This window comes from Streptomyces sp. NPDC006365 (assembly GCF_042870755.1).
GTDB classification, from domain to species: domain Bacteria; phylum Actinomycetota; class Actinomycetes; order Streptomycetales; family Streptomycetaceae; genus Streptomyces; species Streptomyces xiangluensis.
In genome coordinates this window covers 220,462-335,804 of the sequence record NZ_JBIAHS010000001.1, presented here as the reverse complement: position 1 = coordinate 335,804, position 115,343 = coordinate 220,462, and the positions used below count along the sequence as shown (strand labels likewise).

82 protein-coding genes and 1 pseudogene (2 of these 83 only partly in view) are annotated in these 115,343 nt (G+C 70.0%); 43 read left to right on the top strand and 40 right to left on the bottom strand.

The window, feature by feature from the left end:
- Positions 1–1,628, top strand: the 3' portion of a protein-coding gene (locus ACFYO0_RS01550) for an amidohydrolase (protein ID WP_388668846.1). 70 nt of this gene lie to the left of the window's left edge; only the last 1,628 of its 1,698 coding nucleotides appear in the window; its start codon lies off the left edge, out of view; its stop codon occupies positions 1,626–1,628.
- 110 nt (positions 1,629–1,738) lie between these two features.
- Entirely contained in the window at positions 1,739–2,311 is a 573-nt protein-coding gene (locus tag ACFYO0_RS01545) for a MarR family winged helix-turn-helix transcriptional regulator (RefSeq protein WP_388668843.1), read from the top strand.
- A 19-nt stretch (positions 2,312–2,330) separates the two neighbouring features.
- On the opposite strand, the gene ACFYO0_RS01540 is transcribed toward ACFYO0_RS01545, so the two are convergent.
- The 10 genes from ACFYO0_RS01540 to ACFYO0_RS01495 all read right to left on the bottom strand — a co-directional run bounded on the left by ACFYO0_RS01540 (position 2,331) and on the right by ACFYO0_RS01495 (position 12,711).
- Positions 2,331–3,035, bottom strand: a complete 705-nt coding sequence (locus tag ACFYO0_RS01540; RefSeq protein ID WP_388668840.1) for a gamma-glutamyl-gamma-aminobutyrate hydrolase family protein — start codon at positions 3,033–3,035, stop codon at positions 2,331–2,333.
- Positions 3,032–4,522 (bottom strand): aldehyde dehydrogenase, encoded by a 1,491-nt coding sequence (locus ACFYO0_RS01535; RefSeq protein ID WP_388668837.1) that lies wholly within the window; start codon positions 4,520–4,522, stop codon positions 3,032–3,034. Before ACFYO0_RS01535 ends, ACFYO0_RS01540 begins: the two co-directional genes overlap by 4 nt.
- A gap of 171 nt (positions 4,523–4,693) precedes the next feature.
- Positions 4,694–6,148 (bottom strand): APC family permease, encoded by a 1,455-nt coding sequence (locus ACFYO0_RS01530; protein WP_388668834.1) that lies wholly within the window; start codon positions 6,146–6,148, stop codon positions 4,694–4,696.
- 183 nt (positions 6,149–6,331) lie between these two features.
- The gene (locus ACFYO0_RS01525) at positions 6,332–6,973 is read right to left on the bottom strand and encodes a TetR/AcrR family transcriptional regulator (RefSeq protein ID WP_388668832.1); all 642 of its coding nucleotides are present in this window, start codon (positions 6,971–6,973) and stop codon (positions 6,332–6,334) included.
- A 26-nt stretch (positions 6,974–6,999) separates the two neighbouring features.
- Entirely contained in the window at positions 7,000–7,845 is an 846-nt protein-coding gene (locus ACFYO0_RS01520) for a fumarylacetoacetate hydrolase family protein (RefSeq protein ID WP_388668829.1), read from the bottom strand.
- Between the two features lie 14 nt (positions 7,846–7,859).
- Positions 7,860–8,786 carry a 3,4-dihydroxyphenylacetate 2,3-dioxygenase gene (locus tag ACFYO0_RS01515; RefSeq protein WP_388668827.1) on the bottom strand — a complete coding sequence of 309 codons (927 nt, stop codon included), beginning with the start codon at positions 8,784–8,786 and terminating at the stop codon, positions 7,860–7,862.
- Positions 8,779–10,239 carry an aldehyde dehydrogenase gene (locus ACFYO0_RS01510; protein WP_388668824.1) on the bottom strand — a complete coding sequence of 487 codons (1,461 nt, stop codon included), beginning with the start codon at positions 10,237–10,239 and terminating at the stop codon, positions 8,779–8,781. The genes ACFYO0_RS01515 and ACFYO0_RS01510 overlap by 8 nt, the downstream gene beginning before the upstream one ends.
- A 196-nt stretch (positions 10,240–10,435) precedes the next feature.
- Entirely contained in the window at positions 10,436–11,248 is an 813-nt protein-coding gene (locus ACFYO0_RS01505; protein WP_388668821.1) for an acetoacetate decarboxylase family protein, read from the bottom strand.
- A gap of 10 nt (positions 11,249–11,258) precedes the next feature.
- On the bottom strand, positions 11,259–12,518 hold the full coding sequence (locus ACFYO0_RS01500) for an NAD(P)/FAD-dependent oxidoreductase (RefSeq protein WP_388668818.1): 1,260 nt from the start codon (positions 12,516–12,518) through the stop codon (positions 11,259–11,261).
- 4 nt (positions 12,519–12,522) lie between these two features.
- Positions 12,523–12,711, bottom strand: a complete 189-nt coding sequence (locus tag ACFYO0_RS01495) for a ferredoxin (protein WP_388668815.1) — start codon at positions 12,709–12,711, stop codon at positions 12,523–12,525.
- A 322-nt stretch (positions 12,712–13,033) separates the two neighbouring features.
- On the opposite strand from ACFYO0_RS01495, the gene ACFYO0_RS01490 reads away from it, so the two are divergent.
- Together ACFYO0_RS01490 and ACFYO0_RS01485 are read left to right on the top strand one after the other, a co-directional pair.
- Positions 13,034–14,389 (top strand): glutamine synthetase family protein, encoded by a 1,356-nt coding sequence (locus tag ACFYO0_RS01490; RefSeq protein ID WP_388668812.1) that lies wholly within the window; start codon positions 13,034–13,036, stop codon positions 14,387–14,389.
- Positions 14,390–14,419: 30 nt separating this feature from the next.
- Positions 14,420–15,703: a cytochrome P450 gene (locus tag ACFYO0_RS01485; protein ID WP_388668809.1), complete on the top strand. Its 1,284-nt coding sequence runs from the start codon at positions 14,420–14,422 to the stop codon at positions 15,701–15,703.
- A gap of 59 nt (positions 15,704–15,762) precedes the next feature.
- Here the strand turns inward: ACFYO0_RS01485 and ACFYO0_RS01480 are convergent, their stop codons facing one another.
- Positions 15,763–16,701, bottom strand: coding sequence for a universal stress protein (locus tag ACFYO0_RS01480; RefSeq protein ID WP_388668806.1), 939 nt, complete (start codon positions 16,699–16,701; stop codon positions 15,763–15,765).
- A gap of 264 nt (positions 16,702–16,965) precedes the next feature.
- Between ACFYO0_RS01480 and ACFYO0_RS01475 the strand changes: the two genes are divergently transcribed.
- From ACFYO0_RS01475 to ACFYO0_RS01465, 3 genes are all read left to right on the top strand, one after another.
- The gene (locus ACFYO0_RS01475) at positions 16,966–17,442 is read left to right on the top strand and encodes a GAP family protein (protein WP_388668803.1); all 477 of its coding nucleotides are present in this window, start codon (positions 16,966–16,968) and stop codon (positions 17,440–17,442) included.
- A 64-nt stretch (positions 17,443–17,506) separates the two neighbouring features.
- Entirely contained in the window at positions 17,507–17,923 is a 417-nt protein-coding gene (locus ACFYO0_RS01470) for a hypothetical protein (RefSeq protein ID WP_388668800.1), read from the top strand.
- 112 nt (positions 17,924–18,035) lie between these two features.
- A complete protein-coding gene (locus tag ACFYO0_RS01465) occupies positions 18,036–20,843 on the top strand; it encodes a LuxR C-terminal-related transcriptional regulator (protein ID WP_388668797.1) in 2,808 nt (935 codons plus the stop codon).
- Positions 20,844–21,015: 172 nt separating this feature from the next.
- Here ACFYO0_RS01465 and ACFYO0_RS01460 read toward each other — a convergent pair whose 3' ends face one another.
- Positions 21,016–22,893, bottom strand: coding sequence for an ABC transporter ATP-binding protein (locus tag ACFYO0_RS01460; RefSeq protein ID WP_388670799.1), 1,878 nt, complete (start codon positions 22,891–22,893; stop codon positions 21,016–21,018).
- A gap of 147 nt (positions 22,894–23,040) precedes the next feature.
- Between ACFYO0_RS01460 and ACFYO0_RS01455 the strand changes: the two genes are divergently transcribed.
- On the top strand, positions 23,041–24,003 hold the full coding sequence (locus tag ACFYO0_RS01455) for a YbhN family protein (RefSeq protein WP_388668794.1): 963 nt from the start codon (positions 23,041–23,043) through the stop codon (positions 24,001–24,003).
- Positions 24,004–24,337: 334 nt separating this feature from the next.
- Positions 24,338–25,423, top strand: coding sequence for a mechanosensitive ion channel family protein (locus tag ACFYO0_RS01450; RefSeq protein ID WP_388668791.1), 1,086 nt, complete (start codon positions 24,338–24,340; stop codon positions 25,421–25,423).
- Positions 25,424–25,541: 118 nt separating this feature from the next.
- Here the strand turns inward: ACFYO0_RS01450 and ACFYO0_RS01445 are convergent, their stop codons facing one another.
- The gene (locus ACFYO0_RS01445) at positions 25,542–28,382 is read right to left on the bottom strand and encodes a beta-L-arabinofuranosidase domain-containing protein (RefSeq protein WP_388668788.1); all 2,841 of its coding nucleotides are present in this window, start codon (positions 28,380–28,382) and stop codon (positions 25,542–25,544) included.
- Between the two features lie 351 nt (positions 28,383–28,733).
- On the opposite strand from ACFYO0_RS01445, the gene ACFYO0_RS01440 reads away from it, so the two are divergent.
- The 4 genes from ACFYO0_RS01440 to ACFYO0_RS01425 all read left to right on the top strand — a co-directional run bounded on the left by ACFYO0_RS01440 (position 28,734) and on the right by ACFYO0_RS01425 (position 32,440).
- The gene (locus ACFYO0_RS01440; RefSeq protein WP_388668785.1) at positions 28,734–29,951 is read left to right on the top strand and encodes a right-handed parallel beta-helix repeat-containing protein; all 1,218 of its coding nucleotides are present in this window, start codon (positions 28,734–28,736) and stop codon (positions 29,949–29,951) included.
- Positions 29,952–30,052: 101 nt separating this feature from the next.
- Positions 30,053–31,480, top strand: a complete 1,428-nt coding sequence (locus tag ACFYO0_RS01435) for a glycoside hydrolase family 43 protein (protein ID WP_388668782.1) — start codon at positions 30,053–30,055, stop codon at positions 31,478–31,480.
- Positions 31,481–31,680: 200 nt separating this feature from the next.
- On the top strand, positions 31,681–32,193 hold the full coding sequence (locus ACFYO0_RS01430) for a hypothetical protein (protein ID WP_388670905.1): 513 nt from the start codon (positions 31,681–31,683) through the stop codon (positions 32,191–32,193).
- Positions 32,084–32,440, top strand: a complete 357-nt coding sequence (locus ACFYO0_RS01425; protein WP_388668779.1) for a DUF6082 family protein — start codon at positions 32,084–32,086, stop codon at positions 32,438–32,440. Before ACFYO0_RS01430 ends, ACFYO0_RS01425 begins: the two co-directional genes overlap by 110 nt.
- Here the strand turns inward: ACFYO0_RS01425 and ACFYO0_RS01420 are convergent.
- Both ACFYO0_RS01420 and ACFYO0_RS01415 read right to left on the bottom strand, forming a co-directional pair.
- Complete coding sequence (locus tag ACFYO0_RS01420) at positions 32,343–33,626, bottom strand: MFS transporter (RefSeq protein ID WP_388668776.1); 1,284 nt, start codon at positions 33,624–33,626, stop codon at positions 32,343–32,345. The two genes, ACFYO0_RS01425 and ACFYO0_RS01420, sit on opposite strands and share 98 nt — an antisense overlap.
- Positions 33,626–35,029 carry an NAD(P)-binding domain-containing protein gene (locus ACFYO0_RS01415; protein ID WP_388668773.1) on the bottom strand — a complete coding sequence of 468 codons (1,404 nt, stop codon included), beginning with the start codon at positions 35,027–35,029 and terminating at the stop codon, positions 33,626–33,628. The genes ACFYO0_RS01420 and ACFYO0_RS01415 overlap by 1 nt, the downstream gene beginning before the upstream one ends.
- A gap of 112 nt (positions 35,030–35,141) precedes the next feature.
- Between ACFYO0_RS01415 and ACFYO0_RS01410 the strand changes: the two genes are divergently transcribed.
- On the top strand, positions 35,142–36,200 hold the full coding sequence (locus tag ACFYO0_RS01410) for a flavin-containing monooxygenase (protein WP_388668770.1): 1,059 nt from the start codon (positions 35,142–35,144) through the stop codon (positions 36,198–36,200).
- A 51-nt stretch (positions 36,201–36,251) separates the two neighbouring features.
- A complete protein-coding gene (locus ACFYO0_RS01405) occupies positions 36,252–36,626 on the top strand; it encodes an ArsR/SmtB family transcription factor (RefSeq protein WP_388668767.1) in 375 nt (124 codons plus the stop codon).
- 213 nt (positions 36,627–36,839) lie between these two features.
- On the opposite strand, the gene ACFYO0_RS01400 is transcribed toward ACFYO0_RS01405, so the two are convergent.
- Positions 36,840–38,909 (bottom strand): PhoX family protein, encoded by a 2,070-nt coding sequence (locus ACFYO0_RS01400; RefSeq protein WP_388668765.1) that lies wholly within the window; start codon positions 38,907–38,909, stop codon positions 36,840–36,842.
- Between the two features lie 419 nt (positions 38,910–39,328).
- Between ACFYO0_RS01400 and ACFYO0_RS01395 the strand changes: the two genes are divergently transcribed.
- The 5 genes from ACFYO0_RS01395 (at position 39,329) to ACFYO0_RS01375 (ending at position 43,910) form a co-directional block, all read left to right on the top strand.
- A complete protein-coding gene (locus ACFYO0_RS01395; protein WP_388668762.1) occupies positions 39,329–40,303 on the top strand; it encodes a PstS family phosphate ABC transporter substrate-binding protein in 975 nt (324 codons plus the stop codon).
- Entirely contained in the window at positions 40,303–41,253 is a 951-nt protein-coding gene (gene pstC / locus ACFYO0_RS01390) for a phosphate ABC transporter permease subunit PstC (RefSeq protein WP_388668759.1), read from the top strand. The genes ACFYO0_RS01395 and pstC overlap by 1 nt, the downstream gene beginning before the upstream one ends.
- Positions 41,253–42,155: a phosphate ABC transporter permease PstA gene (pstA, locus tag ACFYO0_RS01385; RefSeq protein WP_388668756.1), complete on the top strand. Its 903-nt coding sequence runs from the start codon at positions 41,253–41,255 to the stop codon at positions 42,153–42,155. Before pstC ends, pstA begins: the two co-directional genes overlap by 1 nt.
- A 54-nt stretch (positions 42,156–42,209) precedes the next feature.
- Positions 42,210–43,058, top strand: a complete 849-nt coding sequence (gene pstB, locus ACFYO0_RS01380) for a phosphate ABC transporter ATP-binding protein PstB (protein ID WP_388670796.1) — start codon at positions 42,210–42,212, stop codon at positions 43,056–43,058.
- Positions 43,059–43,160: 102 nt separating this feature from the next.
- A complete protein-coding gene (locus tag ACFYO0_RS01375; protein WP_388668753.1) occupies positions 43,161–43,910 on the top strand; it encodes a winged-helix domain-containing protein in 750 nt (249 codons plus the stop codon).
- A gap of 522 nt (positions 43,911–44,432) precedes the next feature.
- Here the strand turns inward: ACFYO0_RS01375 and ACFYO0_RS01370 are convergent.
- The gene (locus tag ACFYO0_RS01370) at positions 44,433–45,116 is read right to left on the bottom strand and encodes a low molecular weight phosphatase family protein (protein WP_388668750.1); all 684 of its coding nucleotides are present in this window, start codon (positions 45,114–45,116) and stop codon (positions 44,433–44,435) included.
- Positions 45,117–45,290: 174 nt separating this feature from the next.
- On the opposite strand from ACFYO0_RS01370, the gene ACFYO0_RS01365 reads away from it, so the two are divergent.
- Positions 45,291–45,662 (top strand): ArsR/SmtB family transcription factor, encoded by a 372-nt coding sequence (locus tag ACFYO0_RS01365; protein WP_388668747.1) that lies wholly within the window; start codon positions 45,291–45,293, stop codon positions 45,660–45,662.
- Positions 45,663–45,869: 207 nt separating this feature from the next.
- Here the strand turns inward: ACFYO0_RS01365 and ACFYO0_RS01360 are convergent, their stop codons facing one another.
- The 3 genes and pseudogenes from ACFYO0_RS01360 to ACFYO0_RS01350 form a co-directional block, all read right to left on the bottom strand.
- Positions 45,870–46,013: a hypothetical protein gene (locus tag ACFYO0_RS01360; protein ID WP_388670902.1), complete on the bottom strand. Its 144-nt coding sequence runs from the start codon at positions 46,011–46,013 to the stop codon at positions 45,870–45,872.
- 92 nt (positions 46,014–46,105) lie between these two features.
- Positions 46,106–46,273 (bottom strand): annotated as a pseudogene (locus tag ACFYO0_RS01355) (CoA-disulfide reductase); the annotation flags it as partial.
- The gene (locus tag ACFYO0_RS01350) at positions 46,270–46,503 is read right to left on the bottom strand and encodes a DUF2637 domain-containing protein (RefSeq protein ID WP_388668744.1); all 234 of its coding nucleotides are present in this window, start codon (positions 46,501–46,503) and stop codon (positions 46,270–46,272) included. The pseudogene ACFYO0_RS01355 and the gene ACFYO0_RS01350, both read right to left, overlap by 4 nt.
- A gap of 501 nt (positions 46,504–47,004) precedes the next feature.
- Here ACFYO0_RS01350 and ACFYO0_RS01345 point away from each other — a divergent pair.
- The gene (locus ACFYO0_RS01345) at positions 47,005–48,372 is read left to right on the top strand and encodes a PP2C family protein-serine/threonine phosphatase (protein WP_388668741.1); all 1,368 of its coding nucleotides are present in this window, start codon (positions 47,005–47,007) and stop codon (positions 48,370–48,372) included.
- Between the two features lie 229 nt (positions 48,373–48,601).
- Here the strand turns inward: ACFYO0_RS01345 and ACFYO0_RS01340 are convergent, their stop codons facing one another.
- Both ACFYO0_RS01340 and ACFYO0_RS01335 read right to left on the bottom strand, forming a co-directional pair.
- Entirely contained in the window at positions 48,602–49,930 is a 1,329-nt protein-coding gene (locus ACFYO0_RS01340) for an enolase C-terminal domain-like protein (RefSeq protein WP_388668738.1), read from the bottom strand.
- Positions 49,931–49,982: 52 nt separating this feature from the next.
- Positions 49,983–51,320, bottom strand: a complete 1,338-nt coding sequence (locus tag ACFYO0_RS01335) for a gluconate:H+ symporter (protein WP_388668735.1) — start codon at positions 51,318–51,320, stop codon at positions 49,983–49,985.
- 165 nt (positions 51,321–51,485) lie between these two features.
- On the opposite strand from ACFYO0_RS01335, the gene ACFYO0_RS01330 reads away from it, so the two are divergent.
- Positions 51,486–52,274, top strand: coding sequence for an IclR family transcriptional regulator (locus ACFYO0_RS01330; RefSeq protein ID WP_388668732.1), 789 nt, complete (start codon positions 51,486–51,488; stop codon positions 52,272–52,274).
- Between the two features lie 12 nt (positions 52,275–52,286).
- Here the strand turns inward: ACFYO0_RS01330 and ACFYO0_RS01325 are convergent, their stop codons facing one another.
- Together ACFYO0_RS01325 and ACFYO0_RS01320 are read right to left on the bottom strand one after the other, a co-directional pair.
- On the bottom strand, positions 52,287–53,096 hold the full coding sequence (locus ACFYO0_RS01325; RefSeq protein WP_388668730.1) for a zinc-binding dehydrogenase: 810 nt from the start codon (positions 53,094–53,096) through the stop codon (positions 52,287–52,289).
- 151 nt (positions 53,097–53,247) lie between these two features.
- Positions 53,248–54,528, bottom strand: coding sequence for an RNA-guided endonuclease InsQ/TnpB family protein (locus tag ACFYO0_RS01320; protein WP_388668727.1), 1,281 nt, complete (start codon positions 54,526–54,528; stop codon positions 53,248–53,250).
- Between the two features lie 274 nt (positions 54,529–54,802).
- Between ACFYO0_RS01320 and ACFYO0_RS01315 the strand changes: the two genes are divergently transcribed.
- Positions 54,803–55,177: an FCD domain-containing protein gene (locus ACFYO0_RS01315; protein ID WP_388670793.1), complete on the top strand. Its 375-nt coding sequence runs from the start codon at positions 54,803–54,805 to the stop codon at positions 55,175–55,177.
- 67 nt (positions 55,178–55,244) lie between these two features.
- The gene (locus ACFYO0_RS01310; RefSeq protein ID WP_388670790.1) at positions 55,245–56,249 is read left to right on the top strand and encodes a glycoside hydrolase family 43 protein; all 1,005 of its coding nucleotides are present in this window, start codon (positions 55,245–55,247) and stop codon (positions 56,247–56,249) included.
- Positions 56,250–56,254: 5 nt separating this feature from the next.
- Here the strand turns inward: ACFYO0_RS01310 and ACFYO0_RS01305 are convergent, their stop codons facing one another.
- Positions 56,255–57,409 carry a Gfo/Idh/MocA family protein gene (locus ACFYO0_RS01305; RefSeq protein WP_388668725.1) on the bottom strand — a complete coding sequence of 385 codons (1,155 nt, stop codon included), beginning with the start codon at positions 57,407–57,409 and terminating at the stop codon, positions 56,255–56,257.
- A gap of 257 nt (positions 57,410–57,666) precedes the next feature.
- Positions 57,667–58,614 (bottom strand): methionyl-tRNA formyltransferase, encoded by a 948-nt coding sequence (locus ACFYO0_RS01300; protein WP_388668722.1) that lies wholly within the window; start codon positions 58,612–58,614, stop codon positions 57,667–57,669.
- Positions 58,615–58,699: 85 nt separating this feature from the next.
- Here ACFYO0_RS01300 and ACFYO0_RS01295 point away from each other — a divergent pair, with 85 nt between their 5' ends.
- The 4 genes from ACFYO0_RS01295 to ACFYO0_RS01280 all read left to right on the top strand — a co-directional run bounded on the left by ACFYO0_RS01295 (position 58,700) and on the right by ACFYO0_RS01280 (position 64,925).
- A complete protein-coding gene (locus tag ACFYO0_RS01295; RefSeq protein ID WP_388668719.1) occupies positions 58,700–60,082 on the top strand; it encodes a lysine N(6)-hydroxylase/L-ornithine N(5)-oxygenase family protein in 1,383 nt (460 codons plus the stop codon).
- 153 nt (positions 60,083–60,235) lie between these two features.
- Positions 60,236–61,939, top strand: coding sequence for an ABC transporter ATP-binding protein (locus tag ACFYO0_RS01290; RefSeq protein WP_388668716.1), 1,704 nt, complete (start codon positions 60,236–60,238; stop codon positions 61,937–61,939).
- A gap of 41 nt (positions 61,940–61,980) precedes the next feature.
- The gene (locus tag ACFYO0_RS01285) at positions 61,981–63,858 is read left to right on the top strand and encodes an ABC transporter ATP-binding protein (RefSeq protein ID WP_388668713.1); all 1,878 of its coding nucleotides are present in this window, start codon (positions 61,981–61,983) and stop codon (positions 63,856–63,858) included.
- Entirely contained in the window at positions 63,858–64,925 is a 1,068-nt protein-coding gene (locus ACFYO0_RS01280; RefSeq protein WP_388668710.1) for an iron-siderophore ABC transporter substrate-binding protein, read from the top strand. The genes ACFYO0_RS01285 and ACFYO0_RS01280 overlap by 1 nt, the downstream gene beginning before the upstream one ends.
- 159 nt (positions 64,926–65,084) lie before the next feature.
- Here ACFYO0_RS01280 and ACFYO0_RS01275 read toward each other — a convergent pair whose 3' ends face one another.
- The 3 genes from ACFYO0_RS01275 to ACFYO0_RS01265 are packed head-to-tail and all read right to left on the bottom strand — an operon-like array spanning position 65,085 to position 85,872.
- Positions 65,085–66,650 (bottom strand): amidohydrolase, encoded by a 1,566-nt coding sequence (locus ACFYO0_RS01275; RefSeq protein ID WP_388668707.1) that lies wholly within the window; start codon positions 66,648–66,650, stop codon positions 65,085–65,087.
- A gap of 4 nt (positions 66,651–66,654) precedes the next feature.
- Positions 66,655–66,891: an MbtH family protein gene (locus ACFYO0_RS01270; RefSeq protein WP_388668704.1), complete on the bottom strand. Its 237-nt coding sequence runs from the start codon at positions 66,889–66,891 to the stop codon at positions 66,655–66,657.
- A gap of 24 nt (positions 66,892–66,915) precedes the next feature.
- Positions 66,916–85,872: an amino acid adenylation domain-containing protein gene (locus ACFYO0_RS01265; RefSeq protein ID WP_388668701.1), complete on the bottom strand. Its 18,957-nt coding sequence runs from the start codon at positions 85,870–85,872 to the stop codon at positions 66,916–66,918.
- A 111-nt stretch (positions 85,873–85,983) separates the two neighbouring features.
- Between ACFYO0_RS01265 and ACFYO0_RS01260 the strand changes: the two genes are divergently transcribed.
- From ACFYO0_RS01260 to ACFYO0_RS01250, 3 genes are read left to right on the top strand one after another with little or no spacing between them, the layout of a single operon-like run.
- Entirely contained in the window at positions 85,984–87,009 is a 1,026-nt protein-coding gene (locus tag ACFYO0_RS01260) for a FecCD family ABC transporter permease (RefSeq protein WP_388668698.1), read from the top strand.
- Positions 87,010–87,011: 2 nt separating this feature from the next.
- Entirely contained in the window at positions 87,012–88,124 is a 1,113-nt protein-coding gene (locus ACFYO0_RS01255; RefSeq protein WP_388668695.1) for a FecCD family ABC transporter permease, read from the top strand.
- A gap of 3 nt (positions 88,125–88,127) precedes the next feature.
- Positions 88,128–88,985: an ABC transporter ATP-binding protein gene (locus ACFYO0_RS01250; protein ID WP_386343193.1), complete on the top strand. Its 858-nt coding sequence runs from the start codon at positions 88,128–88,130 to the stop codon at positions 88,983–88,985.
- A gap of 258 nt (positions 88,986–89,243) precedes the next feature.
- Here ACFYO0_RS01250 and ACFYO0_RS01245 read toward each other — a convergent pair whose 3' ends face one another.
- Both ACFYO0_RS01245 and ACFYO0_RS01240 read right to left on the bottom strand, forming a co-directional pair.
- The gene (locus tag ACFYO0_RS01245) at positions 89,244–89,603 is read right to left on the bottom strand and encodes a hypothetical protein (protein ID WP_388668692.1); all 360 of its coding nucleotides are present in this window, start codon (positions 89,601–89,603) and stop codon (positions 89,244–89,246) included.
- 118 nt (positions 89,604–89,721) lie between these two features.
- Positions 89,722–90,321, bottom strand: a complete 600-nt coding sequence (locus ACFYO0_RS01240; protein WP_388668689.1) for a sigma-70 family RNA polymerase sigma factor — start codon at positions 90,319–90,321, stop codon at positions 89,722–89,724.
- Positions 90,322–90,399: 78 nt separating this feature from the next.
- Here ACFYO0_RS01240 and ACFYO0_RS01235 point away from each other — a divergent pair, with 78 nt between their 5' ends.
- Positions 90,400–91,227, top strand: coding sequence for an alpha/beta fold hydrolase (locus ACFYO0_RS01235; protein ID WP_388668686.1), 828 nt, complete (start codon positions 90,400–90,402; stop codon positions 91,225–91,227).
- A 70-nt stretch (positions 91,228–91,297) separates the two neighbouring features.
- Here the strand turns inward: ACFYO0_RS01235 and ACFYO0_RS01230 are convergent, their stop codons facing one another.
- From ACFYO0_RS01230 to ACFYO0_RS01220, 3 genes are all read right to left on the bottom strand, one after another.
- Complete coding sequence (locus tag ACFYO0_RS01230; protein ID WP_388668684.1) at positions 91,298–91,561, bottom strand: hypothetical protein; 264 nt, start codon at positions 91,559–91,561, stop codon at positions 91,298–91,300.
- A 118-nt stretch (positions 91,562–91,679) separates the two neighbouring features.
- Complete coding sequence (locus tag ACFYO0_RS01225; RefSeq protein WP_388668681.1) at positions 91,680–93,155, bottom strand: serine/threonine-protein kinase; 1,476 nt, start codon at positions 93,153–93,155, stop codon at positions 91,680–91,682.
- A 124-nt stretch (positions 93,156–93,279) separates the two neighbouring features.
- Positions 93,280–94,380 (bottom strand): maleylacetate reductase, encoded by a 1,101-nt coding sequence (locus ACFYO0_RS01220; protein ID WP_388668678.1) that lies wholly within the window; start codon positions 94,378–94,380, stop codon positions 93,280–93,282.
- A 291-nt stretch (positions 94,381–94,671) separates the two neighbouring features.
- Between ACFYO0_RS01220 and ACFYO0_RS01215 the strand changes: the two genes are divergently transcribed.
- The 3 genes from ACFYO0_RS01215 to ACFYO0_RS01205 all read left to right on the top strand — a co-directional run bounded on the left by ACFYO0_RS01215 (position 94,672) and on the right by ACFYO0_RS01205 (position 98,293).
- Positions 94,672–95,793, top strand: a complete 1,122-nt coding sequence (locus ACFYO0_RS01215) for a LacI family DNA-binding transcriptional regulator (RefSeq protein WP_388668675.1) — start codon at positions 94,672–94,674, stop codon at positions 95,791–95,793.
- Entirely contained in the window at positions 95,790–97,664 is a 1,875-nt protein-coding gene (locus ACFYO0_RS01210) for a glycoside hydrolase family 127 protein (RefSeq protein ID WP_388668672.1), read from the top strand. The genes ACFYO0_RS01215 and ACFYO0_RS01210 overlap by 4 nt, the downstream gene beginning before the upstream one ends.
- Before the next feature lie 116 nt (positions 97,665–97,780).
- A complete protein-coding gene (locus tag ACFYO0_RS01205) occupies positions 97,781–98,293 on the top strand; it encodes an RNA-guided endonuclease InsQ/TnpB family protein (protein ID WP_388668669.1) in 513 nt (170 codons plus the stop codon).
- 62 nt (positions 98,294–98,355) lie between these two features.
- On the opposite strand, the gene ACFYO0_RS01200 is transcribed toward ACFYO0_RS01205, so the two are convergent.
- From ACFYO0_RS01200 to ACFYO0_RS01175, 6 genes are all read right to left on the bottom strand, one after another.
- Positions 98,356–99,597 carry an alginate lyase family protein gene (locus ACFYO0_RS01200; protein ID WP_388668665.1) on the bottom strand — a complete coding sequence of 414 codons (1,242 nt, stop codon included), beginning with the start codon at positions 99,595–99,597 and terminating at the stop codon, positions 98,356–98,358.
- A gap of 29 nt (positions 99,598–99,626) precedes the next feature.
- Complete coding sequence (locus ACFYO0_RS01195) at positions 99,627–102,956, bottom strand: alginate lyase family protein (protein WP_388668662.1); 3,330 nt, start codon at positions 102,954–102,956, stop codon at positions 99,627–99,629.
- Positions 102,957–102,970: 14 nt separating this feature from the next.
- A complete protein-coding gene (locus tag ACFYO0_RS01190) occupies positions 102,971–104,752 on the bottom strand; it encodes a putative Ig domain-containing protein (RefSeq protein WP_388668659.1) in 1,782 nt (593 codons plus the stop codon).
- A gap of 62 nt (positions 104,753–104,814) precedes the next feature.
- On the bottom strand, positions 104,815–105,714 hold the full coding sequence (locus tag ACFYO0_RS01185; RefSeq protein ID WP_388668656.1) for a carbohydrate ABC transporter permease: 900 nt from the start codon (positions 105,712–105,714) through the stop codon (positions 104,815–104,817).
- Positions 105,711–106,709 (bottom strand): carbohydrate ABC transporter permease, encoded by a 999-nt coding sequence (locus tag ACFYO0_RS01180; protein ID WP_388668653.1) that lies wholly within the window; start codon positions 106,707–106,709, stop codon positions 105,711–105,713. The genes ACFYO0_RS01185 and ACFYO0_RS01180 overlap by 4 nt, the downstream gene beginning before the upstream one ends.
- A complete protein-coding gene (locus ACFYO0_RS01175; RefSeq protein ID WP_388668650.1) occupies positions 106,706–108,055 on the bottom strand; it encodes an extracellular solute-binding protein in 1,350 nt (449 codons plus the stop codon). Before ACFYO0_RS01175 ends, ACFYO0_RS01180 begins: the two co-directional genes overlap by 4 nt.
- 170 nt (positions 108,056–108,225) lie before the next feature.
- Between ACFYO0_RS01175 and ACFYO0_RS01170 the strand changes: the two genes are divergently transcribed.
- The 7 genes from ACFYO0_RS01170 to ACFYO0_RS01140 all read left to right on the top strand — a co-directional run.
- Positions 108,226–108,450: a winged helix-turn-helix transcriptional regulator gene (locus ACFYO0_RS01170; protein ID WP_388668647.1), complete on the top strand. Its 225-nt coding sequence runs from the start codon at positions 108,226–108,228 to the stop codon at positions 108,448–108,450.
- A 382-nt stretch (positions 108,451–108,832) separates the two neighbouring features.
- Entirely contained in the window at positions 108,833–109,069 is a 237-nt protein-coding gene (locus ACFYO0_RS01165) for a hypothetical protein (RefSeq protein WP_388668644.1), read from the top strand.
- Positions 109,070–109,590: 521 nt separating this feature from the next.
- Positions 109,591–110,604: a hydroxyacid dehydrogenase gene (locus ACFYO0_RS01160; protein WP_388668641.1), complete on the top strand. Its 1,014-nt coding sequence runs from the start codon at positions 109,591–109,593 to the stop codon at positions 110,602–110,604.
- 120 nt (positions 110,605–110,724) lie between these two features.
- On the top strand, positions 110,725–111,810 hold the full coding sequence (locus ACFYO0_RS01155) for a LacI family DNA-binding transcriptional regulator (RefSeq protein WP_388668638.1): 1,086 nt from the start codon (positions 110,725–110,727) through the stop codon (positions 111,808–111,810).
- Between the two features lie 389 nt (positions 111,811–112,199).
- Entirely contained in the window at positions 112,200–113,534 is a 1,335-nt protein-coding gene (locus ACFYO0_RS01150) for an ABC transporter substrate-binding protein (RefSeq protein WP_388668635.1), read from the top strand.
- A gap of 10 nt (positions 113,535–113,544) precedes the next feature.
- On the top strand, positions 113,545–114,429 hold the full coding sequence (locus ACFYO0_RS01145) for a carbohydrate ABC transporter permease (RefSeq protein WP_388668632.1): 885 nt from the start codon (positions 113,545–113,547) through the stop codon (positions 114,427–114,429).
- A protein-coding gene (locus tag ACFYO0_RS01140; RefSeq protein WP_388668629.1) for a carbohydrate ABC transporter permease crosses the window boundary here: on the top strand, positions 114,429–115,343 show its 5' portion. It continues 24 nt past the right edge of the window; 915 of the gene's 939 nt are visible here — the first part of the coding sequence; its start codon is at positions 114,429–114,431; its stop codon lies beyond the right edge, outside the window. Before ACFYO0_RS01145 ends, ACFYO0_RS01140 begins: the two co-directional genes overlap by 1 nt.

Sequence of the window (115,343 nt, the reverse complement as noted above, 5' to 3'; positions counted from 1 at the left end):
TGGCCGAAGGTGTGGCCGTGCGCGGCCGGACCATCGTTGCCGTCGGCACCGACGTCGAGATCCGCGCTCTGGCCGGACCCGGCACGCGCGTCGTCGAACTGGGCGGCCGGACCGTACTGCCCGGCATCAACGACTCCCACCTGCACGGGGCCGCGTACGGCATGACCAAGCCGCCCTTCGCCATCGCCGTCGGCCATCCGGCGGTGACGTCGATCGCCGACATCGCCGCCACCGTGCGGAGTCAGGTGCAAGCCTCCCGGCCCGGCGAGTGGATCATCGGCCTCGGCTGGGACCCCGGCTACCTGGCGGAGTGTCTCGCCGACCCCCGTCGCTTTCCGCACCGCCGGGATCTCGACATCGTGGCGCCGGACAACCCGGTCTGCCTGACCGACTTCTCCTCGCACATGGTGTGGGTCAACAGCGCGGCCCTGCGCCAGTGCGGCATCGACGCGTCGAGTGTGCCCCCGTCGGGCGGTGTCATCGACCTCGACCCGGACGGCGAGCCCGCCGGCATCCTGCGCGAGGCCGCCCAGGGACTCGTCCAGGCCGCGCTCCCCTCCCCCACCGTCGCCCAGCGCCGCCAGGCCATCCGGAACGTGATCGCCGAACTCCACTCGCGCGGCATCACCAGCTACACCGAGCCCGGCCTCGGTCCCGGCGGCGCCACGACCCTCTTCGGCGGGCTGAGCACCGACAACTGGACGGCGTACGCCGAACTCGCGGCCACCGGCGGCCTCGAGGCCCGGGTCAGCGTCCTGTTGCTGCCCGCGCCGATGGGCGGCTCCGCGGACGACGTACGCAAGGGCCTGGCCGAACTGCGGCGCCCGGAGTCGGCCGACCCGCGTCTCCTGCGCGCCATCGGCGTCAAGATCTTCGCCGACGGGGTACCGCCGAACCGCACGGCGTGGATGAACGAGCCGTACGCCGACGGCGGCCACGGCGCGCTGTGCGTGCACGGCGACACTCCCGCGCTCCAGGTCGACGAGCTGCGCGAGATGATCCGGATCGCCCATGGGGCGGGCTTCCAGCTGGGCGTACATGTCACCGGAGACCGGGCCATCGACACGGTCGTGGACGCGTTCGTCGCGGCCGACGAGGCGGCACCACGGCCCGACGCCCGGCACTACGTCATCCACGGCGACTTCATCGGCGCCGGCAGCCTGGCGAAACTCGCCGCACACGGTTACGGCATCAACATGAACCCGGCCATCAAGTGGACCATCTCCGACCTGATGGACGAGGTGGTGGGTGCCGAACGCTCCGCCTACCAATGGCCCGTGCGGTCCGCCGTCGAGGCCGGCGTCGCGGTCTGCGCCAGCTCGGACGCCCCGATCACGGAGCCCGACTGGCGGCAAGGAGTGGCCGCGATGATGCTGCGGGAGTCGAAGGCGAGCGGCCGGCGCAGCGGCCCGGAACAGTGTGTGGGCCTCGCCGAGGCCCTGCGTGCGTACACGGTCAATGCGGCCCGTCAGGACTTCGCGGAGGAGTGGAAGGGGTCCGTCGAAGTCGGCAAGGTCGCGGATCTGTGCGTACCGGACCGTCCACTGCTGGAACTGGATCCCCACGAAATCACGGACGCGCAGGTGGACTTGACGGTGTTCGACGGGCGTGTCGTCCACGAGCGCTGAGCGCCACACGGTCGTGACATCGGAAGAGTGTCCGAGGGCGCACATCGCCCTCGGACACTCCCTTCGTACAATTTGAGGCCGAACGGTCAACGCACAACGAGGGAGCGCCCGTGCCCGGCCAGCGATCCATCACCGAAGCCGAGAAGCTCGCCGCGGCGAAACTCGGCGGCATCCCGATCCGCCGGGACCAGATGGCGGCCGTGGCCAACATCTACCGGGCCGCCTCGGCGGTGCGCCAGCACCTGGAGAACTCCGTGCTGCGCGGCTCCGATCTGACCTGGACGGCTTTCGTGGTGCTGTGGGTCGTGTGGGTGTGGGGCGAGTCGGAGACCCGGCATGTGGCCGAGGAGGCCGGCATCTCCAAGGGGACGCTCACCGGGGTGTCGCGCACGCTGGAATCGCGCGGGCTGCTCAGCAGGGCGGGGCACCCCTCGGACGGCAGGCTGGTCCTGCTCAGCCTCACCGACGAGGGCGAGCGGCTAATGCGGCGGCTGTTCCCGCAGTTCAACGAGGAGGAGGCGTTCGTCACCGGGCAGTTGACGGATGAGGAGTGCCGGAATCTGGCCGAGGACCTGCGGCGCGTCGTGCTGCAGGTCGAGGAGAACGGCGAGGAGCGCCGCCAGTCGCTGCTGAACGGGGCCGAGCCCGCTCCTCGCCGCAGCGGGCGACGCCCGAAGGGCTGAGAGCCCCTCGCTGCGAGCTTCAGCGGGCCGCTCGCACGAGCGCCGCGAAGAGATCGTGCTGGGCGGCGTCCTGGTGCGCGGTGTCCTCGGGGTGCCACTGGACGGCGGTGAACCATCCGCGTGCTCCGGCGAGTTCGAGGCCTTCCGGAGTGCCGTCGGCTGCCCGTGCGGTGATCTCCAGGCCCTCACCGAGTCGGTCCACTCGCTGGTGGTGGTAGCAGGAGGCTTCGACCTTCTCCGCTCCGGTGGCCTGTTCCAGCAGCGTGCCGCGCCGGATCGCCACCGGATGAACGAGGTGCCGGTGCTCTCGCTGCGGCCCCCCCATGTCCTGTTCCAGCGTGCCGCCCAGGGCGACGTTGACGACCTGCATGCCTCGGCAGACCGCCAGCAGCGGCAGGCCCGACTCCAGCGCCCGCCGGGCGACTTGGAGGTCGAAGGTGTCCTGGAGGTCGTCGACGTCGTAGACGCTGTCGTGCGTGTCGGTGGCGCCGTACCGGTGGGGGGCGAGGTCGCCGCCGCCGGGGAGCAGGACCCCGTCGAAGCGGGCGAGGCGGGCCGGCACATCGGTGTCGGCGGGGTGCAGGCTCACCGGTTCACCGCCGGCCCGCCATACGGACTCGATCAGGGCGCGGGCATTGACCTCGGCGGCGTGGCGCAGGGCGGATGTGGTGGCGGCGAAGCGGGCGGGGATCGCGATGAGGGGGCGGGCCGGGCTGGAAGTCACAACTGGATCCAGGTGGTCTTGAGTTCGGTGTACTTCTCGATGGCGTGGACGGACTTGTCCCGTCCGTTGCCCGACTGCTTCATGCCGCCGAAGGGGACGGTCAGGTCGCCCTCCTCGTAGCAGTTGACCCAGACCGTGCCGGCCTTCAGCGCCCGCGAGACCCGGTGGGCGGTGGACAGATCGGAGGTCCACAGGCCGGCGGCGAGGCCGTACTCGGTGGCGTTGGCGAGCCGTACCGCCTCGTCCAGGTCGTCGAAGGCGAGCACGGACAGGACGGGCCCGAAGATCTCCTCGCGGGCCAGCCGCATGCCGGGCTCCACCCGGTCGAAGACGGTCGGTTCCAGGTACGTGCCTCCCGTGCCGGTGAGAACGCGCTCGCCGCCGGCCCGCAGCCGGGCGCCCTCGTCCAGACCGGTGCCGATGTGGTCTCGTACGCGGCTCAGGTGGGCCTCGCCGACCAGGGCGCCCATCTCGGTGGCCGGGTCGAGGGGGTCGCCGACGCTCAGTTCCCGGGCGCGCCCCACGACGGCCGCGACGACGCGTTCGGCGATCGAGGAGTGCACCAGCAGCCGGGAGGGGGCGGTGCACATCTCGCCCTGGTTGAAGAAGATGCCCCAGGCGGCGGTGGCGGCGGCCTTCTCCAGGTCAGGGGCGTCGGGAAGGATGATGTTGGGCGATTTGCCGCCCAGCTCCAGCCAGACGCGTTTGAGGTTGGAGTCGGCCGCGTAGCGCAGGAAGTGGCGACCGACGGCGGTGGAGCCGGTGAAGGCGAGGACGTCCACGTCCGGGTGCAGACCGAGGGCCCGGCCGACGACCGGGCCGTTTCCATTGACGATGTTGAGTACACCCGGCGGCAGCCCGGCCTCGGTGGCGAGCCGGCCCAGGAGGAGCGCGGACAGCGGCGAGTTCTCGGACGGCTTGAGTACGACCGTGCAGCCCGCGGCCAGTGCCGGGGCGATCTTCCAACTCGCCAGGGTGAGCGGGAAGTTCCAGGGCACGACCGCGCCCACGACACCGGACGGTTCCCGGGTGATCAGTGCGAGGGCGTCCGGTGCGGTGTGGGGGGACTCGCCGGTGAGTTTGTCCGCCAGCTGCCCGTACCAGCGGAAGGTGTTGATGGCGGCGCGCAGTTCGATGTCGTACGCGTCCGTGATCGGCTTGCCCATCTCCAGGCTGATGGTCAGCGCGAGCTTCTCGCGCTGCTCGTCGAGCAGTTCGGCGATGCGCAGCAGGGTCCGACCGCGGTCGGCGGGCGCGAGACGGGGCCAGGGGCCGGAGTCGAAGGCCCGGCGCGCGGCGGCCACGGCTGCGTCCACCTCGGCAGTGCCCCCGTCGGCGATCTCGGTCACCACCTGACCGTCCCGGGGAGAGACGACCGCGAAGGCCGCTCCACCGCCGTCCTCGTCGGCGCCGTCGATGTGGTGGGCGCCGGACACCTCCAAGGTCTTGGCGCGGCGAAGCCACTCGTCGTGGGTGATGTCCGGCATGCGTGGCCTCCAGATCACGGCAGGAATTTCATTTGATCTCAAACGATATGACCCAGGTGGAACCCGTACAAGAGCCCCCGACGGCCCGGGCGAACACCCGCCACCTGGTCGACGACTTCCTCGACCGGATGGCGGGTGAGGCGGACTGACGCTCCGCCCTGGGGGCGTGCGTCAACCGCCGTCGGCCGCCCCGCGCCTCATCGTGGCCGCGACGGTGCCCAGGGCCAGCACTGCCGGCACAGTGAGTCCGAGCCAGAGGGCGGTGGCCGAGTCGCCGCCGATGAGCGTGGTGAAGTTCTCGACGATCAGCCAGACCGCGCCGACGATGCCGAGTGCGCCCAGGGCCGGGGCGATCAGCGTGTTCCAGGGCCGGGTGTCCAGGCGTTCCCGGCGGAAGAAGGCGACCACGGAGACCGAGGTCAGGAGGTACAGCAGCATGATCCCCAGGACAGCTACTCCGCTGCCCCAGGAGAACAGGGTCAGGACCGGGTCCTTGCCGGCCAGCGCGAAGGGGATCACCAGCAGGACGGCGATGGCCGTCTGGACGGTGCCCGCCACGCCGGGAGAGTGGCGGCGGTTGACCGACGTCAGCCTGCGGGGCAGCAGCCCGTCGCGGCCGAGGGAGAACAGGTAGCGGTTGGCGGAGTTGTGGAAGGCGAGGATGCCCGCGAAGAGCGAGGTGGCCAGCAGAACGGGCAGGACGTCGTTGACCCAGGTGCCGAACTGGTCGGCGATGGGAGCGAAGACGAAGGCCGTCGAGTCGCCGCTCTCCAGCGCTTTGCCGGCGGCCGCGGTCGCGTTCGAGGGGCCGTGGGCGGAGATCAGCATCCAGGAGGCGAAGGCGAAGAAGCCGGTGACGAGGGCGACGGCCAGATAGGTGGCCCGGGGCACCGTCCTGCGGGGTTCGCGCGCCTCCTCACCGTAGATCGCGGTGGCCTCGAAGCCGATCATCGAGGCGACGGAGAACATCAGCGCCACACCCGGGGCCCCGTCGAGCGCCGCCACCGGCGAGAAGGACTCGCTGAAGGCGAGACCCTCGGGCCCACCACCCTGGACGAAGGTGACGAGGGCGAAGGCGCCGAGGATGCTGAACTCCGCCAGGACGAAGACCGCCAGTACCTTGGCGCCCATCTCGATGCCCGAGGCTCCCAGGACCTGGACGATCGCCATGGTGACCAGGACGCACACCCACCAGGGCACGTCCACCCCTGTGTGGTGTGCCAGCAGGCTGCTGACGGTAGCTCCGTAGAGGCCGTACATGGCGGCCTGTATCGCGAAGTAGGCGAAGAGTGCGACGCCGGCACTGCCGGTGCCGACGTGCCGGCCGAGGCCCTTGCCGATGTACGTGTAGAAGGCGCCGGCGTTCACGACGTGCCGGCCCATGGCCACGAAGCCGACCGAGAACAGCAGCGTGATCACCCCGGCCGCCACATAGGTGGCAGGGGCGCCGGGTCCGTTGCCGAGGGCGACGGAGAGGGGAACGGCGCCCGCGACACCGGTGAGCGGCGCCTGGGCGGACAGAACGAAGAAGAGGATGCCCAGGACGCCGAGGGAGTTGGGCTTGAGCCTGCCTGTGGTGGAGGTGTCGGGCGCGGCCTGGTTGCCGACCGCTGTCTGACTGTCCACTCGGATCACCTGCCAGAGAAGGAGAAGGGTCGTTTCAGGCCAAACGAGTTGCCCCATGGTGGGCTGGAACTATCCGTTTGACAAGGGGGGAGCTCCGGGATTTCCGCGGAGTTGTCGTCAGCGCGTTTCTGAGCAGCGCGAACGAGGCCCGAATGCCCAGTCGGACGGCCCGTTGGACCTTGCCTAGCGGTTTGCCGAGCCGGAGTCGCCTTCGGCTTCAGCTTCGGCTTCGCCTTCGAGGAGCCGGAGCAGGTGGCGCAGCTCCTCGACGGCGGCGTCGGTGGTCTCGGGCTCGCCGAAGACGAGCTGGTGCAGCACGATCCCGTCAAGGGCCGCGAAGACCAACCGGGTCAAGGGGTGGCCTGCGTCGTGGGGAAGGATCCGGGACAGCTCGCGCTTGGTGGCGTCGAAGTAGGCGTCGTACAGCGCGCGGATCTGCGGCAGCAGCTCCGGCCGCCGCCGTGACTCCAGCAGCAGCTCGTACTGGAACGCCTGTATGTCCGGATCCGCCGTGACCATCTCGGAGAGCCCGACCGAGAAGTCGGCGACCTTGCCCGTGCCGGGTTCGAGCGCGCTGGTGCTCAGCGAGGTGCGGATCGCGTGGGCGAGCGCCTCCTCGATCAGCGCGTCTCGCGAGCCGAAGTGGTGGACGACCAGCCCGTGCGTGGTCCCCGCCTCCTGCGCGACGGCCCGGTAGGTGAGCTTGCGCAGCCCGCCCCGCGCCACGACCCGCACAGCGGCGTTGAGCAGGGCCTCGCGGCCCTCCCCGTAGTTCATGCGCCTGCGCGGCTCACGACCTTCGGGCTGCTCGGCGGACTCGGTCATGCCGTTGACCATACCCGCCCGCCCGTTCACCGCTTGGGCGGACGGATCCCACGGAACTCCCAGTCGCCGCCGAGCGCCGTGGACAGCACCTCCTCGGACTCGGTGGGCTGCGCGCCGACGTCGGTACGGACGGGCGTGGGGCCGGTGACGACGTGGTTGGTGAGGCGGCCCAGGCCCTCGACCTCCACCTCGACCACGTCACCCGGCTGTACGGGGCGGGAATTGGCGGGAGTGCCGGACAACAGCACGTCACCGGGGTGGAGGGTGATGGTGCGGGCGATGTCGGCGACGAGGTAGTGCATGTCCCACTTCATCTCGTCGGTCGAACCGTCCTGGACGACCTCGCCGTTGACGTACGTTCGCAGCCGCTTGCCGTGGAAGTCCCAGTCGGTGACGAGCCCCGGGCCGAGTGGGCAGAGGGTGTCGGAGCCCTTCACCCGGAGCATGGAGCCGGCGTCGGTGTCGCGGAAGTCGTGCAGGCCGTAATCGTTGGCGACGGTGTAACCCGCGATGTACTCACCTGCCTCGGCCTGCGAGATGTTGCGCGCCGTCTTCCCGATCACGATGGCGACCTCGCCCTCGTAGTTGAGCCACTTGCAGCCGTCGGGGCGGACGACGGCGCCCTGGTGGGAGTTCAGTGAGGAGGTCGGCTTGTGGAAGTAGGTGGGGGTGTCGGGGAGTTGGATCTGGAACTCGTCGACGCGGCTGCGGTGGTTGAGGTGGACGGCGATCACCTTGGAGGGGACGACCGGGGGCAGATGCCGGGCGTCGTCGGTCTTCACACGGCGGCCGTCCCCGGCGACGAGTTCGTCCCCGTCGACGGTGACCTGGACGGCGGCGCCGTCGAGCAGGATGCGGCGGTATTCGGGCATGGCGATTCTCCTGGTCACAACTGGGCGGCGGGGGTGGGCAGGCCGTTTCCGGTCCAGCCGTCGGCAGGGCGGTCGAACCACAGGTGGACCTGGCCGGTGCCGACGGAGTTCTCGTACTCGCCGTACTGCCGGGCCTTCGCGACGCACGCCTGCTCACCGAGCGCGCCGGCCATCATCAGGTAGTGGAAGAACTTCGCCTCCGGCTTGAACTTCCAGAACTCGTCCATGCTGTCGAGGACCTTGTCGTGGCGGCCCTCCTTGAACCAGGCGATGCGTTCGTAGTCGGCCTCGCGGGCCTCCGGCGTGCGGATGTGCACCGGATCGCTGGCCTCGTGGTCGCGGATCTCCCGCAGCGGCCAGAAGGTGTGCGACAGCGCGCCCGAGGCGATGAGCAGGACGCGCCGCCCGGGGGTGGCGGCGATGCCGTCCGCGAGCGCACGGCCGAGGCGGAGGTGGTCCTCCATGTCGCCGGTCTGGCAGACGCCGATGGTCACCCATCGCTTGTCCGAAAGCCCCTCGCCGAGAAACTTCCACAGGTTGATGGTGGCGTAGTAGATCGGCAGGTAGTCGTCGTCGATCGCGGTGATCCAGGTGCCATGCTTGTCGGCGAACTTCTCGACGTTGCGGGCGAGTTCGGGATCGCCGGGGAAGTCGTACGGCATCCGGCACATGCCGCGCGGCAGCTCCTCGGACGTGAACAGGCCCGCGCGCCGCTGCTGGGCGGTGATGACGAACTCGACGGTGGTGGCCCAGTGGGAGTCGAGGACGACGACGGTGTCGTACTCGTTGGCGGTACCGCGCTCGAAGACGTCCCTGCGGAGCTGCTGGAGGCCGGTGACGAGGGTGATCTCCCTGCCCTCGTTCAGCTCCAGCCGGTCGGACTCCGGGAGCACGATGGTGGGCACGTGGGCGAGAAGTCCCGCCCCGACGATCTCACCCATGGTTGTTCCATCCGTTCGGGGCGGTCACGGTGTTCTTCAGGTCGCAGTAGAAGTCGAAGCTCCAGGTGCCGCCCTCACGACCGACCCCGGAGAGGCGGGACCCGCCGAAGGGTGCCTGGAGGTCGCGTACGAAGAAGCAGTTGACCCAGACCGTGCCCGCCACCAGCTGGGCACTGACGCGTTCGGCGCGCTCCTGGTCGCCGGTGGCGAGGGTGGCGGCCAGCCCGAAGTGGGTGCCGTTGGCGAGGTGGACGGCTTCTTCCTCCGTGGCGAAGGTCTGGAGGGTCAGCACCGGTCCGAAGACCTCCTCCTGGACGATCTCCGAGTCCTGGGCGACATCCGTGAGGAGCGTCGGCGCGTAGTACTGGCCGTCCTTGCGGTGGCCGCCGATGACCGCGCGGGCCCCGCCATCGAGCGCCCGCTGCACAAAGCCGTCGATCTTCTCCAGCTGGCGGGGGTGGATGTTGGGCCCGATGCCGGTGGCCTCCTCCCGAGGGTCGCCCTGCTTCAACCGCGTCGCCTTCTCCACGAAGCGGCGCGTGAACTCCTCGGCGACCGACTCTTCGACGAGGATGCGGGTCGCGGCGAGGCAGACCTGCCCGGCGTTGTCGTACTGCTCGACCGCGAGGTCGACGGCAAGGTCCAGATCGGCGTCGGCGAACACCAACAGGGGTGATTTGCCGCCGAGTTCGAGACTGAGCGGGGTGAGGTTCGGCGCGGCGGACGCAGCGATACGACGCGCCGTCGGCACCGACCCCGTGAAGCTGATCCGGCGCACGTCCGGGTGCGAGGTGAGGGCGTCGCCGATCTCGGCGCCGTAACCCTGGACGACGTTGAGGACACCGGCCGGGAGCCCGGCCTGGGCGGCGATGTCGGCGAGCAGCGAGGCGGTCAGCGGGGACCACTCGGCCGGCTTGAGGATCACGGTGTTGCCGGCCGCCAGCGCGGGGGCGACCTTCCAAGTGGCCAGCATCAGCGGCGCGTTCCACGGGGTGATCAGTACCGAGGGGCCCGCCGGGTCCCAGCTCACGTGGTTCGTGTGGCCCCGGGTCTCGAAGTCCTCATGGTCCAGCTTCAGCAGCCAGTCCGCGAAGAAACGGAAGTTGTGGGCGACGCGCGGCATGACGCCCTGTCGGTGGGAGCGGAGCAGGGCGCCGTTGTCGGTGGTCTCGACGATGGCCAGCTCTTCGATCCGCTTCTCGACGCCGTCGGCGATGGCGTGCAGGACGCGGGCACGTTCGGAGCGGGGGGTGGCGGCCCAGGCGGGGAAGGCCGCCTGGGCGGCGGCCACGGCGGCGTCGGCCTCCGCCGGGGTGCCGCGGCTGATCTCCCCGAGGACGCTTCCATCGATCGGAGAGAGGTCGGTGAAGGTGTCGGCGGAGGCGACGCGTCGGCCGCCGATCCATTGCCGGGTGTCGACGGTGACTCCGGCGACGGTGATGTTGTCGGGCATGCGAAAAGGGCTCCAATCAAACAAGGGATCAGGAATACCCACCCAGGGGCGCGGGGCTGTATCGACTTGCGGCTCCGCCGCGATGGGGGTCCCCCCGCTCATGGGGTCCCCCCGGCTCGAGCGGAGCCGAGAGTGGGGGAGAAGCCGAGAGTTGGGGAGCGACCAGCCACGAACAACCCGCAGCCGGCCACCGACCTCACTCGGCAGACGCTCCCGACGTACCGGACTCCAGCAGTCGACCGCCGTCCCAAACCACCCCAACCTGCCGGTAGTACGCAGCGATCGGCTCCCGAACCTCCAGCCGCGCCAGCTCCTCCGTGGGCGCCTCGAACAACTCCAACTCCGCATCCCCGGCCCACGGCTGCCCGCCCTCGAAGGACGCTGCCCCCGACTCGACCAGCTCGTCCAGCGCGAGCCCCTTGCCCTTCTCAATGGACGGCAGCCACCGGTGATGCGCCATGGGATGGCCGTTGACAAACCCGTTCGTCTCCGACGGCTCCCGCAGAGTCACCACGACCTGCGCCAACCGCCGGTCCGCCGCAGCCAACGTCGCCCCGAACCGCGCACCCGTCTCGATCCGCGGAGCAGGCCCATACGGATGAGGCCGCGTCTGATGGATGGACCCGAGCTTCTTCGGATACCCCTGGTGCAGCCCGCGGGCGACAGCGAAGTCCTTGTCCACCCAGATGTACACGCAGCGCGAGTACGTCTGTCCCCGGAACTTGCAGCGCACGACCGCGAAGGCCTCCTTGTACTGGGAGAGCACCGGATCCAGCAGCTCGTCCCCGGACTCCGAGCAGGACTGCCAGTCGGCCCAGATCAGCGCTACCGCACCGGGGTCCTCGTCGGCCAACTCCAGCGGCGCGGGCAGCAGTTCACGCACCCGCGAGGGATCTGTGCGGTACTCGACGGTCAACAGATCACCGGAGTAACGCCACGGCGGCGACGGAATGAGCGACGAGGCACCACTCGCCGTCTTGGGATGGAAGTAACCACGGAGACTGGCCACTTGGAGCTCCTTACGCGGTGAGGGCGGGTTGCTTGAGCAGGTGGGCGCGATACTTGGCGGCACGCATCGCGGCCGCCTGGCCGCCGAGCGCGACGACGCCGACGAGTCGACCGTCGACGTGGTAACCGACGAGGACGTCACCGTCCGGCTCGCCGTCCAGCACCCGCACGTCGTCGAGGCCAAGACCGGGCGCGCCGAACGACTGGAGCCGGAAGTCGTGCTGGTCGCTCCAGAAGGTGGGCAGCGGCGCGAAGGGCGCCAACTCCCCGTCTCCACCAGCCAGATGGGCGGCCAGCTTCTTCGCGGCATGCTTGGCCGTGTCGGTGGGGATCGACCAGTGCTCGACACGGCGCGGTACGCCGTCGTAGCGGGCGTTGGGGAAGCGGGCGACGTCGCCGACCGCGACGACCTCCGGATGTCCGCCGGCCCGCAGGTGCTCGTCGGTGAGCACACCGTCGGACAGGTCGAGCCCGTTGTCCTGAAGCCACTCGGTGTTGGCAACCGAGCCGACCGATTCCACGACCACGTCGGCGGGCAGTACGGAGCCGTCGGCGAGGACGACACCGGTCACACTCCCCCAGCCGCCTCCCCCAGCTGCGCCCGGGGGTGCCCCCGGAGGTGCCCCCACGTCAGCCTCGAACCCGGCGACTCCCGTGCCGAGGGCGAAGCGAACCCCTCGCTCCTCGTGCCGCTTCAGCAGCGCGCGGGCCAGTAGTTCGCCCAGCGGGCCCACCATGGGCAGGGGCAGCGGATCGACGACGGTCACCTCGCGAACGCCGAGTGCTACGGCGGTGGCGGCGACCTCACAGCCGATGAAGCCGGCACCGACCACGACGACACGGGCGCCGGGCCGGGTCAGTTCGGCTCGCAGGCCCTGGGCGTCGGCGAGCGTACGGACCGTGTGGCGGCCGGCGAGCGGCCCGGGGCAGAGCAGCCGGCGGGGCCGCATGCCGGTGGCGACGACGAGACCGTCGTACGAGAGGGGGGATCCGTCGTCGAGTTCCACGGTCCGGTCGGCGAAGCGGGCCGCGACGACCTTCGTGCCGAGCCGCCACTCCACATCGGCCGCCGAGGCCTTCGGGGTGAAGGCCAGGGACTCGAACGGCGCCTTCCCGGCCAGCACTTCCTTCGACAGCGGCGGCCGGTTGTAGGGCATGTGGGGCTCGTCCCCGACGACCGTGATCGCGCCCTTCCAGCCCGCCGCACGTAGTTGCTCGGCGGCGCGCAGGCCGCCCATCGAGGCGCCGACTACGACTATGCGTCGGGCCATGATCTCAGTCCTCGATCCGGACGGCCTGCAGCGGGCACACGTCCGCGGCTTCCTCGACCTCGTCGCGCAGGGCGTCGTCCGGGTGGGCGACGTAGGCCAGGTGGCCTGCGTCGTCCATCGAGAAGACGTCGGGGGCCGCGAAGACACACTGGCCGTGGTCCTGGCACTTGTTCATGTCGACGACGACCTTCATGGCGGTCCTCCTGAGGGTGAGGGCGTCGGAGCAGGGCAGGGAGGGGCGGTGGGAAGGGGCCCGGCCTTGCGGCCAGGCCCCTCTGCCAAAGGGGTGCGACAGTGCCGCACCCCTGACTCGTTTGGCTTCAAACAAGATAGGAAGCGGAGGGGTTCTGGTCAATACCTGTCCAGGTGGATAAATTCTTGCGACCACCCCCTTGTGGAACGACGGACCCCTCCATACTGTTCGGGGTCAAACGACTGGCTCGGAGCCCTTCCCGCACCGCCCCAGGCCCGCGTCGTCCTCACGCCACCCCGCCCATCCGCCCAAGGAGACACCGGTGAGCGCCCAAGACATCCCTGACATCCGCCGGTACCAGGAGCGGCTCGCCGCCGAGGGCATCGACGTGGTCCGGGTGATCTATCCGGACCTGATCGGCACCGACCGCGCCCGCGACGTCCTGACCGACCACCTGCCGACGGCCTGCGAGCAAGGCCTGGCCTTCTGCCGGGCCGTGTTCCACACCAGCCCGCAGGGCGATGTCGTCCCGGTCTCGGGCGGCCTGGACGCGGGCCTGCCGGACGTGACCGTACGCGCCGATCTGTCCACCCTGTCCGCCCTGCCCTGGGAGCCCGGCGTCGCCGTCTGCCTCGGCGAGGTCAGCGACCCGTCGACCGGCGCCCCCGCCGCCGAATCACCGCGCGACCTGCTGCGCGCGGTCCTGGCCAGGTGTGCCGAGCAGGGGCTGCACCCCGTGGTGGGCCCCGAGCTCGAGTACTTCCTGCTGGAGCCGGCCCCCGGCACCCCCACCGGCTGGCGCCGCGCCCCGGAGACCACCGGCGCCGTCTACACCGCCGGACTGCGCGCCGACCCCGGCAACCACCTGCTGCGCACCCTGCGACAACTGCGCGACGCGGGCCTCGGCGTCGTCACCGGCAACCACGAGTTCGACGGCGGCCAGTACGAGATCAACCTCAGCCACTCCGCGGCCCTGGACGCCGCCGACCGCGCCTTCCGGTTCAAGGCGGCCGTGAAGGAACTCGCCCGCAAGGAAGGCAAGTTGGCCACCTTCATGGCCAAACCCTTCGGCGACACCGGTGGCTCCGGGTTCCACCTCCACCTGTCCTGCGGGGACGCCGACGGACGCAACGCCTTCGACGACCCCTCCGGCGCGTACGGTCTGTCCACCGTCGCCCGGCACGCGCTCGCAGGCATCATCGCCCACGCTCCCGCTCTCACCGCACTCGCCAACCCGACGGTCAACTCGTACAAACGCTTCGGCCCCGACAGCCTCGCTCCCTGGCTGATCGACTGGGGGCTGGACAATCGCAGCGCCATGGTCCGCATCCCGCCCGAGCGGGGCTCCGGCGCCCGCGTGGAGCTGCGGCTCGGCGACGCCGGCGCCAATCCGTACCTGCTGATCGCCGGCACCCTCGCCGCCGCGTTGCTCGGTCTCCAGGCGGGCGAAGAGCCCCCGGCGCCGCTGGAGGGCTACGGCTACGACACGGCCAGGTCCGCCGTGCTGCCGATGGACCTGCCCGCGTCCCTGGACGCGCTGGAGGCGGACACCGCCCTGACCGAGGTGCTCGGCAAGGACTTCACCACCTCATTCCTGAGCTACAAGCGCAACGAGGTCGAACGCTTCCAACGGCACGTCACCGACTGGGAGTTCACCGAGTACGCCTACCACCTGTGACGCCGTCCGCGCCCTCCGAGGAGCCCCTTGATGACCGAGACCCTGACCGACGCCGTGCGCGAACCGATGCCGCTCGCGGACGTCGACCTCGCCGACCTCGATCACTTCACCGACGGGGTCACCCCCTGGCGCATGTTCCACACCCTGCGCCACGAGGACCCGGTGCACTGGCAGCCGGAAGAGGCCCCCAACTCCGGTTTCTGGGCGGTGACCCGGCACGCGGACATCGCCGCCGTCGACCGTGACTCGGAGACCTTCACCTCCACGAGGTTCGTCAACCTCGAAGAGGTCGACGAGGACCAGATCAAGAAGCGGGCCTCGATCCTGGAGCTGGACGGCGTGCGCCACCGTGCCCTGCGCAGCCTGATCCAGCGTCAGTTCGGGGCGAGCGTCATCAACAGCTATACCGACTTCCTGCGCGGCCTGACCGCCACCACGCTGGACGCCGCCCTGGCCAAGGGCACCTTCGACTTCGTCAAGGAGATCTCGGCAGACTTCCCCATCAACGTGCTGGCCCGCCTCCTCGACGTACCTCCTACGGACAACCAGCAGCTCATCGACTGGGGAAACCGCATCATCGGAAACACCGACCCCGACTACGCCGATGTGCTGCTCCACAGCGAGGAGAGCGAGCAGTACCGCGACCTGCCCTTCCGCTCCCCCGCCTCGCTCGAAGTCTTCGAATACGGACGGGAACTGGCCCGCCGCCGGCGCGGCGGCGACGGCACCGACCTGGTGTCCAAGCTCGTCAACACCACCCCGCGCGACGGCGTCCCGCTCTCCCCACAGGACTTCGACAACTACTTCCTGCTGCTGGTCGTCGCCGGCAACGAGACCACCCGCCACACCATCACGCACTCGATGCTGGCCCTCCTCCAGCACCCCGAGCAGCTGGCCCGCCTGCGGGAGGACCCCTCCCTGATTCCCGTCGCGGTGGAGGAGTTCCTGCGCTGGGCCTCCCCCGTCTACCACTTCCGCCGCACCGCGACCCGTGACGTCGAACTCGGCGGCAAGCGGGTCAAGGAGGGCGACAAGGTCGTCATGTGGTTCGCCTCCGGCAACCGCGACGAGGAGGTCTTCGGCAACCCGTACGACTTCGACGTCACCCGGCGGAACAACGATCACGTCACCTTCGGCAAGGGCAGCCCGCACCTGTGCCTGGGCAACCTGCTCGCACGCACCGAGATCCGCATCATGTTCGAGGAGCTGATCCCGCGCCTTGCGGACATCCGCCTGGCCGGCGACGTCCCCCGCGTCCGCTCGAACTTCGTCAACGGCATCAAGAAACTGCCGGTCGAGGTCACTCTGGCCTGACGACCCGCGGTGCCAGGGACCACCCACACCGGTCCGGCACACCGCTGACGCCTCGTCCCTCACGCATGGGGGACGACGGCCACGGGGCAGTTCACGTGGTGGATGGCGGCATGGGTGACCGGGCCGGTGCGCGGGCCGGCCGGACGCTCGGTCAGGCAGTGGCCCACGACCAGAAGGCTTGCTCCGGAGGCGGCGCGGAGCAGCGCGGTCGAGGGCTTCTCGCGTACCACTGTCTCGGCGACCTCGACCTCGGGGTACTTGTCCCGCCAGACCTGGAGCACGGCGGACAGGACACCCTGCCACTCCTGCGCCCGTTGCGGGCCGTTCAACAGGGCGATGTCACCCGGTCCGAGGCTGAGGGCGGAGGGATCCTGCCAGGCGTGAACGGCCCGCAGCCGGGCACCCCTGAGCCTCGCCGCCTGGAACGCGAACTCGATCACCTCCTCGCACGGGTCCCCTACGTCCAGGCCCAGCACAACGTCCCGGTAGCCGGTCTGTGTGGAGGTGCTGCCGTCGGCCGCCGGGAGGTGCTCGTCCTCGGCCTCCTCTCCGGCCCGTACGAGGACGACGGGGCGGGTGGCCCGCGCCACCACGCCGAGGGCGACCGAGCCCAGCAGGAATCCGGTGAACCCACTCAGCCCGCGAGAGCCCAGCACCAGCAGTTCGGCGCCCTCTGCCGCCTTCAGCAAGGCGGCGGTCGCCGGTCCCTGGACCCGTTCGTCGTCCAGAGTCAGGCCGGCGTGGGAACGGCGGATGTTCTCCTCCGCCTGGCGAAGCCCACTCCGGTCCAGGTCACGCTCGGCTACGCCCTCGCTCCCGGGCGGGTGCCCGTTCCAGGCGTGAACGAGCCGCAGGGGATGCTCGCGGCGCACGGCCTCACGAGCCGCCCACTCGGCTGCGGCCAGGCTCTCTGCGGATCCGTCGACTCCTACGACGACGGGCTCTGCGACGACGGGCGGAAACATCGCGCGCACCTCCTGTGCCGGGTCTGCTCTCATCCTCAGCCTCCGGCCGCGGCGACGGCAGCGGGATGGGCCGTACGGGCACACGGCGGACCGCTCGGCCCTGCGTTCGCCGGTACGCGGCCGATTCCACAGCAGCCGAACGCCCCGGCTGAAACAGCAATCACCCCTCGCGGGTGATTGCTCACGACCGCGGTGACCGCACGCTGAAGCCGTGGACGGTCTCCAGATCCTCCCGCCGGCCATCACCATGATGGCCGGGCAGCAGATCATGTCGGCGGTCTCGCGACGGCGGCCGGAGTGGCCATCGCGTGGGGCCTCGCCGCCGCCTTGGGAAGCCCCGTCGAGCTGGGCAGTACGGAGGACAACGGTTCGGACGGCAAGATCATCCAGTACGTACGCGTCGGCCTGCTCGCGGCGTCGATGGCGAGGAACTGGTTCGGACGGGCAACCGCCGAGCCGCCGAAATGGCTCGGCACGCTGATGGCGGCCGACCCGCGGAGGGCGTTCAAGGTCGGACCACTCGTCATCCTGCTGATGCCGTCGGACATCCTGATCATGCTGACGGTCGGCGTGCACCTGGAGCGGAGCAACTCGGGATACGCGCATGCGTTTCCTTTCGTCGCCCTGACCGTCCTGGTGGCCGCGATCCCGTTCTTTCAGCCCGGCTCTTGTTCCACCGGCGGGCCGAATCCGCCGCGCCGACGGTGCGGGAGTGGGTCAGCACTCACGGCTGGCTCATCGACATCATCGCCTGCGCGATCTTCATCGTCCTGATCCTCGCCCGAGACAAGCTCCCATCCCCGCCTGAGACAGGCGTACAACGAATCGAGGAAATGCCATGACGCAGACAGTGCACCGCCGCACCCCCGAAACGATGGCTGCAGCCTCCGGACTCGTCGTGTTCGCGGCGGTCATGCTGGTCATCGCCGGGATCCTCGACATCTTCCGGGGCATCATGGGCATCGCCGACGACGATCTCTTCGTCACGACGCCGCGGTACGTCTTCCGGTTCGACCTGACCGGGTGGGGCTGGTTCCACCTGATCCTCGGATTCCTGGGGGTCCTCATCGGTGCCAGCCTGTTCAGGGCCGCGCTCTGGGCACGCATCGCGGGTGTGGCGATCGCCGGATTCCTGATCATCGCGAACTTCCTGTCCCTGCCCTACTACCCGGTCTGGTCGATCATCGCGATCGCCCTGTACTCCTTCGTCATCTGGGCACTGTGCGTGGTGCGGCCGGAGACCAGGGCCCACTGAGCGGGTCGGCCGCCCACTCTCGTGTGGCTCGTGTGGCGATCATGAGCTTGAGGCCGTCAGATGGAACTGAGGCCTCAGTCACGTCGGAAGCCGCACCCAGAGAGTGGTGGCCATGCCCCGCAGCACAGCCTCAGCAGCGTGGGACAGCGGTGGACTACCCCGCGACACCCGTACATCGGCGAACGTCCCGGCTTCCAGCCGCGGCGGCGCGGATGCGCTCCGGGGGCCGACGGGTGACCCGCTGCTGGCGGCGAAGTTCGCGATCCCGGCCGTGCCACGGACACTCGTACGTCGGCAGCGGCTGCTGGACCAGCTCACCACGGGTACGGCCGGCCCTCTGACGCTGATCACCGGCCCGGCGGGCGCGGGGAAGACGACGCTGGCGGCCTCGTGGGTGGCCGAGGGGACGGCACCGGGCCCGGTGGTGTGGCTGACTGCCGAGCATGACGACAGAGCGCCCGGGGTGTTCTGGTCGTACGTTCTCGAAGCGCTGCGCCATCACCAGGTCGAGCTGCCCGAGGGCCCGGATCGGCCCGGGTCCGCCGAGTTCGTCGAGTACTCCCTGCTCGCGAGGCTGGCGTCGGGACTGGCCCACCAGCACCGGCCGGTCGTGTTCGTGCTCGACGGTCTCGACCAGGTTCCCGTACGCGAGGTGGCCTCAGCCCTGGATTTCGTGCTGAGCCACGCGGGACCGAGTCTGCGCCTGGTCGTCATCAGCCGGGTCGACCCCTTGCTTCCGCTGCACCGCTACCGTGCCCAGGGCCGGATCTGCGAGATCCGCAGCGCCCATCTGGCGTTCACCCGGCACGAGGCCGCCGCGCTGCTGCGCGGACATGGGCTGGAGTCCTGCGAGGAAAGCGTCGATGTCCTCACGGCTCGCACCGGAGGCTGGGCAGCGGGGCTGAGGCTGTGCGCCCTGGAGATGCAGCGGGCCGACGACCCGAACGGCTTCGCCCGCTCCTTCGCGGCGTCCCAGAGCGCGGTCGCCGACTACCTTCTCACCGAGGTCCTCGACACGCAGCCCGAGGCCACCCGGGACCTGCTGATGCGCTCGAGCATTCTCGACCGGGTTCACCCCGACCTGGCGAACACGCTGACGGGACGTGAGGACGCGGAGTGGATCCTGGCCGGGCTCACCCGCGCAGGCGCCTTCGTCGAGTCCGTCGCGGGCACGCGGTGGTGCCGTTTCCAGCCGCTGTTCGCCGAGGTCCTCCGCACGCATCTGCGCCACCACCATCCCGGCCTCGAACCCCGGCTGCGCCGCCGGGCCGCGTCCTGGCTCGCCGGCCATGACCGGCTCACCGAGGCGCTGGAGCAGGCGGCAGCCACGGAGGACTGGGAGTGGGCCACCGCCCGGATGGTCGATCACCTGGAGATCGGGCGTCTGCTCACCGGCCCCGAGACCCACCGGCTGGAGAGCTGCTTCGCCGGTATGCCCCGTGATCTCCCCGGAACCGCGTCCGCGCTCGTCGCGGGCGCCTGCGCCGCCGCTCAGTACGACCTGGCGGGCTGCCGGGCGCACCTGGACCGGGCCGAGGAGCACATGCGCACCGAACAAGCACAGCCATCTCCAGAGACACAGCTGGCACTCGCGCTGCTCCGGCTTCTCAGCTCACCCGGCACGCGAGACCGCGAATGGGGGTCCCCCCGCTCGAGCGGAGCCGACAGTGGGGGCGGGTGTGATGCCGTCCAGGCGGCGGACCGGACCCTGGATCTCGCCGGGCACGTGCCCCCGTCGCGGCGTGCGCAGCACCCGGAGATCGAGGCACTACGGCGGTACGGACTGGCCCGCGGGCTGCTGCTGACCGGACACCTCGGCGCCGCCCGCACCGCGTTCGCCGCGGCGGCGGACGGCTGCACCGGTGCGACCGACGTCGTGCGGCACCACAGTCTCGGACAGCTGGCCCTGCTGGAATCACTCCGCGGTGAACTCAATGAGGCCGAGGAACACGCCCGGTTCGCCCTCGCGACCGCCCGCAACCGTTCCGTCCCACCGGCCCGGCAGTCCGGGATCGGCCACCTCGCCCTGGCCGCCGTCGCCCTCGAACGCGGCGATCTCCGGGGCGCCCGCCATCACCTCGACCTCGCTTCCGGGTGTCCCGACGCGGAGCACGACCCGGTCACGCGTACCGAGATGCTGGTGCTGCGCTCCCGGTCGAACCTCGCGCAAGGCCGCTGGCGCGCCGCCCTCGCGGCCATCGCGGCACCCGAGGTTCGTCCGCGGGCGCTGCCACCGTGGCCGTCGCAGCGCATCGCCCTCACGAACTCGGCCATCCAGCTGTCCCGGGGCGATCCCGCGACGGCGATCACCGCCCTGCACGAAGCCGGCCCTGACACGTCGGCGCACGTCATCGCCCTTGCCCGCGCTCACCTCGCGTCAGGAGACCCGGACCGGGCGCTCGGTCTCCTCCCACCACCGGAGGATCAGCGGGACGCGGGAATCGCGCACCGGATCGACATCCTCCTGATACGGGCCCACGCCGCGCTCCTGGCCAAGGACACCGAGACGGCGCAGAGCGCGCTCGGCGAAGCGCTGACCGCCGCCCGACCCGAAACACTGCGCCGCCCCTTCCTCGAGGCGGGCCCCTGGGCGCGGCATCTCCTGGAGCTGCGGCCCGAGACGGCCCACCGGCACGCATGGCTCACGGCCCGACTGGCAGCCGTCAACGGTAGGTTCCGCGCCGACCGCCTCTCCGCGGACGGAAGCCCCTCGGCCCCCTTGGTCGTGGAGCAGCTCAGCGACCGCGAGCGACAAGTGCTCCAGCACTGCGCACAGGTCATGTCGACCGAGGAGATCGCGGAGGCGATGTGCCTGTCGGTCAACACGGTCAAGACGCATCTGCGGAGCATCTACCGCAAGCTCGTCGTCTCCCGCCGGGGCGAGGCGGTACGGCGAGCACGGGAGCTCCGCCTGCTCTGACTCGAAGCTGCGCGTATGTCGTGCCGATGCCACCCCGACGCGGCGCGAGCCACGCTCGTAATCAACGGCTCCGGGTCACCGACGAGGCGCACCTCTACGGGCCGCTCCTCCGGTTCCAGGATCCGGGCCTGCAGGTCGTCGAAATGCGCCGACTGCCGGAAGGTGACGATGCTCATGCCGCCGCCTCAAGCGGCGCGGCCTTCTGGAACTGCGTCCGGTACAGCTCCGCGTACCGCCCGCCCGCCGCGAGCAACTCCTCGTGTGTGCCCCGCTCCACGATCCGGCCCGCCTCGACCACGAGGATCGCGTCAGCGGCCCGTACCGTCGACAGCCGGTGGGCGATGACGACCGCCGTGCGGCCCTCCAGGGCTTCGGTGAGCGCCTCCTGGACGGCGGCTTCGGAGGTGTTGTCCAGGTGGGCGGTGGCCTCGTCGAGGATGACGATCCGCTGGCGGGCCAGCAGCAGGCGGGCGATCGTCATGCGCTGGCGTTCGCCGCCGGAGAGCCGGTAGCCGCGCTCGCCGACCACGGTGTCCAGGCCGTCGGGCAGGGAGCGTACGAGGTCGTCGAGGCGGGCGCGGCGCAGGACGTCCCACAGTTCGTCGTCGTCGGCGCCTGGCCGGGCGAGCAGCAGGTTGGCACGGACCGAGTCATGGAAGAGGTGCCCGTCCTGGGTGACCATGCCGACGGCTGCCCGCATCGACTCGGCGCTCAGTTCGCGTACGTCGACGCCGCCGATGCGTACGGAGCCCTCGTCGGTGTCGTACAGCCGGGGCAGCAGTTGCGCGATGGTCGACTTTCCGGCGCCGGAGGAGCCGACGAGGGCGACGGTCTGTCCGGGTTCGGCTCGGAAGGAGATGCCGTGCAGGACCTCGGCGCCGCCGCGGGTGTCCAACGAGGCGACCTCCTCCAGCGAGGCCAGGGAGACCTTGTCGGCGGACGGGTAGCCGAAACGGACGTCGGTGAACTCCACGGAGACCGGACCGACGGGCACCTTCCGGGCGCCCGGCTTCTCCTCGATCAGCGGCTTCAGGTCGAGCACCTCGAAAACGCGCTCGAAGCTCACGAGGGCGCTCATGACCTCAACTCGGGCTCCCGCCAAGGATGTCAGCGGCGCGTACAGGCGGGTGAGGAGCAGCGCAAGCGACACCACGGCGCCCGGCTCCAGGCTGCCGCGCAGCGCGAACCAGCCGCCCAGGCCGTACACCAGGGCGAGTGCGAGCGCGGAGACGAGGGTCAGCGCGGTGATGAACGCCGTCTGCGCCATCGCCGTACGCACCCCGATGTCGCGCACCCGCCGGGCCCGCGCCGCGAACTCCTCCGACTCGTCGTCCGGCCGCCCGAAGAGCTTGACCAGCGTGGCGCCGGGCGCCGAGAAGCGCTCGGTCATGCGGGTGCCCATCGCGGCGTTCAGGTCCGCGGCCTCGCGCTGGAGCTTCGCCATCCGGCGGCCCATGCGGCGGGCGGGGACGACGAACACCGGGAGCAGGACCAGGGCGAGCAAGGTGATCTGCCAGGACAGGGTGAGCATGACGGCGAGGGTGAGCAGCAGCGTCACGAGGTTGCCGACCACTCCGGACAGGGTGTTGCTGAACGCCCGCTGGGCGCCGATCACGTCGTTGTTGAGACGGCTGACGAGCGCTCCCGTACGCGTGCGTGTGAAGAACGCGACCGGCATGCGCTGCACATGATCGAAGACCGCCGTCCGCAGATCGAGGATGAGTCCCTCGCCGAGCCTCGACGAGAGCCAGCGGCTCGCAAGGCCCAGCCCCGCCTCGGCGAACGCGATCAGGGCGATGAGCAGGGCGAGGCGTACGACCGTGCTCTCCTCGCCGCCGGACACGATCGCGTCCACGACGCGCCCGGCGAGGACCGGCGTCGCCACCGCGAGCAGCGCGGTCGCCACGCTGAGCAGGACGAACTGCGCGATACGGCGGCGGTGCGGACGGGCGAAGCCTGCGATGCGGCGCAGCGTCGCGCGGGCGAAGGGGCGGCGTTCCTGCTGGGCGTTCATGACGCTGTGCAGCTGCATCCATGCTGTGGTTTCCATGCTCATGAGGACGACGTTAGAACCTCAAGCAACCTTGAGGTCAAGGGTTTGATCGATACGTGTGGTCCAAGGACGTGCGCGGCGCGTAAGCCGCTGTCCCCGTGCACGCAACCCCCCGTTGGCGCGGCGCGGAAAACCTTTCCCGGTGTGACGGACGTACGATTTGCCCGAGCCCTCCACCGACGCATCCCGGTCCGCCAGATCCTGTGCCTGCTTCCGCTCGCCCTCGTGGCCGTGATCGCGGTGCGCCACTGGTCCGTGCTCGTGGACGGCTTCGGCCACCTGGCGACAGCCAAGTGGCCCTGGCTGCTGGCAGCGGGGGCGGCGACCTGCCTCACCTGGGTCGCGGCGGCCGTCACCCGGCAGGGCGCCCTGGTCGAGCGGCTGCCCAGCTGCCGGCTGCTCGCCACGCAGTTCGCGGCGGGCGCCGCCAACCATCTGCTGCCGACCGGGCTCGGCGCGAGTGCCGTCAACCTCCGGTTCATGGCGGTGTGCGGTGTTCCGCCGGCCCGCTCCTCGGCCGCGCTCGCGCTCTATCTGCTCGCGGAGTCCATAGCCCGGACCGGCCTGTTGCTGGCCCTGCTGATCGCCTTCCCCGACGCGTTGCGACTCGGCAAGCTCATTCCGGACGCCGTGGTCGGTCCACTGCTGCCGGCCGCCGGTGCGGCAGTGTGCGTCGCGGTGGCGGTCCTGCTGCTCGTACGACGGCTGCGTACCGTCGTGTCGACCTTCCTGCGGACCGCACTGGGCGAGGCGCGCTCCGTGCACGCACGGCCGGCGCGCGCGCTCGCGTTGTGGGGCGGTTCGTTCTCCTTTCCCATCCTGCAGGCGGCCGGACTGGTCGCGGTGGGGCTGGCGTTGGGGCTGCCGGTGTCTCCGCTGCACATCGTGGTCGCGTATCTGGCGGCGACGGTCGCCGTCGCACTCATCCCCACGCCGGGCGGTATCGGCTCGGTCGACGCCGCGCTGATCGTCGCGCTGGTGGCGGCGGGCGGCCCGGCCGCGGTGGCGACGGCGGTCGTACTCGCCTACCGCATCATCACGGTGTGGCTGCCGCTGCTGCCGGGGGCGTTGACGCTGGGCGCACTGGTGCGCCTGAAGATGATCTGAGCCCCCTCTCCAACGGCGGCGCATCCAGGCCAACTTGGGCCCTGCGATGACGAGGGTGAGCCCCACCCCCGGGTCGTCGCTGATCACTCCACGCAAGACTTGCCCCAGCCGCGCCGCGCGTCCACGCGCTCGTCGCGCCTACGACGATGGCCGGAAACGAAGCTGGCCAGGGGAGAGGCATGCGCGCGAATACGGCAGGATGAGCGAGCCCGCCGGACTTCGCACAGGAGTCCCGGCGGGAGCGCACATCACGGAATCGAGCAGCAGGTGGCCAAGTGACGAGACATCACATAGCGGGCGTACGCGCCCTTCCCGGCACGACGGGAGGCAGTTGGTGAACCGCGATCTCACCGCGCACGACATGATCATCGCCGGCGTCTGGGTGGCCGTCGGGCTTGCGGCGGGCGTCCTGCTGCGGATGCTGCTGCGCTGGCTGGGCAAGCACGCGGACCGTACGAGATGGAGCGGGGACGACGTCATCGTCGACTCGTTGCGCGCGCTGGTACCCCTCGCGGCGCTGGCCGGCGGTGTGGCCGCGGCGGCGGCGGCCCTGCCCCTGACGGGCCGGGTCAATCACAACGTCAACCAGATCCTGACGGTTCTCCTCATCCTCGCCTCCACCATCACGGCGGCGCGCATCGTCACGGGCCTGGTGCGGGCGGTGACCCAGTCACGGCAGGGCGTCGCCGGATCGGCCACGATCTTCGTCAACATCACCCGTGTCGTCGTGCTGGCGATCGGCATCCTGATCGTCCTGCAGACCCTGGGCATCTCCATCGCGCCGCTGCTCACCGCCCTCGGCGTCGGCGGTCTCGCGGTCGCCCTCGCCCTCCAGGACACCCTCGCGAACCTCTTCGCGGGCATCCACATCCTCGCCTCTAAGACGATCCAGCCCGGTGACTACATCCGGCTGACGAGTGGTGAGGAGGGCTACGTCGTAGACATCAACTGGCGCAACACCGTCGTACGTAATCTCTCCAACAACCTCGTGATCATCCCCAACGCCCAGCTGTCCAGCACGAACATGACCAACTACAGCCGTCCCGAACAGGAGATGACGCTCACCGTTCAAATCGGCGTCGGCTACGACAGCGACCTGGACCATGTGGAGCGGGTGACCTCCGAGGTCGTGATCGAGGTGATGACGGAGGTCGAGGGCGCCATGCCCGAGCACGAACCCGCCATCCGCTTCCACACGTTCGGGGATTCGCGGATCAGCTTCACGGTCATCCTGGGGGTCGGCGAGTTCAGCGACCAGTACCGGATCAAGCACGAGTTCATCAAGCGGCTGCACACGCGCTACCGGGTCGAGGGCATCAGGATTCCCTCCCCCGCGCGGACGATCGCGCTGCAGAACGGCGGCCCGAACGGCGCCGGGGCCATTCCGCCGCAGTGGGACGGCGTCACCACCGTCTCGTAGACGCCCGGGGAGCGGGAGGCAAGCGGGAGGTCACCGTGTCAGCGCCGGTGACCTCCCCGGCAGTTGCCTCCACCCGAGAGACCCGAGAGACCCCATGGTCCTGGGGATCGGACCTGCGTCAGGGCACGTAAGTGGCGTTCTGCGCCGTGGCGACCACCTGCTGACCGTTGGCCTGGGTGAGCCGGCCCGCGGACACCCACGAGTCCACCGTCGACCGCACCCGCGTCACCAGAGCGTCCTTGGTGGCGAACGGTGCGCCCGCCCAGACCTCGTCGAGCAGCGTCGTCCCGTCGGACTTCGACGGGTTGGCGACACCGGAGTCGGTGTTCCCGAAGACAACCCCGGGCTCGGACCGGCGGACGTAGGCGTGTGTCCGGTCCTCGGTGCCCTCGTAGAAGGGGGCGAACTCGGTGCCGTTCAGCGTGTAGTGAAGGGGCCTGCCGGACACCGGCGTCAGTGAGGGCAGCAGGTCGCCGGAGAGTGCGGCGTTCTTGTAGAGCCCGACCTGGAGGTGGCTCGTACTGGAGTTGCGGCCCACCAGGTTGACCGGCCCGTAGAACAGGGTCTGCAGGGACGGGTCGTCCAGCGCCTTCTCCACCCGCAGCCGGAACGGGATGGTGACGCGTACGGTGTCGCCGCCCTGCCAGCTCCGGGAGATGGTGAAGTAGCTGCCGGGGTTCGGAGTTCCGCTCACCGCGGTGCCGTTGACGGTCACCCGGAAGCCGCCCGTCGCCCAGGACGGCACGCGCAGCTTCATCTCGAAGGAGGCGCTGCCGCCACTGATGGTGAGCGTGGAGCCCTGCTCCCTCGGGTAGTCCGTCACCTGCGTGACGGTGACGCCCTTCGCGGACCAGGTCAGTGTGGAGGGGCTGTACAGATTGACGTACAGGGCGGAGTTGTCGGCCTTCGTGAAGTACACCGAGTCCTGGTACTTGGTGGCGCTCTCCATGCCGGTGCCCTCGCAGCAGGTCGTGCCCTGCTTGGGCGTGTAGTCGCGTACGTGCCCGGGGGTGAGGCCGATGAAGTACGTGACGAGCGGCTTCTCCGCGTCGGCCTTGTCCTGCTTGGAGCCGAGGACCTGGTTGTAGAGGCCACGCTCGTAGTAGTCCATGTACTTCGGATCCTGGTCGTGGAAGAACAGCGTCCGGCTCAGCTTGAGCAGGTTGTAGGCGCAGCAGGACTCGGCGCTGGTGTCGCTGATCGTGCCCGCGATGACGCCGCGGGCCTTCCAGAACTCGGCCGTGCTCGTCCCGCCGATGCCGAACATGCGGTGCGGGATGACCATGCCCCAGAAGTTCTTGGCGGCGGTGAGGTAGCGGGTCTCGCCGGTCGCGTCGTACAGCCGGACGTACCCGGTGAAGATCGGGATGTGCTGGTTGGCGTGCAGGCCGTCCAGGGTGTCGGTGTTCGCGGCGCAGGCGTCGATGAGCTTGTCGAGGTCGAACAGCTTGGCCAGCGCGAGGTGTTCGGCCTTGCCGGTGATCGAGTGCAGGTCGACGATCGTCTCGACGATGCCGCCGAACTCTCCGCTGGAGAAGATGCCCCACATGCGCTGGAGTGTGGAGTCGGGCAGCTTGGACAGCCGGGAGTACATCCAGTCGCACATGCCGGACGCGAGGTCGAGCGCCCGGTCGTCGTCGGTGGCGAGGTGCGCGTCCAGCAGGCCCTTGAGGATCTTGTGCGCGGTGTAGTAGGGCGCCCAGACCTTGGTGTAGTCCGCGGTGGTCCGCGACTCCAGGTCGATGAACTGCGTCTCCGGGTACGCGGCGAGGAAGCCGGGGTGGCTCGGCCCGCCCCAGGTGCGGCGCAGGGTGGCGGTCAGGCCGCGGCCCGAGGCGTCCGCGAAGGTGCCGCCTGTGGTGGTGGCGAAGTAGTACGAAGCGAGGTTGCCGAGTCCGGCGGCGGAGTTCTTCGCCTCGTTCGTCTGCAGCGAGGTGATCTCGGCCGCGGACAGGGCCCGTGACCAGACGTTGAACTCGTCGAAGGCGCCCGCGAACACCGGGTCGCCGGAGAAGTTCGAGCGGCCCAGCCAGTTGTTCGTCAGGGAGCCCAGGACGGACGGGTTGAGCGTCATCGAGGTGTTCTGGGCGACGGCGGTGCCGTTGACGTAGAGGGTGCCGGTGCTGCCGGAGATGGTCACCGCCAGATGGCTCCACTGGTTCAGCGGCAGTGCGGCGGTGCCGTTGAGCCCCTGCTCCCCACCCGGCCCGTTGGTGGTGATGGCGAACCGCGGCACTCCGTTGGCGTTGCGGCCGGCCAGGTACATGTACCGGGTGGCGTTGTTGCCGAAGTCGAAGACACGCTGCCAGTTGGCGTTGTGGGTGGGCTTCACCCAGACCGACAGGGTGATCGCCGCGGCACCGCCGAGCACGGCGGCCGGAAGATCGACGTACTGGTACGAGCCCCGGACGTTCTCATGGGCGCCGCCCCACTTCCCGGTGACGGCGAGCATGCGCGGGTCGCTGCGCAGTGCCGCGCGCACGTCGGTGAGCGCGCCGATCATGGTGCGGATCTTGTCGGCGTACGCCTGGTCGCCGGTGGACGCGTACGCCTGCGACAGCATGGTCATGAAGTGGCCGGTGTAGTGGCCGCGGAGGTTGCCGTTGGCCTCGCCGTCCAGACCCTCCCAGCCGCCGGGGGCGACCGCACCGCCCGTGGAGAGCCCGGCGTTGGCGCGGAAGACCTGGAGCAGCCGGTTCACGTCGTAGCCGCGGCCGTGGTCGAGCATCAGCTGGCGCTTGGTGGCGAAGACGCCCTGCCCGAGCTTCACGTCCTCCAGCTCGAACGGCCGCACCGCCCAGGCGGACGGCACCGGCAGTGCGGCCGCGACGGCGACCGCCGCCGCGGCGGCGCGGGTTTCGGCGGCGGCGCGGCCGACGGGGATCGTGGATACCACCGGGGCCGCGGCGACCAGGGCGGCGGCACGGAGAACGGCTCTTCGGGAGGGCGATGACGCCATGGGGGGCCTCTTCTGCTCAAGCTTCCAGTCGGGATCACTGTCCGATATATCGATCAAGGTTCGGACAGCCGACCAGAACGTAAGAGGCGCGAGGGGACACGTCAATGCTTACGTCACGATCGGCGAGTGCGTGCGCCTGCGGCTCACCAGCGACAGAAGTCGCCAAGCGTTCACGAAGCCTTGACGCGGCCCCACCTGCACCTTACGTTCTGACCGGCTTGCCGAACTCCGTTCGAAATGTCGGCCGTTGGCCGGTGCTGTTCATGGTTCCCGACCGCGCGGCACGGCAACGTTCCGCGGTCGGGTGACCACTCAAAGGCGACATCCGTCCGGACAGGAAGAGGAAGCCTTATGCGCACAGTCGGTGTGCTCGCCGGATTACTCGTGCTGGGTGCCGCGGTGCCGGCGACGACGGCGACAGCGACGGCCGAGGAGACGTCAGCCGCCGCCACGCCCACCATCGTCGTGGCCGTGAACGGCGACGACTCCGCTCCCGGAACGCTCGCGCGTCCGCTGCGGACGATTCAGAAGGCCGTGGACAAGGCGCGGCCCGGTGACGTCATCGCCGTTCGCGGCGGTACGTACGGGATGACCGACAACATCACCATCACCACCTCGGGCACGGCGTCCCAGCCCATCACCCTGGAGGCGTACCAGGGTGAACGCGTCGTCGTCGACGGGGAGCAACTACCCGCCAGTCACACGCCCGTTGGCGGCAGCATCCCGCGTGCCGAGCGTGGCGCCATCCACCAGGAGGCGTCCCACTGGCGGATCTCGGGACTGGAGATCGTGAACGGCCCGTACGGCATCTACTGCGACGGCTGCAACAACAACGTCTTCTCCGGCCTGCGCACCCACGACAACTACGAGTCGGGGTTCCAGCTTCAAGGTGCCTCCAGCAACAACCAGATCCTGAACCTGGACAGTTACGGCAACCGCGATCCGCGCAAGAACGGCGAGAGCGCGGACGGGCTCGCCATCAAGGAAGGCAGCGGGAGCGGCAACGCAGTGCGGGGTGCGCGGCTGTGGAACAACGTCGACGACGGCTTCGACGCCTGGGAGTTCACCTCGCCGATCGTCATCGAGGACACGATCGCGTACGGCAACGGCTTCAACCGCTGGAACTTCCCCGACTTCGCGGGCGACGGCAACGGCTTCAAGATGGGCGGCGGGGATCCCGACCCGTCGGTCGCGCACACCCTGCGCAACAGCGTCTCCTTCAAGAACGCCAAGCACGGCATCACCGACAACGGCAACCCCGGAGCGCTCGCGCTGAGCCGCAACTCCACCTTCGGCAACGCCGGTACGGGCTTCGACGCCGACGGTGCGGGATCGGGTGCCGTGCTGAAGGAGAACCTGTCGGTCGTGGACGGGCGGGCCGTCGCCGTCGGCTCGGGCACCGTCGCCACCGGCAACTCCTGGAACCTGGGCGGCAGTTGGGGCGAGTCGTCCGTCCAGAGCACAAACCCGGCCGCGATCACGGGGCCCCGCGACACCGACGGCTCGCTTCCGTCCGCCGCCGGCTTCCTGGTCCCGCGCGACGGCACGGCCATCGGGGCGCGCCTGTGAACTGACCGCCGCGTACGGCCCGTTCCGCAGGGCCCCGAACAACAAGCAGGGCCCATGGGACGGGCCGTACCCGCACAAGAAAGCACCGAGGAGAGCCGCACATGAACACACCGGACAGACCCGCCGCCGTATCGACCGGCACCAGATCCCCGAACTCCCTTTCGCCGTCCCGCCGTGGCGTGCTGCGGGCGATGGCCGCCCTCCCCGCTTCGGCGGTCCTCCTGGGCGCACTGCCCGGAACGCTGGGCTCGGCCCTGGCCGCGGCACCGCCCCGCGGCTCCGCCACCCGCTACACCATCGTGCCGTTCCTCAACAGCACCGATGCCACGGTCAATGTGTACGAGTCCGACGACGCCGCCGACTTCCGGCTCGTGAAGGCGTCCGCGTACACCCCGCCTGCCAACCGGATCCGTGACGCCAGTATCTTCCGGCACTCCAACGGCTACTACTACGTCACGTACACCACGCACACCTGGCAGGACACCAGCACCACGATCGGCTTCGCCCGCAGCTCGGACCGGGTCAACTGGACGTTCCTGTACGACTACACCGTCCCCATCGCGAATCTGTCGCGCGCCTGGGCGCCCGAGTGGTTCGTCGACAGCGACGGCAGCGTGAACATCATCCTGTCCTGCTCGACCGCCAACGACCAGTGGATCTTCACGCCGTACCTGCTGAGGGCCACCAACTCCGCGCTCACCACGTGGAGTTCACCCGTAGCCCTGTCCGGCATCGGCGCCAACCACATCGACACATTCATCGTGAAGCTCGGCTCCACCTACCACGCGTTCACCAAGAACGAGACGACGAAGTACATCGAGTACGCCACCGCCACCGCCCTGACCGGCCCGTACACCATTCGCAGGACCGGCAACTGGGCGGGCTGGGGCGGTACGCGCGAGGGCGCCGCGCTGGTGCAGCTCGACAACGGCGCGTGGCGGATCTTCTTCGACGGCTACGGCGACGGCAGTTACTACTACAGCGACAGCTACGACACCTTCGCCACCTGGAGCGCCCCGAAGAAGCTGCCGTCGATCTCCGGCACGGCACGTCACTTCACCGTGCTCAAGGAGACGGTCTCCGGCGGGGTGAACGTGCCGGCGAACGTCACCCGCTCGTTCCGCTCGGCCAACTACACCACCCGCTACTGGCAGGAGCAGTCCGCCCTGCTCAACCTCCCCGTGGTCAGCTCCACGAGCAGCGCCGCGGAGAAGCAGGCGTCCACGTTCACGGTCGTGCCGGGTCTCGCCGACGCCGGCGGCTACTCCTTCCGGAACGCGGCCGGGAACTATCTGCGCCACTGGGACTTCCGGGCCCGCTTCGACGCCAACGACGGCTCGTCGACCTTCGCCAGGGACGCCACGTACATCGCCCGTACGGGCACGGCAAGCGGCTCCGTCCGCTTCGAGTCGTACAACTACCCGGGCTACTACCTGCGCCACTACGGCTTCCAGCTCCGGGTGGATCCGACGGACGGCTCCGCCGTGTTCCGCCAGGACAGTTCGTTCGTGCCCGTCACACCACTCTGACCTGCACGGCAGTCCCGCCCCACAGATCTGCGTACACATCGCGTGCACACTCGCGGCGGCGCTTTGCAGGACGTCGGTCGTGTGCCGGGTGCGTTCGGCGATCATGATGTCCTCCTGGCCTCCTGGCCTCCCGTCCTCCCGTCCTCCCGTCCTCCCGTCCTCCTGTCCGGTAACGGCTGAGCCCGGCGCATGTTTGCTTCGTGCGCCGGGCTGGCGATCTCCGCGGCGCACCAGGTCACGACGATGCGCGACGCCTGGCGGTCGAGGCCGCCGACCGCACCCGGAAGCTGGGAAGTGCCAACAACTTCTGGGACGGGGCTCCCGGCAGGGATGTGGCCGACGCGAAAGGCGCCGCCGCACAGGCCCTGGCCCACGCCGGCGTACGCGACCGTGCCCTGTCCCTCGCCGAGGAAACAGGCCTGTCGGATCACGACAGAAGGCAGCGCGCCCTTGTGGCAGTCGCGGCCGGACTGCGCTCCTACGGCCCGGCCACCGCCGCGGATCTCATCGACCGCCAACGAGAACGTCTCCTGGCCCCGGACGCACACCGTGGTTGGAGCGGGCGCATGGCCGAGCTCGGCGAGCTCTTCGCCACGATCGCCGATGCCGACGCCGCCGCAGATGGCCCTTGCCTTTCTCATCCTGCTGCAGGTGACCTTGGTGGTGCTGATCGGTGTCCACCTCAGAAAGGGGCTGCGACGCAGGGCGCATGAACGTCAGATGCGTACTGCTACACGTCTGAAGCAGCACATTGATCTGTTGCAGCAGGCAGTGGCCGATCCGGAACTCGCCCAGTTGTGGGGCGGCGCCCGGCTCGCCGATCTGAGTGAGCGAGAATTGAGGGAGCACCTATTGATCAACATCAGGGCGACCTCGGTCGAAATGGCCTGGCGGCTCGGTGAGTTGAGCGAGACGCCCCGCCGCAGCGACCGGACCGTACGGTCGTGCCGAGGGCGATGAGGGACGCCAGGAGGGATAGGACGGCCAGCATCCCGAACATCCGGGGGTATCCGCCCATGGGCAGGGCGATTGCGGCTCCGGCGAACGGTGCGAGTGCGGAGGCCGTGGTGGCGGGAGCGGCGAGGAGTCCGGACAACCGGCCGTAGTGGGTGGTGCCCCAACGGTCGGTCACCGCCGTGGCCTGAAGAAGAGTGAGATTGCCTCGGACCGTACCGGCCGCGATCGACAGGCCGGCCAGCAGGGCGTACGGGCCGGGGACGAGTGCGAGGGCGGCTGTGGTGGCACCGCTGAGGGCGATCAGGGTGGTGGTGCGCGCGGTGGGTCGGGTGCGGCGGGCGAGTGCGGCATACAGGGTGCGGCCCAGGGTCTGCCCGGCACCGCCGAGGCCGAGGGCCCAGGCTGCCTGAGTGGTGGAGTAGCCGCGCTGGAGAAGCAACGGAACCAGAGCGACGACGACGGCGTACATCGCGAAGGCCGAGAGGGTCAGCGCCGCTGCCAGCATCCAGAAGGGACGGGTGCGCTCCGCCCGTTCAGCGCCCTGTTCGACGGCCGTAGGTGAGGGAGGCGCGTCAGGCCAGGGAGCGTTCAGGGCAAGGGCGTGCGCCGGGATCGTGATCACGGCCAGAACCGCGGCGAGCACCACGTACGTCGCGCGCCAGGACATGTGGCCGGCGAGCACCGCGGTCACGGGCGCGAACACGGTGGAGGCGAGACCACCCGCGAGCGTCACGATGGTCAGGGCACGGATGTGGTCGGGCGCCCACCAGCGCGTGAGGGCCGCGAAAGCGGGCTGGTAGAAGGTGGACGCCATGGCAAGTCCGGCGAGCAGCCATCCGGCCGAGAAGACGGCGATGTTCGGGGCCGCGGCCACGATCAGGAGGCTGAGCACGCCGAGGATCGAGCCGGTTGTCATGACGGTGCGTGGTCCGCGGTGGTCGAGCATGCGGCCCACGCGGATCCCGGCCAGTGCGGAGACCAGTAGTGCCGCGGAGAAGGCCGCCGTGGTCGCGCCTGTGGACCAGCCCGTATCGGCGGTGATCTGCGGGTTCAGGACAGGGAAGGCGTAGTAGACGATGCCCCAGCTGGTGATCTGGGTGGCGCAGAGGGCGGGCAGGGCGGCGCGGGGCCGCGACCGCTCTCCTGCTGCGGTCGCGGCCCCGTCCCCGCGGGTGGTGACGTCGGGCATCAGCCGCAGCAACCGCCGCCCGACGCCTGCTCCGAGGCTGCCACCGGCTCAGCCGCCGGGGCGCTGCCGATCTGAACCAGAGCGGGCGCGGGGGCGCAGCAGCCTCCGGCGACGGCATCGGCTTCGGGCTGGTCGAAGAGACCGGCACCGCCGCACACCCCGGTCTCGGGCAGGGTGAGCTCAACACGGTTCGCGGACTCCAGGTCGCCGGCGATGGCGGCAACGACGGAGCGGACCTGCTCGTAGCCGGTCATGGCCAGGAACGTCGGAGCGCGGCCGTAGGACTTCATGCCGACGAGGTAGATGCCCTGCTCGGGGTGGGACAGCTCGCGGTGGCCATGGGGGTAGACGGTGCCGCAGGAGTGCTGGTTGGGGTCGATCAGCGGCGCGAGTTCGACCGGCGCCTGGAGGCGCTCGTCCAGGCCCAGGCGTACCTCGGACAGGAACGACAGGTCGGGGCGGAAGCCAGTCAGCACGATGACTTCGTCCACCGAGTCGAGCCTTCGGCCGTCCTCGGCCATGAGCACGAGGCGCCCGTCACCGTCACGCTCGATCGCCTCGGTGCGGAACCCGGTCACGGCATCGGCGTAACCGTCGTCGACGGCTGCCTTCGCCGCAAGGCCGAGGGCTCCGCGGGCGGGCAGTTCATCTGCGGTGCCGCCGCCGAAAGTGGAGCCGGAGATCCCGCGGCGCAGGATCCACATCGCCCGGGTACCAGTGCCGTCGTCGGTCTTGGCGAGGTCGGCCAGGTAGGCGAGGGCAGTGAAGGCGGAGGCGCCCGAGCCGATGACCGCCGTGCGCTTCCCGGCGTACCGGGCCCGTACGGCCGGGTCCTTGAGGTCGGGGACGCGGTAGGTGACGCGGTCGGTCGCGGCCTTCTCACCCAGGGCCGGGAGGCCGTTGCCGCCCACCGGGCTCGGCGTCGTCCAGGTGCCGGAGGCGTCGATCACCGCACGGGCGAAGAGACGCTCTTCGGTGCCGTCGGCCTTCCTCAGGTGCACGACGAAGGGCTGGGCCTCCCGGTCGGCGTCGACGATCCGGTCACGGCCCACGCGGGAGACGCCGGTGACGGTGGCGCCGAAGCGGACTCGCTCGCCCAGGACGTCGGCAAGGGGCTGCAGGTACTGCTCGGCCCAGTCGCCGCCCGAGGGGTACGTGGCGGCGTCGGGCTTGGCCCAGCCGGTGGGGGCGAGCAGCTTCTCCGCGGCCGGGTCGGTGACCTCGCCCCAGGTGGAGAACAGCCGCACGTGCGCCCACTCGCTCACCGCCGCTCCGGCGGTCGGCCCGGCCTCCAGAACCAGGGGCTCGATGCCGCGGTCGACGAGGTGGGCGGCGGCGGCCAGTCCGGTGGGTCCGGCTCCGATCACAACGACGGGCAGCTCGGTGGTGGCGGGCGCGTTCACGGCGACTCCTTGCGTATTTCGACGTCTGTCGATGGATTGCGCGTTCAGCATGGCATCTGATTCGATAAGCGTCAACATAGACGTTTACCGAATCAGGCGGGGGTTGTTGTTCATGGAGCACATCGATGTAGCGGTGATCGGCGGTGGCCAGTCCGGGCTGGCAGCGGCGCATGCCCTGCTGCGGGAGGGTCTTCAGCCGGTGGTCCTGGAGGCGTCCGGACACACCGCAGGGTCCTGGCCGCGCTACTACCGCAGCCTCACGCTGTTCTCACCCGCCCGGTACAGCTCACTGCCGGGGATGCCGTTCCCCTCCGACGACCCGGACCGCTACCCGCACCGGGACGAGGTGATCGCCTACCTGACCTCCTACGCCGCCCGCCTCGATGCCGACCTCCGCACCCACAGCCGCGTCGCCGCAGTGCGGAGGGACGGCCCGGCCTTCGTCGTGGACCTGGAGGACGGCGGCCGCCTCGCGACGCGGGCCGTGGTTGCGGCATCCGGCACGTTCGGCCGCCCGCATCGACCCGAGCTCCCGGACCTGGAGCAGTTCACGGGTACGGTGCTGCACGCTGCCGACTACCGCCACTCCGAGCGTTTCGCCGGTCAGCGGGTGGTCGTGGTGGGTGCCGGGAACTCCGCGGTGCAGATCGCCGCCGAACTCGCCACCGTTGCACGGGTGACGCTCGCCAGCCGCCATCCGGTGAAGTTCGCACGCCAGCGCATTCTCGGCCGCGACCTGCACTTCTGGCTGAAGCGGACGGGGCTCGACATCGCTCCCCTCGGCCGCTTTCTGCGGACCCCGCCGACGCAGCTGGTCATCGACGACGGCCGCTACCGCGCCGCAGTCACAGCCGGGGCACCAGACCGACGGGAGCTGTTCACCGCCATAGAGGGCAACAAGGTGATCTGGGCCGACGGGAGCGCGGAGGAAGCGGACACGATCCTGCTCGCCACCGGATACCGGCCCGACCTGCCCTACCTGACACACCTCGGCGCCCTCGACGATGCGGGCCATCCGCTCCACCGCGATGGCGCGTCCTCCGTCCAGCCGGGACTGGCGTTCGTCGGGCTGGAGTGGCAGCGCAGCCTGTCCTCCAACTCCCTGCGCGGAGTGGGCCGGGACGCCGCCCGCGCCGCTCGGCGCCTGGCCGCCCACCTGTCGCGCACGTGATGTCGCTCCCACTGGTCCCCGACTTGGTTCGACGCGTGTCAACATAGACGTATGTCGAATGCCAGGGTGTTGCCGCTGCTGGAGCCTGACGCCGAGCAGGTTGTGGTGCCGTGCTGCCCGCCTCTGACCGAGCGTCCGTTCACCGCGGAGGAGGCCGAGACGGCCGCGCGGATGTTCAAGGCGCTCGGCGACCCGGTGCGGCTGCGGCTGTTCTCGGCCGTGGCCTCGTACGAAGGCGGGGAGGCGTGCGTGTGCGACATCTCCGATGTCGGTGTCTCCCAGCCGACCGTCTCCCACCACTTGAAGAAGCTCAAGGAGGCGGGGCTGCTCACCTCCGAGCGGCGCGGCACGTGGGTGTACTACCGCGTCGAGCCGTCCGTCCTTGCCGCGATGGGCAAGCTCCTGACGACCGCTGAAGCGGTCTGACCGTCTCGGCGGGTTCGAGCTCCCGGGTTTCGGGCTGACAGTCCCTGGGCTGATTACACGGCCGGGCCGAGTGGGCCGCGCGCTGCTGCCATTGATCCGACTGCCCCATGTCCTGGTGACCGCGGTGCTCGTCGTGGTGCAGAGACCGGTTGCGGAAACGACACTGCCCGGGCGGTCGGCAACGGCCCGGGCAGGCGGAAAAGTTGGCGAGGTCTACCGGTGCTTCTCCCTCCACACGGTCACGACCGACGGACGCGGGATGCTTCCCGGTCCGTCGGGCCAGGCCGAGCCCGGGTGCTCGGCGGTGGCGCCGTCGGTCTCGCCCGGGTGCTGGGGAGCGACCAGGATGCGGTCCTCGATGATGATGGGGCCGCAGCACTCGGCGCCCTTGGGCATGGTCAGGAATTGCTTGACGTGCCCGCGCTGGGAGCCCTTGACGGGCACGGCGAAGAGCCCGTCGTGGTAGCCGAGGGCCGCGCCGTCGGTGGCGATCCACAGGTTGCCGTACTCGTCGAAGGCCACGTTGTCCGGACAGGAAATCGGGCTGACCTGGGACTTGTCGAAGCCGGCGAAGTACGTGGAGGGGTCCTCGGGGTCGCCGCAGACCAACATGAGCTTCCACTGGAAAGTCTTGGCGGCGGCGTCGGAGCGGCGCTCCTCCAGCTCCAGGATGTGGCCGTGCTTGTTGCCGGTGCGTGGGTTGGCCTCGTCGGGGCCGGCCTTCCCCGTGGCGCCGCGGTCCTTGTTGTTGGTGAGAGCGACGTAGACGCGGCCGGTGTACGGGTGGGGCTCGACGTCCTCAGGGCGGTCCATCTTGGTGGCGCCCACCTTGTCGGCGGCCAGCCGCGTGAAGACGTACACCTCCGCAGCTGACAGGCCCGGCACATGCGAGACGTCGCCAGACGCGAGCGGGATCCACTCGCCCGTGCCGTCGAACTCCGCGTCGGCCGGGAGCTTTCCGGTGCCGTCGATCTCAGTGGCCGGGCTGTCGCCGGTGAACTTGGCGACGTACAGGGTGCCTTCGTCGAGCAGCGTGAGGTTGTGCTCGCGGGCGGCCCGGCTGTCGCCCGTCTTGTACGCGTGCTTGGAGACGTACTTGTAGAGGTAGTCGAAGCGTTCGTCGTCGCCCATGTAGAGCGCGACGCGGCCGTCGGCGGTCAGGCGGGGCTCGGCGGCCTCGTGCTTGAAGCGGCCAAGTGCGGTGCGCTTGCGGGGAGTTGACGTCGGGTCGTACGGGTCGATCTCGACGACCCAGCCGTGCCGGTTGGGCTCGTTGGGCTCCTTGCCGATGTCGAACCGGGAGTCGTACAGCTCCCACTTGCGCTCACTGGCCCCCTGGGGCAGGCCGTAGCGGGCCAGGCGCGTCTTGGCGGCCGGGTCGGTGACCGCGGCGGCGCCCGCGAAGTACTGGTTGAAGTTCTCCTCGCCCGACAGCACGGTCCCCCAAGGGGTGGTACCGCCGCCGCAGTTGTTCAGCGTGCCCAGCACCGTACGGCCGGTCGGGTCGGCACTCGTCTTGAGCAGATCGCTGCCGGCGGCCGGGCCGGTGAGGCGGAACGGCGTGGTGGCGGTGATGCGGCGGTTGAGGGCGTCACCGGTCACCGGCCACAGCTTCCCGGAGTGACCGTCGCCGCGTACGACCAGGACCGTCAGGCCGTGCGCGGCCCAGGCGATCTCGACCTGCTCGCGGGTCGGGTTGGCCGGGTCGTACCCGTAGAACATGATCTGTTCGCTGGTGTACTCGTGGTTGACCACGAGCAGTTGGTGGCCACGGTGGGGCGCGTCGAGCAGGGCCATGTAGTCGGCGTTGTATCCGAACTGCTTGGCCTGGGCCTTGGCGCTTTGCTTGCGGGCGTCGAAGCGGGGGGCTCCGGCGAGGATCGGGTCGCCCCAGCGGATGACGACCTGCTGGGCGAACCCGTCGGGGACCGTCACGGCGTCCGCGGTGTTCGGGGCGACCGGCTCGAAGTCCAGGCCACGCGGCGGTCGCATGCCGGTGCCGGAGACGGGGGCCGAGGAGGTGGCCGCCGCGGTGGCCGTACCGGCGCCTGTGGCGAGGGCCACGACGGTGGCCGTCTTGAGGACACCTCTGCGGGACAGGGCCCGCTGCACTATGTCGCCGAAATAGGGGTTCAGCGAGCGGTTCGGCGCCTCGTGGGAGCAGGCGTCGCCGCACCGGTAGCGGCACGTGAGCGCCGACCGGGCGGTGTTGTGGCTCGGGAGGACGGGGAGGTCGGAGCGTTGGTCTGCGCGATCGGTCCGGTCGTCGGACTGGCGGTGCACGGTTGCCTCCACGCAATCGGGACGGTCATTTTCGGCCACCCGCTTGATAGGCAGCCATCGATGCGGGACGTTATGGGGTCTTCGCCCGTCCGGAGGCGGCCGAACGGTGAACTTCGATCGAACACTGCTTTTCGGGCCGGGTCCGGTCGCCGTGCGCCGGTGCATTCCACTTCCGCGACGAGGGCTCGCCGTTCACCCGTGCGCCCTGGGGCCGAGTGATGAAGCAGCAGCTCAAGAGACCCTTCCGTGATAATCGAACAAGATCCTTCTATATAGATGACCAGCTATCGTTCATGCCCGAGGTGCACCTCGTACACCATGCGTTCATATAGCCGCACTTCGATCAATAGTGTCCGAACGGAGCGCACAGCGCGCCGATCCACCGCCGGAGCACCCGGCAAACGCGAGGATCGAGAGTCGTGAACATTTCCCCTTCATTGCGCCGGGCCAAGGCTCCCCTGGCTCTGACGGCTGCCGTCCTGCTGGCCGCGAGCGCGTGCGGCGGCGCCGACGCGGGCTCGGGTGACGGCGGTGGCGACAAGCTGGCCGGAAACATCAAGGTCGACGGCTCCAGCACGGTGGCTCCGCTGTCCACGGCGGCGGCCCAGCTCTTCCAGGCGGAGAACTCCGGGGTCAAGGTCACGGTCGGTACGTCCGGCACGGGTGGCGGTTTCGAGAAGTTCTGCGCGGGCGAGACCGACATCTCCGACGCCTCCCGTCCGATCAAGGACGAGGAGAAGGCGGCCTGCGAGAAGAAGGGCATCAAGTACGAGGAGTTCACGGTCGCCAACGACGGCCTGTCCGTCGTGGTGAGCAAGGACAACGACTTCGTCGACTGCCTGACCGTCGAGCAGCTGAAGAAGATCTGGGAGCCCGGATCCAAGGTCAACAACTGGAACCAGGTCGACCCCAAGTTCCCGAACCAGAAGCTCGAACTCTTCGGCGCGGGCACCGACTCGGGCACCTTCGACTACTTCACCGACGAGATCAACGGCGAGGAAGGCGCTTCCCGGACCGACTACTCGCCCAGTGAGGACGACAACGTCACCGTGCAGGGCGTGTCCGGCTCCAAGGGCGGCATGGGCTACTTCGGCCTGTCGTACTACGAGGAGAACAAGGACAAGCTGAAGGCCCTGGAGATCGACGGCGGTGACGGCTGCGTCGCCCCGAGCGTCGAGACCGTGCAGGACGGCACCTACAAGCCGCTCGGCCGCCCGCTGTTCATCTACCCGGCGGCTTCCGCGCTGGAGAAGCCGGAGGTCGAGGCGTTCGTCGAGTTCTACGTCGAGAACCACGCCGACATCGCCGAGAAGGCACAGTTCGTGCCGCTCAACTCCGAGCAGGAAGCCGAGCTGAAGAAGGCCCTCGACGCTCTCAAGGCGCAGCAGGGCTGATGAGTTCTCCGAGTATCGGGCGCAGGGCCGCTTCGGGAAGCCCCGGCTTCCTGAAGCGGTCCCAGCCGCGTTACGGCGAGAAGGCCATCAAGGTGCTCCTGGTGGCCGCCTCCCTGGTCTCGGTGCTGACCACCATCGGCATCGTCATCGCCCTGATCCCGCCGGCCGCCGAGTTCTTCGGCAAGGTCAACTTCGGCGACTTCATCACCGGCACCAACTGGGCGCCGCTGTTCAAGCCACCGTCCTTCGGTGTCCTGCCGCTGGTCGGCGGCACGCTGATGGTCACCCTCATCGCGCTGCTGGTGGCCGTGCCGCTGGGCCTGGGCGCGGCCGTGTATCTGAGCGAGTACGCCAACCCGCGCGTCCGCGCGGTCTTCAAGCCGCTGCTGGAGGTGCTCGCGGGCATTCCCACCGTCGTCTACGGCTTCTTCGCGCTGAAGGCGCTCACGCCGCTGCTCCAGGACATCTGGCCGGCCGGTGACGGCCCGCAGGTATTCAATGCCCTGTCGGCGGGCTTCGTCATGGGCATCATGATCATCCCGACGATCGCCTCGCTCGCCGAGGACTCCATGAACGCCGTACCGCGCGCCCTGCGCGACGGCGCCTTCGCCCTCGGCTCCTCGCGTATGCAGGTCTCCACCCGGGTGGTCTTCCCGGCCGCGCTGTCCGGCATCGTCGCCGCCGTGGTGCTGGGCATCTCGCGAGCGTTGGGCGAGACGATGATCGTCGCCGTCGCGGCGGGTGGCCGCCCCAACCTGTCCTTCGACCCGCTGGAAGGCATGCAGACGATGACCGCGTTCATCGCCGCCGCCGGTATCGGTGACCTGCCCACCGGCTCGACCGGCTACCAGACGATCTTCGCGGTGGGCCTGCTGCTGTTCGTGATGACCCTGGTGATGAACCTGGTCAGCATTCGCCTGGTCCGCAAGTACCGGGAGGTGTACGAGTGATGAGCTCCGATGTCATGGACAAGGTCCCCGAGACCGAACTGCCCCGCCTGAAGGGCAAGGGCACCCCGTGGCGGGAGCGGTTCTTCCAGCTGAGCCTGTGGGCCTCGCTTGCGGTCGGCGTGGTTTTCCTTGCCGCGCTCCTCACGTACAACGTCGTGGAGGCATGGCCCCGGCTCGACTCCCGTATCTGGTCGAACTTCCCGGACATCATCGACCCGTCGAACGCCGGTGCCCAGTCGGCGATCATGGGCACGGTCTGGGTGATTGCCTTCACCGCGCTGTACTGCCTTCCCACCGGCATCATGGCGGCGATCTACCTGGAGGAGTACGCCGATCCGAACCGCTGGTGGAACCGGTTGATCGAGATCAACATCCAGAATCTGGCGGCGGTCCCGTCGATCGTGTACGGCATCCTCGGGCTCGGCATCATCTCCCGCGGGCTGGGCTTCGGCCAGACCGTTCTGACGGCGTCCTTGACGCTGTCGCTGTTGGTACTGCCGACCGTGATCATCGCCTCGCGGGAGGCGATCCGCGCGGTACCGCGGTCCATCCGCCAGGCATCGCTGGCGCTGGGTGCCACCCAGTGGCAGACGATCTGGCGCCAGGTTCTCCCGGCGGCCGTGCCCGGCATGGCGACCGGCTCGATCCTCGCCCTGTCCCGCGCGATCGGTGAGGCGGCGCCGCTGCTGCTGCTCGGCGGGCTGACGTTCATCACCTTCAACCCGACCGGTGTGGAGAGCCCGTTCACGGTGCTGCCGATCCAGATCTTCAACTGGATCAGCCAGTCCCGCGCCGAGTTCACCGCCCTCGCCGCCGCCGCGATCGTCGTCCTCCTGGTGATCCTGCTCGCGATGAACTCCCTCGCGATCTGGCTCCGCAACCGCTACTCCCGCCGCTGGTGACCCATGACCACTGACTCCACCGACAAACTCCGCAAGCGCGACCAGGAGGCCGCCATGTCCCAGCCCGCCGATGCCGCCGGCGGCACCAGGACCCCGCGGGTCGCCTACCGTGCGGCCCCGTCCCTGGCCAGCCCCGTCTTCGAGATCGGCAGCCTGTCCGTCTTCTACGGCGACCACGAGGCCGTACGCGATGTGAACATGCTCATCGGGGACCGCCAGATCACCGCGATGATCGGCCCCTCTGGCTGTGGCAAGTCCACCGTGCTGCGCTGCTTCAACCGCATGAACGACCTCATCCCCACCGCCCGGGTGGCGGGCAAGATCCACTACCACACCGAGGACCTGTACGGCCGCGACGTCGACCCCATCGAGGTCCGCCGCCGTATCGGCATGGTCTTCCAGAAGCCCAATCCGTTCCCCAAGTCGATCTACGACAACATCGCGTACGGGCCACGGGTGGGCGGCTTCAAGGGCAACCTCGACGACCTGGTCGAGGAGACCCTCACCCACGCCGCGCTGTGGGACGAGGTCAAGGACAAGCTCAAGACCTCTGCGCTGGCACTCTCCGGTGGTCAGCAGCAGCGGCTGTGCATCGCCCGTACGATCGCGGTCTCGCCGGAGGTGATCCTCATGGACGAGCCCTGTTCGGCCCTGGACCCGATCGCCACCGCCAAGATCGAGGACCTGATGGAGCACCTCTCCCAGGAGTTCACGATCATCGTCGTCACCCACAACATGCAGCAGGCCGCGCGCGTCTCGCACCGCACCGCCTTCTTCACCGCGGACGTCGACGACAAGGGCGAACGCCACGGCCGGCTCGTCGAGTACGACGAGACGGAGCGCATCTTCTCCAACCCCTCCGACCAGCGCACCGAGGACTACATCTCCGGCCGCTTCGGCTGAGAGAAGGTCCCGCGTGACGTCCCTTTGCGCACAACACGTGAAGGAGAAACCCGGGTGACACCCGAATCACACCGGCCTGTTCAGCCTGCCGTGAGCAACAGCATGAGCGGTCCGGACAACGGCAAGGATCCTGATCTGCTGCTGGCCGAACCCGACAAGCACCTGGCTGCCAAGACCCTGGCCCGCTTCGAGGGAGCGGGCGTACGAACCGTGGTCTGCCACGACGGCGCCGAGGCACTGCTGCAGGTCGGTGCCTGCCACCCCCGCGCGGTGCTGCTCAGCGCCCCGCTGCCGGTGGTGAGCGCTGACCGGGTCACCGAGCTGATCGCCCGGCTCCACCCGGTGCCGGTGCTGGTGGGCGCCGGGCCCGAGGGAGCCGAGGAGGCGACGGCCGCGGTGGCGGCCGGAGCCATCGCCTTCGTGATCCGCCCCTACCGGACCAAAGAGATCGTTCCCCTGCTGCTGTCCGGAGGCCGGGAGGAAGACAGCGCCGCCGGGCCTTTGGTGGTCGGTGACATCGAGCTTGATCCGGAGGGCTTTCACGTCCATGTACGGGGCCGCTCAGTGCAGTTGCCCGTCCGTGAATTCATGCTCCTGCGCTATCTGATGGAGAACGCCAGCCGGGTCGTCAGCCGCAGCGAACTCACCCGCGCCCTGTGGGGCACCGAATCCCTGGACAGCAACACCCTCACCGTGCACATCCGCCGGGTGCGCAACAAGCTTCGGGAGGACGGCAAGAGCTGCTGCACCATAGACGCCATCCGCGGCATGGGATACCGCCTGGAGTGCGGTTCCTGGTGCTCCGAGGGGGCGCCGGCCGAGCCGCCGACCACTCCGATGCCCACGGGATAGGACACAGGGAGGTGGCCGGGGAGCCGGAGGAGGACTCGCACATCGACCTGCCGGCCCGGGCCACAGGCTACCCCGGTGGGGTGCCGTCCACGGGCGGCACCCCATCCCCACCATCGGCACGCTCATGCACCGCAAGCGGTGGTACTCGGCGAAGGTCCGCGTGCGTTACCTGCCCACAGGTCCCTGGAGCGGTGGCTGACCTTCACCACCGACGCTCAGACCATGATGGAGATCATCACCGCCGGCACCGGCCGAGGCCGGACGCTGATCTCCCTGTGCCTCACCGACGCGGACCCTTGCCTGCGAGGGGCGCTCACAGACTCCGGCCGACGGGCTGCATGGCGGTGCCACCCGTCGGCCGGTTTGCTCGAAGCCCACGTCGCGCGGTCAACATCGGCCCCTGCAGGCGCGTCCACGCCTGGGTGGCCAACTGGATCACGTCCCAGACGTATTTGGAGATCTTCGCCCCGCACCGCCCGACATCAGCAGCCACCCAAGCCGGCGGCGCGGTCCTGCAGCAACTCACGCCCGGTAAGCGCCGGTTGGCAACAGCTCCCGCGCCAGCACGTCGACCTGCGCGGCCAGCGCATCCCGCACCGCCCTCGCGCTCTCGATGTCGAGTCCGCTCAGGTCAGGCAAGTCCCAGTCCAGATAGCGGCGCCCGTGGCGGACCGGGCAGGCGTCGCCGCAGCCCAGCGTGACGACGACGTCGGCGGCGGTGACCACCTCGGCGGTCAGCGGCTTGGGGAACTCGTCATCCGCGTCCAGCCCTTGCTCGGCGAGCAGTTGGAGCACCACCGGGGCGATCTCCGCGCCGGGCGCGGATCCCGCGGTCAGCACACGGATGCCGTCACCCGCCCGCTGCCGCATCAGTGCGGCGGCCAGTTGCGAGCGGCCCGCATTCTCCGTGCACACGAACAGCACCTCGGGTACGGGTTTCGGTGACAGTCCCAATCCGCGCGCCAAGGCGCCAAGCCGCTGGTCCGCGAACCGTTCGATCAGGAGCGGGAGATGGAGTCCCACGCGGGCCTTTGCCGACAGCAGCCAGGAGCACTCCTCGACGTAGTTCCCGACCGTCTCGCGCGAGAAGGACCTGCTGTGCCGTGCGGCCAGCCGGACCGTGATGCGCTCGAGCACAGGGCCGATGTCCCGCAGGGGCGGGGCGGTTGGTCGATGGCCTCGGCCGAGAGGGGCCTGCTCATCCATGGGTGACTCCTCATAATGGGAATTCACAGCCGCTCTCTGCCTTCCCGACCATCAAGAATAGGCGGATATCTATTCTTTGGATAGACGTCAACCTAAGTGAACGCTTGGTGAACAAGCTCTTTCGTGTGTCTTCGAACACATGGCGCATGTCTGCACCCCGCTTATGGTTCATAGATGGCTATCACTGAATTGGGCGCCGCGGAGGTAGTGGACGAGACGAAGGCTGAGACCTGTTCCCCCAGCCTGGCGTGCCTGCTCATCGAACGCGATGAGGCCGAACGTCTCGCCGTCATGCTCAAGGCCATCGCCGACCCCACGCGGCTGCAGATATTCCGCATCATCGAGCGCGCACCAGCCGGCGAGGCATGCGTGTGCGACCTGGCCGACTGCCTGGGCTTCCGGCAGCCGACCGTCAGTCATCACCTCAAAGTCATGACCGAGGCAGGACTTCTGAGCCGTGAACGCCGCGGGACCTGGGCCTGGTACTCGGTGAACTACGACGGCTTGAACAAGGTGCGCGCGATCCTGGATCCTTCGGTCGACTGACCTTACGGCAGGTCAGTCGCGGAGCGCGCGGCCCCCACCTCGCATGAGCGTTGAGGAAGTCGCCTATGAGGGCGGCGACTTCGGCGTGGACGGCTTTGCTGCAGGTGAGCGCCTGGCGGAAGAGCCTTGACCGCCAGGGCGAGTGCAACAGCAGCCACACACCCGCGGTGGATGCGCACAGCTGCGACTCCGCCGCTGCCTCCTGAGTCAGAAGGGGTCCAGCATCCTGCGCTGTACGTCGAGTTGATGTTCGTTCATCCATGCCTGCACCGCCATCTGGACCGCGTCCCAGGGGGAGCCGAGCGGTGGTGTGTAGGAGAGGTCGAGTTCGCTGATGCCGTCGACCGCCATGCCGTGGAAGAGCGCGGTTGCGTACGTGTCGACGCGCTTGCGACTTCGGCGCCGCGCCGGCCGACCATCTGCGCGCCGAGCAGCAGCCCGCTGTTGGTGTCTCCGGTGACGCGGACGGAGATCGGGGTGGCGCCGGGGTTGTACGCCTTGTGGTCGTCGGGGCGGCTGGCGGTGGTGGCCGGGGTCCGGCCCCGGTCGGCGGCCAGGGCCTCGTGTTCGCGCAGGCCCGTGCGGGCGGCGACGAGGTCGAAGACCTTCACAACCAGATCCAGCGCTTGCCGCCGAGCGCGTTATCGCCGGCGATCCGGCCCTGTTTGTGGGCGGTGCCCAGCGGCAGCCACGTCCTGCCGAGCAGGCGCCCGTCCACGGACAGCGGCCACAACGCGGAAGTCACCGCATCGGCTCCGCCTTGCAGCGCGAAGTCCCGCTGATGCACGTACGACGCGTGGGCCGCGACCCCCGCGACCACGAGAGCACACAGATGCCGCACCCAAGCGTCGGATTCAAACCCACACCGACGGGCAGGACGAGGCCCGCCGACATCCTCCGGCCGCCTCGTCCCGTGCCCGCCCGGACCGTGCCCAGTGCACAATCAGTGCACACTTGCCCGGGAACTCGGGGGAAATCGAGGGAACTGACGGGAAGCGCGCCACGGCCGACACCGCAAGTGCCCAGCTCAGCAAAGGTCCTGCTCAGTCCCGGGCCGCACCACCGGAGCACGAACTGTCCCGCCAGGACTGCTCCTTCGTACCCGGAAATCCGCTCTGACCTGCGAGGCAAGCTCGTCTGGCGACAGCCGTCGCACATCGGTTGCACGACCTGGTGCACGTTTCCTTCCTGCACCAGGTCGGTGGTCACGCGCGAGGCCGAGCCCACTCCTTGCCGTCGGCGCTCGCGGCGGGGCGGGAGGACTGCCGGTGTTCTAAGGTGTGCGATGTGGCCGTATCCGGTCGCAGGACCCCGGGGGTGGCCGGGAAGAGGTGAGGCGCCGATGAGCGGCGACGAGAGCCTTGAGCGCCGGCGTCCGCCGACGGGGTCCGGCCCGGCACGGGATGCGGACCTGAATCGCATCGTGGAGCAGGTCGAACGACTCACCCGAGCTCAGGGACGCATGCAGGCGCTGCTGGATGCGGTGCTGGCGGTCAGCCGGGAGCTGGAGCTGCCGGTGGTGCTGCGGCAGATCGTGAATGCCGCGATGCAGCTGGTGAACGCCCGCTACGGCGCCCTCGGCGTGTTCAACGAGGACCGGGTGGGCCTTCAGGACTTCATCCCGCTCGGCCTGAGCGACACCGAACGCCAGGACCTGGCAGGAGTCCACCCTCCGCACGGCCGCGGACTGCTCGCGCACCTGATCGAGCAGCACGAACCGCTGCGCGTGGAAGACGTGCCGCACCATCCGGACGCGGTCGGCTTCCCCGCGGGGCATCCGCCGATGCGAAGCCTGCTCGGGGTGGCGATCGGCGTGCACGGGCGCATCTACGGCAACCTCTACGTGTCCGACCGACGCGACGGCAAACCCTTCGACGACCAGGACGCGGCGGTCCTCGTCGCGCTGGCCGGGGCTGCCGGCATCGCCATCGAGAACGCCCGGCTGTATCAGCAGGTGCGTTCCTCCGCCGAGCAGTTCCAGCGCCTCCTCCTGCCCACCCTGCCCGACCTGACCCCGTTCACCGCGGCCGCGGTGTACCGGCCGGCGACCGCCCCCGGCCACCACCTGGGCGGCGACTGGTACGACGCCCTGCTGCTCCCGGACGGCGCGTGCGCCGCGATCGTCGGCGACGTGCTGGGCCACGACCTGACGGCGGCGGCCGCCATGGCGCAGACCCGCAACATGCTCCGCGCCCTGCTGTACGACCGGCTCACCCCGCCGAGCCTGGTCCTGGACCGGCTCGACCACGCCCTGCACTCCATCACCGAGGCCCCCGTCACCACCGCCTGCCTGGCCCGCATCGAGTCCGGCCGCGAAGGCTGGCGCATGTACTGGTCGACGGCCGGCCACCTGCCGCCCCTGGTCGTCACCGCCGGCGGCCGCACCCACTACCTGCTGGCCGAACCCGGCGTGCCGCTGGGCGTCGACACCCGGCTGCCACGCCCCGACCACACTCATCCACTGGCCCCCGGAGACACGGTGCTGCTGTTCACCGACGGCCTGGTCGAACACCCCGAGCGTCCTCTGGATGCCGGACTGGACACGCTTGCCGCCACCGCCGCCGCCCACGTCGGGCTGCCCCTCGACGCGCTCTGCCGCACTCTGGCCGACCACAACCCCGGCGACGGCCACGACGACCTCGCCCTTCTCGCCGTGCGCATCCCGCCCATCGGCCCCGGGCACGACCAGGACCAGGACCAGGACCGATAAGTCTGCCCGCCTCCGGGATCACCGCGTCGGTGCCGGGACAGCGTACGCCGGTCAGCCGGGCGACCTTCGCTCCTGGTGCATGCGGGGAAAGCGGCGTGACACGGGCCGTGGCGTCACCGGCGTGCTGCGCCCATCGGAGCGCTGCCCTGAGCAGCAGACGACCGCCGGGGAGTTCGGCGACCTCGTGGAAGGCACCCGAGGAGCGCGGCGCCTGCGGTCCCGGACGGGTTCAGCGCACGAGACAAGGCCGCTTGCTGTCGAAGGCCCAGTCCTTGACCAGGTATCGCATCGCGAGAGCGTCGTCGCGGGACGACAGGTTCTTCTCGCGGTAGAGGTCATGGGCCGCGAGGAGGCGGTCCATGTCGAGGTGGACGCCGAGTCCGGGGGTGTCGGGGACGGCGACCTCGCCGTCGGCGATACGCGGGGGTTCGGTGGTCAGCCGTTCCAGGCCCTCCTGCCAGATCCAGTGCGTGTCAAGAGCGTTGTACTCGCCGGGGGCGGCGGCCCCGCAGTGGGCCATCATCGCCAGGGAGATGTCGAAGTGGTTGTTGGAGTGACAGCCCCAGGTCAGCCCCATCGCGTCGCAGAGCTGGGCGACGCGTACCGAACCCTGCATCGTCCAGAAGTGCGGGTCCGCGAGCGGGATGGAGACCGACTGGAGGGCCAGCGCGTGGGTCAGCTGACGCCAGTCCGTCGCGATCATGTTGGTCGCCGTGGGCAACCCGGTGGCCCGGCGGAACTCCGCGAGGATCTCACGCCCCGAGTAGCCGCCTTCGGCTCCGCACGGGTCCTCGGCGTAGGCGAGCGTGCCGACCAGGGGCTTGCACAGTTCGACGGCCTCCCGCAGGGACCAGGCGCCGTTCGGGTCGAGGGTGATCCGGGCTTCGGGGAAGCGCTCCTTGAGCGCCCGTACCGCCTCGACCTCCTCGCTCCCGGGCAGCACGCCGCCCTTGAGCTTGAAGTCGCGGAAGCCGTACAGGTCGTAGGTCGCCTCGGCCTGACGGACGATCGCCTCGGGGGTCAGGGCCTCCTCGTGCCGGATCCGGTACCAGTCCACGGCCGATCCGGGTTCGCGTACGTACTCCAGATCGGTCCGGTCGGGGTCGCCGATGTAGAAGAGGTAACCGAGGACCCTTACGGAATCGCGCTGCTTCCCGTCACCCAGGAGCGCGGCGACGGGAACCTCCAGGTGTTGCCCGAGGAGATCCAGAAGTGCCGACTCGACGGCGGTGACCGCGTGCACGGTGGTGCGCAGGTCGAAGGTCTGGCCGCCTCTGCCGCCCGAGTCGCGGTCCGCGAATCTGTCGCCGATGGCCCGCAGGACGCGCTTGTAGTCGCCCAGGCGCGCGCCGACGACGAGGGATTCGGCCTCGCGCAGGGTCTTCGTGATCTTCTCGCCGCCGGGTACCTCCCCCAGTCCCGTGCGCCCCTCGGAGTCCTCGAGGACGACGACGTTCCGGGTGAAGTACGGACCGTGGGCGCCGGAGAGGTTGAGCTCCATGGAGTCCCGGCCGGCGACCGGGTGGACGGAGAACTTGGTGACGGTGGGCTGGCTCATGACTGGTCCCTAAGCATGTTGGCGGTCCGGGAAGTGTTCTGCGGGCCATGCATCACAGGTTGAGGACGTCCAAGGCCCATTCGACGGCCAGTACACCGCCCAGGCCAAGGATCGCGAGCACGGTCGTGTAGGTGGTGCGGGCCTTGATCGCGTCGATGACGGACAGGTTGAAGTACTCCTTGAACATCCAGAAGCCCGGGTCGTTCACGTGGGAGAACGCGATCGAGCCGCAGGACACGGCGAGCACCATGATCTCCGGGTGGACTCCGCTGCCCGCGAGCAGCGGCAGCACCACGCCCGAGGCCGTGACGACGGCGACGGTCGCCGAGCCGAGAGCCACGCGGAGGATGGCCGCGATGAGCCAGGCGAGGACGATCGGCGAGATGGACCAGCCGTCGGTCGTGTCCTTGATGTAGTCGGAGATCCCGCCGTCGACGAGGACCTGCTTGAAGGCTCCGCCCGCGCCGATCACGAGCAGGATCATCGCCATCGCCTGGGCCGCCGACCTGCACGAGGCGGCGACTTCATCCAGGCTGCGGCCGATCCGTGGGCCGAAGGCCCAGATGGCGATGCACAGCGTCAGCAGGAGGGCGACCGGTGCCGAGCCGATGAAGGCGATGAAGTGCAGGACGGGGCCGGACGCGGACGTGGCCATGTCGGTCACGGCCGCCCCGGCGATCAGTACGACGGGCAGAAGGGCGACCGACAGCGACCAGGCCATGCCCGGCATCTCCTCGTCGTCGAAGACGCGTTCGCTGACCAGTCCTTTGGGGATGGAGGGGTTCATCGCCCGGACGAACGGCAGGCGCGGCCACAGCAGGGCGATGAGCGCGCCGGCGGGGAGGGCGATGAACAGGCCGTAGAACAGCGTCAGTCCGACCGAGGCGTCGAAGGAGGCGGCCACCGCGGTCGGTCCGGGGTGAGGCGGCAGGAAGCTGTGCATGGTGGACAGGGCGATCGACATCGGGAGCCCGACCCACAGCAGGTTCTTCCCGGTGACGCGAACGATGGTGAACGCGATCGGCACGATGATCACGAACGCGACCTCGTAGAACATCGTGACGCCGATGAGCATGGCCGTCAGCACCATGGCCACCTGCACCCAGCGCGGGCCGCAGATGTCGAGGAGCTTGCCGGCTATGCGCTGGGCCGCGCCGGAGTCCCCCATCACCCGGCCGACCATCGCGCCGAGCCCGATGGTGAGCATCGTGTCGCCGATCTGCCCCCCGATGCCCTCCGAGAGGACCTCAGGGATCTTCTCCAGCGGGATCCCCTGGACGAGTCCGACGCCCACGGCCACGAGGAGGAGGGCGGCGAAGCCGTTGAGTTTCAGCTTCGTCATCAGGAAGAGCAGGACCAGAACACTGATCCCGACGACAACAAGTGGCATGTACCAGTTCCCCTTTGAACCCGGACGCCGTCTTCACCGCGACTGTCGACCAGCTGTCTTCATATGAAGACAACGTCCATGTATGAGGATGGAGGCTAGGCTCATGAACACGAACAGGTCAATGGCCCGGGGCCCACGGATTGCCGACGGACTTACGATCGGCACATGTCACAGGCTGGGGGCGTACCCGAGGTCAAGTCGGCGGTCCGTACGGTCGCGTTGCTCGAACTGCTCGCCGCACGGGGCGACCGGCCGGCGCGGCTGCGCGAGCTCTCCGAGGAGCTGGGCGTGCCCCGCAGCAGCATGTACGCGCTGCTGCAGACACTCGTCGAGCACGGCTGGGTCCGCACGGATGTGACCGGTTCGCTGTACGGCATCGGGATCCGCGCGCTGCTCACCGGCACCAGTTATCTCGACGGTGACAAGCGGGTACGCACAGTCCGCCCCTACCTCGACGAGGCCTCGGACGCGCTCGGCGAGACCATCCACCTGGCCCGCCTCGACGGCTCCGACGTCGTCTACCTCGCGACCCGCGAGTCCCACGAATACCTGCGCACGATCAGCCGGGTCGGCCGCCGCGTCCCCGCCCATGCCGGAGCCCTGGGCAAGGCCCTGCTCGCGGAACGCCCCGACGCCGAACTCCCCCTGTCCGACGAGCCGTTGACGGCCTGCACGGAGAACACGCACACCACCCGGGCGACGCTCCTCAGCGACCTCGCCGGGGTACGCGCACGCGGTTACGCGATCGACCGCGAGGAAACCGTCCCCGGCATCGCCGGCTTCGGCTTCGCGCTGCGCTACGACACCCCGGCCACCGACGCCATCAGCTGCTCGGTACCGGTGTCCCGCCTCACCGAAGGGCATCAGCACCGTATCGTCGCCGTGATGCGGGAGGTACGGGCGAAGATCGAGACACTCCTGCCGCCGACCTCTCGCGATCCTGGTTGGCGTTAGGTGCCGTTGGGGTCAGCCGCCGGGCGGCATGTCGGCCAGGCGCAGCATCACTTTGCTGCTGGCGTTCGTCGGGTCTGCGGCGACGGCCAGCGCCTGCGCGGCCTGGTCCAGCGGGAAGCGGTGGCTGATCACCGGTGTCACATCCAGGCCGTCCCGCAGGGCGCCCAGCGCGTCGTCGATCTCCTCGACGAAACGGTACGAGCCGATCCAGGTGACCTCGCGGGTGACGAGGTCGCCCAGGACTGCGGGCGCGGCCGTCCCCGGCAGGTTCCCGACCTGGACGAGGGTGCCGCCGCGAGCGGTGGCCCTCAGCACGGGGCCGAGCGCGGCCGGTGCGCCGGAGGCCTCGAAGACCACCTCCACGTCCTCGGGCAACCCTTCGTCGCGCGAGAGTTCACGCGTCTCGTCGGCGCCCATGGCGCGCGCGACGGCCAGCGAGGACGCGGCCAGGTCTGCGGCGACGACGGTGCCCGCCCCGCGGTGCTTGGCGGCGGCGACGACCAGGGAGCCGATCGGCCCGGCACCGTTGACGAGGACGCTGCGGCCGCGCAGTTCGGGGACCCGGCCCACGGCGTGCAGCGCGACGGCCAACGGCTCGGCCAGCGCGCCATGTTCGGTGCTGACACCGTGCGGCAGGGGTCGGATCTGCGTGGCGCGTACGGCCCGGTACTCGCTGAACCCGCCGTCGGTGTGCGGGTGGAAGGCCGCCGAGCCGAAATAGCGGACGCGCGGGTGGAGGTTGGTACGTCCCGCGATCCGCTCCGGCAGCCGGCCGTCACCGACCGGCTCGGCCGGGTGGACGGTGACCGGCTGCCCCTCCACGAGGCCTCACACGCCGGGGCCGAGTGCGGCGATCCGGCCCGCGACCTCGTGGCCCAGGACCATCGGGTGCTTGAGCGAGGCGGTGCCGGATGCCCCGTACTTCCATTGAAGTGCTCTCCTCCCTGCGCAAGCTCAGGAAGGAGATTCCCGCCTACCTTGCGGCGGCGGGCTTGACGCGACGAGCGCGCCTGACGACTGCCCTCCCGGCAGCCGGGATCGCTACGAGACCGATCCGGTACAGGTGCAAGATGTTCCGGGCCGCGTTGTGGTCGGCGTTGCCCGACCAGCCGCAGTCCGGGTTCTTGCAGACGAACACGGCTTGGGACTCCCGGCTGCCGGTGGTGGTGCATCCGCATGCCGAGCAGCGCCGGGAGGTGCCGGGGGCGGGGACCTTGACCAGGGTGCCGCCATGCCGGGCGGTCTTGTACGTCAGCATGGTGACCGTGCGGCCCCATGCCTCGGCGGCGATGGAGCGGTTCAGCCCGGCTTTCTGTGCGACGTTCCTGCCGGGCTCTTCGACGGTTCCCCGAGCTGACTTGACCATGTTCGTGATGGTGAGTGCTTCGACCGCAACCGTGCCGTAGGTGCGGGCGATGGTGGTGGTCGTCTGGTGCTGCCAGTCGGCGGCTCGTCGCTTGGCTTTCGCTCGGAGCTGGGCGATCTGGTCATAGATGCGGTGCAGGCGACGGCTGGTGCGCTCGCCCGGCTTGCGACGTTGTTTGCGTTGGGCGGCGCGCTGTTCCAGGCGCAGGAGCTTGGCCTGTTCCTTCTCGGTCAACCACTCGCCGTGCTCGTACGTCGTCCCGTCGGAGAGGGCGAGAGGCACGGTGACGCCCACGTCGATCCCGACCTCCGGGCCCTGGTGAGCCTCGGGCTTGGCCTCCTGCGCCGTCACGCGGAAGGCAATGTGCCAACCAAGGGCGTCCTTGACGAGCCGCGCTCCGGTGATCCGGTTCTCGGTGCCGGCGCGCTTGTCTACGGGCAGGTCTTTGGTCCAGCGGAATCGGACCCGACCGATCTTGGGCAGGTTGACCATGCCCCAGCGGCGATGCACCCGCTTGATGCATAAATCCCGGCCCTGCAGGACGTCCACCGACATGACCGACCGGAAGCGTGCCTTGAACTTCGGGGCGTCCGCCCGGCCCTCCCAGCAGTTGCGCCACGCCTGGACGTACGTCTTCAGCACCGCCTGCGCGGCCTGCGCGGGCAGGACGGCGAGGAAATCGAGGTCCCGGCGGGCCTGGCGAATCGCGGCGTCCGCGTGCGCAAGGGTCCGCTTGTCTTTGGGCATCATCTGCCACCAGGCGTGCAGCAGATTCCACATTGTGCGGGCCGCATGCGCCTGGGCATCGGCCTGCGACACCTCGGCAGGCGACAGTGCAAGCCGGGCACGATGCCCGAACTGTCGCTTGACCAAGGTGCCTTGATTCATAAGACAGCCCCATTCGACAGTTCGCCCGACGCCCATAAGAACGAGCGAGGTCCTCAAAGGTCACCCAACTGGCCCCGATGACATGGCAGCCCGTCACCGACCACCCGGCGTGGTAACCCCTGTCCGCTCAAGGCCCAGCTCTCCGAGCCGGACAGTTCCGTCAAGTGCGTCTCCGCCCGGCTGCTTCTCGTCGGGTTCGTTCTTCGCCGGATCCTGCGGAGGGGCGCCCCCGTGAACGGGGCGCACTGCGCAAGATCAGAGGTGGACGACGAGCATCGCGGCGACGGGCCACCCCCGGTGCGGCCGTGAGCGTGGCCGCGAGGACGGGGCCGATCGCTCCTGCGGGAAGCCGTCGAACTCGCCTCGCTCGACGACCTGCCCGCGGAACTCGCCCCCTCGCGACCGTCGCCGCCAAGCCCGGCGCCTCGGCCTCCACGAGAATGTGTCTCCCGCCGTGTTCGCCGCCCAGCATCACGAGATCTTCGACGCGGTCGTCGGCGGTGACGTGTCGCTCGCGCGCACGGCCATGCGCGCCCATCTGCGGGCGGTCTTCAGCGACATCGAACGCATCCGCGCCCACTCACCGGAACTGTTCGCCTCCGGCTCCGCGAAGGCACCGGTGCGGCGGAACGTCGTGGTCTGGGAATAGCCGCCCCGCCCGGAAACGAGCGTCAACGTATTCTTCGCCCGTGGCCGAGACCGACGAGACCGACCTGATGCGGCTGCCCGACATGCCGCTGCACGATCCGTTCATCGTCGCCGACAGCGAGTCCCGTACGTACCACCTCTACACGTCCAACGACCCGTCCGTGTCGGGTGTGGACGGCACCGGCACGATGGTCTACCGCAGTCGCGACCTGCGGGACTGGATGCGTCCCGTCGTGGTCTTCCGGGCCGCCGAGCAGCAGCGGGAAATGTGGGCGACCGACGGCGGATGGGCGCCGGAGGTGCACGCATGGGGCGGCAGGTACTACCTGTTCACCACGCTGCACAACCAGGACAAGCCGCTTCCGGTACCACCCGCCGGCCGATGGGGCACGCCGTTCCAGCTCCCGAACCACATGCGCGGCACCATCGTCGCCGTGTCCGACTCACTGCTGGGGCCCTTCACCGTCATCGACCCGGCGCGCCCCACCCCGCCCGAGCACCTGATGACCCTCGACGGCACGCTCCACGTCGACCCGGCCGGGCAGCCCTGGATGGTGTACGCCCACGAGTGGCTGCAGACCATCGACGGAACCATGGAAGCGGTCCGGCTGGCTCCGGACCTGACCCGGGCGATCGGAGATCCGGTCTTCCTGTTCAAGGCGTCGGACGCGTTCTGGATCAGCGAGCAGGTCCCCGGCGGCGTACCGCACCAGCTCGCGCCCTACGTCACCGACGGCCCGCAGCTGTACCAGACCCCTGACGGATCCCTGCTCATGCTGTGGTCGACGTACGAAAAGAACGTGGCCGGCCAGGACGGCACCATCAGCGGCGGCTATGTGCAGACGTACGCCGTCTCCAAGTCCGGTGACATCGAAGGGCCGTGGGAACAGCAGCGCCCTCTCGTCCGGAACGACAGTGGTCACGGCATGCTGTTCCACACCTTCGACGGTGAGCTGATGATGATCCTGCACCGCCCGTTCGAGAACGCCCGCGGGAAGCTGTACGAGATGCAGCTCCTCGGGCACGAGCTACGGGTGCTCCGCCGGCGCACCGATCTCGACGGCGGCGGCTGACGCGTTCACCTCAGATCCACCCACGTTCCCTGCTCGGCTGAGCGCGCCATGGCGTCCAGCGCCACCGCGCTCGCCACGGCGTCGGCCGGCGTCGGCCCGTGCGGAACGCCTTCGGCGATCGAACGCACGAAGTGGTGGGCCTCGATGACCTTCAGGTCGTCGTAGCCCATGCTGTTGGCCGAGCCCGGCTGGAAGGCGGCGTACTCGCCGTGTCCGGGGCCGACGTACAGGGTGCTCACGGGCTGGTCCTGGTAGCTGGTGCCGCGGCTGACGGCGAGTTCTCCCATACGGCGGTAGTCCCAGAACACCGCGCCGGTGGTGCCGTGGATCTCGAATCCGTAGTTGTTCTGCTCGCCGACCGAGACCCGGGACGCCTCCAGGACGCCGCGGGCACCGGAGGCGAAACGAAGGAGGCAGTTGACGTAGTCCTCGTTCTCCACCGGACCGAGTTCGCCGCCGGCGGCCCGGGTGTGACCGGCGGTGGCGCCGGTGGGGCGGGCCCGCTCGGGGATGAAGACGGCGGTGTCGGCGGTGAGGGAGGCGATGTCCCCGAGCAGGAAGCGGGCCAGGTCGACGCCGTGTGAGGCCAGGTCGCCCAGGACCCCGCTTCCCCCGCGCTCCCGCTCGTACCGCCAGGTCAGGGCGCCCTCGGGGTGCGCCGCGTAGTCGCTGAACAGCCGGATGCGTACGTGCGTGACCGTGCCGATCTCGCCGGAGGCGACCAGCTCGCGGGCGGCCTCGACGGCGGGCGCGTTGCGGTAGTTGAAGCCGACCGTGCCCTGTACGTCCGCCTTGCCGAGGGCGTCGGCGACGGCCCTGGCGTCTTCGGCGGTCAGGCCCACCGGCTTCTCGATCCAGATGTGCTTGCCCGCCTCGGCCATCGCCACGCCGATCTCGCGGTGCAGGAAGTTCGGGGCGGTGATGCTCACCGCTCGCACCCGCGGATCGGCGGCCACCTCACGCCAGTCGCGGGCCGCGGACGCGAAGCCGTACCGCTCTGCCGCCTCCTCGGCGCGGCCGGGCACCTCGTCCGCGACGGTGACCAGTTCGGGCCGCAGGGGCAGTTGCGGGAAGTGGTGCGGCAGGCGGGCGTAGGCCTGTGTGTGCACGCGTCCCATCCAGCCGAAGCCGACGACGGCGATGCCGAGCGTATTCACCATGAGAGCCCTTCTTTGGACCGATCGAGAACCTGCGGCTCACGACTCTGCCTCATGGGCCACGACCGCGCCCCGCTGGGTGAGGCGTTTCGAAGCTGCGGGTCCGTCGCGGCTGATCGCTCCCCCGCTCAAGGGGGTCCCCATCGCGGCGGAGCCGCAGATCGGCACAGCCCCGCGCCCCTGAAGGGGCCTGCGGCCTCCCCAGGGGCGCGGTTCCGCACGGACTTCGGCAAGATCGCCTGGGCCGTCGACCACTCACTTCACGGGCGGGCCGTGAGATAGCCCCCCATCGTGCGGAAGTAGTCCTTCGCCGCGTGCTCCGTACCGTCCTCGGTACGGACCCGCTTCACGCAGAGGCCGCGCAACCGGCCGTTCCGGGCCTCGGCGCCGGCGACGATGACCACGCCGTCGCCCTCGCGGATGAAGATACGGCCGGGGGTGCCGCCGTAACGGCCCTCCGACACCGCTGCCTCGACGATGCGCAGGCGCTGACCACGGTGGTGGGTGAAGGCGTTGGGGTACGGGTCGCACTGGGCGCGCACCAGGCGCTCCAGGTCCTCGGCCGGCCAGGTCCAGTCGATCCGGCTGTCCTCGAGCGACCGCTTGTGGAAGAAGCTCGCCCGGCTGCGGTCCTGCGGGATCCACCGCGCGCGGCCCGAGGCGATCAGGTCCAGGGACTCGGTCACGACCGGTGTGATCAGGTCGACCGTGCGGTGGAACAGATCGGTGACGGTGTCGGTGGGGCCCACAGGAACGGCTCGCTGCAACAGGATGTCGCCCGCGTCGAGTTCGGCGTTCATCCGGTGCGCCGTGACGCCGACTTCCCGCTCGCCGTTGATCAGCGCCCAGATCAGCGGGGAGAAGCCCGCGTACGCCGGAAGCAGCGAGTCGTGGATGTTGAGCGTGCCGTGGGGCGGGAGGTCGAAGACCTCGGAAGGCAGCACGGTCCGCCAGTTGTTGGCGACGATCAGGTCCGGTTCCGCTTCGCGCAGCGCGGTGAGGAGTTCGGCGTCGTCGGGGCGGTTGCGCAGCAGTACCGGGATGCCGTGCTTCTCGGCGAGATCGGCCACCGAGTCGTCCCAGATCTTCTCGTACACGTGGTCGCTCTTGGGGTGGGTCACGGCCATGACCACCTCGTGATCGGACTCCAGCAGAGCCTGGAGGGTGCGGTGCCCCCAGGTCTGATAGCCGAACATGACGACCCGCATACTCGATCCTCTCCTAGGACACACCATTGCAAGGTAAGGCTAACCTTATTTAACATCAGTGGCGCCTAAGGGAAGGAAAGTTGCGGTGAACGCACTGCACGACGAACCGGACGCCATCCACGATCTGATCGGCGTAGGTTTTGGCCCGTCAAATCTCGCGCTGGCCATCGCGGTTGAGGAACACAACTCCCGAGCCGCCCCCGACCAGCGCCTTCGAGCCCGGTTCCTGGAGCGCCAGCCGTCCTTCGGCTGGCACCGTGGCATGCTCATCGACGATGCCACGATGCAGGTGTCCTTCCTCAAGGACCTTGTCACGATGCGCAATCCGACCAGCGATTTCAGCTTCCTGTGCTTCCTGCGGGAGCGCGGCAGACTCGTGGACTTCCTCAACGCGAAGACGCTCTTCCCGCTGCGGATCGAGTTCCACGAATACTTCGAGTGGGCCGCCGCCCGGATCGCTCACCAGGTCGACTACGGCGCCGAAGTCGTGTCCGTAGAGCCGGTACTGGCCGAGAACGGCGAGGTCCGCTGGTTCGACGTGGTCAGCCGCGTCCCCGGCGCACCCGAACGCACCGTCGTGCGCAGGGCCCGTAACATCTCGGTGGCCGCCGGCCTGGAGCCCCATCTCCCGCCGGGCACCGAGCTGTCGGACCGCATCTGGCACAACAGCCAACTGGTGCCGCGCGTAAGCGAGTTGAGCGACTCCGGCACTTCGGTGGGCCGTATCCTGGTACTCGGAGCCGGTCAGAGCGCCGCAGAGGCGGTCGACTACCTGCACCGCTCCTTCCCCGAGGCGGAGGTCTGCGCGGTCTTCGCCAAGTACGGGTACACACCCGCCGACGACAGCCCCTTCGCCAACCGGATCTTCGACCCGGAGGCCGTGGACGTCTACTTCCAGGCCAAGCCGGAGGTGAAGCAGTCCCTGGTCGACTACCACCGCAGCACCAACTACTCGGTGGTGGACATGGACTTGATCGAGTCGCTGTACGCGACCATGTACCGCGAGAAGGTCCAGGGCCACGAGCGGCTGCGCGTGCGCAATGTCTCCCGCATCCGGGACGTCCGCACGCTGGACGACCGCCTGGACGTCACCGTCGAGTTCCTCCCCACCGGTGAGCGGGAGGTGCTCTCCGCCGACCTGCTGGTCCATGCGACCGGCTACCGGCCCCGGGACCTCGACCAACTGCTGGGCAGGGCCGCGAAGCTCTGCCTGCGGGACGACGACGACGCCGTACGCGTGGGCCGCGACCATCGCGTGGAGGCCGCGCCCGATGTCACCGCCGGCATCTATCTGCAGGGCGCGACCGAGCACACGCACGGCCTCACCTCGACCCTGCTGTCCACGACGGCCGTGCGCTCCGGCGAGATCCTCGACTCCCTGCTCACCCATCGTGCGAGCGACGCGGAGGCGGGCATCAATCCCCCGGTCGGTTCCCCAGCCCGTCCATCCGTCAATTCCTCGGCCTGAAAGGGCGGTTCATCGTCATGACGACGGCACGCGCACGCGTGCCGTCGCCCTGCGCCCGGGGTGGTCGCGTGCGCGCCCCGGGCTGGGCAGGCATCTCGACTTAGGGTAGCCTCACCTTGGTTTTTCTCTTTGTCCGATCCCGGAGGGGTACGGGTGGGTCCTTCATATCCGTCGGGACGGGACGTCCTGAGGGGCGCGGTCAGGGGTCAGCGACGCAATGTCGCGCTCGGCTCTCTCCTCGGCTCCGGGCATCAGATCGGCGAGGCACTGGTGCCGGTTCTGATCGGCATCGTGATCGACCAGGCCGTCACGGACTCCGACACCGGCGCCCTGTTCCTCTGGCTGGCGATCCTCGCCGTGGTCTATGTGGGACTGGCGTTGAGCTTCCGCATCGGCGCCTGGTCCGGTGAAAAGGCCTCCGTGCAGGCCGAGCACTCGCTGCGCATCACCCTCGTACGCAGGGTCCTGGACCCCGGCGGCGGAGCGGAGGAGGGCCGGCTGCCCGGAGCGCTGGCCAATATCGCGACCGAGGACGCCAAGCGGGTCGGCGTCGTCAACCTGGCGCTGATGTTCGGGATTTCGGCACTGATGGGCCTGCTCACCTGTGCCGTCGCCCTGCTGCGCACGTCGGTGCTGCTCGGTCTGGTGGTGCTGCTCGGCACACCTGTCCTGCTCTGGCTGGGGCATCTGCTGAGCAAGCCGCTGGAGAGCCGCAGCGAGGCCGAGCAGGAGCGGGCGGCGCACGCCTCGGCCGTGGCCGCCGACCTGGTGGCCGGACTGCGGATCCTGAAGGGCATCGGCGGCGAGTCGACGGCCATCGCCCGCTACCGCACCACCAGCCGCGACTCCCTGCAGGCGACCTTGCGGGCCGCTCGCGCGCAGGCCTTCCAGAACGGCATGGTCCTGGCGCTGACGGGCTGTCTGATCGCCGTCGTGGCACTGGTCGGTGGCCGGCTTGCCGCTCAAGGCAGCATCAGTCTGGGCGAGTTGGTGTCGGCGGTCGGGCTCGCGCTCTTCCTGCTCGGGCCCCTGGAGACGCTCGCCTGGGTCAACGCCGAGTTCGCGCAGGGCCGGGCCTCGGCCGCCCGGATCGCGGAGGTGCTGGCCACGCCGCAAGCCGTCACGTCCGGCGGCCGGAGCCTGCCGCAGCAGGTGCGCGGCGCGGTCCGGCTGAGCGGGCTGAGCCATGGCGGGCTGCGCGAGGTGGACCTGGACATCGCACCCGGTGAACTCCTCGGCGTGGTCGCGACCGACCCCGCGCACGCCGCCGACCTGCTGCGCTGTCTGTCCCGGCAGACCGACCCCGAAGCCGGAACGGTCGAACTGGACGGGGTGCCCCTGCGTGACCTTGATCCCGCCGAGTTGCGTACGAGCCTGCTGGTGGCCGAGCACGACGCGGACCTCTTCGAGGGCACCGTCCGCGAGAACGTCACGGCCGCCGTCGTCGCCGGTTCCGAATCCGCCGATCCGGAGGCGGCGATGGCCGCGGCGGGGGTGGCCCAGGTCGCGCAGACCCTGCCGGACGGCGAGGACACGGCGGTCAGTGAGCGTGGCCGGTCCCTCTCGGGCGGGCAGCGTCAACGGGTCGCTCTCGCCCGCGCGTTGGCGGCCGGCCGGCCCGTGCTGGTGGTCCACGATCCGACCACCGCGGTCGACGCGGTGACCGAGGCCCGGATCGCGGCCGGCCTGAGGGATATCCGCAAGGGCCGCACCACGGTGCTCGTGACGACCAGCCCGGCGCTGCTCGCGGTCACGGACCGGGTGGTGCTGCTCGACGACGGCCGGATCGCCGACACGGCCCCGCACACCGATCTGGTACGCCGTCACGAGGCGTACCGCGCGGCGGTGCTGTCATGAGCGGCACCTCGGCGAACGGGAACGACGGGAACAAGAAAGCGATGACTGGCGCAGACCCCGGCCCTGGCCCCAGTACGGACGAGCAGGGGCACGACACCCGGGAACTGTTGCCGACGGCGACCGGGGCCCGCACCCGTGCCGCCGTCCGCGAACTGGTGCGTCCGCGGCGCGGCCTGGCCCTCGGCAGCTTCGCGGTGATGGTCGCGGCCACCGGTGTGGGCCTGCTCGTCCAGCCGCTGCTGGGCCGCATCGTGGACGTGGTGGCCGAGGGGCGCCCGCCCGGGGACGTGACGACTCCGGTCGTCCTCCTGGTGCTGGTCGCCCTCGCCCAGGGCGGCACCACCGCGCTGGGCCTGACGCTGGTCTCCCGGCTCGGCGAGACCCTGCTGGCGCAGCTGCGCGAGCGGTTCGTGGAGAAGGCGCTGCGGCTGCCGCTGGAACAGGTGGAGAAGGCGGGTGCGGGAGACCTCACCGCCCGGGTCACCCGGGACGTCTCGGTGGTCGCGGAGGCGGTGCGCAACGCCCTGCCCGAACTGGCCCGCTCCCTGCTGGCCATCGTGCTGACGCTGGGCGCGATGGCGGCGCTGGACTGGCGTTTCCTGCTCGCGGCACTCCTCGCGGTGCCCGTCCAGGCGCACACCGCGCGTTGGTACGTGCGCCACGCCGTTCCGCTCTACGCCCGTCAGCGCATCGCGACGGGTGATCAGCAGCAGCAGCTCCTCGACTCCATCGCCGGGGCGAGTACGGTACGGGCGTTCCGGCTGGAGGAGCAGCACACGGCGCATGTGACCCGGCGGTCGTCCGCGGCGGTCGAGCTGACGCTGCGCGGAGTGAAGCTGGTGCTGCGGTTCTACAACCGGCTGCACGTGGCCGAGTACACCGGCCTCGCCGCGGTCCTCGTCACCGGGTTCCTGCTGGTGCGCGCCGACTCTGTGTCCATCGGCACCGCCACCGCCGCGGCCCTGTACTTCCACAGTCTGTTCGCCCCGATCAACGCCGCGCTGGTGCTGCTCGACGACGCGCAGTCGGCGACCGCCGCACTCGCCCGGCTGATCGGGGTCGCCGACCAGCCGGACCCCGAGCCCGAGGAAACGGCGAAACCGCACCAGCGGCGGGAGCCGGGCACGACGGCGGACGGCACTGTCACCGTGACCGGCATCGACCACGCGTACGAGCCCGGCCGCCCCGTCCTGCACGAGGTGGACCTGACCCTCCGGGCCGGCGAACGCGTGGCCCTGGTCGGCCCGAGCGGCGCGGGCAAGACGACCCTGGCCAAGCTCATCGCGGGCGTACACGCCCCGACGTCCGGCTCGGTGCATCTGACCGGCGCCGGAGCGTACGGCGACGGCGAGGGTCTGCCGGTGGCCCTGGTCACCCAGGAGACGCATGTCTTCGCCGGTTCGCTCGCGGAGGACCTGCGCCTGGCGCGGGCCGAAGCCACCGGCGAAGAGCTGCGCACGGCCCTGGCCACCGTGGAGGCCCTGGACTGGGTCGAAGCGCTGCCGGAGGGCCTGGACACGGTCGTGGGCGAGGGCGGACACCGCCTCACGCCCGCCCAGGTCCAGCAACTCGCCCTGGCGCGGCTGGTGTTGGCCGATCCCCCGGTGGCCGTGCTCGACGAGGCGACCGCCGAGGCCGGCAGCACCGGAGCCCGGCTGCTGGAGCGGGCGGCCGACCGGGCGGTGGACGGCCGCACGGCGCTGGTCGTCGCACACCGCCTCACCCAGGCCGCGGCCGCGGACCGGATCGTCGTCATGGACGGCGGCCGGATCGTGGAGAGCGGCACCCATGACGAGCTGTGCGCGGCGGGCGGGACCTACGCCTCCCTGTGGGAGGCCTGGTCCGGTACGCGCAGCACGGCCGATCAGCCCCCCACGAAGCAGCACCGTCCCGACACAACCACCATGAAGGACCATTGATGCTCGGCTCTCTCAGAGGTACACGCCTCGCCACGGCGCTCGTCTCCGCGCTTCTGCTCTTCACCACCGCCACGGCCTGCGGCTCGGGAGATGATTCCGAGGCAGCCGCAGAGAACGCAGGGAACAAGGAATCCGCGAACAGCGCCTTCCCGGTGTCCATCCCGCACAAGTACGGCAACACCTCCATCAAGGCGGAGCCCAAGCGGATCGTCACGGTAGGTCTGACCGACCAGGACGCCGTGCTCGCCCTGGGCAAGGTGCCCGTCGGCACCACCGAGTGGCTCGGCGGCTACAAGGGCGCCATCGGCCCGTGGGCCGCCGACAAGCTGGGCAGTTCGAAGGCGCCCACGGTGCTGAAGGACACCGGCACCGGTCCGCAGACGGAGAAGATCGCCGCGCTCAAGCCCGACCTGATCCTCGCGGTCTACGGGGGTCTGACCAAGGAGCAGTACGAGACCCTGTCGAAGTTCGCGCCGGTGGTGGCCCAGCCGAAGGCGTACAACGACTACGGCGTCCCGTGGCAGGAGCAGACCGAGATCATCGGCAAGGCGCTCGGCCAGGAGGCGCAGGCGAAGGAGCTCGTCGAGGGCGTCCAGGCCGACTTCAAGAAGGCGGCCGGGGACAACCCGGACTTCGCCGGGAAGACCGCCGTGATGGCCACCCCGTACGAGGGCATGTTCGTCTTCGGCAGCCAGGACCCGCGCTCCCGGCTGCTCACGGATCTCGGTTTCAAGCTGCCGACCGATCTGGACAAGGTCATCGGCGACGAGTTCGGCGCCAACATCAGCAAGGAGCGCACCGATCTGCTGGACACGGACGCCCTCGTGTGGATCGTCTCCGATGTGGCCAAGGACGAGGCCAAGCTTGACAAGAACGCCCTCTACGCCGACTTGAACGTGGCGAAGCAGGATCGTGAGGTCTTCGTCCCGGAGACGAGCGACTACGGCAACTCCGTGTCGTTCGTGACGGTCCTGAGCCTGCCGTACATGCTCGACCGCCTGGTGCCGCAGTTGGCCGCGGCCGTTGACGGCGACACGGCCACGAAGGTGGAGCAGCCGGCGTCCTGAGACACCGGCTGCTCGGATGGAAGCGGAGTTCGACTGCGGGTCCGTTGTGGCTGGTCGCGCAGTTCCCCGCGCCCCTGAAAGGAAGGCCTGCGGCCTCCTTTCAGGGGCGCGGGGGCGAGGCCCGCTGCTGCGCTCCACCGGGCGAGACCAGGTGGTCGGTTATTCGTCGGTCTCCTGACCGTCGACGAACGTCGTCACCACCTCGATGTCGCCGATGCGTGAGGTGTCGACCCGCCTCGGGTCGTCTCCCAGCACGACCAGATCGGCGCGCTTGCCCGGGGTGAGACTGCCCGCGACGGAGTCCCAGTGGCAGGCGAAGGCCCCGCCGACGGTGTAAGCGCGCAGGGCCTCGTCGACGGTGACGGACTCGTCCGGGCCGATCACCTGGCCCGACTCCGAAGCCCGCTCGACCATGAACTGGACGGCCCGCAGCGGTGATCCGTCCGCGACAGGCCGGTCGGAGCTGCCCACCAGTGTGATGCCGTGCTCGAGAAATCCCCTTCCCCGGTACATCCACGGCGCCCGCTCCTCGCCCATGATCGAGGCGTAGTCGTCGCCGAAGTAGCGCAGGAAGTTCGGCTGCACCACGGCGCTCACGCCGAGCCGCGCCATGCGGGTCAGCTGGTCGGGCCGGATCAGTCCCGCGTGTTCGATGCGGTGCCGTGCGCCCGGCCGCGGCCGGAGGTGATGCGCCCGCTCCAGGGCGTCAAGGGCGACGTCGGCCGCGCGGTCGCCGATGGCGTGGACGGCGAGCTGCCAGCCGCCGAGATGGCCGTCCACGATCGTGTCCGCGAGCACCTCGGGCTCGTCCTGCAACTGGCCGGCGTGGTCCAGGCCTTCGTACGGGCTGCTGAGTGCGGCCGTACGGGCCATCATGCCGCCGTCGGTGTAGATCTTCAGCGCGCCCACGGAGAGCCATTCGTCCCCGAACCCGGTGCGCAGTCCGAGGTCGAGGGCGCGCGGGATGCCGTCGTCCTCGTGTGCGGCGACCGGGTTCAGCCGGTCCGCTGCCACCATGAGCTGCACCCTCAGCGGCAACTTCCCCTGATCGCGGGCGAGTTGGTAGGCGCCCAGCTCGACCGGACTGTGCCCGAACAGGGCGCCGCCGATGCCCGCCTCGGCGCAGGCCGTCACGCCCTCGGTCAGACAGACGCGGGCCGCGCGCCCGATCGCCCGCGCCAACTCCTCCTGGGAGTACGGCAGTCGCAGCGCCCTTGCGGCTCCCATGGCCTGCTCGGCGAGGAAGCCGTCCTCGTGCGGTACATGGGCGGGCAGCAGGTCCAGGACGGCGGTGTTGACCACACAGCCGTGTCCGGAGTCGTGCAGCAGGTACACCTTGCGCCCCTCGCTGACCTTGTCCAGCTCGGCGGCGGTCAGATGGCGGCCCAGTGCCCGCTGGTCGTACCCCACGAGCTGCGTCCAGCCTCCGGGCGGCGTGCCCGCCACGGCGGCCGCGACGACCCCGAGCACGTCGTCGGCCGAGGTGCACGGCGTCACGCTCGGGGTGGCCGCCTTGAGGCCGGTCCACGCCAGGTGCACATGGCTGTCGATGAACCCGGGCAGCACGGTGGCGCCCTGGAGATCCACCACCCGGCGCGCGGGCAGCGCGGTCACCGCCTCGTCCAGGCCCACGATCCGGCCCTGCCAGATGCCGAGGTCGTGGGCGACGGGGTGGTCCGGGTCCATCGTCAGGATGTGCGCGTTGGTGAGTCTGGTGCTGAGCATCGGGTCAGCCGGTCCGCTCCATCCGCTCCATCCGCTCCACCAGACTCGTGGGTCGCATGTCGGTCCAGTTGGTCTCGATGTAGTCGAGGCACTCCTGACGGGGGCCAGGGCCGTGGGCGACGGTCCAGCCCGCGGGGACGTCCACGAAGTCGGGCCAGAGGCTGTGCTGGCCCTCGTCGTTGACGAGCACGGAATAGACGCCGTCGGGGTTCTCGAACGGGTTGGTGTTGCCGCTGCTCATGCGGTGATCCTCCTGGGTGCGGGACTAGCGGGCAAGGGGCTGGGGACGGTGCTGGATGCGGGTGACAAGGGCCTTCAGGGCGCGGAACCAGGTCTCGGCCAGGTCGCGGACCGCCTCCTCGGACAGGACGGCCTCGGGCCAGGACCAGTGGGCGGCCAGGACGGGGCCGTCGGCGCGGTCCTCGGTCACGACGTTGATGCCGAGGGCGTGGCCCTCGCGCATCTCCGGTTCGGCGCCGATGTCCGCGACGTCCTCCTCCGCGGCGTACGACCAGTCCGTCTCCTCGGGGATGCCGAACCGGCCGAGGTAGTTGAACTCGATCGCCGGTGTTTCGAAGGCGGCGAGGACCGGTGCCGTACGGGGGTTGAGGTGGCGCAGCATGCCGTAGCCGACGCCGTTCGCGGGCAGCGAGCCGAGATGCCGTCGTACCGCGGCCACCGCCTCGTCCGCAGCCGGGCCGCCCTGGAGCGCGTCGTCCAGGTCGGCGGGGCCGGTGTCCAGGCGGACCGGGAAGACGCTGGTGAACCAGCCGACCGTACGCGACAGATCGGCGTCCCCCGCCAACTCCTCCTCGCGGCCGTGGCTTTCGAGGTCGACGAGGACCGGACCCGCCGAGCCGTCCCCGTGGCGTCGCCGCCAGTCGGCCACGGCGAGGCCGAGACCGGTGAGCAGGACGTCGTTGACGTTCGCGCCGAAGGCGGCGGGCACGGCCGAGAGCAGCGGGCCCGTCTGGTCGGCGGGCAGGCGCAGTGCCAGTTCCCGTACCGTGCCGACGGTGTCGCGGTCCGGGTCGAGCGGCCGGTTCAGCGGGAAGGGCGCGGCGCCTTCGAACACGCCGGTCCAGAAGGGCAGTTCCGCGTCGCGGGCCGGGTCCTGGGCCAGCTCGGCCAGCTTGCGGGACCAGGTGCGGAAGGAGGTGTCGACGGGCGGGAGTTCCGCCGGGCGCCCGGCTGCGACGTCCTGCCAGGCGGCGGCCAGGTCGGGCAGCAGGACGCGCCAGGAGACGCCGTCGGTGACGAGGTGATGGGCCATCAGCAGCAGTCTGCCCGGCTCACCGCCCGCGTCGAACCACACGGCCCGCACCATGGCGCCGGCATCCGGGTCGAGCGTCGCGCGGGCGGCACGGGCGCGTTCCGCGACCACCGTCCGCAGCGCCTCGGCGTCCAGCCCTGCGACGTCGACTCGCTCGATCCATGCCTCGGTGTCCACCGCGTCAGGGCCCGGGACCTCGATGGCCCAGTCGTCGGCTCCCGTACTGCCCGTGCCTCCCGTACTGCCCGTGCCTCCCGTACGGACCAGCCTGCCGCGCAGCATGGCGTGCCGATCCGCGATCGCCCGCAGCACGGCGGCCAGCTTCGGCCGGTCCAGGGCGGCGGGAGTCCGGACCAGGGCGGCCTGGTGGTAGCCCTTGAAGGAGCCGCCGAGTTCGCGCAGCCAGTGCATGACCGGCGTCAATGGCACGGTGCCGATTCCGTCGTCGGCGGGGCGGGCACGGGTGGCCTCGGGTCCGGCAGCCGTCGCGACCTCGGCGAGAGCGGCGACCGTACGGTGACGGAACACCAGGCGCGGGGTGATCCGCACCCCCGCCGCCCGAGCCCTGCTCACGAGCTGCATGGCCACGATGCTGTCGCCGCCCAGGGTGAAGAAGTCGTCGTCGACGCCCACTTCGTCCAGTCCGAGTACGTCGGCGAAGACGCCGCAGAGGGTCTTCTCCAGTTCCGTACCGGGAGCCCGGCCGGTGGAGACGGCGCTGAAGTCCGGGGCAGGCAGGGCGGCCCGGTCCAGCTTGCCGTTGGCCAGTGCGGGCAGCCGGTCCAGGAGTACGACGGCGGCCGGGACCATGTAGTCCGGCAACTGCCCGCCGACGTGCCCACGCAGCCGTCCGGCGTCGGGGAGCCGTCCGGCGACCGGAACGACGTACGCCACCAGCAGTTTCCGCGACCCCTCCTGACGTACTGTCACCACTGCTTGGGCGACGTCGGAGTGGGAGGAGAGCACGGACTCGATCTCGCCGGGTTCGATCCGGAAGCCGCGGATCTTCACCTGGTCGTCGGCACGGCCCAGGTAGTCGATCTGTCCGTCGGCGGTCCACCGGGCCAGGTCACCGGTCCGGTACAGCCGCGAGCCGGGCGGCCCGAACGGGTCGGCGACGAAGCGCTCGGCGGTCAGCGCGGGACGGCCCAGATAGCCGCGGGCCAGACCGCCACCGGCCAGGTACAGCTCGCCCGTGACGCCGGGCGGTAGGGGTTGCAGCCGGTCGTCGAGTACGTATGCCCGGGTGCCCGCCACGGGTCGGCCGACGAGAGGCCGGTCGCTGTCGCGGACCCGCGCCACGAGAGCGTCGACGGTGGACTCGGTGGGCCCGTACAGGTTGAACGCCTCGGTGCCGGGCAGTCGCCCGAGCCGCTCCCACTGCGCCGCCGGTACGGCCTCGCCGCCGACGCCGACGACGGCGAGCGGGCAGCTGCCGTCCTCGCGGACCAGTCCCGTCTGAGCCATCTGCGCGAAGAACGACGGCGTGACCTCCAGGAAGTCGAAGCCGTGCTCGACGACGGCCGCCGCGAGCAGTTCGGGGTCGCGACGGGTCTCGTCCGAGACCACATGCACGCAGTGCCCGTCGAGCAGCCACAACTGTGGTTGCCAGGAGGCGTCGAAGGAGAACGCCCAGGCGTGTCCGGCTCGTAGATGCCGCCGGCCTGTGGCGGCCTTGGCCGATGCGTACAACGTCTCGCGGTGGCTGTGGAAGAGGTTGCCCACGGTCTCGTGGGTGACGACAACTCCCTTGGGGCGGCCGGTGGAACCGGAGGTGTAGATCACATAGGCCGGGTGGCGCGGCGTCAGCGGTTCGGTGCGGTCGGTGTCGAGAAGGTCGGCGGTGCTCTCGCCCGCGAGCAGTTCCGCGGTCCTCGGGTCGTCGAGGAGCATGGCCGGCGGGCCGTCCGGGGGCAGCAGCGGGGCGAGGTCCTTCGTGGTGAGGACGAGTACCGGGCGGGCGTCGTCGAGCATGTCGCGGGTGCGGCCCGCCGGGGCGTCCGGGTCGAGCGGCAGATACGCGGCACCGGCCTTCTGCACCGCCAGGATGGCGAGCAGGGTGCGGGCGGTACGGGGCAGCGCCAGGGCGACGATCCGCTCGGGTCCGGCGCCGTGCGTGAGCAGCAGCCGGGCGAGCCGGTTGGCCTTGGCGTTCAGTTGGGCGAAGGTCAGCCGGAGGCCGTCGGAGGCCACGGCGGGGGCGTCCGGGGAGAGTTCGGCCTGCCGCTCGAAGAGAGCCGGGACGGTGGTGGGCGGGGCGAGTGCGGGCGTGTCGTTCCACTCGGTGAGGATCCGTCGGCGTTCGGCGGCGCCGAGGACGTCGATCCGGGTGATCGGTGTGTCGGGGGCGGCCACCACCGCACGCAGCAGGCGGATCAGCCGTTCGGCGACGGCCTCGGCGGTGGCGTGGTCGAACAGGTCGGTGCTGTACTCCAGGACTCCGTCGACGCCTTCGCCGTCGGCCCGCTCCACGAAGTCGAAGGAGAGGTCGAACTTGGCGGTGGTCTGGCCGATCTCCTCCCGCCGCGAGCGCAGCCCGGCGAAGCCGGCGTCGTCACCACCCGCGGCGAGGTACACGACCATGACCTGGAACAGTGGGTGCCGCGCGAGCGAGCGAGCGGGACTGAGCGCGTCCACCACCCGTTCGAACGGCACGTCCTGGTGGTCGAAGGCGGCGAGGTCCGTCTCCCGTACGCGGCCGAGGAGTTCGCGGAAGGTGGGCTCCCCCGCGGTGTCGGTGCGCAGTACCAGCGTGTTGAGGAAGAACCCGACCAGGTCCTCCAGCGCCTCCTCGGTGCGACCTGCGATCGGGCTGCCCAGCGGGATGTCGGTACCGGCTCCGAGCCGGGTCAGCAGCGCCGCCACCGCGGCCTGGACGACCATGAACATGCTCACATTGCCCGTCCGGGCCAGTTCGCGCAGCTGAGCCGCAAGCTGCGGGTCCAGCGGCATGTGCACGGTCCCGCCGCGGTAACTTGCCTCCAGCGGACGCGGCCGGTCGACGGGCAGCGCAAGCTCCTCCGGGAGTCCCGCCAAGTTCCGCTGCCAGAAGTCGAGTTGACGCGCGGCCAGGCTGGCCGGGTCCTTCTCGTCGCCGAGCATCGCCCGCTGCCACAGGCTGAAGTCGGCGTACTGGACGGGCAGGGGTGCCCGGTCCGGGGCACGGCCCGCGGCCCGTGCCGCGTACGCGTCGGTCAGGTCCCGGGTGAGCGGCAGGTCGGACCACTCGTCGCCCGCGATGTGGTGGAGCAGGAACAGCAGTACGTGTTCGTCGTCGGCGACCTGGAACAGGCGGACGCGCAGCGGCGGTTCACGGTCCAGCTCGAAGCCGTACTCGGCGGCCTCGACGAGCCGCCCGCCCAGCTCCTCCTCACTGGTGCGGACGACCTCCACCTGGACCCCGGCCCGTTCGGGGTCGAGGATCAACTGGTGGGCGCGGCCGTCCTGTTCCGGGAAGACGGTGCGCAGCGGCTCGTGCCGGGCGACCAGATCGTCGACGGCGAGCCGGAGCGCGTCCGTGTCGAGCGCTCCGGAAAGCCGCCAGACGATCGGGATGTTGTACGTGGGGCTGGGACCCTCCACCTGATACAGCACCCACAGGCGCTGCTGGGCGAAGGACAGGGGCAGCCGCTCCGGCCGTTCCGGGGCAGCGGTCAGGGCCGGGCGCGCGGGCTCGTCGGCGGCACCCGCCGTTTGCTCCGCGAGCCGGGCCACCGTCGGGGCCTCGAAAACCGTGCGCAGCGCCAGCTCGCCGCCCAGAGCCGCCCGTACGCGGCTGACCAGCCGCATGGCCAGGAGCGAGTGGCCGCCGAGCGCGAAGAAGTCGTCGTCGACACCGATCCGTTCCAGGCCCAGCACGTCCGCGAACAGTCCGCAGAGGATCTCCTCGCGCGGGGTGCGCGGAGCACTGCCGCTGCCCGTTTCCGCCGTGAAGTCGGGGGCGGGCAGAGCCTTGCGGTCGAGCTTGCCGTTGGGGGTGAGCGGCAGGGCGTCGACGGCCACGAAGGCCGCGGGGACCATGTGCTCGGGCAGGGCTGCCCCGGTGTGGGCACGCAAAGCGGCCGATTCAGGTGCCCGGTCCGCGGCCGGGACGATGTACGCGACGAGTCGCTGGTCATGTGGAATGACGACGGCGTGGGCGACGGCCTCGTGCCGGGCGAGCACGGCCTCGACCTCGCCGAGTTCGATGCGGAAGCCGCGGATCTTGACCTGGTCGTCGGTGCGGCCGAGGTATTCGACTGTGCCGTCGGCCGTCCAACGGGCCAGGTCTCCCGTGCGGTACATACGGGCGCCGGGTTCGCCGTACGGATCGGCGACGAACCGCTCGGCGGTCAGGCCGGGACGGTCGAGGTAGCCCCGGGCGAGCTGGACGCCCGCCAGGTAGAGCTCGCCGGGGACGCCCGGAGGCACCGGACGGAGTCCGGCGTCCAGGACGTACACGCCGGTGTTCCACACCGGGCGGCCGATCGGCACGCTCTCCGCTTCCGGTCGCACCTCGATCGCGGTGACGTCGACGGACGCCTCGGTCGGGCCGTAGAGGTTGTGCAGCTCGGCGGAGAGCACCTGGTGGAAGCGGTTCGCCAGCGGTACCGGCAGGGCCTCGCCGCTGCACATCACTCGGCGCAGGCCGGTGCACCGCGCCGCGGAGGGTTCCTCAAGGAACAGCTGGAGCATCGACGGCACGAAGTGCACCGTCGTGATCTGCTGTTGCTGGATCAACTCGGCGAGATAGGCCGGGTCCTTGTGGCCCTCCGGCCGAGCCACGACGAGCGTCGCCCCGGTGATCAGCGGCCAGAAGAACTCCCACACGGACACGTCGAAGCTGGACGGCGTCTTCTGCAGCACCCGGTCGTCACCGGTGAGTCCGTACGCTGCCTGCATCCACAGCAGACGGTTGACGATGCCCTGGTGCGGCACCACCACGCCCTTGGGACGGCCGGTCGAACCGGACGTGTAGATGACATACGCCGGGCTCAACGGGTCGTAGCCCAGTGGCAGTTCACCTGCCGGTCCGTCCGGCAGGGCGTCCCGGATCACGCACACCGGACGGGCGTCCTCCACCATGAGGGCGAGCCGCTCCTCCGGGTAGTCGGCGTCCAGCGGCAGGTACGCCCCACCCGCGCGGTGCACCGCCAGCAGCGCCACCACGAGGTCCACCGATCGAGGCAGCGCGACCGCCACCGTGCGCTCCGGGCCCACGCCCATGCCGGCCAGCACCCGCGCGGTGTACTCGACACGCGAGTCCAACTCGGCATAGGTGAGCCGCTGTTCGCCGAGGACGAGGGCGAGCGCGTCGGGTGTGCGGGCCGCTTGGGCGCGGAACAGCTCCGGCAGGGTGGTCGGCTCCACATCGTGCGCGGTGTCGTTCCACCGGCCGAGGACGGACTGCCGCTCGGACTCCTCCAGGACCTCCAAGTCCCGTACGGGCTGGTCCGGATCGGCCACCACCTGCTCCAGCAGCCGCACCAGACGCCCGGCCAGCCGCTCGGCGGTCGTCTCGTCACACAGGTCGGCCGCGTATTCCAGGAGCAGCACCAGACGGTCCCGGCCTGCCTCGTCCACGAAGGTGAAGTGGAGGTCGAACTTCGCCATGCCGGTGTCCATGTCGAACCACTCGGTCGGCATGCCGAGCACGTCCGGGTCGCCGTCGGGCCGGTAGTGGTATCCGAGCATGACCTGGAAGAGCGGGTTGCGCCCCGCCACGCGCGCCGGGTTGACCGCCTCGACCACCTGGTCGAAGGGCAGATCCTGGTGCTCGAACGCCTCCAGCGCCGACTCCCTCACGCGCCCGAGGAGTTGGCGGAAGGTGAGATCACCGCCGGACAGAGGGCCGCTGGACAGAGGGCCGCTGGACAGATCGGTACGCAGCACAAGCGTGTTGACGAAGAAGCCGACCAGATCGTCGAGCGCGTCATCCGTACGGCCCGCGATGGGTGCGCCGAGCGGAATGTCGTCCCCGGCACCGAGCCGGTGCAGCAAGGCGGCGGTGGCAGCCTGGAACAGCATGAACATGCTGGTGCCCGTGGCGGAGGACAGCTCGCGCAGTTCCCGGCCGGTGTCGGTGGGCAGTTCGAAGCGGACCTTGCCGCCCCGGCCCGTGGGCTCGGCCGGGCGGGGCCGGTCGAGGGGCAGGGTCAGTTCGTCCGGGAGGGCGCGCAAGGCCTCGGTCCAGTGGGCGAGTTGCTCCTCCCCGAGCCGACCGCCGAGCAAGGTGTCCTGCCAGAGCGTGTAGTCGGCGTACTGCACCGGGAGCGGCGCCCACTCCGGCTCGCGGCCCTCGCGACGAGCCTGGTAAGCGGTGGTGAGGTCGTTGAGGAACGGCCGGTCGGACCACTCGTCGGTGGTGATGTGGTGCAGCACCACGGCCACGACATGGTCGGCAGGAGCGATCCGGAACACCTCGCAGCGCAGCGGGAGTTCACGGCTGAGATCGAAGGGGCGGCGCTGGGCCGTCTCGATCAGGGTGGGCAGGGCGTCCTCGGCGCAGTCCATGACGGTGAACGAGGGCTCGCCCTCGGCCGCCGGGACGATCCGCTGATACGGCTCCCCGTCCTCCTCGAGGAACACGGTGCGCAGCGCCTCGTGCCGGCCGGCCACGTCCCGCAGGGCGGTCCGCAGCGCGTCCAGGTCGAGTTCGCCGCGGAGCCGGAAGACCAGCGGGAAGTTGTACGCGACGCCGCTGCCCGTGATCCGTTCCACCAGCCACAGGCGGCGCTGGGCGGCCGACAGCGGGATGCGTTCGGGCCGGTCGACGACAGGCACGACGGCCGGGCGTGCCGGTCGTCCGCCGTCGGCGCGGGCGGCGAGCAGCTCAGGTGTCGGGGCCTCGAAGAGGTCGCGGATCGCCAGTTCGGCGCCCAGCTCGGTGCGGGCCCGGCTGATCAGCCGGGTGGCGAGCAGGGAGTGGCCGCCGAGGTCGAAGAAGCCGTCCTCGGCACCGACTTCGGGCAGGCCGAGGACCTCCGCGAAGAGCCGGCAGAGCACCTCCTCCTCGGGAGTGCGCGGTCCTCGTCCGGTGCCGAGCGCGACGGCCGGTTCGGCTTCGGGCAGGGCGCGCACGTCGAGCTTGCCGTTGTCGTTCATGGGCAGCCGGTCGAGGGTGACGAAGGCGGCCGGGACCATGTAGTCGGGCAGCCGCTGCTTGAGGTCGTCACGGAGCTGCCGGACCAGGCTGTTCGCGTCGCGCGCGGCGGTCGGTTCGTTGGCGTACGGGGCCGTCCCACCGCCGGGGAGATACAGGCCGGCGGTCAGCCCGGGAGCGTCACCGGCCCCGCCGCCGTCACCGCCGTCACCGCCGTCACCGGCCAGGAACACGGCGTCGTACGTGCCCACTTCGCGGGACCAGGTGGTCAGCACGCGGTGACCGCGTTCGGCACCGAGGTCGTGGAGCGTCTGCGGGTCCACTCCGCCGTCGGCTCCGATACGGGCGTCGGGGATACCGGTGAGCCGCAGCGGGACTGTGGCGACGAGCTCCGTCAGGTCGAGGTCTTCGGTGAAGTCGACGGCCGGGACGTCGTCGAGTCGCAGGGCGGGATCGCCCGCGTACAGAACGGCGTCATAGCGGTAGCGGCTCAGCTCGTTGTGGTGGCGGGCGCGCTTGGTGCGGAGGTCGACTCCGTAGCCGAGGGTGGTGAAGTAGTCGGGGTCGACGAGGAGTTCCTTCTCCAGGCGCAGTCCGCGTTCGACGGCCCTGCCCAGAGCGTCACCGGTCACGCCGCGCGCGAGCTGGATCTCCGTCTGGAAGGTGCGGGCGAGCCGTAGGTTGCGCACGTCGCCGACGAAGAGCGCGCCGCCGGGGGCAAGCAGCTCCATGGCGCCCTGGATCACCGACGTGAGGTAGTCGATGCTCGGGAAGTACTGGATGACGGAGTTGATGACGATCGTGTCGAAGTAGCCGTCGCCGGGCAGCCCGTCGAGGTCGTCGGCGGGCTGCGCGCGGAGAGTGACCTTGGCGGCGAGTTCCGGGTCCTGGCGCAGGTCCTCGCCGATCTTGCGGATGACGGGGGCGGCGAAGTCGGTGGCCCAGTAGGCCTCGGCCTGCGGCGCGAGCCGGGACAGCAGCAGGCCGGAGCCGACGCCGATCTCCAGGATCCGCCGGGGCCGCAGCGAACCGATGCGCTCGACGGTGGCCTCGCGCCACTCCCGCATGTGGTCGAAGGGGATGGGCTGCCCGTCGTACGAGGAGTCCCAGCCGGCGTAGTCCTCGGTGAAGACGGCGGTGCTGATCTCCTCGTACTCGTCGGAGTAGATCTCCTGCCACTCGCCGACCTGTTCGCGCTCGGCGGTGTCCCGTTCGCCGCCGGTGGGACGGTCGGGGACGACGTAGCCGACGAGCCGGTCGTCGCGGACGAGGACGGCGGCCTGGGCCACCCGGGGGTGCTGGGCGAGCGCGGTCTCGATCTCGCCCAGCTCCACGCGGTAGCCGCGGATCTTGACCTGGTCGTCGGTGCGGCCCAGGAAGTCCAGGTTGCCGTCGGCGCGACGGCGCACCAGGTCGCCGGTGCGGTACATGCGCTCGCCGGGTTCGCCGAACGGGTCGGCGACGAAGCGCTCGGCGGTCAGGCCGGGGCGGCCGAGGTAGCCGCGGGCCAGACCGATACCGGCGATGTAGAGCTCGCCGGGGACGCCGTCCGGAACCGGTCGCAGCCAACCGTCCAGGATGTGGGCCCGCGTCCCGCGGATCGGACGCCCGACGGTGGGCGTCGCGCTGTCGAGGGTGCCGCCGCCGAGGGTGTTGATGGTGTACTCGGTCGGCCCGTAGAGGTTGTAGCCGTATGTGCCCTCGGTGTCGCGCAGCCGGTTCCACACCGTCTCCGAGACGGCCTCGCCGCCGAGCAGCACCAGCGGTGGCCGGTGGCCCTCCAACAGGCCCTGCTCGATGAGGAGATGGGCGTATGTGGGGGTGACGTTGACGACGTCCACGCGATGAGCTTCGCAGTACGCGACCAGGGCTTCGGCGTCGCGCCGCAGCTCCTCGTCGCAGATGTGCACCTCATGCCCCTCGACCAGCCACAGCAGTTCCTCCCACGACATGTCGAAGGCGAAGGACACCGTGTGCGCGATGCGCAGCCGACGGCCGCCCGCCGAGGCGATGGCCGGTTCGAAGATCTCCCGCTGGTGGTTGAGCTGCATATTGGTCAGGCCGCGGTACGGCGTGACGACGCCCTTGGGGCGGCCGGTGGAGCCGGAGGTGTAGATGACGTACGCCGGGTGCTCCAGGCTGAACACCTGGCGTGTCAGGTCGCCGGGAAGCGCGGCCAGTTCGGCCGTCACCGCCGGGTCGTCGAGCAGCACGCGCGGGCTGTCGGGGGCGGCACCCTCCAGTCGTGCGGCGACCGCTTCGGTGGACAGGATCAGTGCCGGCCGGGCGTCGTCGAGCATCGTGGCGAGCCGGTCGTCCGGGTAGTCCAGCTCCAGCGGCAGATACGCGGCCCCGGTGCGCAGTACGGCGAACAGAGCGACGACCATGTCCAGGGAGCGGGGCAGCCCGAGGGCGACGACCCTCTCGGGCGCGGCACCGCGGGCGAGCAGCAGCCGGGCCACGCGGTTGATACGGGTGTCGAGTTCGGCGTACGACAGGGTCGTGTCGCCGAAGACGAGCGCGGTGTCCTCAGGGGTGGCGGCGGCCTGCGCGGCCAGGAGGTCGGCGATGGTGTCCTCGGGGTCGGGGACACGGCTCGCGGCCCGCTCGCGCTCCAACTCGGCGTGCTCGGCGGGAAGCAGCGGGTCGAGGCCGCCCACGGGGGCGTCCAGGTCATGAGCCAGCCGCTCCAGCAGCAGCGTGAAGCGGTCGAGCAGGTCCTGCGCCTGCCGCCCACCGACGACGTCGGCCCGGTGGGTGAGGGTGACGTGGATGCGCTGCCCCGGTGTGACGACCAGGTTCACGGGATAGTGCGTCGCGTCGACGTTGGCGACGGCTCGGGCGCCGTGCCGGTCCGCCAGCTCGGCGAGTCGTTCCTCCGTGTCGCTGTTGCGCAGCACGAAAAGTGTGTCGAACAGCCGGCGGTGGCCGGTCTCGGCCTGGAGGACGCCCAGGCCCAGGTACTCGTACGGCATCACGGCAAGGCGTTCGTCCTGGACGCGCCGCAGCAGTCCGAGCACGGGCTCGGCGGGGTCGTAGGCGATCCGGGCGGGGACGGTGTTGAGGAACATGCCGATGACGTGCTCGATGTCCGGCACCTCGCTCGGCCGGCCCGCGACGGTGGTGCCGAAGACCACGTCATTGCGGCCGGTCGCGCTCGCCAGCGTCAGGCCCCAGGCAGCGGTGAGCACCGAGTTGAGGGTCAGTCCGTGCCGGCGTGCCGTGTCGCGCAGCCGCTCGCCCAGGTCCGCCGGGAGGGCGGCGTCCAGGCTCTCCGGGATGTCCGGCTCCAGGCCCTGGTCGGCGGCGGCGAGCAGGGTGGGCTCGTCCAGACCGGCGAGGGCCGTACGCCACGCGAGGGTGGCGACCGCGGTGTCCTGGGCCTCCAGCCAGGTGAGGTAGTCGCGGTACGAGCCGGGCGCGGGCAGGGCACTCGCGTCGCCGCCGGACTCGTACAGGGCGAAGAGCTGGTCCAGGAACAGCCACGCCGACCAGCCGTCCCACAGCAGCAGATGCCGGCCGACGACCAGCCGGTCGCCGCGCTCCTCACCGAGCCGCACGAGAAGCATCCGGAACAGCAGGGGCCGGGTCAGGTCGAAGCGGCGGGTGCGCTCCTCATCCATCAACTCCCGCAGTCGTACGTCCTGTTCGGGGACGGGCAGCCCGGACAGGTCGACCTCGTGGAGCGGGATCTCCGGCTCGCGGACGATGAACTGCACCGGCTGGCGCAGGCCTTCGCTGGTGAACCCGGCGCGCAGGCTCGGGTGGCGTTCCAGCAGGACGCGGGCCGCGGTGCGCAGCCGGTCCGCCTCGACGGGCGTGGCGAAGTCGAACGACTCGTGGACGGTGTAGACGTCCAGGGCACTGTCGTCGTACGTCGAGTGGAAGAACAGCCCTTCCTGGAGCGGGGCAAGCGGCCAGATGTCCTCGACGGGGTACGGGCTGAGCCGGTGAACGCGCTCTGTCTCGTCGGCGGTGAGGGAGAACGCGGAGGTCAGCATGCGGGCCGAGGCCACCGGGACGGCCGCCGCGGCGAGCGCTGCGGGAGTGCGGTGCTCGAAGACGTCCCGCGGATTGAGCTCCAGGCCTGCACTGCGGGCGCGGCTGGAGACGCCGATCGAGGTGATGCTGTCGCCGCCGAGCATGAAGAAGTCGTCGTCGATGCCGACGTCGTCGAGCTTCAGCACGGCCGCGAAGATCTCGGTGAGGGCGCGTTCGCGCTCGTCGCGCGGGGCCCGCGCCTCGGCGCGTACCGTCTGCGGCGCGGGCAGTGCGGCCCGGTCGAGCTTGCCGCTGGGGGTCAACGGCAGGGCGTCGAGGACGACATAGGCGCCGGGCACCATGGGCGCGGGCAGCGACTCTGCGAGAGCGGCCTGAAGTTCCGCGGGCTCCGGACGGGCGTCGCGGGAGGGGACGACGTACGCGATCAGTGCGCTGCCCGCGACGGTGACTGCGGCCTGGGCGACGCCGGGATGGCGGGTCAACGCGGCCTCGATCTCGCCGAGTTCGATGCGGTTGCCGCGGATCTTGACCTGACGGTCGGTGCGCCCCAGGTACTCGACGCTCCCGTCGGCGCGGCGGCGCACCAGGTCACCCGTGCGGTACATGCGCTCGCCGGGCGCGCCGTACGGATCGGCCACGAACCGCTCGGCGGTCAGGCCGGGGCGGGCGTGATAGCCGCGCGCCAGCTGAACGCCCGTCAGGTACAGCTCGCCGGGGGTGCCTTCGGGCACCGGGCGCAGGCAGGAGTCCAGTACGCGCAGGCCGGTGTTCCACACAGGACGGCCGATGGGCACGGTGGTGCCGGGTGTGCCGTCGTACGGGTGGTACGTGACGTCGACGGCGGCCTCGGTGGGGCCGTACAGGTTGTGCAGCGGTACCCCGGTGAGCGCCTGCCAGCGGTGCGCGGCGGCGCCGGGCAGCGCCTCGCCACTGCTGAAGACACGACGCAGTGAGGCCGCCCAGGCGGGATCGGCGGTGATCTCCTCGGACTGCAGGAAGGCTTCGAGCATCGAGGGCACGAAGTGCAGGGTGGTGACGCCCTGCTCACGGATCAGCCCGGCCAGGTACGCCGGGTCGCGGTGTCCGTCGGGGCGCGCGAGGACGACTGCGGCGCCCTCGCACAGCGCCCAGAAGAACTCCCAGACACTGACGTCGAAGCTGGCCGGGGTCTTCTGCAACACACGGTCGTCGGCGGCGAGTCGGTACTCGCCCTGCATCCAGGCCAGGCGGTTGACGATGGCCCGGTGGGTGACGACGACGCCCTTGGGGCGGCCGGTCGAGCCGGAGGTGTAGATCAGGTAGGCCGGGTCGTCGGGGCGGGCCGGATCGGGGGCGGTGGTGTGCGCCTCGTCGTCGGCCGGGGTGTCCAGGGTGTCCAGCAACAGGGGTGTGAGCCCGGCGACTTCGGGCAGCCGCGGTGCGGTGGCCGTCGTGGTGACGACCGTCGCCGCTCCCGAGTCGGTGAGCATGTGCGTCACACGGTCGGCCGGGTAGTCCACGTCGACGGGGAGGTAGGCGGCGCCGGACTTGAGCACGCCCAGCAGGGCGACCATGAGTTCCGCCGAGCGCGGTACGGCGACCGCGACGACCGAGCCGGGACGGGCGCCCCGGGTTCTGAGCCGTGCCGCCAACTCCTCGGCGCGGGCGTCCAGTTCGCGATACGTGAGCGTCTCGTCCTCGTACACCACGGCCGTGGCCCGCGGAGTGCGGGCGGCCTGGGCATCGAAGGCGGCGGCGAGCGTCGTCTCAGGCACGTCCCGCCGGTCGCCGGCCGGATGGGCGAGGGACAGTTCCTCCGCGGAGAGCAGTTCCAGGCCGGCGGCCGGCTGCCCGGGGTCGGCGGCGAGGGCGTCCAGGATCCGGGTGAGCCGGTCCGCGATCCGGTGCACGCTCTCGGCGTCGAGCCGCTGGGCGTGGTGCTTGAGGCGCAGGTCGAGTCGGCGGCCCGGCTTCACGATCAGGGCGAGCGGGTAGTGCACGGCGTCGTGGAACTCATGGCCCGTGACGTGGACGGTGCCGGACGGGTCGGTGAGGCCGGTCGCGGACGGGTAGTTCTCGAAGACGACCAGGGTGTCGAAGAGCTCGCCGCTGCCCGCGAGCCCGGCGACCCGCTGCAGCTCCGCGAGGCCGAGGTGCTGGTGGTCCAGCAGCCGCGCCTGCTCGTCCTGGAGCCGGCCGAGCAGCTCGGCGAGGGTGTCGGCGGGCTCCCAACAAAAGCGCGTGGGCAGGGTGTTGATGAACAGGCCGACCATGGACTCGATGCCCTCGACCTCGGCGTCACGGCCGGAGACGGTGGTGCCGAACACCACGTCCTGCCGGGCGGTCAGCCGCCCGATCAGCAGACCCCAGGCGCTCTGCACGACCGTGCCCAGAGTCACCCCGAGTTCCCGGGCCCGGGCCGCAAGGCGGGCGGTGACCTGCTCGGACAGCTCGACGCGGACCTGAGCGGGCTCGATCGGCGTACCGTCGGCGGGCGCCTCGACCAGCCGCGTGGGCTCGTCAAGACCGGCGAGGGCGGTGCGCCAGGCCTCGCGGGCGGCATCGCGGTCGGCGGTGGCCAGGCGGCGTAGATACCCGTCGTACGGCGCGACCTCGGGCAGTTCGGCCGGCGTGTCCCCGTAGCAGGCCATCAGCTCGCGGTGCAGCACCGGCAGGGACCAGCCGTCGGCGACGATGTGATGGAACGTCAGCAGCAGTCGGCTGCGGTTCTCGTCGAGCCGTACGAGCGCGCAGCGCACGAGCGGCGGGCGGGCGAGGTCGAAGCGCCTGGCACGTTCGTCGGCGGCGACCGCGTCGGCGAGCGTCGGCCGGACCTCCGCGTTCTGCGCGGACAGGTCCACCTCGCGCCAGGGCAGCTCGAGTTGGTCGGCGACGATCTGCACCGGACGGCCGTCGGCGAGCGGGCGGAAGCAGGCGCGCAGCGGTGCGTGCCGCTCCAGGACGCGCTGGGCGGCCCGACGCAGGGTCTCGCCGTCGACCGGGCCGGACAGTTCGAGGGCCTGCTGGACGACGTACGCGTCGCGGTCGGCGCCGTCGACGAGGGAGTGGAAGTAGAAGCCCTCCTGGAGCGGGCTCAGCGGCAGCAACTCCTGGACAGCGACCGGGTGTTCACCTTGCAGCTCGGCGAGTTCGGCTTCCGTGAGCCGGACGAGCGGCGCGTCCTCCCCGGTGTCCTGCGCGTCGGTCCGTACGTCGGCGGCTGCGGCGAGGGCCGCGACCGTACGGTGCCGGAAGACGTCGCGGGAGCTGAGGCGCAGTCCGGCCCGGCGGGCGTGGACGAGGAGCTGGATGGCGGTGATGCTGTCGCCGCCGAGGGCGAAGAAGTCGTCGTCGATGGTGGCCGAGCGCAGGCCCAGGACCTCGGCGTAGGCCGCGCACAGCAGTTCCTCGCGGGCGTCGCGCGGCGGGCGGCCGGAGCTGAGGGCGCCGTAGTCGGGGGTGGGCAGCGCGGCCGAGTCGAGCTTGCCGCTGGGGGTGACCGGAAGGCGGTCGAGCGGGACGACGGCTGCCGGGACCATGTACTCCGGGAGCCGGTCCGCCGCGTACGAACGCAGCCCCTTCATCAGGGCGTTCACGTCACGGAAGGGCGCGGGGCGGTTGGCGTGCGGGGCCGTGCCGGACGGGCAGTACACGCGGCCGTCGTACGGGGCGTCACCGAGGGCGAACAGCACATCGAGGCTGCCGTCGTCGGCGGAACCGTTCCAGGTGACGGCGACCCGGTGCCCGTGCCGGGAACCGAGCGCATGAAACGCCTCCGGATCCGGTGCGCCGGCCGGTGCGGCGGTGCGGCTGCTGCCGTCCAGGGCGGACAACGCGGCCAGGTCCTCGGCGAGTCGGACGTTCGGCACGCCCACCACCCGGAGCATGGACGGCCGTTCGCCCAGGCGGGCGTCGAGGTCGTCCAGGCCACCGAGGCCGGCCCACGCGATCTCCTCGCTGTCGGCCGGTGCCGAAGTGGCGGCGGCGCGCTTGGTGAGCACCACGTCGTAGCGGTACCGGGTCAGCTCGTTGTGATGGGCTCCGCGCTTGACGCGGATGTCGGCGTCGAAGCCGTCGAGCGCGGCGAAGAAGTCGGGGTCGAGCAGCAGCTCCCCCTCCCAGGCCACCGACCGCTCCACCGCGGTGCGCAGAGCCTGCTTGTCCTCCGGGTCGTCGGCGCGGCGGGTCTCGACTGCCGCGCGCAGACAGCGCAGCAGTCGGGCATTGCGGACGTCACCGACGAACAGCCTGCCGCCGGGCGCCAGCAGTTCCGCAGCGGCACCCAGTACCTCGGCGAGGTAGTCGGCGCTCGGGAAGTACTGGGCAACGGAGTTGATGACGACGGTGTCGAAGTAGGCCTTCGGCAGCCGGGAGGTGTCGTGGGCGGGCTGGGCGCTCAGGCGGACCCGGTCGGCCAGTTCCGGCACAGCCTCGACCTGGGTGCGCAGGGCGCGTACGGCCTCCTCGGAGAGGTCGGTGCCCCAGTACGCCTCGCATCCGGGCGCGACCCGGGAGAGGATCAGTCCGCTGCCGACGCCGATCTCCAGGACCCGGCGGGGCGTCAGTTCCTCGATACGGGCGACGGTGGCGTCACGCCACTCCCGCATCTCGTCGACGGGGATGGGCAGTCCGTCGTACATGCTGTTCCAGCCCGCGAAGTTCTCCCGGAAGCCTGCCGAGTTGTCCCGGCGGCCCTCGGATCCCGCCGCCGAGTAGAGCAGTTCGTGCAGGTCCTTCCACTCCTGGACCTGCCCGGTCTCGTCCCGCGCCGCCTCGGCCTCCAGGGAGGGCACGACATAGGCGGCCAGTCTGCGGTCGCCGGGCCGGTCCTCACGCACCACGACCGCCGCCTGGTCCACGGCCGGGTGGCCGCGCAGTACGGACTCGATCTCGCCGGGTTCGATGCGGAAGCCGCGGATCTTCACCTGGGAGTCGGCCCGGCCGAGGAACTCAAGGCGTCCGTCCGCCTTCCACCGCACCAGGTCGCCGGTGCGGTACAACCGCTCGCCGGGCGCCCCGAACGGGTCCGCGACGAACCGCTCGGCCGTCAGGTCCGGCCGCCCCAGGTAGCCGCGGGCCAGGCCCGCGCCCCCGAGGTAGAGCTCGCCCGCCACGCCCGCCGGGACGGGCTTCAGCCGGGCGTCGAGTACGTAGGCGCGGGTCCCGGGGTCGGGGACACCGATCGGCACGATGGTGCCGGCGGGGGTGTCGGGGTCGCAGAGGCCGAGAGTGGAGTTGGTCGTCGCCTCGGTCGGGCCGTACGCGTTGAACATCATCCGGCCGCGCGCATAACGGCCGACCAGTTCGGGCGAGACGCGTTCGGTGCCTGCAAGGAGGGTGGCGGGCGGCAGTTCGATGTCCTCGGGCATGGCCGCGAGCAGGGCCGGCGGGAGGATCATGAAGGTGATGCCATGGGCGTGCGCGTACTCGGCGAGCGGTGCGCCCGGCACCCGGCGCTCGGTCGGTACGACGACGAGCCGGCCGCCCGAGAGCAGTCCGAGGCACAGGTCCCAGAACGCCACGTCGAAACTGGGCGAGGCGAACTGGAGCACCCTGCTGTGCGGGCCGATGCCGAACCGTTCGGCCTGTGTGGCGACCAGCTTGGCGACGCCCGCGTGCGAGAGCACCACGCCCTTGGGGCGGCCGGTGGAGCCGGAGGTGTAGATGACGTAGGCGGCGTTGCCGGTGGACAGCGCCTCGGGGGTGGGATCGTGCGCGGGGCGCTGCCCCAACTCCCGTACGGTGTCGGGCTCGTCGAGGATCAGCCGGTCCATGCCGTCGCTCGGCGGGATGTCGGCCGCGGCCTCGGTGGTGGTGACCAGACAGGCGGGGGCCGCGTCGGTGAGCATGTAGGAGATGCGGTCCGCCGGGTAGTCGGTGTCCACCGGCAGGTAGGCGGCGCCGGACTTGAGCACGGCGACCTCGGCGATGATCAGCTCGGCCGAGCGGGGTACCGCGAGCGCGACGACCCGTTCGGGTCCGGCGCCGCGCGCGATGAGGGCGTGGGCCAGCCGGTTGGCGCGCTCGTCGACCTCGGCGTAGGTCAGTCGGGTGTCCTCGAAGACGAGGGCGACGGCGTCCGGGCGCAGGCGCACCTGCTCGGCGAACGACTCCGGCCAGGTGCGTGACGGAACGTCGTGCTCGGTGTCGTTCCACTCCTCGACGATGCGGTGGCGCTCCTCGGCGGCGAGCAGTTCCAGCTCGCCAACGGGCGTACCCGGCCGGGTCAGGGCGTCGGCCAGCAAGGTCGCGTAGTGGCCCGCGATGCGCTCGGCGGTCCCGGCCTCGAACAGATCCTGGCGGTATGTCACGCGCACTTCGTCCGCGGAGACTTCGCCCGCGACTTCGCCGGCGGAGACTTCAAGCGTGACGTCCAGCGGGCCGGCCGATGCGGTGTCCCCGAAGGCCGTGTTGAACAGCAGACCGCCGCCGCGGGTGGGCTCCGGCCGCAACTGGGCGATGAGCGTGGACAGTTCGAGCCGGTGGTCCCGGGCCTCGGCACACGCCTCGGCCACCCGGCGCACCAGTTCCGTGAACTCCGTGCCGCCGTCCAGGGCGACCCTGACCGGCAGGCCGTCGTACCCGACAGTGATGTCCCGCGCGCCGCTGTAGCGGTGCAGCACCGCGACATACGCGGACAGCAGCGTCACCTCGTCGGCCATGGTGGCCAACGGTCGGCTCACCGACCGCTGTTCCTCGCCGGGCCGCAGGGGATACGGGAAGTCGACGGGCAGGGCTGTCTCCTGAGGGAGCGGGTCGAGCCGTCGACTCCAGAACGCCTGAACTTCGTTGTCGTCGATGCCTGACACACGCTCTACAAAACCGGACACAGCTGACCGTGCCTCCCGGGTGTGCGGAACCGGCTCTGCCGGAGGACCGCAGGTCATACTAAGGTAAGGATTACCTAACCAAAAGACCCAATCGCCACGGACCCCAAGCTCACGACTAGGATTAAGGTCTGCCTAACCTAAGGGAGTCTGGTCCGTGGAGACCGAACGGTGAAGCGGGGCGCGAGAGTTCGCCCCGTACTGCTGGTGGCGCTGCTCGGCGCTGTTCTGGTCGTGCTCTGTCTGCTGTCGCTCGCGCTGGGCGCGGCCAGCGTCCCGCCGGACCAGGTGATCCGGGCGCTGTTCGGCGACGCCCCGAGCCGGCTCGTGGACAACATCGTCTGGTCGGCACGGGTGCCGCGCACCACGCTGGGCCTCGCGGCGGGCGCCGCTCTGGGCCTTGCCGGCGCCCTCATGCAGGCCCTGACCCGCAATCCGCTCGCGGATCCCGGAATCCTGGGGGTCAGCGCGGGCGCCTCCTTCGCCATCGTGCTGGCGGTCGGGGTGTTCGGGCTCGGCTCGTTCTACGGGTACGTCTGGTTCGCCTTCGCGGGCGCGCTCGCGGCAAGCGTCGTGGTCTACCTCCTCGGCGGGCTTGGCCGTTCCGGACAGACGCCGGTGAAACTTGCGCTCGCCGGTATCGCCGTGACCTCGCTGCTCACCTCGCTCACCAGCGCCATCGCCCTGACCGACCCGGACGCGCTGGACCGCTACCGCTTCTTCACCGCCGGTTCGATGGCCGACCAGGACGGTGCGACAGTACTGCGGATCCTGCCGTTCCTCGCCGTAGGCGCCGCACTCGCCCTGGCCTGTGCGCCGGCCCTCAACAGCCTCGCCCTCGGCGAGGACGTGGCGGCATCGCTCGGCCGGCGCCTCGGCCTGGTCCGGCTGCAGGGCGTCGCCGCGGTCACCCTGCTGACCGGGGCCGCGGTCGCGGTCATCGGCCCGGTCGTCTTCATCGGCCTGGTGGTCCCCCATGTCGCCCGGGTCCTCGCCCAGTTGGCGGGGATCGGCCCCGACCACCGCTGGCTGCTGCCGCTGTCGGCCGTCCTCGCGCCGAGTCTGCTGCTCGCCGCGGACATCGTCGGCCGCCTCGTCGCACGGCCGACCGAGGTCCAGGCGGGCATCGTCGTCGCCTTCATCGGCGGCCCGTTCTTCATCGCCATGGTCCGCCGACGCCAGCTGTCGGAGGTGTGACCATGTCCGACTCACCGTCCACCCTCGCCAAGTCCCCCTTGGACTCCGGCACTTCACCCACCCCTGAACGCGTCCGCTCCTACCGCACCTTCCGGCTGGCCGTTCCGCCCGTCTCCGGGATCTTCCGACCCCGCCTCGTGATGCTGAGCGCGGTGCTCGCCACGGCCACCTTCCTGCTGTTCTGCTGGGGTCTGACGTTCGGCGACTATCCGATCGCCTTCGCCGATGTCGTACGCGCCCTTGTCGGCACCGGCGACCCCGGCACCGTCCTCGTCGTCCAGGAGCTGCGGCTGCCGCGCTCCCTCGTCGGTCTGCTGGCCGGGATCGCGTTCGCCGTCTCCGGTGCGTTGTTCCAGACCATGACCCGCAATCCGCTGGCCAGCCCCGACATGATCGGCCTCACCCAAGGTGCGGGCACCGCCGTGGTGGCGGGCATCGTGCTGGGCTGGGACGGCGGCCTCGGCACCCAGGCCCTCGGACTGCTCGGCGCACTCGCCACCGCCCTGATCGTGTACGCCCTGGCCTGGCGGCGCGGCACCACCGGCTACCGGATCATCCTGATCGGCATCGGCGTGGCCTGGATCTGCACCAGCGCCACCGACTACCTGGTGGCCAAGGGCGGACGGTTCGAGGCGCAGGCCGCCCTCGGCTGGCTGGTCGGCAACCTCAACGGCCGTACGTGGGACCAGGTCACCCCGCTCGCCGTCGTGCTGGCCGTGCTGCTGCCGGCGGCGCTGCTGCTCGGTCGGCTGCTGCGCACCCTCCAGCTCGGCGACGACGTCGCCACCGGCCTCGGTACCCGGGTGCAGTTCGTGCGCCTGTCCATCCTGCTCACCGGGGTCGGTCTGATCGCCTTCGCCACCGCGTCCGCGGGCCCCGTCGCCTTCGTGGCGCTCGCCGCGCCGCAGATCGCCCAGCGGCTGGCCGGCACCGCATGGCCGCCCCCTGTCGCCTCGGCACTGACCGGGGCCCTGATGGTCCTCGGCAGCGATCTCATCGCCCGTACGCTCGTCCCCGGCACGGAACTGCCGGTCGGAATCGTCACCGGCGTGCTCGGCGCGCCGGTCCTGCTCTGGTTGCTCGTCCGCGTGAACCGCGCGGGTTCAGGAGGTTGATCCATGTCGGTTGAACCCAAGTCGGCGGACGCCTCGCCCGGAACCGACCCGGACCTGCGGGCGAGCGGACTGCGCCTGGCCTACGACAACCGGCTGGTCGTGGACGGCCTGGACCTGGCCGTACCGCCCGGGCGGATCACGGCGATCGTCGGCGCCAACGCCTGCGGCAAGTCCACGCTGCTGCGCGCCCTGGCCCGGCTGCTCGCCCCCCGTGAGGGCGCCGTCCACCTGGATGGCCGGGCCCTGCAGTCCATACCGTCGCGGGAACTCGCCCAGCGCCTCGGCATCCTGCCGCAGAGCCCGGTCGCACCCGAGGGGCTGACCGTCATCGACCTGGTCAACCGCGGCCGTTCACCGCACCAGACCTGGTGGCGGCAGTGGTCCAAGGCCGACGAGCAGGCCGTGCACCAGGCGCTGGCCGCCACCGCCATGACCGACCTCGCGGACCGTCCCGTCGACGAGCTCTCCGGCGGGCAGCGCCAGCGCGCCTGGATCGCCATGGCGGTCGCCCAGGGCACGCCCGTACTGCTCCTCGACGAGCCGACGACATATCTGGACCTGGCCCACCAGATCGACGTGCTGGACCTCATCACCGACCTCAACCGGCGCGAGATGCGCACCGTCGTGATGGTGCTGCACGATCTCAACCAGGCCTGCCGCTACGCCGACCACGTCGTCGCCATGAAGTCCGGCCGGATCGTCGCCGAGGGCCCGCCGGCCGAGGTCATCACCGCCGAGACCGTGGCGGACGTATTCGACCTGAACTGCAAGATCACCATGGACCCGGTCAGTGGCACACCCCTGGTCATTCCGATGGGGCGCCACCACGGGGCCGACACGGGTCAGCCGGCCCGTATGTGAGTCACGGCTCATCGGGCCCGTATGTGAGTGACGGTCATCCAGCCCGTATGTGAGTGACGGTCATCCAGCCCGGACGTGAGTGGCAGCCGCGCCCACGAGCCCGGGGGGGCAGGGATCAAGTGCCGTTGACCCACTGGCACCAGGCGGATTCCGGATCGGCGTACAGGGTGAACCCCGGGTCGCCGGTGACACATTCTCTGATGCGGTCGGGGGCTCCGATGAGGTGGAAGCGCACGGCAGGGTCCGGCGTACAGGTCTTCAGGGAGTCGGAGCTTGGACTTGATCACACCTCGAAGTCCGAGGCGTCCTGGTCAGGCCGCCGGGCGGCGAGGGATGGGACGCGGGCCCGTCACCGTTGCTGTGCGTGCGCAGCTCGTCGGTGAACCGGGCGAGGGCCTCCTCGGCCGTGGGGACGGGGCCGAACAGCTGCTCCTGGCGGCGGGGGTCGGCGACGTAGCGGCCGGTCTCGAACCAGCGGAACATCGCAGCCAGGTCCTTGATCAGGGGCATGAAGCGGCCGGCGACGGCTCCTGCGGCGCGGGCGACGGCGGAGGGGACGGCCACCACCTTGATCTTCTTTCCGGCCCGGCGGCCCATCACGTCGGCCGCCTCGCGCATGCTGACCGGACGGTCCCAGCCGATGTCGATCGCTCAGGTCCGGTGGGTGGCTGCGTTGGGCAGGTTAGCGTTGTGGGGTAGGTGCAATATGTGGAGCTCCGGTTGTAGTGACAACCGCTCAGGAGTCACCCCTGAGCTGGTCGCGCTGGATCTGGTGAGCGAGGGCACGCCGCACAGAGGCTGATGCCTTGGTGGTGACCTTCGCGGGGATGTCGAGACCGCGACTGATCTCGTCGTATGCGTTCCGGTAGCTGCTGGGCATCTCTGCCTGGTGCAGCATCAGGTCCTCTTCGATGAGGCGCCGCAACTCGTCGACGTTCTCAGGTGTGAAGCGCTTCTTCCCTCTGGCGATGGCGTGAACGTAGCGCGTGCAGCGGGCGGTGTCGTAGTTCTCGGAGATTTCCTCAGCGAGGCCCCAGAGGCGTCCTTCGAGCCAGGGCACATCGAGCTGGCCGAGGGAGAGCTTCGTCGGGGGTAGTGGGTCGCCCATCTTGTACTTCGTCACCTGCTTGGACACGGCGGGCTGACTCATGTCGGTGAGATGGGCGATCCTGTCCTGGGTCCAGCCGAAGTCGGCGAACAGCTTGATCATTTCGGTGCGTAGCTTTCGCATCTCCTCGCCCGCGCGGATGACCTCGTTCATGCCGGCGAGCATTCGCTCGGCCTGTTCCTCGGTCAGCGTCTCGGGGCTCTGGTGGGTGTCCTTTTCGCCTGCCACAGCTCGGTTATATACCCGAGCGACCCCGCCGCTATAACTAGGTTGTATAACCCGGTTATGATTGGCAGGATCCGCGTCATGCCTACCTTCTCCGCACCTGACGGAACCCAGCTCGCCTACCATGTGATCGGAGACGACGACCCGGTCGTCTGCCTCCCGGGAGGTCCCACGGACTCCCTCTACCTCGGCGACCTGGGCGGCCTGTCCACGCACCGTCAGCTGATCATTTTGGATCTTCGCGGCACCGGCCGGTCCGCGATTCCCGAAGACACCTCTTCCTACCGCTGCGATCACCTGGTCAACGACGTCGAGGCGCTGCGTGAACACCTCGCGCTCCCTCGGATGGACCTGCTCGGCCACTCCGCCGGCACGAACGTTGCGACGCAATACGTGGCCCGGTACCCGCAGAACGTCAGCAAGCTCGCCCTGATCGGTCCCAGTCCCCGAGCTGTTGGCATCGCGATCAGTGCGGAGATGCGGCGCGAACTCGCGCAGCTTCGTGAAAACGAGCCGTGGTTCCCGGCGGCGTTCGCCGCTCTGGAGGCGATCACGGAGGGCACGGGAAGCGACTGGGAAGCCCTCGCTCCCTTCTTCTGGGGCCGCTGGGACGCCGCGGCACAGAACCACCACGCGTCCAGCCAGCCGGAAAACAAGGAAGCTGTCACTCTCTTCGCGGCCGAGGGCGCCTTCAACCCGGAGACCACTCGTGCGGCGCTCGCCGCCTGCGAGGCCCCCGTGCTGCTGCTCGCCGGAGAGTTCGACTTGAACAGCCCGCCGCAGTCGACGGCCGACTTCGCGGCGCTGTTCTCCGATGCCACGCTCGCGGTTCAGCCGGAAGCGGGCCACTACCCCTGGCTCGACGACGCCGACCAGTTCGTGGCGACCACTGCGACATTCCTGGGATAAAGACCTACTTCCGCGGCTGGATGTCGGGCGGCCCTTCTGGCGGCCGCCCGTCAGCCGAATTGGACGTTGCTCATGGTGGTGTCGTGTCGTCTTCGAGGATCTGGCGGGCTGCTTGCGCGTATCGGATGGCGCTGGCGGTGCTGATGCCGAAGACGGCAGCAAGGTGCATGGGATCGGGGCCGCGGTTGAGGGCTTCCTCCAGCCAGCGGTCCACGCGGAGCCGGTCGAGGGTGGCCTTGTGGCCGCGGAACAGGTTGTTGATGTAGTAGCTGGTGCCTCCGCATATGCGGGGTGGAGGTGGCCACCTCGGCTCGCTTCGGGGTGCGCCGACCACTTGCGTGGCCGACCACGTAAACGAACGCGGCAATCGCCAGGGTGTGCGCGTACCGCAGATCACCCAGAAACCTGTGGGTGTCAATCAGGCGTAACGACGCGCTCCACATGGCAGTGCGTCAGGAAAGGGTCCCGCCCGTCTCCCCGGTGAGCTCCCGCAGGCGGCGCAGCACCGCGCCGTGTTCCGGGCGGTGCAGGGGCGAGGCCGACAGCAGCTGCGTCAGCACCTCGCCGAGCGGTCCGGCACAGCGCGGCGGCGCGGGAGCCGGCGGGTAGCCAATGCCCGCCCCCTCGGCGAACGGCTCTCTGCCCTCGACGGCGAAGTACAGGGTCGTACCGAGAGCGAACAGGTCGGACGCCGGTGTGGCCGAACCCCCGTACAGCTGCTCCGGGGCGAGATAGCCGGGCGTGCCGATCACTCGCTGCGGCCGGGTGTGGGACTGGGCACCCGCCATACGGTGGGCGATCCCGTAGTCGGAGAGGACCACGCGAGCGTGCGGATGCCCCGAACCGTCCGGTGCCAGAAGGATGTTGGACGGTTTCACATCCCGGTGCACGATACCGAGGTGATGCCCCGCGGCGAGCGCCTTGAGCACGGCGAGGCCGATCCGCGCCGTCTCGCCGACCGGCAGCGGCCCCTCTCCCGCCCGCAGCCGCTCCTCGACCACCGCCTCCAGGGTCGTGGCACCGCGGACGAACTCCATCACGATCCACGGGAAGCCGCCCTCCTCGACGACGTCATGGACCGTCACCACATGCGGCGCCTCGCGCAGCGCGGCAAGACTCCACGCCTCGCCGAGCGCCCGGGCCGTCCGTACCCCCGGACTCTCCTCCCCCGGCACGGCCTCCGCCCGTACGACGACCTCCTTCACCGCGACCTCCCGGCGCAGTCGCAGGTCGTACGCCAGCCAGACGCGTCCCATGCCACCGGTGCCGACCGGCTTGACCAGCCCGTACCGCTCGGCGAGGACCCGTGTCCAGGGACCGCGTGGCGCGCCGTCGGACGCGGACGGGCGCGGGGGCGCCACGTTGGTGTCCCCGTGCTCCTGCTCGATCTCGTCCATCTGCGCTGCCCCGGATGCCTGGCATGTCGTCGCCCGCTGGGCGAGTACCGCAAGCATGGCGAGGAGGTGTACGCGACGCAGATGTGCGAGCAGGATGTTGGAGGGCTTCACATCCCGGTGGATGATACCGAGCCGGTGCCCGGCGGAGAGTCCGTCGAGGGCCGCCCCGATCCGGGCCACCTCGTCGGGGGGCAGTGAGCCGCGCTCCCGTACGGCGGCGCTCAGGTCCATGGTGCCCGGCAGGTACTCCATCACGATCCACGGCAGGCCCTCGTGCTCGACCACGTCGTACACCGTGATCACATTCGGATGCTCGCGCAGCTGGGCCGCCTTCAGCGCCTCCTTGCGCCCGCGGGACGCACGGTCGCCGGAGGCCTCGTCCGGCAGTACCGGGACCTCGATCTCCTTGACCGCCACCTGAGCCCTGAGCGCCTGGTCCTCGGCGCGCCAGACGCTGCCCATCCCGCCGGAACCCAGCCGTTGCCGCAACCGGTAGCGCCCGGCTATGACCCGTTCCTGCTCCCCTGCCACGTACCGCTCCCCTCACAGCGCGTGTGATCAGCCGACGTCCACACGACGTGCTCAACCGACCGCCAGGGGGCCATGGTTACGCAAACCTCCCGGGACCCCTCCCGATTACGCCCGTAGCAGCCGTTTACGCCAGAGCCGCGGCGCGCGGGGACCGACCCGCGTACGCCGCCCTCAGCACCTCCAGAGCCCCGCCCATCGTGACGGTGCGCGGATTGGGGTACGCCTCGGCGGCGGTCTGTCCGGCTGCCACCGTCAAGTCGTCGTCGGTCAGGCCGAGTTGGGCGAGGGAGCGCGGCGCGCTGAGGCGTCCCGCCAGGTCCCAGAGGGCATGCGGGGCGTTGTCCGTGTCGAGGGCGCGGTTGAGGGCGGTGATCGCCTGGGGGACGGCGGGTGCGTTGTAGGCGAGGGCGTACGGGAGGACGACCGTGTGCGTCTCGGCGTGCGGCAGGCCGAAGGTGCCGCCCAGAACATGGCACAGCTTGTGGTGCAGGCCCATGGTGGTCGCGCCCAGGCAGGAGCCGCAGAGCCAGGCCCCGTAGAGGGCACGGCTGCGAGGCCCGATGGCCTCCGGATCGGCCGCGACCGGTGGGAGCGCGGACGTCATGGCGCGGACGCCCTCCTCGGCCATCAGCGCGACGAGGGGCGAGGTGTCGGGGGCGTACAGCGCCTCGGCCGCGTGGGCGACGGCGTTGAAGCCGCTGGTCACCGAGAGGGCCGGGGGCAGGCTCAAGGTGAGTTCGGGGTCGTAGACGACGCTGCGGGGCAGGACGGCCGGGTCGCGTCCGGTGCGCTTGACGCCGTGCTCGGTCAGGCCCCAGACGGACGTCATCTCGGAGCCGGCGTAGGTGGAGGGCACGGCGATCAGCGGCAGGCCGGTGCGCAGGGCGATCGCCTTGCCGAGGCCGATCGCGCTGCCGCCGCCGACCGCGACGCAGCCGTCGGCGCCCGCCGCGTGCGCCACCTCGACGGCCCGGTCGGCGACCTCGACGGGGACGTGCATACGGGCCTCGGAGTGCAGCCCCGCGCACAGGGAACCCAGCGAGGCGGCGACCGCACGGGCGGTGACCGCGCCCTGCCTGCCGCAGACCACCAGCAGGCGCCTGAGACCGAGCCGCCCGGCCTCGTCGGCCGGCGCGGTCGTCGCGGCACCGGGGCGGAACACGACCCGTACCGGCCGACTCTCGTAGGAGAAGTCGGGAACGTTCATGGCGTTCGTGCTGTTCATGGCGTTCATTGCATCGTGGCGTTCATGAGGGCGATCCCGGGTGAGCGGGGTGCGTACAAGGTGGATGATCTTCCTTGCGAATACCGCGTCTCTTCCCTGCGAATACCGCGTTCGGGTGCGGATAATCGCTGTTCGCCGCGAAGATGTGCGTGGTGGGGGGCGTTTCCGGGCTCTGCGGCAGGCAACAGGCGTGACAACCGGTTGCCCCACCGCTAACCTCCGGTTCGGGAACCGGTTGCCACAAGTGTTGCCGCAGTTCCCGAGCCACTGAGCGGTCGAAGGGGCGGGGCGATGACGAGAAAGAGCAACGGGGACGTCGGGAACCGGAGCACGATCCGGGACGTGGCGGCCCGGGCGGGGGTGTCCGCCTCGACGGTCTCGCGCGTCCTGGCCGGTGATTACCCGGTGAGCACGGCGACGCGTACGCGCGTGATGCGGGCGGTCCGTGAGCTGGACTACGTCGCCGACGCCCGGGCCAAGGCGATCGCGGGCGTCGGCACGCCGACCCTCGCCTTCGTGCTGGACGACATCACCGGCCCGTCGTTCGCGCACATGGCGCACGGTGTGGAGCGCGAGGCGACCCGGCTCGGTCATCTGTGTCTGGTGTGCAGCACGGACGGCGACACCGAGCACGAGCTGGAGTTCATCGAGACGATGCGGGCCCAGCGTGCCGCCGCCGTGATCCTGGTCGGCGGCACCGCGGACACCGCCGAGTACCGCGCGCGCATGTCCCGTATCGCCGACTCCCTGTCCTCGGCGGGCTCACGGCTCGTGCTGTGCGGCAGGCCTCCGCTGGACCCCGGCACCCCGGTGACGGTGATCGAGTACGACAACGAGAGCGGGGCGTACGCGCTGTGCGCCCACCTCCTCGCCCAGGGGCACCGGCGCATCCTGTTCCTCGGGGGCAAGCCGGAGAACACCACGGCCCAGGGCCGCGAGCGTGGCTATCTGGCCGCCCACCGCGCCCGAGGCGAAGAACCGGACCCTCAACTGCGCCTCGTCGGCGACTTCACCCGTGACTCGGGCCACCGCCGCATCCGCCAGGCGCTGTCCCAGGGGCTGGAGTTCACGGCGGTGATGGCCGCCACCGACATGGTCGCGGCGGGCGCGCTCACCGCCCTGCACGAGGCGGGCCTGGCCGTCCCGGACGACGTCTCCCTCGTCGGCTACGACGACATCCCGTTCGCCCGCGACCTGCATCCGCCGCTGACCACGGTCCACGTCCCCTACGAGGAACTCGGCCGCCTCGCCGTCCGTACGGCTCTCGGCAGGACCCCGGACGCCCCGAACGAGCACCTCCTGCTGGGAACGCATGTGGTGGTGCGGGATTCGGTGGCGGCGGTGCCTGGGCAGTTAGTCCCGGACGCAAGCGCCAGGGTTTCCTCGCAAGTTCACGCTGGAGGGTTGACGTGACAACGAACAACACCGGTCCGATCCGCCTCACCGTCGGCGCGCACACGGCATTGCGCCCGGCGACCGCGGCCCGGATCACCGGCGGTTTCTGGGCGACCAGACGGCGCACGAACGCCGAGGTGAGCATCCCGCAGGGCCCGGCGAAGCTGGAGGAGGCGGGCAACCTCGCCAATCTGCGGGCGGCGGCCGACGGCAAGGGTGGTTTCACCGGTGACTTCCAGTTCCAGGACTCGGATGTGCACAAGTGGCTGGAGGCGGCGTCCTGGCAGCTTGCCGACAGCCCGGAGAACAGTCAATTGGCCTCCCACATAGGCGAGTTGACCACCCTTCTGGCTGCGGCCCAGGACGCGGACGGCTATCTGCAGACGTACTACCAGGTCGCCCACCCCGAGCTGCGCTGGCAGGAGCTGGGCTGGGGCCACGAGTTGTACTGCGCGGGCCATCTCTTCCAGGCGGCGGTGGCCCACCACCGGGCGACAGGCCGGCGTGAACTCCTGGATGTGGCCGAGCGGTTCGCGGCCCATATCGACGCCACGTTCGGCAAGGAGAAGGCGATCGACGGGGTGTGCGGGCACCCCGAGATCGAGACGGCGCTGGTCGAGCTGTACCGCGAGACCGGCGAGCGCCGCTGGCTGGACCTCGCCGCCTATTTCGTCGACCGGCGCGGCTACGGCGTGCTGAGCGCGGGCGTCGACCGCGGCCACGACCGCGACATGGGCCAGGCCTACTGGCAGGACCACACTCCGGTGCGTGAGGCGGACACGGTCGAGGGCCATGCCGTGCGGCAGCTGTATCTGCTCGCGGGGGCGACCGACCTGGTGGCGGAGACCGGCGATCCGGAGCTGCGGGCCGCGCTGGAGCGCATGTGGGACGCCATGGTGGCGACGAAGACGTATGTCACCGGCGGGGTCGGTTCCCGGCACGAGGGCGAGGCCTTCGGCGACCCGTTCGAGCTGCCGCCGGACCGGGCGTACGCCGAGACCTGCGCGGCGATCTCGTCCGTCCAGTGGTCGTGGCGGATGGCCCTGCTGACGGGCGAGGCGAAGTACTCCGACCTCGTCGAACGCACCCTCTTCAACGGCTTCCTCTCCGGCGTCGGCCTCGACGGCGACAGCTGGCTGTACGTCAACCCGCTCCAGGTCCGCGAGGAGTACGCCGACCGCGGCGGCGACCAGACGGCCCGCCGCACCCCTTGGTTCCGCTGCGCCTGCTGCCCCCCGAACGTGATGCGGCTCCTCGCCTCGCTCCCCCACTATGTGGCGAGCGGTGACGCGGAGGGTCTGCAGCTGCACCAGTACGCGACGGGGGTGTACGCCGCCGGGGAGGGCGTCGTCCGGGTGGAGACCGCGTATCCGTGGGACGGCCGGATCACCGTGACCGTCGAGGAGGCTCCGGCGGACCGTGACTGGTCGCTGTCGCTGCGTATCCCGTCCTGGTGCACGGAGTTCAAGGCCTCGGCACTCGATGGGAGCGCTCCGGCCGAGGCGGGCGACGGCTGGCTGAGGATGCGCCGCCGCTGGTCCGCGGGCGACACGCTCACCCTCGGCCTCGACCTGACGGCGCGGCTGACCCGGCCCGACCCGCGCGTCGACGCGGTCCGCGGCTGTGTGGCCGTGGAGCGGGGCCCGCTCGTGCACTGTCTGGAGGGTGTCGATCAGCAGCCCGGGGTCCGGCTCGACGATGTGACACTGCCGTACGGCTCCGACCTGGCGGTCGCTCAGGATCCGGAGCTGCTGGGCGGGGTCGCCGTCGTCACGGCCGTCGGGCGCCGCCGGAGCGACGGAAGCGACGTACGGCTGACAGCGGTGCCGTACTACGCCTGGGCAAACCGGGAGGAGGGCGCAATGCGGGTGTGGATTCCCGAGGAGTGACCTCGCCGGCCGGTTCGGCGTCCCACAGGGCGAGTTCGCGGTCGCGGGGGCCCAGCCGGGCAGGCGGGAGTTTCCCGTGTTCGAATGCGGCTCACTCCGCGAAACGCCGGCTGAAGATGCGGCGCCGCAAGGAGGCGCGGCGGGCAAAGGACATCAACCACAAGATCGCGAAACATGTGGTGGCCGAGGCGGAACGCACCGGTCGCGGGATCGCCCTGGAAGACCTCACGGGCATCCGCGAGCGGGTACGGCTTCAAAAGCCCCAACGGGCCACCCTGCACAGCTGGGGCTTCGCCCAGCTGGGACAGTTCATCGCGTACGAGGCCCGCAAGGCCGGGGTACCGGTGGTGCACGTCGATCCGGCGTACACCTCCCGCACCTGCGCCGAATGCGGACACATCGACAAGGCGAACCGGGTCTCCCAGGCCTGGTTCGCGTGCCGGAACTGCGGATTCGTTGATCACGCGGACCGGAACGGCACCCGCAACATCCGCGCACGCGCGTGGGAGTTGTGGCGACGCGGGGCCCAGTCAACGGCCCCTGCCCCACCCCGGACGCCTCGGGGTGGGGCTGGACGCAAACGCCGCATCACACCCGGTGATGCCCGTTGTGCAAGCCCGTCGCTTTAGCGACGGGCAGTTGACAGCACCACATCACCTCCGGATATTCCGGCGTGCGCGCTGGTGGGCGGCTATTTGGCGTACATCAGGGTGCCGAAGCCGAGCTGGTCGAAACCTCCGCTGTTGGTGCCGTAGTCACCGCCACCTCCTTCCGGGTAGTTCGTCTGGGCGATGCGCTGCAGGTAGGGGACGGACAGGTTGCGGCGGCGCCGGTAGTGGGAGTCGAGCATGGCCCACACCGGGCGGAGCTGGCCCCGCGCGACGTCGGAGATGACCGTGTGCTCCCTGTAGTCGCAGTTGACGCCGGTTCCCCAGGTGTACTTGGTGAACGGCACGGTCTCGTTGAGGTTGTACTTGGCGACGTACTGGGCGGCCCTCATGAACCGGTTGCCGTCCCAGCCGTACAGGTCCTCGCCCTGGTTCCAGGCCATCTCGCAGATCGCGCCCATCTGGCCCATGCCCATGATGGTGTGGCCCTGGTCGCGGCCGGACTCCTGCCACTGGGCGAGGTTGTCCGGGTGCAGGAACGGCACGGCGTTGCGGATGGCGCCGTTGCCCGCGCCGTTCTTGAAGTAGTTCACGGCCTGGTCGTACTTGGCTCCGTCGTCGCACAGGATGCCGATGGCGAGGACGGACGCGACGTTGCACAGGTCCCAGTTCGCCCAGTAGTTGGTGATGCAGGCGCCGTTGTGCTGGGTGAGGAACTGGTTGTTGAGCGGGTAGAACACGTTGCGCATCATGTTCTGGAACCGGCCGAGGTCGAAGCCGGCGTATCCGCGCATGAGTTCCGCCGCGTTGGCGAACTCCCAGCCGTAGATTCCCGCGGCGAGGAACCGGTCGGCGTTTCCGGTGATGGTGGTGAGCCTGGAGGACCAGGCGTTGAGGATCCGCACGGCGCAGTCGGCGTTGTCACGGGTGCCGCCCACCTGCCAGCGCAGCGCGTTCTGGTAGGCGGCGGCGATGTCGTTGTAGAGGATTCCGTAGTTCTGGCCGTCCCCGCCGCGGATGATGGTTTCCTGCGGGTTGGCCGTCCAGGTGGACCGTGAGTGGGAGTTGTCGATCAGGCGCTGCCAGCCGGAGCGCCACGGGTCGTCGCCCGCGGCGACCCGGACCTTGGCGCGGTTGATGTCACCCCAGTTGTGCAGCATGCCGGGGTGGGTGAAGGTGGCCGGCGCCGCCTCGGCCGAGCCCGTGAGGGCGGTGGCCGAGGCGCCGACGGCGAGGGCGGCGGTGAGTCCGCCGGCGGTCTTCAGCAGACCGCGCCGGCTCAACGCCGGCTGGTCGAGGTGCTGGTGGGGGGAAGTGCGGCTCATGTGGTGCGTCTCCAATCCCGTGAGGGGATCTACATGGGGGTGATGCTCACCTCGCTGAATCGCGCGGTGCTGCGGGCCAGGGGGTTGCGGGAGCAGACCACGAGGCCCACGTAGTAGGGGGCGTCACCGAAGCCGGGGATCTCGCCTGTGGCGAGAGTCGTCCAGGTGGCGCCGTCATCGGTGGAGACGGCCGCGGTGAAGGCGGTCCCAGCACGCTCCAGCCGCAGCAGACAGGGGGCGGTGACCGTGCCGCTGCCCGTGAACGCCGACCGTCCGGCCACGGCCGTACGGAGCATCAGCTGGGCGGCGGTCCCGCCCGTGACGATCGCTCCGGCCGCCTGGTCGAACGGTGACAGCGACTTGGCCATCAGCAGCCCGACCCGGTCTCCGCTCGCACCTTCGCGGGAGACGAGCCGGGCGGTGATCTCGCTGTCGCCGGTGATCGGGCGACGTACGAACTGCCCTGTCATTCCTTGGTTGTTGACGGTCAGGTCGGTCCCGGCACCGCGGACGACGAGGGTCCCGTCCTCATACGCCGTGCTGCCGGGGGTTCGCACAGCCACCACGCCGAATGTCCCGAACTCCCGGTCGTCGAGGACCACGTCACCGAGGTCGCCGTACGTCCAGGGGGCGGGCGGCGGCGTGCCGACCGTGAGCTTGATCGAGCCGGTTCCGTCACCTGCGGCGTTGCCCGCGGTCGTGGTGACGGTGAACTCGCCGGTCTCGGTGGGTGTTCCGGAGATCCAGCCCGTGCGCTTGTCCACGCGCAGTCCGTCGGGCAGGCCGAGCGCGGTGAACCGTACGGGCTCGTGCGAGGCCCGCAGCAGATGACGGAAGGCGACGCCCTTGTTCGCGAACGCGGTGGTCGCGGAGGGGAGTTCCGGCACCGAGGGGCTCGGCATCTTCGCGGTGGCGTGCTCGGACAGCGGCCCGCGTCCGCCGCTGCTGGTCTTGGCGACGGCATAGTGGTACGTCGTGCCGGGCTCCCCGGTGGCGTCCGCGTACCGGATGCGGGTGCCGAAGCCGACCGGGCCGACGTCGGTCGCGACGGTCACATAGGGGCCGTCGGCGTCGGTCGCCCGCAGCACCTTGTACCGGGCGGAGAGGTCGGGGTCGGTCCAGGCCACTTCCACCGCGTCGGCTCCCGCGGTCGCCCGCAGGTCGTCGGCGGCGCGGGCGGGACGCGGCACGGACCAGACCTCACCGGACATGGAGGTCACGGTGACGTTGTCGAAGGCACCGGTGCCGGTCTCGGCGTACTCCTCGTCGACGCCCAGACAGGAGGTGAGGACGAGTCCCGCGTACGCCGTACCGCCCAACTCGACCTCGGTGGACCCGACTTCGGTCCAGCGGATGCCGTCCGGCGAGATGGCTCCGGTGCAGCGGCGGCCCCTGCGGGTGACGCGCACCCAGTACGGCATGCGCATCCGGTAGCCGTCGCCCGCGCCCTCGACGTACGGGGCCTCGAGCGGGGTCGCCGACTCGGGCAGGGTGCCGAGGTTGGAGATCGGGAATGACGCGCTGGTGGTGATGGCCTTCTGCTGGGTGGGCGGCACGGGGGTGCTGCCGGTGGCGGAGATCGGTGCCCCGCCCTTCGGGCGTACGGTCCACACGCCGCTCCAGGTGTGCAGCGGCAGCCCCTGGATGAGCATCGAGGCGTGCGGGGCGTCGGCCTCCGAGGCGGAGCTGCGCAGAGTGACGCCGATCTTGGAGTACTGCGAGCTGAGTGGGTACACGATGCGCGCGGTGATGGTGCCGTCGCCGCGCAGCGGCAGGTGCGCGAGACGGTAGGTGTCGGCGGTGCCGCTCGCCTCCAGGACGAACCGCTCGCCGTCGAAGACGGCCGAGCCGGGGATCTTCACGTCCCCGATGTCCCGGGTCGACCAGGGCTCGGGGAGTCCGGCGGTCGCCGACGCCCAGGCCGAATCGCGGCTCTTGCCACGGGAGTTGGCGGAGCTGACGGTGTAGTAGTAGGTGCGGCCCGCGCGGACGCCGCGGTCGGTGTACGTCGGCTCTCCGACGCCGGAGGCGACGGTCTCGTACGGCCCGTCGGGGCTGGTGGCCCGGCGTACGGTGTAGTCGCTCGCCCAGGCGGACGGCAGCCAGGACACGGCGACCGCCCGGTCCGCGCCCGTCGCCGTGACGCCTGCGGGGGCCGTCGGCGCGCCCGGCGTGGCGGCCTTCGTACCGGCGTAGGTGAGGGTGCCCCAGCCCGGGTGGTCCTCCTGGTAACCCTCGGTCACGCGCGTGCCGTCCGGGCCCCGGAAGACGGCCTTCTCGGTGTAGGGGGCGGGCTTGCCGAGGCGTCCGGCGTAGTGCGCGTACCCCATCTCCCACACGGGCCGGAACACCCCGCGCTGCCGGTTGGAGACGGCCGCCTTGACGTACTTGCCGGTGCGGTCGAGGTCGGGCGTGAACGGAACCGAGTCGTCGCCGAGGTTGTAGCGGGCGAAGTACTCGAAGTTGGCGAGGATCCGGTCGTCGGCGAAGCCGTACAGGTCTACGCCCTGCTGCCAGGCGACCTCGGCCGCGTCGGCGAGCAGGCCGACGGCGAGCTGCTCGTGCGCCTGGTCGCGGCCGGATTCCTGGCCCTGTCCGGCGGCGGTGACGACGCGGTGCAGCACGGAACCGTTGCCGGCACCGGCGGCCGCGAACCGCAGTGCGTCCTCGAACATCACCTGGTTGTCGCAGAAGACGGCGATGGCGAGGATGGTGCGCAGCGCGGCGATGTCCCAGTTGCCGTTGGCGTACAGGCAGTAACCGGACAGGGCCGGGTACCAGACGTCGTTGAAGGAGCGCTCGCAGCGGCTGATGGATTCCGCGGGCCAGCCGTCGTAGCCGGAGTGCCGCAGGATCTCGGCGGCGTTGACGAACTTGAAGCCCTGGATCCCGGCGCCGAGCTGGCCGTCGGCGCCGGTGATGCCGGTGAGGGAGGCGGCCCAGACATCGAGGATGTCGCGGGCCTTGTCGGCGTGGCGCACGTCGCCGGTGATCGCCCACATCAGGGCGTTCTGGTAGGCGGCGGCCGCGTCGGTGACGGCCTGGCTGGTGTTGTCGGTGGGGCCTCGGCCCCAGGTGCGGATCTGCCCGGTGTTGCGGACACCGTAGGTGTGCTGGGAACGGAAGTCGGCGGCCAGGGCCGCGAATCCGGTGGCGATCGGGTTGCCCCCGTCCGCGACGGCGGACCGCATCCGGTCGAGGTCGGCGCGGGAGTGGAGGAGCCCGGGGTGAGCGAAGGCATATGCCTGCTCAGCGGCCTGGGCCCAGGCGGGCGAGGCGACGGCGGACAGCAGTCCGCCCGCGGCCACGCCTGCGAGCCCTGCGGCGCTGAGGAACGTTCGTCGGCTGAGGGATTGCACGGATGACTCCTGGCTTACGCGTTCTGCACGGTGAGCGTGACGGACTGGGTCGCCGTACCGGCGGTGTTGGTGGCCTTGACGGTGACCGTGTAGGTGCCGGGGACCTGCGGGATGCCGGAGATGAGGCCGGTCTTCTCGTCGATCGTCAGGCCCTGGGGCAGTGCCTCGGCGCCGAACGAGGTCGGCAGCGCGCCGGCGGTGATCAGATAGTTGAAGACCTGCCGCTTGACGGCCGTCGCCGTCCCCGCGCTGGTTATCTCGGGCGTGGCCGTGGAGGCCGCGGTGGCCGCGTCCAGGAAGCGGAGGTTCTTCACGTGCTCGTTGGCGAACGCCGGCACCATGTCGGTGGTCAGGTACCAGCCGGGCTTGCGCATCTTGTCGTGGACGACCGTGCCGTTGATCTCCAGGTTCTGGAAGGTGATGTTCTTGATCGGGTGGTCCGCGTCATAACCGGTCAGGATCGCCATGTTGGCGTGCGTGCCGTCATAGGAGAGGTTGCGGACGTAGACGTCCTCGATGCCGCGGCCGTGCGCGGCGTTGTACCGGTTGGCCATGACCCGCATGTTGACCAGCTGGCCCCAGGTGAAGTCCTCCACCCGGACGTCCTGGATGCGGATGTTGCGAATGAGGTTGCTGTCGCCGGGGTTGAGGGCGAAGCAGCCTTGGTAGAGGACTTGCGGCTCGCGGTGCTGGAGGACGTCGATGTTGCTGAAGACGATGTTCTCGATGGTCTCCGGCTTCTCCGGGTTGCCATGGGTGCCCATGTTCATCGGGTGCGCGACGTCGGCCCAGAGGGTGGAGTTGCGGACTGTGACGTTTCGGCAGTCGCCGTACCAGTCCCAGCGGTGGGCGTAGATGGCGATGCAGTCGTCGCTGTTGCGCATCCAGACGCCCTCGATCAGCACGTCCTCGCTGCTGAACACGTCGATGCCGTCGCCCCACTGGCCGCTGCTGTAGGAGTGCAGGTTGCGGACGGTGACCTGCTTGGACTGGCCGATCGTGCAGGAGTAGCCGGTCTTCGGATTGAGGACGAGGATGCCGTCGATCTCGATGTTCTTGGAGAACGACACCAGGGTGGCGGCGTCCGAGTCCCAGATGATGCCCCGGCCCACCAGGCGGGCGTTCTCCACGTTGACGAACTCCACGCGGGCCTTGAGCACCGCGCCGCCGGCCAGGTACACCGTCTTGCCGCTGGGCACCTTCACCACGCCGCCCGACGGGGCGTGAAGGCCCGGGCCGAAGTAGATGACGTCGGGGTCGTCCTGCTCGGGCCGCGTCATCTCGATGGGGTTGGCGTGCAGCTGGAGGTTGCCGTAGATGTCGCCGTCGATCTCGATGGAGAGGTTGCGCGGCTCGGTGAGGCTGAAGGTGACGGTGTCGCCGCTGACCTGATGCTGGATGTCGTACGACAGCGGGCGGATCCGCGCGGAGGGGATGGTGCCCTTGGACCAGGTGACCTGCACTTCCACGGTGCCGGTGAAGTCGAGGCCGGCGACCGAGGTGGGACGGATGGTGCCGCTGCCGGTCTTCTCGTTGATGGTCTTCGTGGTGGCCCGCAGGACGGGCACCGGCTTCCACTGGCCGCCAGGTGTACGGGCCTTGACGACATAGGTGGTGTTGATCGGCAACGCGCCCGGGACGGGGTGGATGACCAGCCGGTCCGCGGCCTCCGGTCTGTCGTCGGCCGCTCTCGCGGTGCCGGCCGTCGCGCCGATCAGGGAGTACGCGGCGGCGGTGGCGCCCGCGGCCTGGATGAGGGTGCGCCGGGACAGGCCGGTGCCTTCGGTGTCGTTCATCGAACAGCCTTTCAAGAACGCGGAAGCGTGAAGGGGGAAGCGTGAACGGGAGGGAAGAAGGGCTACTTGAGACCGGTGGTGGACATCCCGGCGACGAAACCGCGCTGGGCGACGAGGAAGATCAGCAGGATGGGGACGACGTACATCACGGAGCCCGCCGCCAGAAGGTTGTTGACGGGCAGTCCGCCGTCCGTCACGTAGGAGGTCATGATGGCGACGGAGAGCGTGGTGCGGTCGCTGGACAGGAGCAGCATGGGGGCGATGAAGTCTCCCCAGGTCCAGGTGAAGGCGATGACGAAGCTCGCGGACAGGACCGGCCAGGACTGCGGCAGGAAGATCCGCCAGAAGATCCCGGCGTAGCCGACGCCGTCGACGATCGCGGCCTCCTCCAGCTCCCGCGGCATCCCGGCGAAGAACTGCCGGAAGAGGAACACCAGATACGGAGCGGCCGACAGCCCCCACAACACCCACGGCCAGTACGTGTCGACCATGCCGACCTTCGCGAAGATCAGGTACGTCGGGAAGAGCGTGATCATCTGGGGCAGCATCATCGAGCCGAGCAGCACACCGAAGAGGATCTTCTTGCCGGGGGCGGTCAGGCGGGCGAAGCCGAAGCCGACCCATGCGGAACTCAGTGTGACCAGGGTGGCGTAGATCAGGGAGATGATGAGGGAGTTGCGGGAGTACCCGAGGAAGTCGATGGCGGTGAAGGCATCGGCGAAGTTGTGCCACTGGACCTTCTCGGGCAGCCAGTGCACCGGGGAGGCCGCCAGTTCGGGCGTGGTCTTCAGACCGGTGATGACCAGCCAGCCGAAGGGGCCGAGCATCAGGCCGGTGATCACGACGAGCACCGTGTAGAGGACGAGGCGGGACTTGCGCACCCGCACCCGGCCCCCTGAATCGGGGGTCTTGACGTCCTTGGAGGTCCTGGGGGCCTTGGGGGTCACGGTGGTGGCGGTCACTTCTTCGCCTCCGGGTCGACGTTGTAGAACACCACACCGGACGTGAACTTGAAGATCAGGCCGGTCGCGATGAGGATCAGGACGAAGAGCACCCACAGGAGCGCGGAGGCGTAGCCGTAGCGGCCGAGCGCGAAGTACTGCGCGAACACGTGCATCATGTACATGTAGTTGGACTGCGGGATCGCAGTGACCCCCGCCGGGGTGGCGTTGGCGGCGAGCAGCATCGGCATGATGGTCTGCACCGAGGCGATCATCCCGGTCACGGCCTGGAAGAGCAGGACCGGCGAGAGCAGCGGCACGGTGATGCTGCGGAATGTCCGCCAGGCGCTGGCGCCGTCGATCCGGGCCGCCTCGTGGAGTTCGCGAGGCACGTCCTGGAGCCCGGCCAGCGAGATGATCATGATGTTTCCGGCCGCCCACAGCACCGTCATCAGAATCACGTAGCGGGCGTACGGGTCGTCGAGCCAGGCGATGGCGTCGATGCCGAAGATGTTGAGGACGCCGTTGGTGGCGCCGGAGTCCCGGTTGAAGAGCTGCTTGAAGATGAGGCCCGCGCCCACCGGCGGCACCACAGCCGGCACGTACAGCAGCGTGCGCCACAGGCCGCGCGCCTTGAGCGGGCGGTTGACCAGGACCGCGAGCCCCATTCCCGCGATGATCGACAGCGGTACCGAGGTGATGGCGAACAGACCGGCGCGCCCCAGGGCGTCCCAGGTCACCGGGTCGTTGAGCAGCTCCTCATAGTTACCGAGGCCGACGTAGCGCCAGTTGGGGGAGATGCCGTCGAACGTGGTGAAGCTCAGCCACAGCGCGTACGCCATCGGGCCGATGGTCAGCAGCAGGAAGCCGATGATCCAGGGCGAGGTGAACATGTAGAACGCCCGGTGCCGGCGGGCGGTCATGGAGGTCCGGGGCGCGCCGCCCGAGCGTTCGGCGCCGGTACGTGAGACGGCCCGGGGCCGCTCCGCCACTTCGGGGATCTGGCCGACTGTCATCCCACCTGCTCCTTACCGCGCTTCAGCTGCTCGTTGAGGGCCGAGTTGAGGCGTCCCGCGAGGGTGTCGACGGAGATCTGGCCGTTCATCGCGGCCGGAAGGACCTGGTTGATGAGGGCCTCGAAGGCGTCCCACTTGGCGTAGGGCGTGAACGGTGTAACCGAGAAGTGCTCCAACTCGGCCTCCTGCGCCTTGAAGACCCGCTTGTGGTAGTCCTCCTTCTGCGGCATCAGCGGGCGCAGCGACTTGAGCGTCGGTATCCCCCAGCCGCCCTCCGCACGCCCCTTGGCCGGGGCCTCACCGAAGAACCACTCGAAGACCCGCCAGGCGGCGTCCTTGTTCCGCGCCTTCTTGGGCATCCACAGGCCGGTGCCGGCCTGGCAGGAGCTGAGCCGTGGGCCGCCCGCGAAGACGGGAGCGGGGGCGAGGCGGGACACCGCCGCCACCTTCGGATCTTCGTTGATCATGCCGCCGAGCCAGTAGCCGCTGCCGGACATGGCCATGCGGTTCGCGACGAAGGTGGGACCATCCCAGGTGTCGGGGTTGGGCTGGATGAGGCTCGGCCCGACCCTGGTCCTGGCGTACTCCACATACCAGGTCAGGGCCTTGCGGGCCTCGGGGGTGGTGAAGTCGACCCGGCTGAAGTCCTCGGAGAAGAGGCTGCCTCCGGCGGCGGCGGTCAGGTTCGTCAGAAGGACGGTGAGATTGACGCCGTTGTAGCTGCCGCCGTACACGGTGGTCTGGCCGTTCTTCCGCTGGACCAGACGCTTCGCGTTCTCCAGCCACTCCTCGTATGTGATCGGCTCGGTCTCGGAGGGGTAGTCGACACCCGCCTTGTCGAAGAGCGCGGTGTTGTACCAGAACATCGCGTCCTGGGAGAAGTCCTTCGCCATGCCGTAGCGGGGGCCCTTGCCCTGGGTCGTGCCGTCGAACCGCCACACGTCGTTGGCCGGATCCAGATCGTCCGTCCTGAGGATGGTCGACTTGGCGAAGTACGGGTCCAGGTCCTCGGCCACACTCCGGGCGGCGAAGTACGGCGCGTCCAGGGCGCCGAGGCCGCGGACCAGGTCCGGCGGGTTGCCGCTGGTGAGCATCGCGATCAGCCGGGTGATGTCGTTCTTCACCACGGTGATCCTGATGCCGAGTTCCTTCTGGGCCTGCTTGATCAGCTCCGGGGAGACGTCGTCGAGTTCGACCATCATCGTGATGCTCTCGCCGCCGCCGGGCGCGGCTCCCGCGGTCGACAGGGCACAGCCGCTGAGGGCCGCCGCTCCGGCCGCGGCACCGCCCGCCGAAAGGGCGAGGAACCGGCGGCGGCTGGGGGGAGCACCAGGGTGTGCGCGCATGTACGCCTCACCTTCTTGCTGGGAGATGGGCAGGCCGACGGGAGCGGACCGGGAGTCGACCGGATTTCGACAACCGGTTGGCATGAGCAGGTGGGCAGAGCTTCTTCCTGTCTGGAAACTGCGTCAAGAGTCTTGACGAACTTTCGAAAAGACTGGGTAACCTCGGCGACATGAGCCAGAAGGCCGGAGGGTCACTCCGGAGTCTGCGGCGAACCAACCAAGAGCAGATCCTGGCGTTGCTGATCGATCAAGGTCCCCTGCACCGGGCTGCCCTGGCGCGATTGGCGGGCGTGTCCCGTACGACGGTCTCGACCATCGTCAACGAGCTGGGGACGAGGCCTGATCCCCAAGGCCGAGGGGAAACCGATTGCCGATCTCGACGGGCGGGCAGGTGATCTGCTGTCGGTCAATCCGCGCGCGGCGGTCGTGGCCGGGATGAACCACACCTTCGACGGCGTGTGGGTGCATCTCGGCGGCCTCTCCGCGCGGGAGGTCGCGAGCGCCGGCACGGCTCTGCACCCCGACACGGGGTCGGTTGTCCCGCCTGCCGCTGCGGCAACCGCGGCTGCCTGGTGCTGCGCGCCGGGATCCCCGCCGTGCTCGCCGCGCTGCGGCCCGTCTTCGGCGACGCCATGACCCTCGACGAGATGCTCGCCCGCGCGGTCGCCGGCGACCGCGCGGGCGAGCGGGTATTCGCCGACGTGGGCACCGTGGTCGGCCAGGTTCTGGCCAACGTGAAACCTGCTCAACCCCCAATTCATCGTTGTCGGCGGCGAGTTGTCCCGCGCCGGCGAGCTACTGCTCGCCCCGAAGCGCAAGGCGATCCGCCGCTACGCGCTTGCCCTGGTCAGCGAAGTGGACGTGGTCCAGGCGGAGTTGGGCCGACAGGTGCCACCCGGCTCGGGCCTCGGCGCCCGAATCGGCGCACTCGGCGGAGCGGCCCTGGTCCTGAGCGAGACGCCGGACCTTGCGGCGGCTCTGAACCGGGTGGCGGCCAAGGGGGCGACGGCGTGAGGGGCGATGCGGGAGAGGGGCTCGGCGAGGGGGCTGTGGGGCACCCGGGAGCGCCCGGTCGGTCGGAGACCGCGGATCGGTCAGGATCTGTCGGGCTGTCGAGGGCCGCGGGCCGACCGCGAGCTGCGCTCCATACGGGCACTGCGGGCCAGACGGAAGACGCAGACTGAGGCGCGTCGCGGCGGGACGCCCACCGGGCGCCCGATGAACCGGGCGGACCTGCCGAACCCCCGCCGACCCGGCGGCCCCACCGGATGCCACCCTCACCCGACTCCGGGTAACCGATTACGACGAGTTTTAGGGTCTGGTCGCCATCGACAGCTACCAGCGAACCGCACCCTTCCCTCCGGCACTTACCCCGTACTAGCTGCTACGTCACCTACTGAAGCGTTCGGCTATTAGCCCGAGAGCATCGAGAGACACCAACCTCAGCGATCACCGTATGCATTGACCGCCCCTTCGCGTCAGACATACGGTAGAAGACGCTTTCAGAAAGCGTTTCCCAGCACCTCAGGAGAGTCATGTCCAGCGCCCAGCCGCCGAGGGTCGTGTTCGCCATGGATCCGGTGCACCTTCCCCTGCTCTTTCCTTCGCCGCTCATGGCGCGGCTCCAGCAGGTCGCCGAGATCGACACCACGCTCGTCGTACAAAACTTCACCGCCCCCGACGCCGCCTCGACGCTGGCCCGGACCGAGGTGCTCATCACGGGCTGGGGCTGCCCCCACCTCGATGAGGCCGTGCTCGCCGCGGCACCCAACCTTCGCACCGTTCTGCACGCCGCGGGCTCGGTCCGCTCGCTGGTCGGCGAGGCTCTGTGGAAAGACGGGCTCACCGTCTCCAGCGCGGTGACCGGCAACGCGCTGCCGGTCGCGGAGTACACGCTCGCCATGATTCTGCTCGCCGGGAAGGACGCCTTCGCGTACCGCGAGCGCTTCCGGGAGACCCACGCCTACCCGTCCACCGCCGAGACCGCGGACACGGGCAATCTCGGCCGCCGGGTGGGGATCATCGGCGCCTCCCGCGTGGGCCGCCGACTGCTGGAGCTCCTGCTGCCCTTCGACCTCGACGTCGCGCTGTACGACCCCTACGTGGACGCCGACGAAGCCGCTTCACTCGGCGTCGAACTCCTGTCGCTCGAGGATCTGCTCAGACGCAGCGACATCGTCAGCCTGCACGCCCCCGACATCCCCGAGACCCACCGCATGCTCGACCGCGACAAGCTCGCCCTCATCAAGGACGGCGGAGTGGTGATCAACACCTCCCGCGGAGCCCTGGTCGACCCCGACGCACTGGCCGACGAGCTGGTCGGCGGCCGGCTGAGCGCGGTACTGGACGTCACCGAACCCGAACCGCTGCCCGCCGGATCCCCGCTGTACAAGCTCCCCAACGTCTTCCTCACGCCGCACATCGCCGGCTCCCTCGGCAATGAGCTGGCACGCCTCGGCGCCATCGTCGTCGATGAGCTGGAACGCGTTTCCGCGGGCCTGCCTCTGACCCACGAGGTGCGGCATGCAGATCTGGCCCGTGTCGCCTGAGCCCGGCCCAGAGCACCAGCCGTCCCCTCGGAGAAACAATGGGATACGGTTCCAGCACCGGCCCGGGGCAGGGGCCCTGGCGGTCCGGTGGGCAGTCGCTACGGTGAAGGAGCCGCAACGGTGAGCGAGCGCACGGCGTCGGGGGACTCCGGACGGGCCACCATCCGGGATGTGGCGGCACGGGCGGGCGTCTCGGTCGCCAGCGTCTCGCGCGTCCTGTCCGGCAACTATCCGGTGTCGGAAGAGTTGCGCCGCCGGGTGATGAAGGTGGTTCAGGACCTGGACTACGTCACCAATGCCCACGCCCGCTCGCTCGCCGGCGGCGGCACGCCGACGGTGGCCATCCTCATCAACAACATCACCGGTGCCGCCTTCACCCACGTGGCCAAGGGAGTCGAGGGCGCCGCCTCGTTGCGTGGCTGGCTCTCGCTGGTCGGCACGACCGGCGACGATCCGGAACGCGAACTCGCGCTGGTCAACCTGATGCGCCAGCAGGGCGTCACCGCGGTGATCCTGCTCGGCGGCGCTTACGACTACGACGAGTACCAGCTGAGGATGGCCCGGTTCGCCCGTTCCCTGGACGCGGCCGGCTCGCACCTGGTGCTGGTGGGCAGGCCTCCGCTGGAGGGCGACGTACCGGCGACGACGGTGGACTACGACAACGAGGGCGGCGCCTACGCCATGGCCAGCCACCTCCTGTCCGCCGGTCACCGCCGTGTCCTGGTACTGCCGGGCCACGCCGAACTCACCACCGCTCAGGGCCGGTTGAACGGCGCCCGGCGAGCCTTCGACGCGTACGGCGTGCCCTTCGATCCGAAGATGGTGCTGCACGGCCCCTATGACTACGAGCACGGGTACGACGCCGTCGAGGAAAGCCTGCGGCTGGGGCTGGACTTCACGGCGGTGCTCGCGGGAACCGACGTGGTCGCCGCGGGCGCCATGCAGGCCCTGCGTGCGGGCGGGCTCAGGGTGCCCGAGGACGTGTCGATCGTCGGCTACGACGACATCCCGCTGGCCTCTCAGCTCACCCCCCAACTGACCACCGTTCACGTGCCGTACGAGGAGATGGGCCGCGTCGCGCTGCGCGCGGTGGCCAACCGGCGCGAGAACGGCGCAGGCCGCCGCAAGGGCGGCGACGGCGACCACGTGGTGCTGGGCACACATGTCGTCGTACGGCACTCCGTCCAGCCTCCCCCAGTGCCTTAAGGGCCTGGGAGGTGCCTCCAGCTCGACAGTCGTAGCAGCTCGAAAGATGGCTGTTACGTAAGCGTCTTCGATGAACCTCGAAGACTCCGGGCAGCGTCCCCACAGCGCTACAGGCATCCACTTGCGCACCGCTGACCTGCACGTCCTTATCGGTGTGCGGGTGACTCACGCCGACGACGGCAGGCAACGTCACCGTCAACCGAACTTAACAATTTGCCGTCGGACTCTTGCGTGAACGGGGGGAGAGACCTACGTTTCACAGCAACCGTTTTCTACAGCTTCCGCCAGAGGGTTTCCGAGACACGAGCCGACGTCTTCCCCCGCTCGCCGTCGCCCCACCGAGCCACCCCTCTTCCGCGATCGTCTACGCCTCGAAGGATGACCGTACGATGAACTTCACCAACCCCCGGAGAAGGTTCGCTCGCGCCGCTGTCGCGGGTGTCGCACTGACAGGTCTGCTCGCTGCCTGCGGCAGCTCCGGAGACGACGAGCCCGCCAAGTCCTCCGGTCCGGTAACCCTCGACTTCTGGGGCTGGGCCAACGGCCAGGAGGCCGTCGTGAAGGCGTTCAACGCCTCCCACAAGGACGTCCAGCTGAGGTACACCAAGGTCACCGACCAGCTGACCATGCAGAAGCAGCTGACCAACGCCGTCAAGGCCGGTAACGCTCCCTGCCTCTTGCAGAACACCGGCGAGTACGTGACGAGCTGGGTCTCCCAGGGCGCGCTCGCCGACATCACCGAGTACGTCGAGGCCGACAAGGACAAGTTCAACCCCGGCTCGTGGGCCACCGGCCAGGTCCAGGGCAAGGTCTACGGCGTCCCCACCGCTTCGGCGCCCGCCTTCACCATCTACCGCACCGACCTCTTCGAGAAGTACGACCTGGAGCCTCCGGCCACCTGGGACGACTTCATCGCCGCGGGCAAGGAGCTGAAGAAGCACAAGATCAAGATCACCAACTACGCCGGTGAGGACCCGAGCACCCTGGAGGTGCTCGCCATGCAGGCCGGGGCGCACTGGTACTCCGTCGAGGGCGACTCCTGGGTGGTGAACTTCCAGGACGAGGGCACCCTGAAGGCCGCCGACGTGATCCAGCAGATCATCGACAACGACCTGAACTCCAAGCTCTCGTTCGCCGACTACGCGGCCGTGCAGCGCAACTACGACAACGGCGGCACCGCGACCCGGCAGATCTCCACCTGGCAGATGTCCGGCATGGTGCAGAACTTCACCAAGTCCTTCGGCGACTGGGCGCTCTCCCCCTGGCCGACCTTCAAGGGCGAGGCGCCCAAGACTCCGGCCGGCACCAACCAGAGCGGCAACCTGACGCTGGTGTCCGAGCAGTGCAAGAACAAGGAGCAGGCCGCCGAGGCGGCACTGTGGATGTCGACCGACGCCGGTGCGGTCAAGACCATGGCGAGCCCGGAGACCGGCAGCGGTGTGATGCCGGCGCTGGCCGACAGCGACGCGTACGTCTCCGAGGCGATCTCCGAGAAGCTGCTCGGCAAGAACTACGAGCCGGCCAAGAAGATCGTCACGGACAGCCTGGGCACCGTCACCAACGACTGGACCTTCGGCCCGAACTGGACCGCGATGTTCACGGAGATGCAGGACGAGTGGGCCGCGGTCGTCAGCAAGGAGCAGAAGGTCACCGACCTGCTCGCGCACATGCAGGAGTGGACGGTCAACGACCTGAAGCAGCGCGGCATCAGCGTCAAGGGCTGAGGCACACTTCATGATTCGCTCACTGCGCTGGAAGGGTGCCGCGTTCACGGTGCCCTTCCAGCTCGGCTTCGTCTTCCTCTATCTGCTTCCGATCGGCTACGCGGTCTACCAGTCGCTGTATCTGCAGAAGCAGTCCGGACTCGGTCTCGGCGGCGCGACCAGGGAGTTCGTCGGGCTGGAGAACTACCAGCAGGGCCTGACCGACTCGGCGTTCATGACGTCCATCCTCAGGGTGGTGCTGTTCGCCTGCGTCCAGATCCCGTTCATGCTGCTGATCAGCCTGGTGCTGGCGCTCCTCCTGGACGCGGTCACCTCGAAGGTGGCCGGCCGGTTCCGGATCCTGCTGCTGGTTCCTTACATGATCCCCGGCGTGGTCGCGGCCATCGTGTGGGTCAACCTGTACAGCCCCGAGGTGGGCCCGCTGACTCCCCTCGGCGAGCTGTTCGGGTTCGACTGGAACTTCTTCGCGCCTTCGATGGTGTGGCCGGCCATCGGCAACCTGCTGACCTGGCACGGCATCGGCTACAACATGGTGATCATCTACGCGGCGCTCCAGGGCGTGCCCCGTGAGCTCTTCGAGGCCGCGCGTCTTGACGGCGCCTCTGAGCTGCGGATCGCCCGGAGCATCAAGATCCCGTTCGTGCGCGGGGCGCTCGTCCTGACCGCTCTGCTGTCGATCATCCAGATGCTGCAGATCTTCAACGAGCCCGCGCTGTTCCGGAACGTGACCCCGCAGACGGTCAGCGACAGCTTCACCCCAATCATGATCATCTACAACCAGGCGTTCAACGCCGGCAACTACCACTACGCCGCGGCTCTGTCGGTGCTGCTCGCCCTGATCCTCGGCGTCGCGTCCTTCCTCTTCTACCGGCTGACCTCGAGGGAGGCGGACTGATGGCGCTGACAGAAAACCGTAAGGAAAACGGCACGGAAACCTCGGCCGTGCCATCCGACGGGCGCGCCGTCCGCCGGCGCACCCGCCCCGACCCGGCTGCCCGTTCACGGGGTGGGCAGCGGTTCCTCCTCGTCGGTCTGGTCCTGGCCAGCGTCTACAGCCTGTTCCCGGTGTACTGGCTGATCATCGCCGCGACCAAGGACCGCGTGGGGCTGTACCAGAGCAACGGTCTGTGGTTCTCCGGCTTCCACCTGTGGGAGAACCTGCAGCAGGTCTTCACGTACGAGGACGGCATCTTCCTGCGCTGGACCGCCAACTCGTTCCTGTACGCGGGGGTCGGCTCCCTCGGCGGCACCCTCATCGCCCTCCTCACGGGCTACGGCCTTGCCCGCTTCGACTTCCCCGGGCGGGGCGCGGTGTTCGCGGCCGTGGTGGGTTCCTTCCTGATCCCGATCGCGCTGCTCACCCTGCCGCTGTACCTGATGTTCTCGGAGATCGGCCTGGTCGACACCCCCTGGGCGATGCTGATCCCCTGCTTGATCAACCCGTTCAGCGTGTACCTGGCCAAGGTCTACACGGAGGCCACGATCCCGTTCGAGCTGCTTGAGGCGGCCCGGATCGACGGCGCCGGCGAGCTGCGGATCTTCTTCAGCATCGTGCTGCGGATGATGACCACGGGCGGCGCGACGGTGTTCCTGCTCGCCTTCGTCAACACATGGAACGCCTTCTTCCTCCCGCTGACCGTGTTGCGCGGCGAGGAGAACTGGACGCTCAACCTCGGCCTGTACAACTGGTCCGGCAAGCGGCTGGAGTCGGGCATCGACGTGACCAGCCTCGTCCTGACCGGTGCGCTGCTGTCGATCATCCCGATGGCGATCATGATGGTCGCGATGCGCCGCTATTGGCGGACCGGG

Bases quoted from the DNA above. Each gene is read 5' to 3' on its own strand.
- ACFYO0_RS01535 (WP_388668837.1), bottom strand. From the start codon at position 4,522: ATGCCGGACATCACCCACGACGAGTGGCTTCGCCGCGCCAAGACCTTG.
- ACFYO0_RS01525 (WP_388668832.1), bottom strand. From the start codon at position 6,973: ATGACCGAGTCCGCCGAGCAGCCCGAAGGTCGTGAGCCGCGCAGGCGC.
- ACFYO0_RS01520 (WP_388668829.1), bottom strand. From the start codon at position 7,845: ATGCCCGAATACCGCCGCATCCTGCTCGACGGCGCCGCCGTCCAGGTC.
- ACFYO0_RS01515 (WP_388668827.1), bottom strand. From the start codon at position 8,786: ATGGGTGAGATCGTCGGGGCGGGACTTCTCGCCCACGTGCCCACCATC.
- ACFYO0_RS01510 (WP_388668824.1), bottom strand. From the start codon at position 10,239: ATGCCCGACAACATCACCGTCGCCGGAGTCACCGTCGACACCCGGCAA.
- ACFYO0_RS01500 (WP_388668818.1), bottom strand. From the start codon at position 12,518: ATGGCCCGACGCATAGTCGTAGTCGGCGCCTCGATGGGCGGCCTGCGC.
- ACFYO0_RS01495 (WP_388668815.1), bottom strand. From the start codon at position 12,711: ATGAAGGTCGTCGTCGACATGAACAAGTGCCAGGACCACGGCCAGTGT.
- ACFYO0_RS01485 (WP_388668809.1), top strand. From the start codon at position 14,420: ATGACCGAGACCCTGACCGACGCCGTGCGCGAACCGATGCCGCTCGCG.
- ACFYO0_RS01480 (WP_388668806.1), bottom strand. From the start codon at position 16,701: ATGAGAGCAGACCCGGCACAGGAGGTGCGCGCGATGTTTCCGCCCGTC.
- ACFYO0_RS01470 (WP_388668800.1), top strand. From the start codon at position 17,507: ATGACGCAGACAGTGCACCGCCGCACCCCCGAAACGATGGCTGCAGCC.
- ACFYO0_RS01465 (WP_388668797.1), top strand. From the start codon at position 18,036: ATGCCCCGCAGCACAGCCTCAGCAGCGTGGGACAGCGGTGGACTACCC.
- ACFYO0_RS01460 (WP_388670799.1), bottom strand. From the start codon at position 22,893: ATGGAAACCACAGCATGGATGCAGCTGCACAGCGTCATGAACGCCCAG.
- ACFYO0_RS01445 (WP_388668788.1), bottom strand. From the start codon at position 28,382: ATGGCGTCATCGCCCTCCCGAAGAGCCGTTCTCCGTGCCGCCGCCCTG.
- ACFYO0_RS01440 (WP_388668785.1), top strand. From the start codon at position 28,734: ATGCGCACAGTCGGTGTGCTCGCCGGATTACTCGTGCTGGGTGCCGCG.
- ACFYO0_RS01435 (WP_388668782.1), top strand. From the start codon at position 30,053: ATGAACACACCGGACAGACCCGCCGCCGTATCGACCGGCACCAGATCC.
- ACFYO0_RS01425 (WP_388668779.1), top strand. From the start codon at position 32,084: ATGCCGACGCCGCCGCAGATGGCCCTTGCCTTTCTCATCCTGCTGCAG.
- ACFYO0_RS01420 (WP_388668776.1), bottom strand. From the start codon at position 33,626: ATGCCCGACGTCACCACCCGCGGGGACGGGGCCGCGACCGCAGCAGGA.
- ACFYO0_RS01410 (WP_388668770.1), top strand. From the start codon at position 35,142: ATGGAGCACATCGATGTAGCGGTGATCGGCGGTGGCCAGTCCGGGCTG.
- ACFYO0_RS01405 (WP_388668767.1), top strand. From the start codon at position 36,252: ATGTCGAATGCCAGGGTGTTGCCGCTGCTGGAGCCTGACGCCGAGCAG.
- pstC (WP_388668759.1), top strand. From the start codon at position 40,303: ATGAGTTCTCCGAGTATCGGGCGCAGGGCCGCTTCGGGAAGCCCCGGC.
- pstA (WP_388668756.1), top strand. From the start codon at position 41,253: ATGAGCTCCGATGTCATGGACAAGGTCCCCGAGACCGAACTGCCCCGC.
- pstB (WP_388670796.1), top strand. From the start codon at position 42,210: ATGTCCCAGCCCGCCGATGCCGCCGGCGGCACCAGGACCCCGCGGGTC.
- ACFYO0_RS01375 (WP_388668753.1), top strand. From the start codon at position 43,161: ATGAGCGGTCCGGACAACGGCAAGGATCCTGATCTGCTGCTGGCCGAA.
- ACFYO0_RS01370 (WP_388668750.1), bottom strand. From the start codon at position 45,116: ATGGATGAGCAGGCCCCTCTCGGCCGAGGCCATCGACCAACCGCCCCG.
- ACFYO0_RS01365 (WP_388668747.1), top strand. From the start codon at position 45,291: ATGGCTATCACTGAATTGGGCGCCGCGGAGGTAGTGGACGAGACGAAG.
- ACFYO0_RS01360 (WP_388670902.1), bottom strand. From the start codon at position 46,013: ATGGCGGTCGACGGCATCAGCGAACTCGACCTCTCCTACACACCACCG.
- ACFYO0_RS01345 (WP_388668741.1), top strand. From the start codon at position 47,005: ATGAGCGGCGACGAGAGCCTTGAGCGCCGGCGTCCGCCGACGGGGTCC.
- ACFYO0_RS01340 (WP_388668738.1), bottom strand. From the start codon at position 49,930: ATGAGCCAGCCCACCGTCACCAAGTTCTCCGTCCACCCGGTCGCCGGC.
- ACFYO0_RS01335 (WP_388668735.1), bottom strand. From the start codon at position 51,320: ATGCCACTTGTTGTCGTCGGGATCAGTGTTCTGGTCCTGCTCTTCCTG.
- ACFYO0_RS01330 (WP_388668732.1), top strand. From the start codon at position 51,486: ATGTCACAGGCTGGGGGCGTACCCGAGGTCAAGTCGGCGGTCCGTACG.
- ACFYO0_RS01320 (WP_388668727.1), bottom strand. From the start codon at position 54,528: ATGAATCAAGGCACCTTGGTCAAGCGACAGTTCGGGCATCGTGCCCGG.
- ACFYO0_RS01310 (WP_388670790.1), top strand. From the start codon at position 55,245: ATGCGGCTGCCCGACATGCCGCTGCACGATCCGTTCATCGTCGCCGAC.
- ACFYO0_RS01305 (WP_388668725.1), bottom strand. From the start codon at position 57,409: ATGGTGAATACGCTCGGCATCGCCGTCGTCGGCTTCGGCTGGATGGGA.
- ACFYO0_RS01300 (WP_388668722.1), bottom strand. From the start codon at position 58,614: ATGCGGGTCGTCATGTTCGGCTATCAGACCTGGGGGCACCGCACCCTC.
- ACFYO0_RS01285 (WP_388668713.1), top strand. From the start codon at position 61,981: ATGACTGGCGCAGACCCCGGCCCTGGCCCCAGTACGGACGAGCAGGGG.
- ACFYO0_RS01280 (WP_388668710.1), top strand. From the start codon at position 63,858: ATGCTCGGCTCTCTCAGAGGTACACGCCTCGCCACGGCGCTCGTCTCC.
- ACFYO0_RS01275 (WP_388668707.1), bottom strand. From the start codon at position 66,650: ATGCTCAGCACCAGACTCACCAACGCGCACATCCTGACGATGGACCCG.
- ACFYO0_RS01270 (WP_388668704.1), bottom strand. From the start codon at position 66,891: ATGAGCAGCGGCAACACCAACCCGTTCGAGAACCCCGACGGCGTCTAT.
- ACFYO0_RS01265 (WP_388668701.1), bottom strand. From the start codon at position 85,872: ATGACCTGCGGTCCTCCGGCAGAGCCGGTTCCGCACACCCGGGAGGCA.
- ACFYO0_RS01255 (WP_388668695.1), top strand. From the start codon at position 87,012: ATGTCCGACTCACCGTCCACCCTCGCCAAGTCCCCCTTGGACTCCGGC.
- ACFYO0_RS01250 (WP_386343193.1), top strand. From the start codon at position 88,128: ATGTCGGTTGAACCCAAGTCGGCGGACGCCTCGCCCGGAACCGACCCG.
- ACFYO0_RS01245 (WP_388668692.1), bottom strand. From the start codon at position 89,603: ATGCGCGAGGCGGCCGACGTGATGGGCCGCCGGGCCGGAAAGAAGATC.
- ACFYO0_RS01235 (WP_388668686.1), top strand. From the start codon at position 90,400: ATGCCTACCTTCTCCGCACCTGACGGAACCCAGCTCGCCTACCATGTG.
- ACFYO0_RS01220 (WP_388668678.1), bottom strand. From the start codon at position 94,380: ATGAACAGCACGAACGCCATGAACGTTCCCGACTTCTCCTACGAGAGT.
- ACFYO0_RS01215 (WP_388668675.1), top strand. From the start codon at position 94,672: ATGACGAGAAAGAGCAACGGGGACGTCGGGAACCGGAGCACGATCCGG.
- ACFYO0_RS01205 (WP_388668669.1), top strand. From the start codon at position 97,781: ATGCGGCGCCGCAAGGAGGCGCGGCGGGCAAAGGACATCAACCACAAG.
- ACFYO0_RS01200 (WP_388668665.1), bottom strand. From the start codon at position 99,597: ATGAGCCGCACTTCCCCCCACCAGCACCTCGACCAGCCGGCGTTGAGC.
- ACFYO0_RS01190 (WP_388668659.1), bottom strand. From the start codon at position 104,752: ATGAACGACACCGAAGGCACCGGCCTGTCCCGGCGCACCCTCATCCAG.
- ACFYO0_RS01180 (WP_388668653.1), bottom strand. From the start codon at position 106,709: ATGACAGTCGGCCAGATCCCCGAAGTGGCGGAGCGGCCCCGGGCCGTC.
- ACFYO0_RS01175 (WP_388668650.1), bottom strand. From the start codon at position 108,055: ATGCGCGCACACCCTGGTGCTCCCCCCAGCCGCCGCCGGTTCCTCGCC.
- ACFYO0_RS01170 (WP_388668647.1), top strand. From the start codon at position 108,226: ATGAGCCAGAAGGCCGGAGGGTCACTCCGGAGTCTGCGGCGAACCAAC.
- ACFYO0_RS01160 (WP_388668641.1), top strand. From the start codon at position 109,591: ATGTCCAGCGCCCAGCCGCCGAGGGTCGTGTTCGCCATGGATCCGGTG.
- ACFYO0_RS01150 (WP_388668635.1), top strand. From the start codon at position 112,200: ATGAACTTCACCAACCCCCGGAGAAGGTTCGCTCGCGCCGCTGTCGCG.
- ACFYO0_RS01145 (WP_388668632.1), top strand. From the start codon at position 113,545: ATGATTCGCTCACTGCGCTGGAAGGGTGCCGCGTTCACGGTGCCCTTC.